Consider the following 115343-nt stretch of genomic DNA (forward strand, 5'->3'; position numbering starts at 1 on the left):
GAGCTTAACTACTTATGATGAATTATATCCTTCCTTTAATATTATAAAAACTAAAATTCCTGAAGCTGTGGATGCTTTCTCTTCTCCCAATAAAGATTTTTTAGTAGTTCTTACAGATAAAGAACTTCTTACAGTGCCTATACAAGGAAATTCACTTGGAGATGTACAACAGCGCATAGCATTGAAAAGGAATGAAACAGTAGTTATGGCTAACTGGGCCACAGGACATTATGTAGATGAATGGCTAAAAAAAGTGAAAGAATAATATATTTGTTACTAAATTGTAAACTTTACACAACCTTGTCGAAACCTCTTCTACTCCATAAGCTAGTATAATTAATTTAGAAATTATAACTAATATTAGTTTTAAAATAAGGAGGAGAAGGAGAAGTTTACATTGAATACTATGCACAATCGTCGTTATATATCAGGCTTAGATGGGCTTCGTGCCATTGCAATTTTATTTGTAGTTTTTTATCATTTCACCTTTAGCTGGGCTAAGGGAGGTTTCTTAGGAGTTGATATATTTTTTGTATTATCTGGTTATTTAGTAACTTCTAAGATTTTATTATCCCAGGAAAAATTTAAATTGAAAACTTTTTGGAAGAATCGTCTTGGCAGAATATTACCTTCTGCTTTTATAATGATTATAGTTACAGTTTTATGGGTATTGATTTTTAACCGTAGACTTTTGAATAATCTCATAGGTGATGCAATATCTTCTATTACATATACAACTAATTGGTGGTTTATTTTTCATAAGCTTTCTTACTTTGATAGCTTTGGCTCGCCATCTCCTTTGAAACATCTTTGGTTTTTGGCAGTGCAAGAACAATTCTATATTATATGGCCATTTATACTTATAATAGGGTTAAAAATTACTAAGAATACTCGTAAGCTTTCAAATATGATTTTTATGGGAGCTTTACTTTCAGCAACTTTGATGGGGATACTTTATAAGCCCACTGTTGATCCAAGCCGTGTATACTATGGCACAGATACCCGTGCTTTTGAATTATTAATAGGAAGCTTTTTAGCATTAGCTTTGGCAAACAAAAAAACTTTTGCTAAGAAAGCTTCTATAAAGCATAAAAAGCGGATAAACTTCATAAGTATCATTACTTTTTCTATCTTTATTGTTAGTGCTGTATTTATAGATGAGTATAATGAGTTTTTGTATAGAGGTGGATTGTTTTTCTTTAGTCTAAACACTGCTCTACTTATAGAATGTATTTCTTATCCAAAAGGGATTTTAGGTCACCTGCTTTCATGGGGACCTCTGAAATGGATTGGGACAAGATCCTATGAAATATATCTTTGGCATTATCCTATTATGGTTTTAAGTACTCCTGTTTATGAAATAGGGAATCCATCATACTTACGTGTGTTTTTTCAGCTGACTATTACATGTATTTTGGCAGAACTTTCATATCGCTTTATAGAGGTTCCAATAAAAAAATTTGGATTACGAGGATACTATAATCACTTAGCTGCTAATTATTTTGAAAGGAAATCCTCAAAGATTGCTAAAGGAACTTCAATTATAGTATCCATTCTAGTGATTATGTCTCTTACTATTGGCATTAATAGTATTGTAAAAATAAAATCAAACTTAGAAAATGCAAAGGCGCATTCATCTGAAATAACTACAAAAGAGATTTCTGAAAACAAAGATTCAAATATAAGTTCTGATGAAAAAGATATGAATTTACCTGATAAAGATAATAAATTGAGCTCTAGTAATAATAGCGAAGTGAATTTTAATAAACAAAATTCAGAAAATCCTAATAAAAATAATGAAGAAAGCTCACCAGCAGCTGTTAAAGCTTATAAAGGAATATTGGCTATTGGTGATTCCATTATGTTAGATATTACTCCAAGCCTTAAAAAAAAGTATAAAAATATTGTCATTGACGGGAAAATTGGAAGGCAAATGTCGGAAGCTATAACTTTAGCTTCAAAGTACTCTGCATTTAATGCTTCTGATAAAGCGGTTATCATCGAACTAGGAACAAACGGCTACTTTACAAAAAAGCAAATTGATGAATTGCTTAATTCTTTCTCAAAGGCACATATCTTTTTAGTAAATACCCGTGCACCCATCTCTTGGGAAAGTAAGGTAAATAAACTTTTAAAAGAAAAAGCTGAGGAAGGAGAAAATATAACCTTGATTGACTGGTATTCTACAGCTTTAAAAAATCCTGGGTACTTTGAGCCAGACGGTGTACATTTAGTACCTAAGGGAGCAGAAGCCTTAGTAAGGCTTATTAGTGAAAAACTGAAGATATAATAATGATATTTAACCATAGAAGTCCAGAGGCTCATAGAATATTAGTCGCCTGGAGCTGAAGGAAAGATATTGTCTTAAGGTGTTGTTAAATGGATTATATAGTATAAAATAATTGTAGTAGAGAAATCTATTGCAATTATTTTTTATTACCTTAAAATATAAGAGATGTTTATAATCCATTGGATTAACTGAAAAATATTTAACCAGCCTTGAGAATAACTATATTTTATATACATAGAGGTGTGAAAATGACCAATGAAAAAGTAAAAGTAAAGTGTTTAGGCATGAATGAAGAAGGAAAAGGCATAATAAAATTTAAAGGTAAAGAGATATATGTTCCTTATTTAATGGAGCAGGAGAACGCCTTAGTAGAAGTGATTCAAAAAAGAAACTTTATAAATGCTAAGGTCATTAACATAGAAGAACCATCGAAAAACAGAGTGAAACCCAAGTGTCCTTATTTCTACAAGTGTGGAGGCTGTCACCTTCAGCATATGTCTTATAAAGCACAGCTGGAATTTAAGCAAAACAGCGTCTCAAAGCTACTGGGAAGATACCATAAAGTAAATGACATATTGGGGATGAAGGAACCATACTTTTATAGAAACAAAATCCACTCTACAGTAGCCTACGATGGAAAAGGTAAGATCATATCAGGGATTTATGAAGAAAATACCCATAATGTAATTAATATAGACAAATGCATTATACAAGACAGCCAAGGAGATAAAATAATAGCATCTATTTTAGAATTGATGAAGGATTTTAAAATGAAGCCCTATGAAGAGGATACAGGACGAGGCTTCTTGCGTCACATTTTAATAAAGAGAGGATTCTCCACCAATGAAATAATGGTTGTCCTCATAGTCTCATCCCAAGTGTTTCCATCAAAAAATAACTTTAAAAATGCCTTACTGCAAAAGCATCCAGAGATAACTACTATAGTTATGAATATAAACAACCGCAAAACCAGCGTAGTTTTGGGAAACACTGAAAAGGTGCTCTACGGCAAAGGCTACATTGAAGATACCCTATGCGGCTGCACATTCCAAATATCCCCTAAATCTTTTTATCAAATTAACCCCATACAAACAGAGGTGCTGTACAATAAAGCCATAGATATGGCTAAGCTCACAGGGAAGGAAGTAGTGTTAGATGCCTATTGCGGCATAGGCACCATATCTCTTATAGCCAGTAAAAAAGCAAAAAATGTCATAGGTGTGGAACTAAACAAAGACGCCGTAAAAGACGCAATAAAAAATTCAAAACGCAACAACATAACCAACACCTACTTCTACAACGACGATGCAGGAGACTACATGGTAGGCCTATCAAAGACAAAGGAAAAAATCCACACAGTATTCATGGATCCCCCTAGAAGCGGCAGCGATGAAAAATTCCTTTCTTCCTTAATACGCCTAGCTCCTAAGCAAGTGATCTACATATCCTGTAATCCAATAACTCAGGAGAGGGATTTAAGATATTTAACAAGGCATGGTTATGTGCTTAAGGAAATACAGCCGGTGGATATGTTTCCACAGACTTGGCACGTGGAGACGGTAGTAAGGCTTAAAAGGAAACACCATTAGAAGCATTGGTATAGCTGGCGTTAGAGAATGGCTTAAATTGGATATGTTTCTTAATACGGGGTTAGGAAACAGGGATAAAAGAATATATGGTTGGGTAGAGCCCTTGAGTGTAGAAGATGCACTTGAGGGCTTTGCTTATCACAAAAATGTATATATTACTAAAATATGTTATAATGTGTGATGATATTAATGTATTTTGGGGGAGTAATAATTTATGAAGTTTAAAAATCTTATATATAAAAAATTAGGAAAGACAATATGTGGAGATGAAGGTCCGGGATTGTATTTAAGTGGCCCAATGTTAGTAGATTTTTTTGGTGAATTAGGTTTTGATGATAAGTATGATAGAGGATTTCCAACGAGATATATGTATGCTGAAGAAAAAGCAAAGACACTAATTGAAAATAATAAATTTAATGAATTAATAAATGAATTGCTAGCACCTATAAGATATTTAGATGCAGAAGGTACACCTATTCAAGTAATGAATTATATTAATTCATTTTTGGAGATAGAGAGCTATAAAATAATTGAGTTGAAAAATGGAAAATATTCAATAGCGAAGATAAATGGTAGTGCAGTAAGTGTAAGCAAGGAAGAATTAAATGTGTTATCATCAGAATTTTTAAATGAACAAGTTGATAAATGCAATAGAAAAATATCCGAAAAAGATTTTTATGGAGCAATAACTAATGCTAGAAGTATGGTTGAGGAAGTTTTATTATCTATAGAAAAAGAAATAACAGGCCAAAGAGGAGAAAATAATGGTGACATGTCAAAGCTTTATAAAAGAGTTAGCAAATTAATAAGTTTTGATGCAGGCAAACAAGGATTAGCTACGCCATTAAAACAAATATTATCAGGATTAAATAGTATTGTTATAGGAGTTGCTAGCTTAAGAACAAAAGCTAGTGACTCGCATGCACCAGAATATAAACCTGATAAACATCATGCTGTTTTAGCAGTTAATTGTGCTATGACATTCACTAGCTTTATTATTGGTTCTTATAATTATCAAAGAAGTAAAAGTGAATAGTTGGACCAATGTCAATATATTAGACACAAAAAGTTGAACTTTTTATGAGATTTTTCTAGCCAAATCTTCGCATTTTTGGGGAGTTAAATATCCAATACCACCATTTATCCTTTTTCTGTTATACCAGGCTTCTATGTACTCAAATATAGCAAGTCTTGCAGCATCATAATCAAAATACTTAACAAGATGCACGGCTTCCTTTTTTAAAGAGGCATGGAAAGACCCGATACAGGCATTATCATAGGGACAACCCTTACCAATAAAAGAATGTGTAATTAGTTTAGTACTCTCTATATAGTCTTTAAAAGCAGAGCTTGTATACTGACAGCCTAAATCACTATGTAGAATTAGAGGCTTAGTTGGTTTCTGGAGCTTTATAGCGTTTTTTACAGCTTGGAGAGCCAGTGCTGTATCAATAGATTTACACATAGCATAGCCAATTATTTTTCTACTATATAGATCCATAACTGAGGCTAAATAGCACCATCCGTCTTTAATTGTGTGAATATAAGTGATGTCTGTTACCCATTTCTCATTAATAGTAGTAGCACTAAAGTCTCTCTTTAAAACGTTTTCTTGAGCTTCTATTCTCTTTTTAGATGATGCAGGCCTGTACTTTTTTATTATTATAGATTTTATCCCCAATTTACTCATTAAACGTTGAGTTTTCTTTATGCTAATAATTATCCCTTTTGCTTTTAACTCTTTATTTATTTTAATTGCTCCATAATTGTTTTTACTGTCTTTATGGATTTTTAGTATTTCTTTTTCAATCTTTTGATTTTCTAATAATCTATTACTAGGTTTCTTATGGAGATATTTATAGTAAGAACTTCTTGAAACCTTTAAAACTTTACACATAAGCTTAATATCATGATATTTCTTGTTGTTAGTAATGAATTCAAATACAGTAGTTACTTCCTTGCGAATATGCCCATAGCTTTTTTTAATATTTCTAGCTCCTCTTCAAGTTGCTTATTCTTCTTTTGCATTGCTTGATACTCTTCAGCTGTTATAGTTGTGTTTTTATCCAGGGTCACTGACTTTTTCTTCTTTACCCAGCCTGATATTGTTGATTTTGATAGGGCATACTCACTACTTAATTCTGCTAAGCTTTTTCCAGAATTATAAAGCTCTACTATTGTGTTTTTGAATTCCTCTGTATATTGTTTTTGACCCCTTGCCATTATAAACACTTCCTTCTCTTTTCTTTATTTTAAAGTGTTCGGCTTTCTATGTCTACAATATTATACTAACACCAGACATAAAAAATAAATAATCTGGATAGGTTACACTGCCACAATAAAAGACTGTATATCGCTAAGGTAAGTCTTTGCATTTACATCTTCTTTATGTTTATGAAGTAGAACTGTGTCCTAAAAAAAGTTAATAACCGTCCATTGATACGGGAACAATTTTAAAATATACTTATAAGTAAAAGAAAGTATATGGAGGGAATTTGATGTAATATAGAATGAAAACACACCAATTAACAGATGAAAAAATTAAGAACTTGTTACTTAGGGTACAAACAGGAAGTTTTTCCACTATTAATACAGACGGTACCCCTTATACTACCCCAGTTCATTTTGTCTATATGGATAACCAAATATACATTCATGGGTTACCAAAAGGGCAAAAGATTGACAATAGCATTCGCAATGACAAGATTGGATTTTTAGCTTATGATATGCAGGGATTTCTTCTAGACCCAAATGGTGCGGTCTGTGACACCAATACAGAATATGAAAGTGTAATTATAACAGGAAATGCTACTTTGGTTGAGGATATAGAGGCAAAAAGAATAGGATTGCAAAATATAGTTCAGAAGTATACTCCACATTTAGCAGATTTGATACTTCCTGAACCTATGATTAAAGGTACTGCTGTAATACAGATTAATATTTTAGAGGTAACGGGAAAATACTATAATTAAAAAGATATTTTGAGGGAGTAAATATCAACATTATAAGTATAGTTTTAATAAAGATGACAGAACACCATTAATAAAGGGAAAAAGCATACAAATGAGCATGATATATATTTCAAGATGTAAATGTATTATTCAATATAAAGAAATCAGCAAGTTGGTAAGGGTCTATGTCAAGGATAGCTTGATGCTGAGATAGCGGGGTTCTGAATTAGTATTTAATTAGCTAACTTTTATACCAGTATGAAAAGAGGGATAATTTGAGTGACAAGATATTATTGATAAATGATTTGCCAGGTTATGGGAAGGTGGCACTAGCTGCGATGATTCCCGTACTATCCCATATGGGTTTTGATCTATATAATCTACCCACAGCATTGATTTCAAACACATTTGATTATGGAAAATTTGAAGTATTGGAAACAACTGAATATATGAAAAACACAATATCTGTATGGAAAGAGCTAGGATTTAACTTTGATGGGATTTCAACAGGCTTTATTATGTCTGAGGAACAGGTAAGACTTGTAGCAGATTATTGTCAAGAACAATCCCAGAAGGGCACCATAGTATTTGTAGACCCTATTATGGGGGATGACGGGAAGTTATATAATGGAGTAACTAATCAAACTATAGAATACATGAGACAACTCTGTTCAGTTGCAGATTATATCCTTCCTAATTATACAGAAGCAGCATTTTTAGCAGGTGTAGATATTAAAAATGAAGGAATATCATTGGAAGAAGGATATGAATTAATAGATAGATTAAGAGAATTAGGCTCTAAATCTATTGTAATTACAAGTGTAAATCTTAAGGATAATACTGCTGTATTGGGCTACGATTCCAAAGAAGATACATATTTTAGCCTGTCATTTGAGTATGTGGCAGTCAGATTTCCAGGAACGGGAGATGTATTTTCATCAGTAATGATGGGAAAAGTGCTTTTGGGAGCACCTTTACAGGACTCTGTACAAAAAGCTATGGATTACGTAAAGGATATTATAATACTGAGTAAGGATAATGTAGATAAATTCAAAGGGATACCAATAGAAGCTTGGCTTGATAAAATGGATATATAAATAATCTAATTCTTTGAAGAATAAATAGTAAAAAGGAGTTCATAAACATGAGAAGAAAAGATAGAGAAATGGGTAGGGACTTTGGGTACTATGTAATAGATAAGGCTAGATACGGAATACTCTCAATGATAGATGGTGATGAACCATATGGGATACCTCTGTCCATAGTAAGACATGAAGAAAATCTTTACTTCCATTCAGCTAAGGATGGAAGAAAGGTATGTACATTGACAAATAATCCGAGTGTCAGTGTAGCATTTGTAGGGGAGATAAGAATTCCAGATAACTTTACTGAAGAGGAATTAAAAGAAATAGCATCTGATGAATCTAAAGCTATATTATTGATTAGCAGTGTATTTACTACTGAATATGAATCAGCAGTAATAAAAGGCAAAGTCGAAATAGTTGAAGATGAGGAAGAAAGAATCAAAGCCATGAGGCTTATATGTGAAAAATATATCCCGACAAAGATGAAGTATTTTGATATGGCAATTAAGGCTGGATTAAAAAGAACGAATATATATAGAATCCGCATGGAAGAAATAAAATCTAAAAGAAAGAGATATGACAAACAAGGCAAAGAGATGAAATATGGGAGAATGAAATAAAATTTGGATTTCTATGATGAAGTGACTTTGGAAAAGTGCATAGATAATTAATATTAGAAAGAATAAAAACTTAGAAAAGAAGAGTGAGCTTAGGAATACTTATGCAGAGAGCTAAAGTTGGTGAGATTGAGCAAGGGATAGCAAGCCGAACATTGTCTTAAAGTTGGGAGATCGAATCTATCTTAGATATCCACGTAGATGCACGTTATAGTTATAAAATGTTTATGGATTATTTCCAGCATACTTGATGAGGTACATACCGTAAGGTCTATATAAAATTGGAGTGGTAACATGAAGCTTTCGTCCCTTTGCATTTTGCAAAGAGATAGGAGCTTTTTAAAATTTACAAAATAAAATATAAAGAATAAGAGTATAATAAAGTGAACGAAAGGAAATTATGTTTTGAAAACATACACTTCCACCAATGAATCACTGGATCCTTACGACATCTTTATTGTCACCTCAAGGTATGAGGAGAGAATAGTTCTGATGACGAATTGTGGTGGGAAGGACAAATAAGGCAAGCTAACCACGAGATGTAATGTGCCTCATACAGATATTATAATAGTTAGAAACCTAAAAATTGATTGTCCAAAGGTTAGGGGAATTGATGATTAGAAAACAATATAAAGCGATCACTACCGTGTAATCGTATGACCATGAATTGAAATTCAGGAGATACACTTTCGAGCTAAGTAAAATCTGGTAAAATTAAGAAAGCCGAAAGTTATTAGTGTCTGTCATTTATAAACTAACAGGTACGATAGTTCAGTAAATCTCCTTTTTACAACTATGCAGTTTTTCGATGGTCAAATACAAACATTAGAATTAAACATATCCAACTCTATTAAAGGGGAATTTTGCTTATATGACTACTAAACCGCTAAAATTGAATGTATACATTAACCTTTGTGGAAGAGGCATTTGTTGATTTACAATGAAAATTGGGTTCTTTCCAAAGTTAGTTGAAAAGCAGATTTTTATATGTCATAATTAAACTCTAAATCTAATGATTAATATGAAAAAGCGTCATATATACGGAACAGTTATGATTGATATAGAAACAAAAAAGAAGATATTTAACCCCTAATATATCTGCAATACATGGATCATATGGTGTGTCTAGAAACTGTGCGTTAGAACCTTTTCACAGCATAGTAGATGAGTTAATAATTAGAGGACAAACTTTTAAAAAAGTAGAAGAGCATATAAGAAGTAAGGGTTATTCCGGTTCAGCATCAGCAATACGCATGTATGCAACAAAAAAGAGAAGATTAATTCAGCAATTAATAGAATCCGATATGGATAAATATGATTTAGTGGATCGTAGATATCTTATAAAACTATTGTACAAGCCTATTTATAAAATAAAAGATCTTTCAGTTGAACTATTAAATAGAATAATAAGCGAATATCCTATTTTATCTGATATTTATGATAAGCTTTTCCTAGAATTATAAAGTTCTACTATTGTGTTTTTGAATTACTCTGTATATTGTTTTTGACCCCTTGCCATTATAAACACTTCCTTCTCTTTTCTTTATTTTAAAGTGTTCGGCTTTCTCTGTCTACAATATTATACTAATACCATTTATATAAAATATATTGGTAGAGGTACGACGAAGAGAAATTATTATAAATATTACTAGAATGAAGAGATCAAGAGAGAATCTTGGCCTTTTTTATTTTACTAATGTCTTTTAAAAATTGAAAAAATATGTTGACATATGAAATAGCTCGTGATATATATTAATATATAGACCGACGGTCGGTCTAAAAAAGAAATGGAGTAAATTATGAGAGTTATAAAAGAGCATGATGAAAGGAAAAAAGAGATTCTTGATACGGCTGAAGGGCTATTTCGTATAAAGGGATATGAAAAATGCACCATCATGGACATAATTAAAGAAATTGGCATTGCAAAGGGTACTTTTTATCATTATTTTAAATCAAAAGAAGAGGTTTTAGATGCAGTTGTATTGCGATATGCAGATATTGTTAGAAATAATGCTGAAGAAGCACTTCAAATAGAAAATATTAGGCCAGTAGAAAAACTTATGCGTGTATTTATGGCTATGCAGATAACTAACCAAATTGACAAAGACTTGCTTGATAGCATGCATAAGGTTGAAAATGCTCTGCTACACCAAAAAGTATTAAATAAACTAGTTACAACAATGGCTCCGATACTGGTAAAGGTAATTGAAGAAGGAATAGAAAAGAAAGTTTGGAGTTGTAAGTATCCCTTAGAGTATATGCAAATTTTCCTAGTAGCGTCACTATCATTAACGGATGAAGGAATTTTTGAGTTGGATACTGATTCGCAGATGAGGGTTATGGCTGCAATGATATCAATGCTGGAAGAAATGTTGAATGTACCTGAAGATTGTTTTATGAAGTTATTCATAGAGAATTTTGTATAAATGTAAAAATATTAGCATAAAGGAAAATATTAGTGTTTATGAAATGGAAGGGAGCATTAGATGAATTGGCTGATAGTTAAAAATGATTTTAAGAGAAATAAAATAATTAACATTGCACTGCTATTATTTATGATGTTTTCTGCATGTCTTGCTGTTTTATCATCTATTATGGCAGTTCAAACTATTACATCTATATCTGACTTATATGAGACGGCACAACCACCACATTTTTTACAGATGCATAAAGGAGAAATCAATCAGGAACAAATAGATGAGTTTATGTCTGATTATTCAGGGGTTACTTATTTCCAAACAATTAAAATGATCAATGTATATGGAGAAGATATAACTGTTGACAATGATGAAAAAACATTCAATTTGTCTGATACACGTTTGGACATAGGATTAGTAAAGCAAAACGAAGAAAAGGATTTGCTTTTGAACTCTAAACATGAAAAAGTAGTATTGCAGGAAGGGGAAATAGGGGTTCCGGTTATTCTAAAGGGAATGTACCATATGGAAATAGGTGACAAAATCATTTTGAATTCTAATGGCAATTCAATGGAATTTGTAATAACTGAATTTGTTTTGGATGCTCAGATGAATTCTACAATGGCATCTTCTACAAGGTTTTTATTAAGTGATGTAGATTATGGAAAAATTGAAGACAGAGTTGGAGAAAATGAATATCTCATAGAGGCATACTTTAAGGATATAAGTGAAGCTTCTAACTTACAAACAGCTTATGAAAATGCCAATTTACCTCAAAATGGTCAAGCGGTAACTTATGCTATGATTTTTATTTTAAGTGCCTTAACAGACATAGTTACTGTATTTGTAATGCTTTTAGTAAGTTTACTATTAATCATTGTATCATTTATATGTGTTAGGTTTACAATCATGGCGTCTTTAGAGGAAGAAATTCGTGAAATAGGAACGATGAAAGCCATAGGAATTCCATTTTTAGATATTAGAAACATTTATCTTAATAAATATAGGTTATTAGCCATAGCTGGAGTGATAATCGGGTATATCTTGGCATTTCTTATGAGCGGTATTTTTACAAATCATATTAATATAACATTTGGAAATATGAAAATATCTAGTCTTGCAACAATTTTATCTCTTGGAGTAGGACTCATTGTTTATTTCCTAATAATTGCTTATTGCAAGAGTGTATTAAAGAAACTAAAAAAGGTAACCGTTGTTGATGCACACACAAGGGGAAATGGATTTGATAAAGCTACAAAAGGCATAAAAGATGGGCTGTATAAATCCAAATCCTTACCTGTAAACTGGCTTTTAGGAGTGAGAGAGGTATTTTATAAATTTAAGAATTGGATAATCATTTATGCAGTCTTAATAATTGCTGTATTAATGATCCTTATTCCTGTGAATCTATTGAATACATTTGAATCTCCTGAATTTATAACTTATATGGGAAGTTCTACAGATGATATACTTATTGAAGTAGAAAATGGAGAAAGGTTAGAGGAAGGATACGAGAATGTAAGAAATATTTTAAAAAATGATGATTCAATAAAACATTTTTATGAATATAGGAGAATACGCGTACAGACTTTTGATTCAGAAAATGAGACTATGAATTTGCATATTGATTGTGGTGTTAACTCAGGAAATGAACTAAAATATCTCAGTGGAGCTGCTCCTAAAAAAGAAAATGAAATTGCCATATCTTATTTTAACGCTGGTAAGATTGGAAAGAATCCTGGCGACGAGATCGTACTAATATTTGACGACAATAAAAAGAATTTTACTATATCAGGGGTGTATCAGGATGTTACCAGTGGAGGTTTTACAGCAAAGTCCATATATGATTTTCATAGTTTAGATTCTGAAAAGTATTCTTTTTCAGTAAATCTTAAAGATGAGGTGAAGATTGAAGAAAAGGCAAAGGAATGGTCTGAAACCTTAGGAGCAGGAATAAATGTTGACCCAATGGAGGATTTTATAAACCAAACATTGGGAGGGGTTTCAAGACAGCTTAGAATTATTGTTATTTCAACTGCCATAGTTGCAGTGAGTATAGCTGTAATAATAACGGTAATGTTTTTAAAGCTACGCCTTGCAAAGGACTTGTCTGAAATAGCTATTTTAAAAGCTATAGGATTTTCTGAAAGAGATATTAAACAGCAGTACATGATAAAGACAGGACTTGTTTCCATAATGGGAATATTGTCCGGAATTATATTAAATAATTTAATAGGAGAAAAGATTGTCAATGCTGCCTTAAGCATAGCAGAAATAGGTATTAGGGAGGTTCAATTAATTTCAAATTCTTTAGTTGAATTTGTCTTGTGCCCTGTTGTATTAATTGGATTGATACTAATTGCAACAGCAATTTTAATGAAAACTATAAAAAAATATAATATTGTTTCTATTATTGATGAATAGAAGGAGAGACCTATGAAAACCATTTTAGATGTAAAGAATTTATGTAAAAGCTTTGGTGAGACACAGGTTTTACATAATATAAATTTTAAGGTCAATGAGGGTGAGTTTGTAGCAATCATGGGGCAGTCTGGATCAGGTAAATCCACAATGCTATATAATATAAGTGGAATGGATAGACCTACTTCCGGAAATGTGCTCTTAAGTGGTGAGGATATTTCAAAGGTAGATGAAGAAAGATTAAGCAGTATAAGATTAAATAGGATGGGTTTTATTTTTCAACATTCCTACCTTTTAAAAAATTTATCTATTCGTGACAATATAGTTCTTCCAGGATTTAAGTCAGGTAAGTATTCCAGAGAAAAGGTAAGTGAAAATGCTGAATCAATAATGAAAAAGACAGGAATTATAAGTGTTGCTGATCATGACATAAAAAAGGTATCAGGTGGTCAGTTGCAACGTGCAGCAATTTGTAGAGCACTTATTAATAAGCCCGATATTTTATTTGGGGATGAGCCTACAGGGTCATTAAACAGTAGTACTACAAAAGAGGTTATGGACAATATTAATGATATAAACATAGAAGGTACAACTGTTATAATTGTAACCCATGATGCAAAGGTGGCAGCCAGAGCTAGCAGGGTGATTTTCATTATGGATGGAAGTATCAATGATGAGCTGGAGTTAGGAAAATATAATGGAAACAAAGATAATTCATTTCGTGATAAAAAACTAACACAGTGGTTGGATAAACAAGGATTCTAGATGAGGATAAGATGGAAAATCTATGTAGTAATTTACTTGCTGCTAAATAATAATTTAGAAGTAATTCATATTGGAAGGAAAATTAAAGGCAATTGGAACGGTATCAGAATTGATGGAAAAGACAAATATCAAAACACTAGAGAATGCCTTTGTTTCACTGGCTTCAAAAGAGGAGGTAGAACGATGAAATCATTAGCATTTGCTGCTATCTGCCATTCAAGGGAATATTCCAATTGAAAGGGAGCATCCACAGAATTGATTTACACAATTCTGTGGATGCTCCCGGTTTGGGGGTGAGTTGTGTTACGCTTATTAGGAACGACACCTAACTGCAAACTTAATATTTTGGTATGTATAACCGCATAAAAAGATAACCGTCCTCCATATCGTCTGTCATTTCAAAGCCTACGCGACTCCATAACCTTTGTGCGACTATATTTTCCGGCTCAACTGGTAAAGAAATTTTACTTGCGTTGCACTCTTTACACAAATATTCAACACAAAGCCTAGCTGCTGCCACTCCATAGCCTCTTTTCTGAAAACGGCTATCTATAATGAAATTTATGATTTGATGGTTCTCTTCGCCAATATACATTAAAACATAGCCCACCATCACATCATCGGCATAAATTGCAAAGGGGCGAGAATCATCATAAAACACCCACGCCTCGGCTAAAGACCACGCGACAGGGTCTACAAAGTCTGCATTGGTAACAGATGCGCTTAAATTCAAACACTCTTCATAATTATCTTCGTTAATCGTTCTTAATTCTACCAAAAGAATCCTCCTTTCTTAAACATAGGCAAGGTTGTTTAATATAAATAATACCGCATGCTGCTAAGTTTTTCCGCCACCCTTATGCAAGTATTGACTGGACTATATTGGGTCTATAGGAAACAAAGAGCCGTTGTATCGAGTCGAAGATGCAACGGATAATCTATTAAAGGCACTATAATTAACTTATTATATATCAAGTATTTTAATAATTCTGTTATCAGTCTCAATCACACCCTCATCCTTCATTCTTTTTAGTTCCCTGAAAAGAGAGGGGCGCTGCACACCAAGATAATCTGCAAGCTGTTTCTTGCTGATTGGCAAAGTAACAACTGTGCTTTTTTGCTCTACAGACAGTGCAGATAGGTAATCCAGTAGGTTTTCTCGCAGTGATTTTTGTGTATACATGGCTATTTTTTTATTCATCCCCTGTGAGTTTAATGAAATGCTTTTTATAAATTTTATGGTGAACCTATAATCGTGGAGAAGCAGTAGCACATCCTCTTTTTTAATATGAAGGAGTTCACAGTCTGATGAACAGTAAATATTCATAGGATAGCAATTAGCATTGCCAAACAGCAAGTTTGCACCAATAATGCTATTTTTCTGAAATTCAAACAGCACATTTTCCGAACCATTTTGTGACAGTGCATAGGCGATTAAACTACCGGATAACACAATGTCCATAGTTAGGCATGATTTTCCCTGTGTGTGAACGGTTGCTCCCTTTGCGTATTTCTTTGATGTAAAGCAAACCTGCTCCAATATAGACGGACTTACTCCGTCAAAAAAGTTTATATCAATCACTCCATATTCACCTCAATAATTATTATAGTAAAAAGAAACATAGGTGTCTATTGTCAAATACTATGTTTTGCTATGATAAAAACAACACTGAGAAAAGAGGTAGATATATGGATGTTTTTACCATTGCCATTTGGGTAATTACCATTGGATTATTGATTTTTTCTTTTATTAAGGACAGAGAAAAAACAAAAGAGGCACTGAAAAAAGCATTTTTTATGGGCAAGGGTATGGCGCTTTCTATATTTGGCGTCATCTTTGCAATTGGCTTAATACTTGCACTATTACCGCCAGAGCAAATCGCTGATATTATAAGCAAACAAAATGTATACGTTGCTACCATTACAGCTGCAGCTTTTGGTACAATTACGCTCATTCCAGCGTTTATTGCTTTTCCGCTGATTGGTACATTAGCAGGTGCAGGTGTTGGAATTATGCCGTCTGTAGCCTTTCTTACCACTCTGACTATGGTTGGCATTGCAACTTTTCCTCTTGAAAAAAAGGAGTTTGGCACAAAGTTTACCATTACTCGCAATGTGCTTAGCTTTGTATTTGCCATTGTAATTGCAGTAGCTATGGGGGTGATTCTATGATGAGCAAAGCCTACAAATTTGTAAAAAATAATTTGTTTTTGGTGGTAGTGATACTTTCGTATCTGGTACTTACTCTTATAAATCCGCAGTTGGGATTGCAAGGAGTCAAGAACAGTGGGTACTATATCAAGGAAATGCTGATGATTATGCCGGTAATTTTTGTTTTGACAGCCTTGCTCGATTCGTGGGTCTCCAAGGATGCTATTATAAAATACTTAGGGAAAAATGCTAAAGCAAAGGGGGTTGTTTTGTCCTTTGTGCTGGGCAGTATTTCAGCAGGACCTATTTACGCAGCGTTTCCTTTTTGTGTAATGCTTCACAAAAAAGGGGCGTCCATTAAAAACATTGTTATTATTTTAAGTTCATGGGCAGTTGTAAAAATCCCGATGCTTCTTAATGAGGCAAAGTTTTTAGGAATGAAGTTTATGCTTGTTCGCTGGGCGCTTACCATTATTGCAATTCTGACTTTTTCATGGATTACCGCAAAAATTGTAAAAGATGAGGATCTGCCCAATGAAAAAACAGCGCCCACACAAGGTATTTCAATTAACAAAAATGCGTGTATGGGATGTACTGTTTGCAGCAAGAAATATTCCGTATTGTTTGAGATGGACGGCAAAAAAGCCTGTGTAAAGGAATATACAGATCTTGATATGGGGCTTTTGCAAACTGTCATTCAAGCCTGTCCTGTTAAGGCAATTGAATATAACTAAGGGAAGATGCCATTGGCCGACAGGGCTGATGGCATCTTCTATTCTGTCCCATTAAGTTATATTGGTATTTTATCAATCTACTATATCTAATTTAACTGAATATAGAAGTGTGTTCTATGTTCCCTCAGACTGAAGAGTTTGGGGGAATTTTGTTTTAGGGGTCATATTTAGTGATGTCAGTGGCTTATCAAGTAAAAAGGTGCTCTTATTTGAGCTTAGCTTCTACTGGCACTATTATAAGTTGATTGTTTTCAACCTTAGTATTATTTTATATCATGCTTGTAAAAATAAACGTAAAAAAATAAAAATAGCATATTGACACAGCTACTACTGAGTGATACTATATAGTGGTAGTAAGTGATACTGAATATCGGTCATACAGAATAGCAAGGAGGAGTTACGTTGGAGAACCTTACGGAAATGCTCAAAGGCGTGCTGGAAGGCTGTGTTCTTGAAATTATCAGCCATGAGGAAATATATGGGTACGAGATTACTAGGAGGCTGAACGCCCTGGGATTTTCGGACGTTGTGGATGGAACTGTTTATACCATTTTGGTGCGGCTAGAGAAAAATAAACTGGTGGAAATTACAAAAAAGCCATCCGATATGGGACCACCGCGAAAGTTTTTTACGCTCAACGACGCGGGGCGTGAGGAGCTGCGGAAGTTTTGGGAAAGATGGGAGTTCGTATCATCAAAAATAAATGAGTTAAAGGAGATGAAATAATGAATTTTTGGGAAAAAATTACGGGTAGCGATATGACTAAAGAAATGAAAACTTTTGAAGCCCGCGCCAAAAAGCTGCCAGCTGAATATCAAGCGACATGGGAAAAAATTAAAGAGAATCTTTGGCCACACTCAGATTTAACCGGTCGCAACCTTATGCCAATACTTGACGGTGTTCTTGGCCTGCTTGAAGAAAGGGCTGCGGACGGTCAGAGTGTACAAGAGGTTTTGGGTGACGATATCAAAGGCTTCTGTTCAGAGCTGGTCGGAGAAGAAGGGGCAAAGTCTTTTCGCGACAAGTGGCGAAAGCAGCTCAACAATAATATCACTAAAAAATTAGGTAAATAGGGGCAGGTGAATAAAATGAGGATACAAGATATCATCGAAGGCAAAAAAGAATGGCGAGCGCACGTAGCGCGTGTTAAAGAGCTACCGAAAGATTATCAGATTGTTTATAAAGAGATTCAAAAATATCTCTATAAGGTGGGACCTATTGAGCTAATAGACGGGATAGGGTTGCTCTCAGGAATTGTGGATCTTTTTGAAGAGGGGGCTTCTTTAGGGAAAGGCGCGCTGGAAGTGACAGGCAGTGACGTGGCGGCTTTCTGCGACGAAATTATCAAAGATTCAAAAACTTATGCTGACATCTATCAGGAATCTATTGACAAAGAAGTTAACAAGGCCATGAAAAAGGTTACGGATAAAACAAAGTAAAACTTCAAGTAAGGGGATGGTAGAGTGTGTAAATACGAGTGGATATTATGCCCGGTCTGTAGAAGCAAAACACGGGTCAAGATAGGTGTTGATACGGTGCTTGAAAACTTTCCTCTATTTTGTCCCAAGTGTAAACAGGAAACGATAATCAATGTAAAAGAACTGAATATATCAGTTATTAAAGAGCCAGACGCTATGACGCAGAGCTGATAACCGTGAGTAAAATCACAGTTGTCGGCTCTTTATTTATAAAGGAGGAAAAGAAAATGAAAAAAAGTATTATAGAAATTAAAGGAGTAAAGAAAGCTTACAAAGATGTAGAAGTACTCAAAGGAGTAGATTTTGAAGTAGAGCAGGGAGGTATCTTTGCTTTACTAGGTTCCAATGGAGCAGGAAAAACAACCATGATTAGAATCATGACTACTTTACTTAAAGCAGATAAGGGAAGTACTCAGATCAATGGTTTTGATATTGAAAAAAATCCAAGTGAAATTAGAAGTTGTATCAGTCTTACCGGTCAGTTTGTTGCAATTGATGAACTTTTGACCGGTGGAGAAAATCTTCAAATGATAGCAAAACTCAGACATATTAAAAATCCAAATGTAGTAGCAGAGGAGTTAATTAATCGTTTTGGCATGTCAGAGGCAGCAGACCGCAGAGTGGGGACTTACTCCGGAGGTATGAAAAGAAGAATTGATATCGCAATGAGTCTTGTGGGAAATCCAAAGATTATTTTTCTAGATGAGCCAACGACAGGTCTTGATCCAGAATCACGTTTAGAAGTTTGGAAGATTGTAAAAGAGTTATCAGCTTCAGGAACTACAGTATTCTTAACAACTCAATATTTAGAGGAAGCTGAACAACTTGCAGATAAAATCGCTATTCTTCATGGAGGAAAGATAATTGCTCTGGATACACTGGAAGGATTGAAAAAATTATTTCCACCTGCAAAAGTTGAATATGTTGAAAAGCAACCTACATTAGAAGAAATATTTCTAACAATCATAGGGAAAAAGGGGGAGAAATAAATGGGATCTACAAATAAGTATTTTTTCAAAGATATGAGTGTTATGTTTGGACGTTCTATGCGTCATATTTTTAGAAGTATGGATACAATTATTACAGTTTGTATCACACCAATTGCGATGATGTTATTATTCGTTTATGTATTTGGTGGTGCAATGGAAACAGGTGCAGAAAATTATATTAATTATCTATTACCAGGTATAATGTTAATGGCTATTGGCAGTGGCATTGCATATGTAGCTTACCGTTTGTTTATAGATAAAGAGCGTGGTATCTTTGAACGTTTTCACTCTATGCCTATTGCTCGTTCTACAGTATTATGGGGACATGTATTAACCTCATTAATTTCAAATGGAATTTCTGTAGTAGTGATTATACTTGTTGCATTATTAATAGGTTTTCGCTCTTCAGCAGGAATCTTTGAATGGTTAGGTGTATTTGGAATTCTTGGGATATTTACACTTGCGTTGACTTGGATTGCTGTAATTGCTGGACTTGCGGCTAAAACACCAGATGGTGCAGGCGCATTCTCTTACCCAATCATCTTCTTACCATTTATCAGTTCTGCCTTTGTACCAACAAATACGATGCCTTCAGTAGTACGCGCCTTTGCAGAAAATCAACCTGTAACTCCTATTGTAGAAGCTATTCGTAACTTGTTAGCAAACCAACTAGTAGGAAATGAGATATGGACTGCTTTGGCTTGGTGTATAGCAATAATAGTTGTTGCTTATATCTTTGCAATGAGGATATATAAAAAAATATAACCTATCTTTATACTAAATATAGTTACTCACCCACAGGGGTAGGCTTCGCTAAAAGGTTATTATGTTAATAACCTTTTAGCGAAAAAGTATAAATCTTTAAATTTCACGCCCCCCTTAGACCCATGGGGTACATTCTTTCTTAAAGCCAATATTAATGAGTATTAGCATCATTTTTTTACCAAAACACATGTGGAGACGGTAGTGTTGCTTAAACCGACTTATTGTGTTAAAATATAAGTTAATACAAATAAGGATTTAGGAGGAACCGAAACTATGACAGCCTCAATGCGTTTAAGATAAGCTGGCAATAAAAAGGCAGAATCTATCCCCGATGATAGGCTTTTTTTGTTGTGCTTATTTGTACGATATTGAGCATTCATTAGTTAAGGTGAGATATAGACTATTTAACTATAGCTATAGCATTATTTAACTATGTCTTTTTAAAGAATGTTTCCATATTGTATGTATGCAGACCAAAGCCACATTGTGGATTTTAGCCTGCATTTTTTATTGCCTAGAATACTATTCAAAATAGAAATTCAAGCAAAATAATATGCAGGAGATAATAAAAATGGAAAAATATAATAATTGGAAACTAAAGTTTTTTACAATCTGGGCAGGGCAGGCAGTATCTTTGATTACAAGTGCCATCCTACAAATGGCGATTATTTTTTATCTTATAGAAAAAACAGGATCTGCCATGGTCTTGTCTATGGCCTCACTAGTTGGTTTTCTACCCTATGCGGTGTTTGGACCAGCTATTGGTGTGCTAGTGGATCGCTATGATAGGAAAAAGATAATGATTGGTGCTGATTTAATTATTGCAGAAGCTGGAGCAGTGCTAGCTATTATTGCATTGTATATGGAGTTACCTGTTTGGATGGTTATGGTAGTATTGTTTATCCGTAGCATAGGAACAGCTTTTCATTCTCCTGCTCTGAATGCGGTCACGCCTCTTTTAGTACCGGAAGATCAGTTGACCAAATGTGCGGGTTATAGCCAGTCTTTGCAGTCTATAAGTTATATTTTAAGTCCAGTAGTTGCGGCATTGTTATACTCTGTTTGGGAATTAAATGCCATTATTGCCATCGATGTGCTAGGAGCTGTAGTTGCTAGTCTCACAGTAGCATTTGTGAATATTCCAAAGCTTAAAGTAGACCAGCAAAGGCTGCAATCAAATTTCATAAAAGAAATGAAAGAAGGAATTGTCGTACTGAAACAAAACAAAGGGTTATTTGTCTTATTACTTTTAGGAACACTATATACATTTGTTTATATGCCAATTAATACACTATACCCTTTAATCAGCATGGAATATTTTAATGGGACACCGATGCATATTTCTATTACCGAAATTGCTTTTGCCTTTGGTATGCTGGCAGGAGGCTTGATATTAGGAAGATTGGTAAGCTACGAAAAGCGTGTACTATTAATAACTGGTTCATTTTTTATGATGGGGGCTAGTCTAGCCGTCTCGGGGTTACTTCCTCCAAATGGATTTGTTATGTTTGTAGTTTGCTGTGCAATAATGGGGCTTTCGGTGCCATTTTACAGCGGTGTGCAAACAGCTCTTTTTCAGGAGAAAATTAAGCCTGAATATTTGGGACGTGTATTTTCCTTGACTGGAAGTATCATGTCACTTGCTATGCCACTTGGGTTAATCCTTTCTGGGTTCTTTGCTGATAGAATTGGTGTAAACCACTGGTTTTTAATATCAGGTATTTTAATCATCGGCATTGCTATAGTTTGCCCGATGATGACTGAGATTAGAAAATTAGATTCAAAATAAAATAAACATTATTGGAGGGATATTTATGTATTATATTTTCATGTAATTCTTCCTGCTTAAATCGCAGGGTTTCCCTGCGTACAGGCAAATGAAAATATGCGATTATAGACAGGAGGAAATAATATGGAATTGATATTAAAAGCAAAAGACATTCGTGTGGAATTCACAGGACGTGATATTTTAGATATAGATGAACTAGAAATATATGATTATGACCGTATTGGTTTAGTAGGAGCAAATGGTGCAGGAAAGAGTACTTTGCTCAAGGTGCTTTTAGGGGAATTAACTCTGCCAGGATGTAAAATCAATCGTCTTGGAGGATTTTCCTATATCCCCCAATTGGATGAAGTAACTTTGCAGGAGGAAAAAGATTTTGCGCTTATGGGTAAACTGAATGTTCATCAGTTAGAGGTGCAGACCATGAGTGGCGGTGAAGAAACAAGATTTAAATTATCACAGGCTCTTTCGAAGCAGGTACATGGTATTCTGGCAGATGAACCTACCAGCCATTTAGACCGTGAAGGAATAGACTTTTTAATCGGACAGATAAAATGTTTTTCCGGTGCACTGCTAGTTATCAGCCATGATCGCTATTTCCTTGATGAGGTAGTAGATAAAATATGGGAACTGAAAGATGGCAGAATCACGGAGTATTGGGGAAATTATTCTGATTATCTTCGCCAGAAAGAGGAGGAACGTAAAAGTCAAGCTGCAAAATACGAACAATTTGTTGCAGAACGTGACCGACTGGAACAGGCTGCTGAGGAAAAGCGAAAACAAGCACGTAAAATAGATCAGAAAGTAAAAGGTGCTGCCAAGAAAAATAGTTCTGAAAGTGGTGGACGTCTAGCGCATCAGAAAACAATTGGAAGCAAGCAAAAGAAAATGTATAATGCTGTTAAGTCTATGGAGCATAGGGTTGCAGCTTTGGGCGATGTGGAAGCTCCGAAAGACATCAGAACTATTCGGTTTCGACAGAGTAAAGCATTGGCGCTCTACAATCCATATCCCATTATCGGTATGGAAATTAATAAAAGGTTTGGAGATAAGGTATTGTTTGAAAAGGCATCTTTTCAAATCCCACTTGGAGCAAAAGTTGCACTGATTGGTGGTAATGGCGTAGGAAAAACAACGTTAATCCAAATGATTTTAAGTGCTGAAGAGGGTATTTCCATTTCACCTAAGGCGGAAATAGGTTATTTTGCTCAAAATGGGTATAAGTATAACCGTAATCAGGTAGTAATAGAATTTATGCAAGAAAACTGTGATTACAATGTTTCCGAAATACGTTCTGTTTTGGCATCAATGGGATTTTTACACAATGATATTAGTAAAACATTATCCGTTTTAAGTGGTGGCGAGATTATTAAGCTACTGTTGGCTAAAATGCTAATGGGCAGGTATAATATCCTATTAATGGACGAACCGAGCAACTTCCTTGATCTGCCAAGCTTAGAGGCTTTGGAAATGCTGATGAAAGGGTATGCAGGAACCATTGTGTTTATCACACATGACAAACGACTTCTTGATAATGTGGCTGATATAATTTATGAAATTAAAGATAATGGATTGAACTTAGTCCAATAATTATTTTATACTTCGTATTGATAGACCAAAGACAGGACTTTGAAAGAGATTATGAGTTTTGCCTAATCTTCTAAGTAGGTTAGACTCCTAATGGGAAAAATGAGGTCCTTCAAGATAAACTTTGAAGGCTCATTCCCATAGGGATAATGTAAAACATAAGTAATATATTGCAAAAAATGTGTAACTCCACAAAAGATGTAGATTTTGATATTGATAAAAGGAGTGTGTTTCTATGGTAGATAATATCATTCAATTAGTAACAGAGAAACTATCCTCTTTGCCTTATATAGAAGGCATTGTATTAGGAGGCTCACGTGCAAGAGACATCCATACAAAGGGTTCTGATATAGATATCGGAATCTATTACAATTCAGAATCATTTGACTTAAATGCTATCAATCAACTTGCTACAGAATTGGATGATGAGCATAGAAACAACCTTGTTGTACCTCCCGGAGCGTGGGGGGATTGGGTTAATGGTGGTGGATGGTTAGTCATAAATGGGTATCATGTTGACTTGATTTTACGTGATATAAAACGGGTGGAACAAATAATCAAAGATACGGAGCAAGGAATTGTTACTGCTAATTATCAGACAGGGCATCCCCATGGATATATTAGCGCCATGTACCGTGGAGAATTGGCAATCAGCAAGATACAATACGCTAATGATAAAAACTTTTATGAATTAAAAAAGCAAGCAGAACGTTATCCAACAGCTTTGCAGAAAGGGTTAACCGAATTTTTTATGTTTGAGGCAGGTTTCTCTTTAATGTTTTCTAAGAACAATATAGATAAAGACGACGTGTCCTATGTTTGCGGGCATTGCTTTCGAAGCATATCTTCCCTTAATCAAGTCTTATTTGCAGTAAACAGAGAATACTGTATAAATGAAAAAAAGGCTGTTAAGATGATTGAAGATTTTAAGATCAAGCCAAGGAATTACAAGGAAAGGGTGGATAAGGTTATTTCCTTAATATCCACTGATGTAGATTGTACAAGAAAAGGAATTGAGATTCTTCAAAGACTATTAAATGAGGTTGAACACCTGAAAGGAGCCAATATTCAATGACGGGGCCAGATAAGAAAAAGCTTTTTCCAAATGAAAATATAAAGACGGTTTGCTATATAAGTAATTTACCGAAAAGAGCTAATGTTGAGATTGGTGAATACACTTATTATAGCGATAATGATAAATCTCCAGAGAGGTTTTATGATAATATAGAGCACCACTACGAATTCCTAGGTGATAAACTCATAATAGGCAAGTTCTGTGCAATTGCAGAGGGTATTAGGTTTATCATGAATGGAGCAAACCACAGAATGGATGGAATTACAACCTATCCCTTTAATATCTTTGGCTGTGGATGGGAAAAGGTGACTCCTGCAATAGAACAGTTGCCTTTCAAGGGGGACACGGTGATTGGCAATGATGTATGGATAGGTCAAAATGTAACCATTATGCCAGGTATTAAAATTGGTGATGGTGCGATTATTGCCGCTAACTCAACAGTAGTAAAAAGTGTTGAACCATATACAATATATGGTGGCAATCCAGCTAAATTTATCAAAAAACGATTTAGTGATGAAAAGGTTGAATTCTTACTAAAGCTTCAATGGTGGAATTGGGATGAAGAGAAGATATTTAATAATCTTGAAAAGCTAACAACGGAAACTGGATTAGAGCAATTAATGAATAACTGCCTGGACTCGGGACCTTTCTACCACGGTACAAAAGCCGATTTGAAGGTCGGGGACTTGTTGGAACCCGGCTATAGCTCAAATTATGGGGAGCGAAAGAAAGCTAACTACGTCTATCTAACTGCGACACTAGATGCAGCTATATGGGGAGCTGAACTTGCAGTGGGCGACGAACCTGGTCGGATTTATATTGTAGAGCCAACTGGTACCTTCGAGAATGATCCTAATTTAACTGATAAGAAATTTCCAGGGAATCCAACAAGGTCTTACCGCACCAAGTCACCGCTACGAGTAGTGGGAGAAGTATTGGATTGGGAGGGACACTCTCCAGAGGTACTCCAGAACATGTTAGATAATCTTGAGAAGCTAAAGAGGCTTGGTATCGAGGCAATTAACGAATGATAGATAAATTTTATTTTATTCTAATAAAAGCAAGACACACTTAAGAGTTTTTCCTTTTTATTTTATGTTCATCAAAGCCTATTAATATATTCCCTCAGACTGATTAGTTTGGGGGAATTTTGCCTTAGGGGGTCTAACTTTTACGCGGAACGAGAGATATTTGCGTTAAGGGTTAGGTTTGAGTAATTGTTTATGTTGGTAGAGAAAAATAACCCCTGTTAGATAGAATTTGATAAACAAGCCAAGACCTAATTAAAAAAATTTTTAATTAGGTCTTGTTTTTTTGTGCATCCAGTGATATATTCTATTTAAAGAAAATTTTAAATAGAATATTGTGGCTGGAGGTAGAAATATCTTATGGGTATTCCAGATACGTTTAAAGCATTGTCAGATCCATTGCGACGGCAAGTTCTGATTATGCTAAAAAGCGGGGCTATGACTGCTGGAGACATAGCAAATGCATTGGGGATATCGGCAGCAGCACTTTCCTATCATTTAAATTTATTAAAGAAAGCAGAGCTGTTGATGGAGTATAAACAAAAAAATTATGTATACTACGAGCTGAACACTTCTTTGTTTGATGAGTTAGTGTTATGGCTTAAACAATTTGGGGGTGAAGAGAATGAAAAATAGAATATTATGGGGTGTAACTATTTTACCATTGGTTGTAGTTTTGAGTGTAATGAAGTTTTTGCCGGATGATTTACCAACGCACTATGATATTAACGGTAATATTGACACATGGGGGTCAAAATATAATAAGTTGATATTTCCAATTATTATTATCCTATTAACTTTAGTTTGGAAATTATTAATTCGCTATTTTGAAAAGAAGTCCATAAATGCATTAGGGGAAAAGGAGCGTATAGAAGCAGCAGGAAATGTAAAGGTGTTGTATATTGTAGTGATTTGTGAAACTATTATATTCAATATTATGTGTTACACCTTTTTAATATCAGCTTTTCTGGAGGTACGAAATAGTTCTAATACCATGAGTATCGACATCAATACAGTTATGAATGTGGTATATGGATTCCTTTTTATCATATGTGGTAATTTTCTACCTAAATGTAAACGGAATGGTGTTGTTGGCCTGCGAACTCCATGGAGTATAAAAAATGATGTAGCCTGGGCTAAGAGCCAACGATGGGGTGGAATTATACTGGTAGTATCAGGGGTATTAATATGGCTAGTAAATGCTCTAGTTGGTGGGTTAACAGCTACCATTATCATGGTTGGACTGTTATTATTGTTTGCAATTTTGGCATTCCCATTATCCTATGTGGCATGGAAGAGGTCGCATTCAGAAGTAGATTTAAACAAGATGTGAAAATGTATTTACAATTATGCAGTTTTTCATTATAAGGTCTGAACTAACGAAGGTAATAGATTTTCTTAAGTTATTTGTATCATCTTTCTATCACAAGACATGTGGAGACTGTGGTGTTGATAGAGCGAAATAGGCTGATATCAAAGGATTTGAAGGTTTTTAAGTTAATATTGGAGTGTGTTTTATGTTCCCTCAGACTGATAAGTTTGGGGGAATTTTGCTTTAGAGGATATAACCTTTACGCAGAAATAGGGATATTTGCTTTAAGGTTTGGATTTTGAGTATTTGTTTATATTAATAGAGGAAAATGACCCCTACCTATTTCTAGATAGTTTAAGAATAGCGGTTATAATTGATTTTATAATTTGTTTTTTTAAAATCATCATGGTATCTATTTCAAAGGCAATCATTCTGACAGCTAATTTTGCTACACTTTAACGGTGGGGTGATGATGCTGATCATGGAAAAATTATTTAGGTGGCCTTTAGAATATACATTGACATATGGTGATACTCATAGTATCATGATACATATAGTATCATGAATGCTTTATTAGAATAGCCTATTAACAGTGTCTGCTCATACAGAGAAGGAATTAGCATATCTCTTAGGCTGTATTGGCGCGATTATTATATTAAGGACATATGAATCAGAGTTTGCTGGCAGTATGGCTAATAAGGTATAGAATTATCAAGGATAGGAGGCTATGGGTACTTTGATTAGGGGTATCCATGAAATAGAATGGCAGAAACAAAAAGAGAAAAATACCTGGAGCAGAGAAAGCTGCTTATGGAGGAAAGAAAAAAAGAGGTAATAGATACGGCAAAAAAGCTTTTTCTGGAAAAAGGACTGAATAATGTAACTATGAATGACATTATGAATGAAGCCGGATTAAGTAAAGCAACAATGTACCGTTATTATGACAGCATACATCCCATCGCCTTTGAGGTGGAATACGAAATGATGCAGGAAATATTCAGCGATCTGAAACTCATTGATATAACTAACCGAAATGGCGGCGAAGCCATAAAGGAAATTCTTCTGACCATGGTGGACAGGTTTATTTATCATATAAAGGCCTACCGTTATATCAGTATGTTCGACTTTCTTTACGCGGATCAGTATCCCAACGATAATCTGTTACAGGAATATAACAAGGTGATACAGTCCATTATTGATGCTAATATGAGCGGGGAGAGGGTTAAGGAGCAATATGCCGAAGCCTTAACCTATGTAAGCGTGATTTTTGCTTATCTGCAGAAGCTGGCTCACCGTAAGGAAATCATCGATAAAGGGGAAATTGACGTTATTGAGCGATTAAATATCGTAAGGAAGATGATTCACAAGCTGTTGAAATAAATGAAAGGCATAGGATGAATTCCATGTGGATTTTATTATTAATACTGGCGATTATTTTCGTTGTAATGCTGCTGTTGTGTAGTATCGTATTCCTGCCGCTGTTCATTGGCAGGCGGATAAAAAGTCCGATTACCAAAGAAAGTCGGGAATACTTCTTCAGCGGAGAAGGAGAACATGTAATAAAGACTCATATCATAGGCTATGGGGAGAATAAGGAAAGTTTTATTCTATATGCTCCTGTCCACTTGGAGGGAACACTTCCGGTAATTATCTGGGGCAATGGAACAGCCGCTCTGCCGAAGAATTATGATGAGCTACATCGGCATCTTGCTTCTTGGGGTTTTATTGTTATGAATACCTATAACAGTGATACTGGAACCGGCAAGCCCCTAAAGGAGGCTCTTTGCTACCTGCTTGAGGAGAATGCGAAGCCTGACAGTATTTTCTACATGCATGTTGATACGCAGCGTATAGGCTGTGCGGGACATTCCCAGGGTTCTACGGGTGTGATTAATCTGCATACGAATTTTACGGAAGGAAGTTATATAAAAACCGTTGTTTCTATTGCACTTCCTGCTCTGCGATGGTGTGATCCTGAGGATGTATATGTACCAGAAAGAATTAATGTTCCTTTTTTGGTGTTAACCGGTACCCTTGATTTTATTATCTCTCCCTTCAGGAGTTGCCTTGCTGCTATTAACAGATTAGAAAGCGGTGTTGAGGGTTGGTTTCTGGAGGCCCGCTACTGTTCCCATACGGAGATTCAGGAGGAAGGCGGTAAATATAAGGGCATATTGACAGCCTGGTTCCGGTACAGGCTGATGGATGACAATACGGCGAGGGAGATCTTTGAAGAGCAGGGAGAGATATATAAGAATGCGGGCTGGAGAAGAGTATATGCACGCGGAGTCCGTGATAATATTAGGAATGACAGCAGACTATCATAAGGAGCTGATTCAATCAATGCAGAGGGAAAAATGTATTCGTGACAGCAAGCCTGTAGCTTCAAAGATTCGTAAAAAGCGCCGTTTCAAACCTAAATGCCAGATTACCTATGAAAATGCTTCTGAAAGCCTTATGGATGAATATTGGGATTCCTTTATTCACGCTGAGATCTACCTGATGGAGATACTCGGTCTGTCTAAGGCCAGTGTAGAGGCGGATAGAAGCCTCTGCAGCCGGCGTGAACGAAGGAAGAAAAGTCAACAACAAAGGAATTATCAAATTGATCAAATAATGCTTGAGCTTCTGCAGCTATTGAAAGAAGCCCAGGAGAAGAAAATATCACCGGAATACATTTGGGGTAATGACCCCAAAGGCTTTTGTAAAAGGTTTCTAGAGCAGCGGGAAATAAAACTACCCACTCCTTTGGAACTATTTGCACTCCGATTAAGAGAGCTAGTTAAGGGTTTTTTGATTGTATCCTGCATCATCCTGCTCACGATGAAGGGAGCACCATCCTTTACCACGAAGGCGGACCTGTCGGTATGCCTGATGGATCCCATCAGGATACTGGTGGATTATCTGCTGGTTGAACGATATATCAAAGCCAATATCTTTAATCCTAATATAAAAGGAAAATCCATATATCGAAAATTCAAAAGGTATGATCTTATTATAATAGCTGGGTTGATTCTGCTTAATTTGGGAGCACAGAAGCTGTTTGACTACCCACATTCCTACGTCTGGTTTACGCTTTTGCAGGGGTGCGTTTTTTATCTGCTTCCGATACTGATCCTGTTACTCATATTGAAAGTCTGCTATAGAAATGTAAAGCGCAGCAGTTAGGGCTATGAGCTGCTGAATTATAATTATAGTAATTAAGGAGAGAGGTTTATGAAAAAAGGACATTTTTTCCATGAAGAGCTGCGGGATGGAATCTTCTTGATATCCTGCAAGGAATGGGAAATGCGTACAGTAACCATTAATACATACCTGATTAGGGGCAGGGAAAAGGCGGTGCTGGTGGATGCGGGACTTGGAACCTCCGGATTGAGAGAATATGCGCAGCAGCTGGCTGGGGTGCCCGTCCAGCTGGTACTAAGCCACGGACATTTCGATCATACCGGTGCCGTGAATGAATTTGACGATGTATGGGTACACCCGGAGGATGCATTGATTCTGGGGAAGAGCATCATTAAGCTCCTGCCTTCAAAGAAAATAACCGCGAGGATTCATAATTTGAGAGAAGGAGATGAATTATTGCTGGGTGACAGAACACTTCAGGTATATGGTATTCAGGGGCATACTGCGGGAAGTATAGTACTTTATGATGAGAAAACAAAAACCCTGATATCCGGTGACAGCATCTGTAGAAGAGTGTTCTATATTGATGGTAATAAATATCCCATCAACCGGTTTTTTCATGATCTAATGAAGGTGGACCAGCTAGATTTTACCGGAGTGTGTTCTGCCCATGACCGTTTCCTTCTGCCAAAGACTCAGATTAGGCACATGATTGATGTTATATCAGAGGGTATCTTTTACAGTAATATTACCATACGTATTCTGGGACGTAAGTATTTCCAGGTGAAATACGGTATCGGACCTGAGGATCCGGATTTTATTGATTTTTCTGCTCCCATTGCATGCAGAGAACAGTTAAAGCTTGAAGTTGATGATTTTCTTAAGAAGAGCGGGTATCAGTCTATTCAGAAGGGAGGCAGTTATGAATAAAGCGATTCTGATTCTTTACTTTTTCAGCATGAAGCTGAAAAGAGCAGGTCTGAAAATGAAAAGGCCCTTTCATAGAAAAAGGCCCGTGGGTGTCTTTATTACACCGCAGGACACCGTGGACAGTATCATAGAGCATCCTGTACTGGTTGAAGAAAAGGCAAAAATCTATCAACGATCCAAGGAGAATGACATAATGGCAATACAGACACTTGAAAAATTCGTATTGGGTTTTTCAAACACCACCGGACAAAGCTATGCGGACGGTCTTAATGCCATAATTAAAAATCACGGTAATAATGTGAAGGTTTACAGACGAATTTATTCTGAAGAAGAGATAAAAAAAGATCCCACTAAGGCCCATGCTAGTCTACATTATTTTCCTTCCGGGAAGAAATCAAAGTTTATTATAGTATGTCCTGGAGGTGCCTATGTTAATTGTGAAGCCCTGTCGGAGGGTTATCCACTGGCACTTCATTTGAACAGTCTAGGCTATACTGCTTTTGTGCTTTCCTATCGTGTAAGGGAGGAAGCATATAATCTGGCGCCAGTGGAAGATCTGGCAGCAGCTGTCCGATATGCTCTTCACCGTGAAGATGAATTGAATATAATTCCTGAAGATTATGCGGTTTTGGGGTTTTCAGCAGGAGGGCATCTGGTTGGATGCTATGGTCTTGACAATATAGGCTATAAGAAATTTAATCTGCCGAAGCCCGCAGCCATCATGATAGCATATGGACTCATATCAACTGAGAAGTTTCCACATTGTAATAAGCTGCTTCTGGGGCCTGAACCGGATGAAAAGGCTGTAAGTGCAATCAGTATCGACAGGAATATAACACCTGATTACCCTCCCGTATTCTTCTGGGCAGGTAAGAATGATCTTCTGCTGGATTACCGTCAGCATGGAGATGAACTGGAAAAGGCTGTGCGGATTAATGAGATACCCTACGAATATCATCTGTATGAAAAGGCACAGCACGGAATATCTCTGGGTATAGGAACCGAAGCTGAGGGATGGGTGGACAGGGCAGCAGCCTTCTGGGCCAAGCATTCAGCGAAATAGATAATGCGCAGAATTCTTGCGCAGGAATGGAGGGACATATGATCAAAGACCTAATCAAACAAATGACACTGGAGGAAAAGGCAGGATTGTGCTCCGGTGCAGATTACTGGCATACGAAAGCAGTGGAAAGACTGGGCATTCCGGCCGTGATGGTAACGGACGGCCCCCATGGTCTTCGCAAGCAGGAAGGGGAAGCAGATCATCTCGGTCTGAACCAGAGTGTTGCTGCTGTATGTTTTTCTCCGGCCTGTGCCAGTGCTTCCAGCTTTGATGAGAATTTATTACACCTGATGGGCAGGGCTCTGGGTGAAGAATGCAGATCAGAGAATATAGCGATTTTACTGGGACCTGCCGTTAATATTAAGAGAAGTCCGCTTTGCGGTCGTAATTTTGAATATTTCTCAGAGGACCCTTATCTCACCGGTAAGCTTTCTTCAGCACAGATTAAGGGTATTCAAGAATGGGAGGTTGGTACCAGCCTAAAGCATTATGCAGTCAATAATCAGGAGACCTGCCGCATGACCTGCTCCTCAGAGGTGGATGAACGTACGCTGCGTGAAATCTATCTTGCGGGCTTTGAGATGGCTGTGAAAGAGGCAAGGCCTTGGACCGTAATGAGCAGCTATAACAAACTTAATGGAGAATATGCCAGTGAAAATAAAAAGCTTCTTACGGATATCCTGCGTGAGGATTGGGGCTTCCAGGGCTTCGTAATGTCGGACTGGGGAGCTGTTAATGACAGAATAAAGAGCCTTGAGGCAGGACTGGAGCTTGAAATGCCCTCTTCCAGCGGTATTCGTGATGAACAGATTGTGAAAGCAGTGAGAGAAGGCTTGCTCCCGGAGGAACTATTGGATCTGGCTGTGGAACGCCTTCTTAAGGTTATATTCAAATATTCACAGGCCGATGTTACCGATATGCAATATGACAGAGAGAAACATCACAAGATAGCAACGGATATAGCAAAGGAATCTGCTGTTCTTTTGAAGAATGAAGGTGCGCTACCCCTGAGCCGTCAGACAAAAGTTGCCTACATAGGTGCTTTTGCTAGAATACCTCGTTATCAAGGAGGAGGCTCCAGCCATATCCATGCTAGCAGGGTAACTAATGCATTGGATACTGGTAGGAATAAAAATCCTAATATAATTTATGCGGAGGGTTTCCCCCATGACAAGGATCAGGAAGATCAATCTCTTTTTGAAGAAGCGGTCAAAGCTGCTTCCGAAGCGGATGCAGCCATTATCTTTGCCGGATTACCCGAATCCTTTGATTCCGAGGGGATTGACAGAAGGCATATGAGGCTGCCGGAATGTCAGAACCGGATGATTGAGCTGATCGCGGGAGTGCAGAAGAATGCCATCGTAGTTCTCCATAATGGCTCTGCTGTGGAAATGCCTTGGGCAGATAAGGTTAATGCTATTCTTGAAATGTTTCTTGCAGGTGAGGGAGTGGGTGAGGCAACAGATGCCCTGTTATATGCAGATGCAAATCCCTGCGGCAGACTGGCAGAAACCTTTCCCATTCGGCTTGAGGATACCCCGTCATATTTGAATTTCCCTGGAGATGGCAAAAAGGCCGTCTATTCGGAAGGGATTTATATCGGTTACCGTTATTATGAGGCTAAAAAAATCCCGGTATTATTCCCCTTTGGTCATGGACTGTCCTATACCGAATTCTCCTATAAGGATATCCAGTTAACCCGTGGTAATTTTACAGAGGGTGAGAGCATAAGCGTAACGGCACAGATCACCAATTCAGGGAAGATGGCAGGAAAAGAAGTAGTGCAGCTCTATGTAGGCGATCGTACCGGCACCCCGGGCAGACCTGTAAAGGAGTTAAAAGGATTTGCAAAGATAGAGCTTAAACCTGGAGAGACGAAGCCAGTAAGCTTTGAAATTGATGCCCGTTCCTTATCCTGGTATAACGAAGAAATAGGAGACTGGTATGCTGCTGGTGGAACCTATGACATTTTACTGGCTCATTCCTCTGCAGATATCCGTCTATGGGAGAAGGTTGAATTCACTCCTGTAAAGAAGATTCCTTTCCGGGTGGATGAGAATACAACCATAGGCTCATTGTTGAAAAATCCCAAAACCTCACCGATTATGTCCATGATGTTTTCGAAGTTTAGCGGAGGCATTACATCAGGCTTTGGCAGTTCAGATGAGGTGCTGAATGAAATGACGGGAGGGCTGCCGCTCAGGGCATTGTTTGGATTTTCAAAGATTACAGAGGATCAGATGAAGGAATTAATCTATGTACTAAAGAAGCAGCTGGAATAACTTAATAAATGACCGAGCTGTTTCATAATAATGTATTGCATTGCTCATCTTGTGATGAACTATTATTGCAGTTAATTTGATTATAGGCAATATGATACTCAGATCGTATTTGAGAGGAAGCAGATATACAAAAGTGATGGAATGCTTTGGGCACAGCCGGAGCAGGGAGATCACCGATTAGTATGAAGCTTCCTTTTCAAGTTTATACATAATAAGATTCAAAAATTCATTTTGAATATAAAAGCTGCCGAAGGGCAGCATGATGGAGGTAAGAATGAAATCATTTATAAAAGAATTAATTGAACAGAAGGAAGATAATTATATTCTGCCATTTTTCTGGCAGCATGGAGAGACTGAAGGGAAGCTGAGGGAGTATATGGAGGCAATCCATAGCTGCGGTATTCGTGCAGTCTGTGTGGAGGCCAGACCCCATCCGGATTATCTTGGACCTGGCTGGTGGCATGATATGGATATAATTATTGATGAAGCTAAGAAAAGGGATATGAAGCTGTGGATTCTGGATGATGCACATTTTCCTACCGGCTATGCCGCCGGAAAAATTGCCCAGTCAGAGGATAAATACTGTAAGCAGTACATTAGCCGGAAGTTTATCGATGTCAGCGGCCCTATACCTGAGGTTGAGGTTAGTCTTGCGGCCATGATGATGCCTATGCTGCTGCCCTCAGGATTAAATCTTGAAATGTTTGGTATGAGCTCGGAGAAGAAGCGCTGTTTTACAGATGACAGAATCCTGTCCATCCGTGCATATCAGATAGATAGGAACTCCTCCTTGATTGGAGAAGGAATAGATCTTATTACCAATATTGTAAACGGAAAATTAATATGGGACGTTCCCCAGGGTACCTGGAGGATTAATGTTCTTTTTATTACAAGAAACGGTGAGGGGCGCTGCGACTATATCAGTATGGTGGATAAGGCTTCCTGTAGAATCCAGATTGATGCGGTGTATGAACCTCATTATGAGCATTACAAAGAAGAATTTGGGAAAACCATTGCAGGCTTCTTTTCGGATGAACCCTGCCTCGGCAACAGCATCGGCTATAATTTTGATGAGTCCATCGGAAAGAAAAAAGCACCGCTTCCCTGGAGCAGCCAGCTTGAGAAAATGCTGGAGGAGAAGCTTGGAAAGGAGTATTTGCCATATTATCCTGCACTTTGGACCGACATGGCGGATGAGAAGGTAAATGCCAGGGTTCGCTATGCCTATATGGACTGTGTGACCAGACTGGTGGAAAAGAATTTTTCCAGACAGATTGGAGAGTGGTGTGAGGAAAGAGGAGTGGAATACATTGGTCATATCGTGGAGGATAATAATCAGCATAGCAGACTTGGCAGCAGCCAGGGACATTTTTTCCGCTCCATGATGGGCCAGCATATGTCAGGAATTGATAATATCGGAGATCAGGTTCTTCCTGGAGGAGAAAATCATAAAAGAGAAGCATTGCTGGGTGCGGATAAGGATGGAGAGTTTTATCATTATGAACTGGGAAAGCTGGGTTCGTCCCTTGCCCATATCGATCCGAAGAAACAGGGGAGGGCTATGTGTGAAATCTTTGGAGCTTACGGCTGGAGGCTTGGGATAAGAACAATGAAATATCTGATGGATCATTTTCTGGTGAGAGGTATTAATGTATATGTACCTCACGCATTTTCAGCAAAGGATTTTCCTGATTCGGACTGCCCGCCTCATTTTTATGCCGGGGGAGAGGATCCTCAGTTTAATTATTTTAAAAAGCTGATGCACTACACCAATCGTATGTGCCATCTATTGAACGGAGGTACACATATAGCACCGGCAGCCGTATTGTATCACGGAGAAGCCGAATGGACGGGAGGCTGTATGTTTAATCAGAAGGTTGCCAGAGAGCTGTTGGAAAGTCAGATTGATTTTGATATTCTTCCCTCCGATGTTTTTGCAGATATGTCAGCTTACAAGGCAGAATTTAATGACTGCCTGCAGGTCAATGGTGAAAGCTATGACTGCTTTATTGTCCCATATGCAGAATTTATCACAAAGGAAGTGGCTGTATTTGCCGGTACTGCATCAAAAAAGGGCTTCCCGGTATTCTTTGTTCAAGGGCTTCCGGAGGGAATCTGTAATATAGATAAGCAGGAAGAGGAGAAGCTGCTGCTTGAAGGACTTTGCGAATGCATTGTAGTTCCTCTGGAGACTTTGTCAAAAACATTGAAGGATAACAAATTATTTGAAATCAGCAGTGACAATCAATTTGATGCGCTGCGTTATTACCATTACCGTAAGGAGCAGACAGAGCTATATATGTTCTCCAATGAAAGTATCGGTAAGGAATACAATGGCTGGATAACCGTGAAATCAAAAGGAGAGGTAAGCTTGTATGATGCTATGGAAAACAGGATAATTCCGGCAGAATACAGAAATACCGAGGATGGAACAAGCATACATATCAGATTAACACCCTATCAGAGTGTGGTTGCTCTATTTGAGGATTTGAAGGAGGTGGAAGAACAAGGCGATTTCAAGACTAAGTTGGAATATAGACTGGACGCAGCATGGCGCATCTCCAGTGCAGAAGTCAGTCAATATCCGGAGTTTCATCCTGTTGAAGTTACGACGGAGTTAAGAAGCATGGGCCGGGTATTACCTGCTTTTTCCGGTTATTTACGGTATGAAAGTGAGTTTATTTATGATATAATGCCAACCGGCAGAGAGCTATTGAATATTACAGATGTCTATGAAGGCGCTGAAGTCTGGCTGAACGGCCTCTGTCTTGGAATGAAAATCTGTCCGCCATATCAGTTTCCTTTGAGAGAAGCATTAAGAGCAGGAGAGAACCATATAAGGATTGAGGTCGCCACAACCCTGGACCGGAAAGTGAAATCCCTTCCCCAGGATATGCGTTCCCTGATGTTCTATTCAAAGATAACAGAGCCGACGGGTATTGTAGGAAGTGTGGAAATCTGGAACTGATGCTCTATTTGTTAATAAAAAAACTATTGTAATAGCTCCATTGATTCTGGGGAAGAGTATCATTAAGCTCCTGCCCTCAAGGAAAATAACCGCGAGGATTCATAATTTGAGAGAAGGAGATGAATTATTGCTCGGTGAGAGAACACTTCAGGTATATGGTATTAGGGGGCATACTGCGGGAATTATAGTGCTTTGGGGGATTTTTGTTATAGGGGATGGATACTACTTAGGAGTCATGCTTGCAATAATAGCAGATAAGTTAATTTTTAGGAGCAAATTACTGGATTTTGAAATGGCTGCATAGGATATAAATCATAAGATGAGTTAAATAAAATTCTCTGGGAATTAGTGTGTATTCGTGCTATCAAAGCATACGTTAAATGTTGCGTGCTACTATATCGTGAGATGTAGCAACCCAATAATCACATTCAATTTTTAATAAATCCTTGCATTTTCAAAAAAATCTTGCAGGTTTTACCCAAAAAGAAACCAAAAGAGAACCAAAGTAAAAGGTAAGGTTAGAGGGATAATAAGAATAAGTACGAGAAGGAAGTTGAAAAGAATGTTAAAGATAAAAGGATAGATTTATTTATAGGGCAGTGACTATTGATACGTAATATCACAAACTAAAAATGTAGTTAAGAACACTATCAACATTAACACGCATGTTTCATAGTATGGTATTGATTAATAATATAAAGGAAAAAGTTTATGTTCTATTGCCCGTACTATTATCAAATGCTTGAGGACTATTACAGAGCTGAACAAATGAATTCTTACATTAGAGTATTCCATGCTTCTCCCAATGCTCCAGCTGTAGATGTTTATGCAAATGGAAACCTGCTTGTAAGGAACCTCTCTTATAAGGAAGTATCTCAATATCTGCCAGTTCCTGCAGGAATCTATAATATTAAGGTTTATCCTTCAGGAAAGATGATTAACCCTGTTATTAATACCACCGTAAGTATTCCTGAAAACAGTGTGTTTAATGTGGCAGCAATTGGAACTTTGCCTAATATTAGCTTATATCCAATTCCTGAACCAATAATGGGTAAAAAATCTGGAAGACCTTGCGTAAGATTTGTTCATCTTTCTCCAAACGCACCAGCAGTTGATATTAGATTAGCAGATGGTACAAAAGTATTCAATAATGTTTCCTATGAAGGTATTACGGACTATGCTTGCGTTCCAGCAGGAAACTATACCTTTAAAGTAAATATTGCGGGAACTGATAATACAGCTTTGACCGTTCCAAATGTTAAACTGGATAACAACACATACTATACGATTTATGCTGTGGGCCTTGTTGGCAATTCTCCAGCTTTAGAAGCAGTGCTTTTAACAGAACCCAGGTAACGAAATGAAGCGAAGGTGTAAATTAATGCTCCTTCGCTTTTTATAATTACTTACATAAGATTACAGGTAAAAGAACAGTAAATTGTATTTTAGTATTTCAAGGATATAGCTACAAGGTTTAGGAAACAATAAGTATATAATTGTCTTCCAAAGAGTTTTGGTGATATATAAATTGTATTCAAGAGAAGCAGATAAAAATTTAAACCTATTTAAGATAATTAAACTTACTATTAATAATGTTTGATTTAAAAAAATAATTTTATTATGGTACAAATAAAAATAGCGAAAGGGAATAATAAGTCACTCTATAAAGTGATTTGTTTGGTAGGAGATATGTTTATACCTAAAAGGATTGTGTTTGAAAAAAATTCCTTAGAATTTGAAATGGGTAAGAATATTTTTTCCAAGTTTAAAGATAATGATAATATTGAGATAATAAAATTGAACTCTAATAAACTAAAACAACATATTCCAGGTAATGATTTATTTGCTCAATATAGAGAAGGTAAAAGGACTTTAGTAGTTGGTACTAAAAAGACTCTAAGATTTCAATCCTGCAAACCATCCGCCCACTATCAACTTCCCTTAATATCAGGGTGTATGGGACAATGTGAATACTGTTATTTAAATACTCAGTTGGGAGATAAGCCCTTTGTAAAAGTATATGCTAATATAGATGATATCCTTAATGAAGCTCAGAAATATATTAATCAAAGATTACCGGATATAACTATATTTGAAGGATCGGCTACATCTGACCCTATACCTGTAGAACCTTATACACATTCATTGGAGAAATCTATAGATTTTTTTGCGAAAAACCCAAATGCTAGATTTAGATTTGTAACAAAATATAATGATATAGAATCATTGCTTAACTTAGAACACAATGGCCATACAGAGATAAGATTTAGTATTAATACCTCTTTTGTGATAAATAAATATGAACATTTTACCGCTTCCAGTGACAAAAGAATAGAAGCAGCTATAAAGGTAGCTCAGTCAAGTTATCCTGTTGGTTTTTTAATTGCACCAATATTTATTTATCCAAGTTGGAAAGAAGACTATCATGATTTATTACTAGAGTTAAGTAGTAAGCTGCCAAATAACTTAAAATACCCAGTAACCTTTGAAATAATATCTCATAGGTATACAACAATAGCTAAAAATAGAATACTTAAGGTATTCCCTGAAAGTGAATTACCTATGAATGATGAAGAGCGTAAATTCAAATATGGACAATTTGGATATGGGAAGTATGTATATCAAAATGAAATTATAAGTGAAATAAAAGAGTTCTTCACAAAAAACATAGAAGAATTATTTAAGAATAAAAAGGTTAAATATATTATATGAGTATTACTAATATCATAAAACAATGATAATCTTATATGGTCTAATAAGATACCTGAAAAAGATGAAAATTAAAGAATGAAAATAATTCATCCTAGTAAAGCATATTCATGCCTTACTAGGATGTTTTAATGCTATTTTTTAAGATATTAAAGGTACTAAAACTTTGACGCTTACAAAGTGAGTATATTTTTTTCTTGAATGAACAAAACAGATTAAATCAAACAATACTGTAATTTTATTCATATTTTTCCTTAACATGACAGGTATTGTCATGTTTATATTATATACTTATTGTACTATTAAGAAAAGGGTGAGATTGTGAACGACAGAATTATATTAAAAGGAGCAAGAGAAAAAAATTTAAAGAATATTGACGTATATATTCCAAAGAAAGAAGTTACCATAGTGGTTGGACCATCTGGATCAGGTAAATCTGCCCTAGTATTTGATACTATTGCAGCAGAGTCACAAAGACAAATGAATGAGAGTTACTCTAGTTTTATTAGAACACGATTAGGAAAATTCCCACAGCCAAAATGTGATGAGATTAAAAGATTATCACCGTCAATTATTATAAATCAAAAAAAGATTGGTTATAAATCAATGTGATAGACTAGACTATTAATTAATCTATAGTATTGGATTGTGCCCGTTTTCAACGTTTACTTTGTGGAAAGAAAAATAGAATGGCTAATAGAAATTTACAGCATTTTCTAATAGTAATCAGCAATTGCGTCTTCAATATAAAAAGCTTGAAACAATGGTTGAAATCATGTATTATCAAAGAGTCAGAGGTAGAAGAAATAGTAGAAAATCTCTGAAGAAAAGCAAGAGATTTTTTTATTGTACAGAAATATATATAACTGAAAGATAGTAATATAAATGATGCCAAGCCCTTGGGTGCATGTATAAACATTCAAGGGTTTTCGCTTGTGGAAAGATATAAAGAGATCAAAGCGTTTTGAGTAATATAGAGGAGGAACATTATGAAGATTTCAAAGAAAGATGCGTTGACATGGTTTGAATTTTTTTCCATGCTGCCAGAGGATCAGGAAGTTATGGTAAAACAACAAGAAATCATTTATGCTACCTTTGCACAAATTGAGGCAGCAATAGATGATAGAAATGATAAGTTAATGTCGGAAATTAGAAGTTTGAAAACTTTGGATAATAGAACTTTTTTTGTGGGAAATGAAAGTAAATTCCCCAAAGGATGTCGTTCTTGTCTGTTGGGAACTGGTTTGAGTGCAATTAGAAAAACCAATAAATGTAACTTAGAGTGTAAGTTCTGTTATAATTATGGAGAGCTGGATTATATCGAACCCATTGGAGAAGGTATGTGGGAAATTGGAGGTACAAAGTTCTATGAGAAGGATATTGATTTACTTCTTTCCATCCAACAGAAACCCACTGGCATTTCTTACGTTTATTTAGAGCCATTTATGGAAATAGAAAAATACTATCCAGTTATAAAGAAATTCAGTGATGCTAAAATTCATCAACATCTATATACAAATGGTACTTTAGCTACTGAAGAGACATTGAAAGCATTAGGTGAAGCTGGTCTTGACGAGATACGTTTTAACTTAGGTGCTTCTAATTGTTCAGATAAAGTTATTGAAAATATTAGACTAGCAAAAAAATATATTAAAAATATAGGTATTGAAACTCCAATGACTCCTGAGCTTTTCCAAGGATTTTTTAAGAAAAAGCAAGCAATATTAGATACAAAACTAGATTTTATAAATTGCGCAGAATTACATTTAAATGAGAATAACATAGATAATTATTATGGGGAAAACATGTATATTTCTAGACAGGGCTATATTTCGCCAATTTGGAGCAGAGAATTAACTTTGCAATTCATGAAAGTAGCCGATGAAGAAAACTGGGATTTAGCAGTTCATGATTGCTCAAACCATACAAAATTTGCCAGGGACTTGAATTTGAGCAGCAAAGAAGGTAGATGGTTCGGAGCCAGCAATTATGGCTGTGAGTTTTCTAGGATACCCTACGAAGTGTTTTTACCAATACTACGTGACGACAATTTCAAATTTTTAAGTGAAGAAGAATTGCCTGAAGGCTATAAAGCAGGAGAACTGATTTTTTAGAGAGTCTTGTGAGTTTGTTTCTTCAAGCTTTGGTTGTTCAAAAAAACAGAATTAATTTTACAGAAAGATGCATTCTTAGGTGAATTAAAACAAATGATTCACCTTGAAGCGCATCTTTTCTTTTGTTATAATATGGATAGAGGTGATGAAATGTTTTTCTTTTTTTTCTATGATAAATATGTTGCCATTATTGGTGATATTGTAGATTCTAAAAAATTAACTGATAGAAACGTTGTACAACAGAAGCTTAAGAAAGTGTTGGAAGATATCAATAATAAATACTCAGAAGATATTGCGTCAAAATTTACAATTACTTTAGGAGATGAATTTCAGGGCTTACTTAAAAATAGAAACAGTATTATGAAGATTGTTTTTGAAATTGAAATGGCTATGACACCAATACAAATACGCTTTGGTATTGGAATTGGTGATATTAGTACAGATATTAATTTTAATAATTCATCAGAAATTGATGGCCCTGCATATCATAGAGCAAGAAAAATGATTAAAGAAATTAAAGAGAAAAAATCTCAATATGCTGAGAGTTACTCCAATGTTTTGATATGTTCAGAAGAAGATAATTTGGAAATTGATGAATTGTTAAATTCTATTTTATCTGTTTGTACTGCACTAAAATCAAAGTGGACAGAACGACAAAAAGAAATTATTTATGCTTATATTACTAATGATAAGAATCAATATAAAGCAGCTCATATTCTTAATATAGGTCAGCCTAGTGTAAACAAAGCACTAAGAAGTGCTCAATTTTATACTTATAAACATGCAATGGATACAGTTAACGCCTTTTTAAGCAAGGAAAGGGGGGGAGTTAATGACTAAGGATGTTTTATATTTATTTTTAATTGGTCATGTTCTGGGGGATTTCTATCTGCAGTCCTCTGAATTAGCAATAAACAAGAATGAATCGTTCAAGATATTATTAAAGCATTCTTTAATTTACTTTCTTTCAATGATATGTGTATCTATTCCCATATTTAGTTTCACAATATTAAAATGGGTTTGTATCATTTCAGTAGTTCATTTTATTGTTGATTTATTTAAATATTTATTTAAAAAGAAATTTGCTACAAATGACAAAATAGAAGCTTTATTATATTGCAGCGATGAAATAATTCATATTTTACTAATTATTTGTACTGCTATAGCTATATACATTCTTTCTGAACCTGTACGCTACATTTCATGTATCCAATACCTTTTAAGTAAATTACAGATTAATGTTATTAATATTCTTTCTTGGATATTAATTTTACTTATTATAATACAACCATTTAGTATAACAATTAAGAAAGTTGTATATCGCTATAAGCCATCTACAAATGAAGAAAATGGAGGACTTCCTAATGCAGGAGCATTAATAGGAATGCTGGAGCGTTCTATAATTTTGTTAATGTTATCTGCAGGTCAGTATGCTGCCATTGGATTTGTTCTTACAGCAAAGTCAATAGCAAGATATAATAAAATTGCCGAAGAACCTAAATTTTCGGAGTACTACTTATTAGGAACACTATTAAGTACAACGTTGGTCATAGTAGCATATTTACTTATTTTTTAAAAATTTATTTCATAATGAATCTTTTCGTTATAAAATAGTCCCCATCTGATCACTAGATGGGGACTATTTTATGATGTTATGCATACTTGGCGAAGACTATTTTACTAAGCTCAAATAAAAAAGTAGTACGCACTTTTTTGATAGGTACTATTGGAAAGGATAGTGTAAGTATGGGGATGGCTGAATATAAAGGTAAAGTTAAAAATATTCAAGATATACCTTTTACCCTATTTATGATATTTTCCTGTACATTCTACAATTTCAACCTCAATCACAGCGGTACCCTTAATCATGTTATCTGGAAGCTCTTTTCCCACTAGTTGTGGCGTGTACTTCTCAACCAGCTTATTTAACACTTCACGTTTATAATCCAAGTCCTCAAGCAGCGAAGCGTTTCCAATAATTACAACACTATTGTACTCTGCCTCAGTATCACAGGCATTCTCGATATTATCAGTCAAGAGACCAAATAATTCATCAACCTCAAAGCATACCTTGGAGTTTCGCTTCAGATTATCGACTTTTTGTCCCTTTGGAAGTCCGTGCATATAAATTTTGTTATTGAAGTAAACAAAGTGCATGGCAATGACATATGGATAACCATTCTCATTAATAGTTGCGAATCGTCCAGTATCTGAACGATGAAGTAGCCCGTCAATCTGCTCCAACGTTAATTGAAACTTCTTCATTCTGTATTGCATAATTTCATTATCCTCCTTATGGTTTGAACTTAAGCATTATTCAAGATAAATATGTACTTGATGTACAATCAAACATAATATATCATATAAGTGTATCTGTGAAAAGGTACACTTATATGATATATTATAGGGTACACTTTGTTATAAGGATGGTTATAATTCTATGATTTACATACAAGAAAATTCAAATGATCCAATATATCTTCAAATCTACCGTCAAGTGAAAAAAGATATTGAACAAGGAAATATTGTATATGGAGAACGGCTTCCAGGTATTCGCACACTAGCACAAACATTGGATATTGCGCGCAATACTGTCAGTCGGGCCTATGCCCAGTTGGCTGTAGAGGGGTATATTCAAGCAAGACATGGTTCAGGTTTTTTTGTTCTAGACACCTCAAATAAAGTTACAGAGGTGGATTATGAACCACAGGATACAAACGCTTTATCTATGGAAATATCAGAATTGAATCGACCTGTATGTCCATATGATTTTCAGTATGGTGAGATTTCTTATGAGCAATTTCCATTGAAGTTATGGCGAAAATATACCTCTCAAATTCTCCTATCGCCACAAAAAGGGGTAGTTAATCAGTATCCTGATAAGCAGGGTGATCTATTGTTAAGACAAGAGATAAAAAAATACCTGCACAGATCAAGAGGTATGGTTTGCTGCGAAGAACAAATTATCATTGGCTGTGGGCTACACCATTCGTTAGATATTTTGTGCAAGCTTTTGCGTAAAGAAAATAACACAATCGCTATGGAGGAACCAGGCTTTAGTGGAGCAAGGGATGTATTTATCAATAACAATTATAATCTGCATTCGCTTCCAGCTAGTAAAGATGGACTTATACTCTCATCGATTCACCGTTCTAGCGCATGTGCTGCTTATGTAACGCCTTCACATCAATTTCCTTATGGAACTGTGATGCCAATTTTTCAGCGTAAGGAGCTCCTTAATTGGGCAAATGATAATGCTGCGTATATTATTGAGGACGATTATGACAGTGAACTCAGATATGATACCAATCCAGTACCGGCACTCCATTCCCTAGATACAAACGACCGTACTATCTATATCGGAACTTTTTCAAAGTCTCTTTCTCCTTCCCTTCGGGTGAACTATATGGTACTGCCAGTGCGCCTGCTCACTACGTATTGTAGTTTGTTCCATTCCTACAATTCTCCTGTATCATGGGTGACACAGCGCATTTTAGCCGCATATATGAGAGATGAAAACTATGAGCGCCATGTTCGTAAAATGTGTATCACCTACAAAAAGCGACATGATGTGTTTATACAGGAAGCAACGGAAATGTTTGGAAGCAAAGTAATACTTCATGGTCGTGGAGCAGGGTTGCATTTCGTTTTGGAGTTTCCAGGTGGCGAAGAACAGGATTGGCTTATTAAACAGGCAGAGAAAGTCGGTGTTAAAGTATATCCTATGATTCCATTCTGGAATGACCGGAACTCTTGTCCTCAAAACTTATTGTTTACAGGATACAGCTTGCTGGGGGAGCAACAGATACGAAAAGGTATTGAATTGCTGCAATCTGCATGGTTCGGAGCATTATCAAAATGAAAATTCAATAGTGAAATTACGGAAGACATACTTCGTAAAAGAAATATATACAAAAATCCAGGCTAAAAATTGCGTTTTTTGCCTGGATTTTTAATGACATTTTATAGATTACATCGGGTATTGTTGATGATGCTCAGGTTGTCCATTTTACCTTTGGTTTCAAGAATTAAGAAAATATCTTTCACAATTCTACTAATTAGCAAAAATCATAAAAAATCCATAACTGAGTCAACTAATTAATTTTATTTTTATAAGATAATTCATGAATTTTTTAAAACAAATATTCCAAATGCTGGCATAAGCAAGTGAAAATGAGAAAAAGATTAAAAAAATTAAAGTAGTTGATAGCGTACGGGTTAATTCTGCAAACGCTGGAATACCTACTACATAGGTTAAAAGTATCATTCCAAGAGATAGCGCTATGCTTGAAAATAATATAGAAGTTATTATTCCCTTCCTATAAAGTAATATTCCCATAACAATACCTAATAGTCCGGTGGTAAAAAGCAGGATTATTGCTTCCTGAGCGTTAACTATAACAAGAATTAATGCGGAAGAAAAAAATACAGTAATACCAAGAGAAATATTAGAAACAGCAGCTATGGCAATAGGTAGAGTACTTAATGGACTTAAGGCCAACCCAATGGCAGGTAAGAATACAGGTGCTGATTGGAATAGTACGGATATTGTTGTTAATATTCCTCCAATACAAATAAATCTGCCTATATTCATTTTTTTCAATTTAAATGCCTCCTATTAGGTGATACTAGTAAATTTCCATTTAATAAATCCTAGAAAGGGATTTATCTGGTATTAATTTGAATTTTATAATTATGAATCATTGGATAATTTCAAAAATAGTGCCTTGATTAAAATCAGTCACATTCATAGAGCCATAAACCCCTAAATATAGTCTGGTTTGATTAAGATTCCCTCCCAAGGTAGTATAATAAGCTGATTGAGATCCAAAATTATAATCGGTTTCAATAACACTAAAATCATTTAGTTTACAATCTCTCCTTGGCCTAGTATAAGCTAAAACTCCTCTAGTGGGAGGTTGAGATCCTTCATTACGGGCAAAATCAGTAAACACGACGCTTCCAGTTAAATCGGGAATTCCATTCCCCATATATGATTGGACACCTGTAAGTGCAGTTGCTCCAAACTTATCAGGTCTGGGATCTTTATGAAAATAACTAATTAGAGGCGGAATACGCAGCGTTGAAGTTTTTACTGCATCATTGTAATAAGCAATTGTTTCCTCATCCAAAATTGGATTTGCAGAGCAGCTCCTTACAATGGAAGTAGGAAAAGCGCCTTCCCATCCTCGCCAGCCAAAGTTAATAAATCCTTCTTGGCCAGATTCAGGTTTCATTAAAGAAGCTTGAATAAGCTGAGGGACCGGTATTGGTCTATAATTAACGAAGGAAAAAATCGACTCTACCAGATCCTGTCCCACAATTCCTACATACTTGATGTACTGGTTATAAAACCTTTGAAATGAAATGCCAGGTATATTGCGAACCCCTTTGGCAATTACCGTAAGGTTTTCCTGAATAGGTACGGGAAGTTCATTAAAACGTGTGACTACTGGTGGATCATTGATAAATGTATTCTTAGTTACATCAATTTCAATTATTTTACCGGCAATTTCCATATCGTTCTGAGCTGAATTAAATGGATCATAGCCTGATCCGCCATCTCCAGTTGTTAAAACAAGCTTTCCTGTTTCAGGTGAAAAATTTAAGCTATTGACACCATTATGATTAAAAAAAGGTCTTCTTAAATTTAGTAATGTCCTCAACTTTTGGGGTTGACCATTGGATTGTAAAATCCATTCTTCAACGGTATCAATATGATCATATTGGATTTCTCTATTTATCCACTTTTGATTTAAGGTTCTAGGGTCACAAGGGTTAGGCTTAAAAAATTCAGGGAGGCCTTGTCTTGAAACTTCTGAACTAGGAAGAGCCCCTGGACCTTGTGTTCCAGATACTGAATAATGAATGTAAAACAGGCCATTATAAGTAAATCTTGGATGGAACGCTAGCCCTAGCAATCCTCGTTCATCATATTTACCGCCAGCAAAGCCTAGCTTTATGATTCTTGAACGAATATCTAAAAAAGTTCTTATAGCGCCATTCCCAACGTAAAAGATCTCGCCTACTTGGGTTGCAATAAATAGTCTTTCCATTGAGTCACCGGGTAGTATAGCTGTTTTCAAAACAGTAGGCATATTTATGTTACCAGCAATGGGCCGTAAACTAACTTTAACTTTTATCAACTAACTTTACACTCCTTCATATTTTCTTCTTTTATAAGAATATGATCAGAGCTGTTCTATTAGTACTAAATAGAGGCCGGTAATCAGATGATGAATTGCACCATTTTCCATTCATACTGTATTTAAAAATGCAGGTTGTATAATAATTGGTAATACAATTTTTAAAAGTATATATAAGATTTTGTTATATATATCATAATAAATATATATTTTACTTACTAAACATAAGTTGATAAACTGATTCCTGTAAAGGAGAGATGAATATGAAAGAAAATAGACTTTGGAAACTTTTTATTTCAACCTTCACTCTAAGTGCTTTCACATTTGGCGGAGGTTTTGTGATTGTTTCCCTCTATAAGAAGAAGTTTGTTGAAGAATTAAATTGGTTAGCTGAAGATGAAATGCTGGATATTTCTGCTATTGCACAATCAAGTCCAGGTCCTATTCCAGTGAATGCAAGTGTGATATTAGGGTATAGAATCCATGGCATTTTAGGAAGTATACTTGCCATATTAGGTACAATAATTCCACCTTTTGTTATCATTTCACTTATTTCAATTTTCTATAAAGAATTTAAGAATAGCCATATAATTTCAATTGCTTTACAGGTAATGAGAGCTGGAGTAGCTGCTGTAATTTTAGATGTGGTTGTTAATTTAGGGAAAAATGTAATTAAAACAAAGAATGTTCTTTACATAATTGTTATGATAGCTGCTTTTATAGGAACCTATTTCTTTAAGCTTAGTGCTATGTATATCATATTTTTCTGCATAGCAATTGGACTTATTACTGTATTTTTGAACTATAGAAAGGAGAAAAGCAATGGGACTTCTATGGACTCTGTTCATTAGTTTTATACAAGTAGGATTATTTAGTGTTGGCGGGGGATATGCAGCAATACCGCTTATACAAGAACAAGTGGTTAATAATCATAAATTACTAACTATGAGTGAATTTACAGATTTAATTACCATTGCTGAAATGACTCCAGGACCAATTTCAATCAATTCAGCTACCTTTGTTGGACAAAGGGTATATGGTCCTTTAGGGGCAGTTGTATGCACCCTTGGATGTATTCTTCCTGCATTTATAATTTGTTTAACCCTTGCTCACTTTTATTATAAATACAGGAATTTTTCCGGAGTTCAAACTGTACTAGGAGCTCTTAGGCCTGCTGTGGTAGCTTTAATTGGCAGCGCAGGTGCTTCAATTTTAGTCCTTGCATTATTTAATACCGATTTTAATAACATAGCACTTAGCCAATTTAGATGGCTGGAATTTTCTCTGTTTATAGGTGGATTTATAGTTCTTAGAAAGTTTAAAGTCAATGCGGTAAGTATTATTATAGGAACAGGTATAGTGGGTACTCTGCTGCAGTTAGTTATTAATACAATCTAAAATCTGAGATATAATTGGATTTTTATCATGATTTTTATTATAAATATATCTTATTGAACGTGGACAGCTATAGTCAGCAAAGTTTAATTGTTTTAAACTTTGCTTTTTTAATGCTTCTTCAGCAGCCATTTTAGAAATAATAGCAAAGCCATATTGATTTTCAACAGCTTGTATAATAGTTTCTAAATTTGTTGCTCTAAAAACCACCTGTGGATAAATTTTTCTTTCATTCATGTCGATTTCAAATTGATTTCTATTATGGCTGCCCTCTTCACGAGAAATCCATGGTAATAGTTCCAAATCTGATAAGTATTTAATATTATTATCAAGAGGATAATCATAACTAATTACGGCTATTAATTCATCCTTTAAAATCTCAACTTGGGTTATATTTTTTGAATTAATTTTACCTTCAACAATAGCTATATCAATTCTATTATTCAATATTAGATTTTCTATTTCTGCAGTATTGTTAATCACTACTTCAAACTTTATATTTCCCATGAAGGATTTTAACTTATTAAGATATCCGTTTAATAAGTATTGGCCAACGGTAACACTGCTGCCAATGCGGATTATCTTGTTTGCATTAAACATTGCCTCATTCATTTCTTTAAAATCAGCCATTACTTTTCGTGCATATTTTTCTAATCTTTGTCCTTCAGGAGTTAAATAGAGTCTCCTAGAAACACGATTAAACAATGTTGTGGAATAGTAATTTTCTAAATCCTTAATCATGAGTGAAATGTTGGGTTGTGTAGTGAAAAGTTTATTAGCTGCAGCAGACATGGTTTTATTATCCACAACAGCTAAAAAGGCTTCTAATAATTTTATATTCATGATTCAGCCTCCAAACTCATTTCAGTGTCCTACCTATTTTATCATAACCCAATAAAAAATGTAATAAACTTAAGAACTATGCAGCATTGATTCTTTCAGGACAAACTATCAATAGGTAAGGTTTTATCACAAGCTTATGTGGTTTCATAGCAATTTGGGGGCAAAAAAATCTATTTTTTGCCTGTTAAAAATATGCTAAAATGTAGATAACATAGTGATAAATTCAAAGAAAGCAGTGGTGTAATATGTTTATTGCTAGGCAACCTATTTTTAATAAGTCCATGAAAATTTACGGATACGAGCTCTTGTTCAGATCAGATTCTAATGCTAAAGAATTTAGAAATACATCTTCCAGTTCTGCCACAGCTACGGTACTTGGAGGTCTTCTTGAACAGGGGATAAACCAGGTTGTAGGAAAAACAAAGGCGTTTGTAAACTTTGACTACGATTTTATCATGTCAGATACCATTGAATTAATTAATTCCGATACACTTGTTATTGAAGTGCTTGAAACTGTAAAAATAGATTATAATCTTATTGAAAGACTTAAATATCTAAGAAGAAAAGGATATAAAATAGCTCTGGATGATTTTGAAGAGAGTTTTAGTTCTTATCCTATTGTACCAATAGCTGATATCATTAAATATGATATTATGCTTACACCTCTTGATGCTATTACAGATGATGTTAATAAAGCACTTTCACAAAATAAAATCATTCTAGCAGAAAAAATTGAAACCGATGAACAATTTCAGAAGGCAGTAGAAATGGGATTCCATTTATTCCAAGGGTATTTTTTTAGCAGACCCAAGATTGTGGGAAGCTCAAATGCAAGAAAATCTTCGAAGGTTCAATATTCCAGAATTATCAATGAATTAAAAAAGGAAGAGCCTTCTTATAATACTATAACTAGCATAATTGAATCAGATGTAAATCTTGCATATAGCGTGATGCGGGTTATGAGTAATAAAAAAAGTGAAGATTCTTTTAATTCAATAAAAAAGGCTTTAATAAGAATGGGTTTTAAAGAACTGGAGAGATGGATAAATGTACTAATGCTTCAGGATATTTCTCAGGCTAAGCCTGTGGAACTGATGAAATTGTCTTTGGTTCGATCCAAATTCAGCGAGCATGTGGCGAGTAATAGTAAATTTAAAGAACACATAGAGGAAGTTTCAATGATGTGCTTGTTTAGCGTGCTAGACGCTATTTTAGATAAGCCAATGTCAGAAGCACTGGAGGGGATGCTATTATCAGAGAACGTTTTTAATGCTCTTGTACATAGAGAGGGGGATTTCAAACCAATCTGTAAATTGATCTTTGCATATGAACGGGGAGATTGGGCTGAAGTTCAGAAGTTCGCTGATATTATCGAAATAGATACAGCACTTCTTTCTAAGGGCTATTTAGAATCCATTCAATGGGCTGCGGAGGTTCTTCTGACTTTTGAATAGCTGCAAATAAGAAAATTAAGTCTAGTAATAAATAGTATATTGATTTTAAAGAGCTGTTTAGGCGTAAGAAAAAATAAACTTGAGTATATGGAGAATTTAAAGGAAGGAGATTTTTTTATGGAAGAAAACAAAACTACAATTAATACTATTGATGAATACATTTTGCAATTTCCAAGCGAAGTTCAGGTTATTCTTTGTGAGCTTAGGCAGGTGATAAAGGAAACTGCTCCAGAGGCTGAAGAAAAAATCAGCTATCAAATGCCTACATTTTATTTCCATGGTAATCTGGTTCATTTTGCTAAACATAAGAATCATATAGGATTCTACCCAACTCCTACGGGAATAGAGGCTTTCAAAAAAGAACTGTCCGTTTATAAAGGAGCAAAAGGGTCAGTACAATTTCCTATGGATAAACCATTGCCCCTTGAATTGATAAGGGAGATTGTTAAATATAGGATTGATGAAAACCAGAGAAAAGCAGAAGTTAAATCAAAAAAGAAATAATATAAAACATTTAAAAGGGAGTGTTTATTTGCAAACCTGATGAGAAATGGTTTAAGCGTACCAAAACTCTAGGTGACGGTGATGAGTTCTGCAATTGCCATTATGAAATGAAAGGCAGCTGTGAATGCTCTCCAGAAAAAGGCTTTGAACATAGAAAATGAGCTTAATTAAATTTTTACAAGGATATTATTGGTATGAAAGTTAGATAAATATAAGTATACGGGGTTTATACTGTCAAAATAAGAGTAACCTTTATTTGAAAATTTAAAGTAAGAAATACAGAGACATTAAGAAAGAAGCTTAATGTCTTTGTTTTCATATATGCTTAAAAACTTAATAAAACATCAGAATCATAAGATTTTGAATTATAATATAGTGCCAAGTGATCTCTCTATGATATTGTTTATATACAAAGTTTTAATTTATCAATATGTAGCAAAACAGGAACAGTTTCTTTTCAAATAGGTTGTTATAATAAAAATACAGTATTTAGGAAAGTCGTGTGGAGGTATACATTGAATTATAGGAAAGATATTGAGAAGTGTATTAAATTCATTGAAGATCATATAAAAGAAAATATTACTATTGAAGAAGTTGCTAATGAATCTGGGTACTCTCTTTATCATTTTTGCAGAGTCTTTAGTCTATGCAAGGGAGTGTCCGTTATGGAATACATTCGAGGACGCAGGTTGTCTTTAGCGGCCACAGAATTATTTAAAGGCAGAAAAATTATTGACATTGCTTTGGACTATGGATTCGAAACGCCTAGTGGCTTTACAAAGGCTTTTCGTAAAGCCTTTGGTTATAGTCCTAGACGGTATATAACACGCATGGCTGGATATGGTGATATAAAAACTATATTTGAAATTGGAGGTTATATTATGAATCCTGTTATTGTAAAAAAACCTGCGTTTAAGGTGGCTGGATATGGAATTAAAACAAATGTTGCTGGAGGCACATATACAAAGGATATTGCATCTTTCTGGAGCAATTATGATGGTGAAAATTTGGAAAGCAAAATGTATAAAATTTTAAATCCGCCTAAACACGGTGAAGTGGGATTGTGTGTTCCATTATCTGAAGATGGAAATGCAATATATCTTTTAGGTGTAATTGTTGATGACTTTTCAAAGGTAAAGGGAAATATGATAACAGTAGAAGTCCCAGAAGCTGAGTATGCGGTTTTTACAACTACCCCTGTTGATACTAGCAATGACGAAGAACAAAAAGAGTTTGCAAAGATTATTGCAAGCACATGGAAATATATTTTTGAAGATTGGTTTAAAGATAGTGGATATATTTACGATGAAAGTAAACTTGATTTTGAATTTTACGATGAACGCTGTCACTATAGACAGGATACTGTAATGGATATTTATGTTCCTGTTAGAAAAGTAGAATAAAGATAGTAGCTTGTGATTAATAGAAAATTAAAGTTTATGATATAGATTATAATAATTATTTAGAATAAGTTAAGAAAGAAGGGTGCAAAGGATGTTAAATTATTATGGGAGATTGTCTTCAGAAGTATATGATATGGATAAGCCTATAGGTCATTCTTTTGGAGATGTAGAATTTTATATGAATAGATTGGAGTCCTGTAAAGGAGCTATTCTTGAGCCTGCAACAGGAACTGGCAGGATATTAATTCCTCTTTTAGAAAAAGGACTAAATATTCATGGATTTGACATTTCAAAAGATATGTTAAAGATATGTGAGAATAACTGTAAAAAAAGAGGTTTGAATACTAAGCTTTTTGAGGCGAAAATGGAGTCTTTTTCACAAGATACAAAATATGAGGCTATTATAGTGCCAACGGGAACCTTCCTCCTATTACATAAAAGAGCAGATTCAATAAAAGCGTTACAAAACTTTTATAATCATTTATCAAATGGCGGTAGATTAATTCTTGATATAGCTTTGCAGACGGATATTTCAATAGGCACGGTTTCCACAAGAACTTGGGAATGTCCTAATGGAGATATAATTACATTAGAAAATAAAACTGTAAAAGTTGACTATATAAATCAATATACTATTTCCCATGGAAGATATGAAAAATGGCGTGAAGGGGTACTTATACAAACTGAATTGGAATATTTCCCATTAAGATGGTATGGAGTAGAAGAATTTAGATTAATACTAGAAAATATAGGATTTAAGGATATTATGATTTCTTCAGATTATAAATTGGGGCAATATCCATCTGATTCTGAAGAGATAATTACTTTTGAAGCTGTTGCCATTAAATAAATATAAAAATCTTAGCCCACTGTTAGTGGGCTTTTTATATGAATTTTATTAAATTTTTAAAAGATTATTTTCTGTATAGCTTACTGTTTAGACTAATAATAAATCTAAAAACATAGGTTAATGAAAATAATAGTTGAAAATTTGTATTAATGATAGTATTCTTAAATTAAGGACTATTTAAGGACATTGTAAAAATGAAAACAATTACAATGTAAAGTAAAATTATTAAATTGATAGGAGAGATGGAGATATGATAAAAGCAGCCTTAATAGGTGCAGGTGGAAGAGGAAAGGATGTATATGCTGATTATGCATTAAAATATCCTAATGAAATTCAATTTGTTGCAGTAGCAGAGCCAAATGAACACAAAAGAAATGAGTTTGTAGCTAAGCATAATATAGCTTCAGATATGGTCTTTGATTCTTGGGAGAAGCTGCTTGAAGAACCTAAGTTTTGTGATGCTGTGTTTGTTTGTACTCAAGACAAAATGCATTTTCAGCCAGCAATTAAAGCCATAGAAAGAGGTTATAACCTTCTTTTAGAAAAACCCATGTCAAATAATCTTAAAGAATGTATTAAAATAGTAGAAGCTTCAAAAGACCATAATAATTCAATAACTGTTGCTCATGTATTAAGATATACCCCGTTTTTTAAAAAGCTTAAACAAATTATTGATTCCGGAATTATAGGAGATGTAGTAAATATTGACTTAAACGAAAATGTTGGATACTGGCACTATGCACATAGTTATGTTAGGGGGAATTGGAGCAATTCAGAAACTTCTTCACCTATGATTCTTGCTAAGAGCTGTCATGATATGGATATTTTGCTTTGGTTAGTGGGTAAAAAACCATTAAAAATATCTTCCTTTGGCTCCTTAAAATACTTTAAGGAGGAAAATGCTCCAAAGAATTCTAGTGATAGGTGCTTGGATTGTGCAGTGGAGTATGAATGTCCTTATTCAGCTCTAAAAACCTATTTAGTGGACAATAATGAATGGCCTGTAAGCGTTATTAGCCATGATCTATCTATGGAGGGAAGAATTAAGGCGTTAAAAGAAGGCCCTTATGGTAAGTGCGTATTTAGAAGCAATAATAATGTAGTAGACCATCAAGTGGTTAACATACAATTTGAAGATGATGTAACTGCAGCCTTTACTATGAGTGGTTTTACCAATGAGATGACCAGAAAAATTATAATTATGGGAACTTTGGGTGAGGTTACAGGGGACTTGGATAACAATGAGGTAATAGTTAAATTATTTGGAAGTGGAGAGCAGCAACATATAAATGTAGAGAATTTATTCGGAGGACACAGTGGTGGTGACACTGGACTTATGAAATATTACACAAGGCAGCTAAAGGACAAGGTAGTGGAAGGTCTTACCTCTGCTGAAGTTTCACTCTTAAGCCACGTAATGGCATTTTCCGCAGAGCACTCAAGGATTACTGGACAAACTATAGATCTAGAGGAGTTTGTAAATTCTATTTAATAGTTTTTAATGACATAAATAAGAACTATTAAGAGATTAACAATAAACAATAAGTATAAAGGGGTAGAGAGATTATGTTGAAAAAGTCTTTTAAAAAGTACTTAGCTTTTGCTTTAACATCAGTGGTGATGACATCTAGTATATTTTGCTCTTCAGTAAAAGCGAAAGCTGAAGTAAGTAAAGTAGCTTTGAAGGAATTTGGTCAACCAGAAAAGTTAATTCCGCCAATAAGTTCTGCAATTGGACTATTTGATGGGGCTGTTGGACAGCAAGATGGAAGAAACGTAATGTACACAACAGTAAATGGAACACCTAGTGTATTTAATGTCATTGATTTAGAAAATTATAAGCTGATAAATTCCTTTGTTTTAGAAGGTGTAAATCAAACTTGGGTTCATGAGGTGGCTAAAGATGGTACAGCTTATATAGGGACCAATGGAGACAAGCCTACACTTTGGGCCTATTCACCTGTAAAAAAACAAGTTGAGAAATTAGCAACCTTAGATGGAGAGTCCTCCATTTGGTCCTTAATTACGGATGAAAATAACAATGTTTATGCAGGAACCTTCCCTGGAGGAAAAGTATATAAATATAACCCTACTACAAAAGATTTAAAGGATTTTGGTAGAATGGTTGGTAATGCAGCACAGGAATATGTTAGATCCATAGCTTATGCTGATGGTTTTATTTATGCAGGTACAGAAAAGAAAAAAATAATTAAGCTAAATGTAAACACTGGAGAAAAAGTTGATATAGCCACTGCACCAGTCCTAAGTGGAGAAACTGCATTCTGCTATGACTTGGATGTAGTAGGTAAATATTTATTCGCTAGATACGATAAAAGTAAAAAAGTTTATATATATGATCTTGAGAATAGAGTATGGTCAGATACCTACTTGCAAAATGTAAATGGCCTTCATATGTCTAAAGAATTAGAAGGAAAATCTTATTTTATATCTGATGGAAAGCTAAAGTCAGTGGATTTAAATACATTAACAGTTGAAGACCTCGGAATAGCATATGGAAGTTCCTTTAGAGGTGTAGATGTAGTTAAGATGAAAAATGACCCAGAGCTGCCAGGAGATAACATAGTTACTATGCAGTACGGTGGTTCAGTAGTGTTTTTTAATCTTCAAAATAAAAAAATGAAGATGTATCCTCCAGTGGTAGCGCCATCAGCTGCAGAAATTCAATCTTTAGAAAAAGGCCCTGATGGAAAGTTATATACAAGTGGTTATACAAGTGCTATAGGAGGAGCTTATGATACTGTAACAAATACTAATAAAAGCTTTAGCCTACCGCAGGCAGAAGGAATGGGCGCTTTAGGTGATAAAATATATATGGGCACTTATCCACATGCAGAGATATATGAGTTAGATACAAAAAACGCTACAGGCACTGGAAATCCTAAAAAGATATTCACCATAGGTGAGGAACAGGATAGGCCTTTTAAGGTTATGTCTGCAGAAGGAAAAGTATTTTTTGGAACAATACCTGATTATGGAAAACTTGGAGGGGCTTTAACTGTATACAATCCTTCTTTAACTGGAAGTGAGAGTTATAAGGTATATAGAAACATAGTACAAGATCAAAGTGTTGTAGGACTAGCCTATAAGGACGGAAAGATATACGGCTCAACAAGTATTGCAGGTGGTTTGGGTTCCACACCTACTGCAAAGGAGGCAAAAATCTTTGTATGGGACGTGGCTAAAGAAAACAAGTTAAGTGAAATTTCATTAAATATAGAAGGCTTAGATAATCCTAAGATGATTAGTGGATTAGAATTTGGCTCAGATGGATTATTATGGGGTGCAGCAGATGGCTTTATTTTTGCCCTAAACCCAGATACCTTACAAGTTGTTAAGAGTAAAAATATCTATCCAAGTGTTAAAGGGTATGGAATTTGGAGACCAATATACTTAAGATGGTCTGAAGATGGTTTATTGTATGCAAATGTTGCTGGAAAATTAACTGCTATTGATCCAAATACATTAGATTCAACCTATATTGTTGATACCCCTCTATATGCTATTGGAGATGATGGCGATTTATATTACGCAAAGGGCTCTATGCTTCAAAAGATAGCTGTTTCTGACAAAATCTTTGCAGTTTCAGGTGTTTCCTTAAATAAAGAGAAAGAGACCATTAATTTAAATGAAACTGTTCAACTAGAAGCTACAGTTGCACCAGAAAACTCTACTAATAGCAAAGTTACTTGGAAATCAAGTGATGAAAAGGTTGCTACAGTTGATGAAAATGGTCTGGTTAAAGGTATAGGAGTTGGTGTGGCTACTATAACCGTTACTACTGAAGATGGAGCTTTTACAAAGAGTGCAGAGATAACAGTAGTAGAAAAAACTGTTGCTGAGGAACCAGATAAACCCGGAGCAGAAGATAACACTAATAATATAGAGACTGAAAGCGATAAGGAGACTAGTGAGCAGCTGCCAAAGACAGGAGCGCTAAATAATAGTTTTGCATTAATATCACTTGGTATTTTAATTGTTGCCTCTGGTATGGTTTTATACAAAAAAAGAAGTTTAATTAAACACTAACAAAAAGAAGAAAAGTTTCACTTTTTAATATTATAGGAATTTACAATTTTAGAGCCCGAGAGGGCTCTATTTATATTGCTTTATTTGGATAATTTACACAAAAAAGCAGCTTACTATGATAGTTTAATTCTATCATAGTAAGCTATTTTGTATTATATCAATATCGATCTTTATACTATCGGTCTTGTCCCTTTTCAGCAGCTTCTGCCTCTGCTTTTGTTTTATGAATTGTGCCAAAGGGATGGTGAGGTGGGGCATAGATAGAATATAATTTAAGAGGTTTATTACCAGTATTGATTATATTGTGCCATGTTCCAGCAGGTATCATAATGGCAGAGTCATCATTGAGTTTCTCTTGGAAATACAGTCTATCTTTTCTATCCCCCATTTTAACTAGTCCTTGGCCGTCCTCTATGCGTAGGAATTGATCAGTAGCGGGATGAATTTCTAAACCTATTTCTCCCCCAACAGGAATGCTCATTAAAGTAACTTGCAAATGCTTTCCTGTCCATAAAGCAGTACGGAAATTATTGTTTTGCTTGGTAGCTTCATTTATATTAACTACATAGGGATTAGGACCATTATCCTTTAGCTTAATTGGAGGAAAATAACTTGGTGGTTGTGGAAATTTAACTCTTGAATCATATTCAATATCATCATCAAAAGGAATATAGCCATTGTCAAAAGCATTTAACAAGTCAGGTTTATAAACTGTTGGATTATTATAGTAATATGGATATTCCCTGTAAGCATTATACATAATGTATGGGTCATATATTGGTTGGTTAATACAATAAGGACATAAAGGTGCATTATAAGGGTTATACATATTGTTCCTTCCTTGAATATAGTTTTCTAAAATTATTATATGTTTATAGCTTCAAAAGGTGCTTGGTTTCGTAGTATTGCTACTAAGAGGTAACTTTACTGCTTTTTAGCACTTTTAAAGTGCGTCTCTCTCATGCCATCTACTTCATCGCAGATGGACTTTAAGTTACAGCTTTGGCAATCTAAATTCATATCCTTTAAAACATGATTCAAGGTTTGAGTAATTTCTTCAATCTTGTCAGCATATTCAGTAAGCTTTTTAAACCCAGGAATGTTTTGAGTAATAAAAATTATACTAACAGCATTTACTAATTTATCCGCTTTTAATTTATTAATATATGCATTACCTATAATCTCAAAATTTATCCCCTTTGATATTGCTTCTTTACTAACCCTAACTTGTTCACGTTTATCAAAGCTAGATGCACGAATCATATATCCTTTTGGTATAATATCATATTTTACATAATCTAAATTTTTAATAGAATTGTAAGCTCTGTGATCATCATCTAGGTTATTAATATTTAATAAAACAATCCTAGCAAAGGGCACATCTGACTTTATTTCATTTAAATCCTCACCATATAATAAAATTTCATCCTTTTCAACCAGCCTATTTGAAGTGGTAACACAAGAATAATTTACTGAAGGAAGCCTATTTGCCCCTAATTCAAAAGCTGCATCCTTTGAAAGTATCAACTCATTATTAGGGCACATCTCGTAATTTATCAAATTAGATACTTTTAATTTTTTAGGAGTATATGATGAAAGTAAATCTAAGGTATCTCTAATTATTGCATCATACAATTCCATTAGATACTTGTTTCCCTTTTCTCATTATCAAAACGTTTACATAACCCCTTGTAAATTACTCCAACTAGTTTCATATCTAAATTGAAAAAATATATGATGAATAAAAGTAATAATAAAGCTGCTGGAATTATCAAAAATAACCAATATAAATTCATATTATTTCTCCTTTGCTAAACCCTTTTGACGGGCATACTCAGCGGCTCCTAATGCGCCCATCAATTGAGGGTCAATTTTTAGATCAATAACCTTTAATTTTAATACATGCTCAATAGCCTTTTTTAAACCTTCGTTCTTAGCGCAACCACCAGTTAAAGCTATGCTATCTGAAGCACCAGCCTTTTTTGCCATAACAAAACATCTTTTAGCAACAGCAAGCTGAATACCAGCTGCAATTTCTTCTCTTGGCTTACCTTCGCCAGCTAGGGTAATAACCTCACTTTCAGCAAATACAGTACATTGTGCCGTAATAGGTATGACATTTTTAGCTTTAAGTGAAAGCTTACAAAACTCAGATAAATCCAATTCGAATGCTCTTGCCATGGACTCAAAGAATCGGCCTGTACCAGCGGCGCACTTATCATTCATAGCAAAGGTCTTTACAGTGCCATCAGTATCAACGGAAATTCCTTTTACATCTTGTCCACCAATATCTATCACTGCCTTCACTGTTGGGTCAGTTACATGAACCCCCATGGCGTGGCAGCTAATCTCACTGATATTTTCTTCAGCCTGAGGAACCTTATTACGACCGTAACCAGTACCAATTAAATAACTTAATTCCTGGATGCTTTTTAAACCAGCCTCGGCAAGGGCCTCTTGTAATCCAGCTTTTGCACTTTCTTCAGAATTAATTTTGCTTCTTAGGGTATTACTAGCAACTATTTTTCCTTCTTCATCAAGTATAACTGTTTTTGTGTAGGTGGAACCTACATCACATCCGCCAAAATATTTTTTCATTATATACACTCTCCCTTCAGAATATTACCAGGTTTTTGAATCTTCAAAATCTACCAAGCTTGGATCCAGGGGTTCTTCACGAAAAACTGTTTGCATATATATATTAACTTTGCTTCGCATTTCCTTTCTAGAAACCGTTCTTGGGTCACATAAATCATGTTCAACCCAAATAAGATGTATACTTCTTTCACGAGCTTGTTCTTCAAACAAGCCTTGCAATCCGGCCATAGTCTTGCAAGATACGTGACTGTACATAATAACTATGTCAGCATTGAATTCTTTACATTGCCTCCATAATTCTTCCAAAACATTTGAATGACCGCCATTAGTATGACTTCTCATGGACATACGTTCATATGCTTTAGCTAAATCAATCAAAGAAGCTTCTTTATTGTCAGTATCAAAGAAGTGGTGAGAAAGCATACACTCCATATCAACTAAAACTTGAAGACCCCAACAATTTTGAGCCCAGAAAGAAAAGTTACTGTAGTAGTGAGCGGGACATGACCAAACAATGGCACGATGGCGATATTTTGTGATACCTTTAGGTGCATATTTTTTCTTATCTAATTCATAGCCTTTCATCATTAATTCATATACTTCTTTATCATTTTCTAAAAACTTTGTATCCAAGCTGCCTGCAATTTGGAAAGCATACATACGATGTAGTGCTAAGGAAGGACCAGTAACTTGAGGGTAGGGGGTCTTGTTTATATCCCATTTTTTAAGCATGTATTCTGTTTCTTCATTGTAACGCTTCATAACTGTAAAGTAAGCGTCCCAGTTAAACTTTTCACCAGTTTGCTCCTCAATAAATTTTATAGCACCTAGAATATCCTTAACAGCATATCTTTGAACTTCCTCTTCGTTAAAACGAACTGGAGGTGAAAGGGGGTAGGTGGGAAGATTAAAAAACCTATCCTGATAGGTGGAAGACATACAACTACCATCACAAGGCATACTGCTGGATACAAAGCATATACCTATTCGTGGATAGTCACCTACCACTGCACAACCTGCTTCTGCTGCTGGAAGAGGACATACATCAGCTGGTAAACCGTAGTTTTCTACTGCATCAATATAGGGCATGGAGCTTTGTTGGTCCATTTCTGAGGGTAAAAATATTGGAATCATTTGCACGGGTAATCCTTTTAAGTTTGGAAATCCTGCCATGATTTGAATTGGCATCATCTCATCAAATAACACTACTTTTTTGCTAAATTCTTTTGCTCTTTTGCTATTACCATTTAAGTTAGCATCACCCTTTAATATGGTTTTTGTCATTTCTATGGCATGAGCAGTCATAGTAAAGAACTGCTTATGACAAATCCTTAATTCTATCCCGCGAAGTCCTAGTGTGTGTCTATCAATAAATGCTGGAGTTGTAAGATATGACCCCATCCATCTATATCTAAATAAAGCTTTTGTAAGTTGTATTGGACAGGCTAAAGAAAGCTTCATCAAAGCACCCCAACATTTTAACCAACGTCCAAAATCATACAAGGTATCCTTAAAGCCTTTCCATTCACGGTGCTTTAAAACCATACCGCCAGTATATAATTTGCCTAGATTTTTACTCATCTACCTAAGCCTCCTTTTTCTTATTCCTTTGAATTTTTTTAATTTCAAGACTTTCTACAAAGGCTTGAACTCTAGTTCTAAGCTGTCCTGAAGTTCTAGACATATATGGGCGGTCGATAGAAAGTGTAGGTATGCCTCTTTCCTCAGTGATGATGTGGCTGGTTAAAGCACGTTCGTAGCCCCAATAATCACAGAATTTAATTTGCTCATAGATGATACCGTCGGCATGATAATCATTATAAAGGTCCTCTGCAAAGTCACGTCTTTGGTTGATCTTTTCATGACTTACATAACGAGGACAAAGGCTTTGCTCTAAATATTGTCTACATATAGAGTTTAATACCTTTTCTCCCGGTTTTAAGATGATTTCTTGACGACCGGGGAATGAACCAAAGCAAAAACGATCTGCCACAATTAGCGCACCGGATTCTTCGATTAATTTAGTTAACTCAGGATCATCAATTTCACTTCCCACTAGAACTACCTTAGCTCTATAAATTTTCTTATAATCACATTCTCGAGCTTTTATTTCCTTCAAGGTCTCACGTAACTTATCCACTATAAGATATTTAGGACAAACGTATGAAACTAAATTAAGAATATGAAATTCATAGCCGGTTATAGGAGGATTTTCTTCCTTTCTAAACTCACCAATTTCAGTTATTATTCTGCAAACTTCATTATGAAGTTCTACAGCTTTACGCATAGAATCCTCTGAAATATCTACCCCTAAATTCTCTTTTAACTTATTTAATACTTTAAGTTGAATCTGCTGAACATAATGCTCCACAGCATCATCATTTACCTTATAGGGAACGTCCACATGGGAAACAAAAAAGCCTTTTTTATCAATTAAGTTAAGAATTTCAATGTTTTCCATGGTACGGTTCATCATTGCACAGGCATCAACTCCAGCAATAGCATCAAGAAAATTGTAACCACCCTCAATAGTTCTTTCTAGTAGAGCCCTACAAAACTCACAGGTGTAGTTAGACATATAGTAGGTTGCTATCTCCATAGAACCGGTTTTAGGTGCGCGCATTCTAAGTGAAAAACAGTTATCTAGGTTTATAAGTACCTCAGGCATATGAAAGCATGTATACCCAATGGCAAGCTTTCCTTCATCTTTTGCTTGTCTAATAAGTTCATTATTAACATCATCTAATAACCCTTCAAAATAATATAAATATTTTAAATCTTTCACGTTAATCTCCTTTATAAGATATTTATTTTTTTAAGTACTTCTTTAACCCCTATAACTACTTTAGAGTTATCTGGAAGATTAAAGATACTTTTGCCTTGAACATCAAAAGAAGCAAGATTTTTATCCTCCTCAATATATGAAAGGATAGGGATATCACCCGTATTGATATATTCCATTAAAGATAAATCACCAATACGATTAACTATAACTCCAACTTCATCATACATAACCAAGTGGTCAGCAACCTTTTTTATTGTTTGAATTACTTGAGTACCCTTTTTACTTGGATCAGTAATTAAAATTAAATGGCTTACCTTCTCCATAACCCGCCTATTAACCTGCTCAATACCAGCTTCACCATCGATAACCACATAATCGAACTCTTGGGAAAGGATGCTGATAACTTCTTTTAAATATGAATTGATTTTGCAATAACACCCTGTGGATTCAGGACGACCTATTGCTAAAAAGGCAAAACCATCCTTCTCCACAATAGTATCAAATATTCTAAAGCGGGATTCGCCCAAAAGTTCAATAGCATCTTTTGTGTTTCCATCCTCAACCTTTTCAATAATGGACTTACGGATATCATCAATGGTATGTTCCGGTTCTATCCCCAAGGCAGTAGAAAGTCCTACTGCAGGGTCTGCATCAATGGCTAATATTCGAGCGTGAGGGAAAGCTGCTACCAAGGTTTTTACTATGGAAGCTGATATTGAAGTTTTTCCAACACCACCTTTACCTGCCACAGCGATGACTTTTGATTTGTTTTCCATGACGTACCTCCTTAAAGTACTTGTATTTTAATAGGTTGTTTTATATGCGTGTAGCTAAATTATAGGCTGAGCGAGTTGCCTCTAATACACGTCCTGCACGGTAGCTGTCACCAATGTTGTAAAGTTCAGATGCTACATGTTCTCTTTGCGCATCAAAGAAAAAAGTTTCATCTGCACGTCCACCCATAGCCAAAACCACAAGATCTGCTTCAATGGTCAGGTTAAGAGTTTCTGAGCCAATCTTTTTGGCCAGAGGATTTGGAATATTTGCTGGCAGAAGAGGTTGCCAAGTATTATATGGATCTGGAACACCTTTTGAGATGTTTTTGAGAATATTGACTTTGCCTTCCTCAAAGGAAACAACCTTAGCACAGTTGATAAGTTCAACCTCTTCTTTGTTTAAATAGTGAATTAAATGCCCACGGTTTGCAGTGCATACGCCTTCCATAAAGTTTGGCAGCATCTCAACTACCTTTACATCACGTCCTTGCTCATATTTAAGCCAGAAAGCTGTTTCACATCCAACAACTCCACCACCCACTACAACAATTTTTTTAGCATCACCTAAAAGTTCAGGGTATGATAATAAATCTGTTGCTTGTATAGTTTTTATTTTTTCAAAACCAGGAAACTTTGGTGTTACATTTTTTGTGCCGTAAGCAAAAATCACAGTGTCATAGTTTTTCTCTTTTAGCCACTTTATAGTAGCCTCCTCGTTAAGCTTAATTTTAAAATTAGGTATATCTTTTGCTGCTTCAATTCCGTTTTCAAGATATTTTAGGTAGTTTTCAAAATCATATTTTATCCTTGGCACACTACCAGGACAAATCTTACCGCCAATTTTATTGCTTTTTTCCACCAATTCAACATTATGGCCACGTTTTGCGGCGATTATTGCGAATACAACACCAGCAGGGCCTCCACCTACCACACAAATTTTTTTAGTCTTTTCTGGCTTTGAAGGAATTTCTGGTATTATATCTTCAAAACCTGTGCGTGGATTAACGGCACATTGTGGGTGACCACCTTCAATAAATTCATTGATGCAGCCTTCCTGGCAGCCAATACAAGGGATGATTTCCTCCACCTTCCCAGCGTAAGCTTTATTACACCATTCAGGATCAGCTAGCAATGGTCGCGCCAACATAATCATATCGCAGTCACCATTTCTAAGGGATTTTTCAGCGATATCAGGGTATCCAAGTTTTCCTACTGCTACAACTGGTACCTCTACGCCAACATTAGATTTAATTCCCTTTGATTTAAAGTGATCTTTAACCATACGTGAAACCTCAAGGAAGCAGCCAGCTGGCATACCAGCAGGAGGATGTGGAAGCCACCAGTTATCATAGCAACCGAGATCTACGTCAAACATATCTACTCCAGCTTTAATTAAATTCTCCATATAGCTTAGGGTTTCGGCTATGGTACGTCCATTCTTGAATTTTTTTAAGGATTTTACGCTATCCATCTTATCTCCATAGGTTTCATTAAGGGCAAGAGAGAGATCTATACGATACATGATAGGGTAATTAGGACCAACTCTTTCTCGCATTTCCTTTACAACATCGATACCAAAACATTGCCAGTCTGAATATCTTCCCAGCTTACGACGATTAAAGGCAGGGTTTGTAAGCTGTTCTAGAAGATATCCCTCATGTCCGTGAAGATACACTCCATCAAGGCCGCATTCTTTGGCATCTGCAGTTGCTTGTCCACAATTTTTAATTATCTTTTTTAGTTTTAAGTCTGACAGTCTCATACAAGGAAGTTCAGGTATATAAAAGTTGGGATTAAAAGATGCTGATACTGGAAATTTTTTCTGGCTTACTAAACAAGTAGGAGGGCCAACGCGACCTAGCCCTGGTGTAATCTGAATAAAAATTTTACTTCCATAGGCATGAACACCTTGTGAAAGGTCACGCCAGCCTGAAAAAACTGTACGAGAGTTGTCAATGCGTGGGAACATAGAAAGCTTACCAATTTCTGTTACAGTATTATCAATGCCATGACTGATTGGTATTAATCCCGTAGTAAGCAAACCTGTACCACCCTTAGCACGAGCAAAGAAATATTGAAGCATCTTGTTATTTGGTCTACCTGTTTCATCACACATGTTCAGGTTCCCCATAGGGCCCATCACCACACGGTTTTTTATGGTAATATTGTTTACTTTTATAGGTGAAAATAATGTATCATAGGGATACATATCCTTTGTCATACGTGCAGAACCACCTGCTTTATTTTCACAGTCCCCCTGCACCCATTTTCCATAGCTGTCTACTAGCTCCTGAATTTTTTTGTCTTTCTTCAACTCACACACTCCTCTTCGTATTATATTTTTATGACTACCTAGTAAACGATTACAAAATAAAGCATTTTATGTGATTGACTATTATTTTTTGACAATAAGGCCCCAATTCGTAGCTACCATTATTTTGGCACCAATTATAAATAACTCCACGTGAGATTAAAAGTAGCTCTGATGCTATACTTTGGGAACTTTGAGATTTTGTTATCACTTGAAGTTCCTGGGCTTCTTCAACCAATGCTTTCAAGCCTTGAGGTAAGCCTCGAGAAGACTGTAAAAAGAAATCTGTACCCTCGGTAATTTGCGCTTTATAAACTTCTATCATCAAATCAATACCAATGTAAATAGCGTACTCCATTTGATGGTCAATGTATTCTAATATTCTTTCAATGGCACCTTTGGCTTTCAACTTACCGGTAATGTTTTCTCTAAAGAAATTATCGCATTCACCATACCCTTCAATAATAAGACCTTGCTTACTTTTAAAGTGATGATAAAAAGCCCCTGTAGACACTCCAGCCTTTTTACAAATTAAATCAATACTCAGTTCATCATAACTGTAGTTTTTGCTTAATTCTTTTACTGTTTTCATGATACGATCTTTTGTTGCTTTTGCCTGTAGTTTTCTATTAGTCAACAATTTTATCCTCCTAAATAATAGAGATGAACAATTTGGCAGAACGCATTCTACGAACCTATTATGTTAAATGTATCACAATTATAAATATTCCACAATATGTATTTTAAGTAAAGTTTTATAAAATATTACAACATCTGATTAACTTTTATATAATCCACAATTACAATAAATATTTATTGGTTTTACGGAATAGGAGAAATGGTATAGGTATGATCATTAATATTAAATTATCTATCTGTTAAATTAAGCAAAAAGTGTTCGATTATTATTATTGAGGATGCAAGGATTTTCAATACACTAAATTGAAACAGAGGAGCAACGGCTATTATTTTAAAAAGAGGGGGAAGCAAGGTGGAATCTCAATATAATATTCAGAAAGTCAATAAATTCAACGTTTCTTTAATATGCTTATTCTCATTTTTGTTAACGGTGCAGGGATTTGTGGTTACAGGTGTGAATAGAGGACTTATAGTATTAGCCGCAACAGGAGGAGCTAGTTTGGTGGCTTGCGCTTTCATGTTATTTAAGTTACCAGACAAACTTGCATGTATTTTTATTCCTTTGTGCCCTGTATTGGGGATTACTATTTTAGCCATGGCAGGAGGAGGCTCCTTAGGGATTCTAGTGGGCTACTTAGTATGCTGTTGCATGGCTTCATTGTATTTCAACAAAGGGTCATTAATTATATATATTATAATAGTTGATATGATTTTTATTTTGTCCAATTTTATTTTTAAACAAAACTTAATGGGTACAATAATTTCAACTAGAGAGGTTATTGTACAATTTGTCATGGTAAATATAGGAGGAACTGTTCTGTATTTTCTTACTAAATGGGGAAATGAGTACCTTACTTCAGCCTTGAGCAGTGAAAAGAAAGCTAAGGAGTTTCTTGATGAATTGAAAAACACTTTTAATGGGGTAGAACAAACCGCTGTTACTTTAAATGAAAGGCTTTTAGATTTTATGAGCCACATAGAGAGTACATCAAAAAGCAGTGAAGCCATAACTCATGGTATACATGAAATAGCTAAGGGGACGGAAGAAGAAGCTAACGTAATCACCTCCATCTCTGAGATGATGAAACAAGCACAAGAAAGATTAACACAAACCCACCAGCAATCCAAGGCTATAGAATCTATATCCTGGGAAGTAAAGGATATAGCTAAAGATAATGGTAGAGAAATCACCGCTATGAAGGAACTTATGAAAACCATTCATTCTACGGTAGAGCATGAATTGCAAACAGTGAGTGAGCTAGGAAATAATATGGTAAATATACACGAATTCCTTGGTGCCATCACCAATATCGCTGAGCAGACAAATCTCCTTGCTCTAAATGCAGCCATTGAAGCGGCAAGAGCAGGAGAGGCTGGTAAAGGTTTTGCTGTAGTGGCAGAGGAAATACGTAAACTCTCTGATGAAAGTAACAGCACCGCTAAGCAGATAAATGATATTATAACAGCTTTGCAGCAAAAAGTTACTGTGGCAGTAGAAAGTGCAAAGAATGGAAATGCTTCTGTATTAGAAGGCAGTGCTGCAGTGGATAAGATAAATGAAAGCATAGAAAGCATGGTAAAAAGCTTTGGAAGTATGCAGGATTACATTCAGGAAGAATTTAAGTCCGTGGATGGAATTACAAAGTTATTTGTAAATATTGAAGAAAATCTTGAAAGCAGTGCAGCTATCATGGAAGAACATTCTGCCACCACGGAAGAGATAACTGCCACCATGGATGAACAAAACGATAAAATTAGTGAAATGGTGAATATCATAAGAAGTATTGAAAATCTAAGTAAAAATATGAAAAACTTGGCACAGAAGAAATAAAGGTATTTCATTAATAGAGCTAAAATACTTATGTGTAGAAATAATTTTTTAAAAAGAAAAAATACAAATACTTTATCAGAGGGCGGTAGGTTAATACTTGCCGTCCTATATTTATTTTATACTACAACTTTCTACTTCCGTCTTTATTAAAAACTTTTCTTAAGTGCACTTCATCAACAACAATCATAATAATAGAACCTATTAAAACTATCGCATTTTCATAACCTATACTAATATTTTCAATTAAGTGACTTAAAATAAATTCTAAAGCAACAAAAATGAAACCAAATATAATAAAAGTATTGGCTGAATACTTTTGTGCCACATCCCATGTATCTTGATTTTTCATTGATGATGTGGTTCTATAACCATATATCCAATTCATTTTTCGTGGTGGAAGAACCTTAAATATACCACCAACCACTATACATATTATTCCTACAAGACCTACCATGTTTACCTCCTAAATTCCTTGATTTATTGTGAATCCAATACAAGTATTTCTTATAAACAGAATAGCAACTGCTCCTTTGGAAATACTGATAGTTTTTGAATATCTGAAATCAAAGACTTAACATTTGCAATAATACCATCTCTAAAACTGTATATACAACTTAATTATAGCACGTCTTCAATAACAATCAATTTTTAAAATTTATTTAAAATATACACCAATAATAAAATAATTCTATTTAGATTACTAAATTATTATATATCTTTATCTTCGCACTATGATTTAACTTTATTTACATTAAATGCATAAGGTGATATAATAAAGAAAATATTGGAGGAGGGAAGTAAGTTATGACACCAGCTAATTGCTAATATTAATTTTAAATTAATATGTATTTTATAATGAGTTTTAATTTGCCTAATTATATTTAGGTCTTATTGGTATGCTCTTTATGGAATAAGGCATTTAGAAGGTAACTTACTTTACTAGAATTCAATATTATAATTTATACAGTATTTCAAAGAGTTGTTTTGAAATATTCAGCAGGAGTTTCATATAGAAATTCTGTAATTAGATATATAAGTAAATGGTATGATGTTATTGACGTGAATATTTTTTGCTTATATCTGATTTAAATTAATTATAGTATTAATAGAGTACTTTAGACTGTAAGAGGATACTATCTTCTTATAGTCTTTTTTATTAAAATTCCTTTAAAAATATAGTAATTAAGATCTTTTTCTGCCTGTCCATAAAATGTTTTACTTAAAATATGGATGAAAGAAGGAATATTTATGTTTGAATTATCATTAAGCGGTGTGAAAAAATATATGGATGCCACCCTGGTTCTTAAAAATATAACCTTTCAAGTGTATGCAGGAGAAAAGGTTGGTATAGTAGGTGTAAATGGAAGTGGGAAGAGCACTATTCTTAAATTAATAGCAGGTATAGAACCCATGAATTATTGTGTGGGTTACCCAGGTGCCACAAGTCCAGGGTATGATGAAGGATTTATTTCTATTCCTAGAGAGGCCACCAGGGCTTATCTTGAACAAATACCTCAATATCATGAAAATTTGAAGGTTATTGATGTTCTAAACTTAGCTTTTGAGGAAATACACGGGATAGAAAATGAAATGCGTAAATTAGAAAATAAAATGAAAGCTTTAGAAGATGCTGCATTAGAAAAAGTGTTGAAGCAATATAGTGATTTGGTTCAATTATATGAAGTTAAGGGAGGATACCATACAGAAGAAAAATTAAGCAAGATTTGCACGGGTCTAAAGTTTGATGATGGCTTTTTAAGCAAAGATTTTAGTTTATTAAGCGGTGGTGAAAAAACCACAGTAGTCCTTGGAAAGCTCTTGATGGATAATCCAGATATATTACTACTGGATGAACCTACAAATCATCTGGATATGGATTCCATTGAATGGCTGGAAAGCTATCTAAAAGAATATAAAGGTATAGTGATCATAGTATCTCATGATAGGTATTTTTTAGATAATGTAGTTACAAAGATTGTAGAAGTAGAGGATATGGAATCTAAAACTTACAAGGGTAACTATTCTGCTTATATCAATGAAAAAGAAGAAAATATTCGTATTCAATTTGAGAACTTTAGAGAACAACAAAAGAAGATAAATGCCATGGAGAAGACTGTAAAGGAACTGAGAGACTGGGCTATGAGGGCTGATAATAACAAGTTTTTTAAAAGGGCCGCCAGCATACAGATAAAGCTTGATAAAATGGATAGAATAGATAAACCAATTTTTGAAAGGCAGAATATGAAGCTTGATTTAAAGTCTGCTCAAAGGTCGGGAAATGAGACTATAAAGGCTATAGGGTTATATAAAAGTTTTGAAGATAAAGAGATTTTTAAGGATGCAAATTTATTGATTAATTTTGGTGAAAGAGCAGCGTTGATTGGTGCCAATGGCAGTGGAAAAACCACCTTTTTAAAATTGCTTTTAGGTGAAGAGAAGCCAGAGTCTGGGGTGGTGGAACTAGGTGCCAATGTCATGGCGGCATATTTACCACAGAAAATTACTTTTAAAGATGAAAAACTAACTGTGCTGGAGTGCTTTAGAGAAGATATTTCTATATTAGATGGAAAAGCGCGGGAATACCTGTCCAAATTCATGTTTTATGGTAACAGTGTATTTAAAAAAGTAAAGCACTTGTCTGGAGGAGAGAAGATAAGGCTAAAACTAGCAAAGCTGTTATATAAGGATATAAACCTATTGATATTGGATGAACCTACTAATCATCTTGATATCCATTCCATTGAAACCTTAGAGGAAGCCCTGGAAGAGTTTAAAGGAACTATATTCTTCATATCCCACGACAGATATTTTATCAATAAAATAGGTGAAAGGGTCATTGCCATTGAGAACAATGCCTTCAAGAGTTATCCTGGTAATTATGATTATTATAAAAGCGTAAAGGATGAGCTCAGGTTGCAGGCACCTAAAGAACCGGTGGTAAAGGCTGAAAAAGTTAAGAAGGCAAGGAGTATTGATGAAAGTAAAAAGAAGGAAGTTGAAAAGGCTAAAGCGCTAACCATAGTAGAAACAATTGAAAAAGAGATAAAAGATATTGATGTAGCTATGGCTGAAGAAGGGTTAGATTATGAGGAACTTAATGATCTATATCAAAGGAAAGAAGCGTTAAACAAAGAGTTGGAAGAGACTATGGAATTGTGGTTGAGTTTGAGCTAAATCACAATAAGCATAAAGTTTATAAAAAACAGATGAATTAGAAAAATCTAGTGCATTGATAATGGCAGCCATATGATACAAATTATGTGAAATAAGTTATAACTCATATGGCTACCATGTATTACTTTTTACTTACATAATTTTTTAAATTCATCTGCTACAAATTGAACCTGAGTTCCTACTATTACTTGAAGACTTGTCTTGCTAGGTCTAATTACACCAGAAACTCCTGCGGACTTAATAACTTTCTCATTTACTGCGGTATGATCTTTAATTTCTAAACGTAATCTAGTTACACAGTTATCTATGGACACTACGTTTTCTTTTCCGCCTACACCTTTTAATATTATGGAAGCTATTTCAGTGTAGTCATTATTTGAAAGTTTAACATTCATTTCTTCGCTTTGATCATCGTCTTCTCTACCTGGAGTCTTTAAATTGAAGGTTGTAATTGCAAATCTGAATACTACATAATAAATAACACCGAATATAATTCCTATAGGAATAAGCATAATTGGATTTTGAGCCATTGGAGCTTTAAAGCTTAAGAACCAATCTACAAAACCTGCACTAAAGTTGAATCCAGCTCTTACTGGTAATAATGTACATACTATGGCGGATATACCTGTTAATATAGCGTGAATTAAATATAAACCTGGAGCCATGAACATAAATGCAAATTCTAGAGGTTCTGTAACACCTGTAAAGAAAGAGGATATGGATGCTGCTAATAATAAACCATATACTACTTTTTTCTTTTTGTCTTTAGCGGTATGATACATAGCTAAAGCACCAGCTGGCAAACCAAACATCATTACTGGGAAGAATCCTGTCATATACATACCTGTTTGTCCAAGCACACCTTTTCCAGTCCAGAAGTTACCAAGGTCATTGATATTAGCTACATCAAACCAGAACACTGAGTTAAGAGCATGGTGCAGACCGGTAGGGATTAATAATCTATTTAAGAAGGCATATATACCTGATCCGATAGCTCCTGTGGAAACTATGGATTTACCAAAGGCTACTAAACCGCCATACACTGCAGGCCATATAAAGAATAATACTAATGAGGCAACTATGGATGCTGCTGCTGTTACTATGGCAACGCTTCTTTTACCACTAAAGAAGGCAAGGGCATCAGGCAATTTGGTGTTTTTAAATTTGTTATAACAACTAGCGCCTATTAAACCTGCTAAAATACCGATAAATTGTGTTTCAGTTTTACCAAAAGCTGCTGGTACTACGTCAACTTTAACACCTTTAAACATTGCTACAGCTGCTGGAGATAATAAAGTGGTGATCATAAGCCAGGAAACAAGTCCCGCAAGCCCTGAGGTTCCATCATTATCCTTGGACATTCCAACTGCTACACCTATGGCGAACAAAATTCCCATGTGGTCTATGAGTGCTCCACCAGATTTAATTAGGAAAGCAGAGGCTACATTGTTTGCTCCCCAACCTGTAGGGTCAATCCAATAACCAATACCCATTAAGATACTTGCTACGGGTAAAACAGCTACAGGAAGCATTAAGGATTTACCCAGTCTTTGTAAATACTTCATCATGATAAATTTCCCCTCCATATTTATTTATTTTAAGGATGTGCACATCCTCAAATACAAAATGATTAATAATAGATTTAAATCAATAATAAATTTAAATAAATAAAAAAAGCCGAAAAGAATAACTTAGTATCATTCTTCTCAGCTTATGCCCAAATTTAATCGGTTACACGCTGCAACGTAAAATATTTAAATTTATATTTTTATATTATCATATAGTTTTTATTTAATCAATAGGATTTTATAATTTTTTATAAGAAATTCTTTGTATGCCATTATTTTATTAAGCAATAGGGCAATTTGGTATAAAAGTGTCAATGAAGCTTTTTCTAATTAATTAAGAGGTTATTAAACACTATTTCAATAGGAAAAATAATTCTTCTCAAGATTTTCAATTCCGCGATTTATTAGATTTTCCATAGCTTTTTTAGCACCTTGGGCATCTTTTTCTTTAATCTTTTCTATGATAATTTTAATTTGATCAGTGGTTTCTTTAACTTCAAAATATTTAAACATAACACTGGTTAATACTATGCTGATATTTTCAAAAGCGTTATGTACTAGAGGGTAAATATAGTTGCCTGTGGCACAAAAAACTGCATGATGGAAATCAAAGATTACCTTTGATATCTCTTCAAAAGAACCCTCAGAGAGCATATTTTCATATAATTCTTCCATTAATTCTATATCTGAATCTGTTCTGTTTAACGCTGCAAGGTATGCTCCAGCACCTTCGTTTATAATTCTAAATTCCATTAGAGAATAAAAGGTTTTTTTATCAAAATTGCCTCCATTATGATTAATTATGGATAATAAGGTTTCTAATCTTCCTTTTCGTATATAATCGGCTACATAAGTGCCTTTTCTAGGGATGATTTCTATAAAACCTTTATTCTGTAATTCGTTAAGGCCAAGGTTTACAATGGTTCTGCTAACCTTCATCTGATCTGCCATTTCTCTTTCTGTGGGGAGCTTATCTCCTATTTTTAGTTCTCCGGATAATATCATGTTTTCTATAGCTTCAATAAACAACTCTTTCATAGATGGTGCTACTATTTCTGTTAGATTCATTTTATACTCCTTCCTTATTTGGTTAAACCAAATACCAAATATATTTTAAATTATTTTTGAGAAAAAATCAAATAATAATTAATTTCATAAATCCTTAAAAATACCGTATGTAAACCATTGCATAATTTACAAAAGTATGTTATTATTTTATCAAAGATTGTGGTTTGACCACAGTCCAAAATAAAATATATTTATGGGAGGGTAATTTATGGGGGAATTATCATTAAAGAAAGGTTGGTCACTTCAGCAGACGGTACTATGGTTTATGTTTACTGCCACGGTGTTGGGAACTGCACTCCTAACAGCATACAATCCTATCTGGGCAAATGTTCCGCTTAACGTAATTCCAGCAGTGCTGGTTCTACTTTTCTTAAAACCGGTGTTTTTTGAAAAACTTAAACTATCTACATTAATAATAATGCGTACACTTATAGTATTTGCTGTGGCAGAATTGATTCCAGGACAAACTTATGTGAATGTAGTAATGGTGTTTTTAGCTATTAACATTTTAGAAGCTACCTTTACAGATTTAAAGCATAAACAATACTTTAACTTTGTGACAGGTCTAGTACTTGCTGTCAGCGTAATAGTTTTAAAAGGTACCTGGGAAGGGGGAATTTATTCCGCTCATGGTCATACCGTTGAAGCTACTATCTGCTGGATAATAGCCTATACTCTTTGGAATTGGATCTTTGTTACAGGTGAGTTTAGCGCTTCTATATCACTAATGCATGTGGGGATATTATTAGCACCTATAATTGGAGTAATAATTACCATTAACCCTGGTCTTTGGTTATTGTTAAGAGCTAATACTTTAACTTTTGGGGGCATTTTGCAAATAAGCAATAAACGTTATTTTGAAAAATCCTTTGAAAATGAAAAGTTTGAGAAGTTTATTCAATTTACTCACAAAAATATTGTACAGCTTATACTTATGATGATTAATTTAGCATTAATTGCTTATGCTTTTATTGCAATATATATTTAATACGAAGGGAGAATAACATGCAAAAGGTAGATGTTGTTGTAATTGGAGCAGGTAATGGAGGATTAGCTTCAGCTGCATCCTTATCTTTAGAAGGTAAGAAAGTAATAGTATTTGAAAGGCACAATATTCCTGGAGGTTGTGGCACAAGCTTCCGCAGGGGAAGATTTGAGTTTGAGGTAGCTTTGCACCAATTAAGCTCCATGGGAACCATAGAAAAACCAGGTCCGCTGAGGAAGCTATTTAAAGATTATGGTATAGAAAACAAAATTGACTGGATTGAAATAGAATCCTTGTATAAAGTAAATCTACCTGGAGGCAGAGGTGTTGCTTTACCAGCAGATAGAAAAAAAGCAGAAGAACTTTTAATCTCGGAATTTCCAGAAGAAAAGGATTCTATATTAAGATATTTTGAAATCGTATACAAATTTTGCTCTGAATCTGCAGATTTCATGAGCAAAAGTGCAGGTACTAATGGGGAACCTTCAGATATTAAAAAATTTATGGTGAAGGTTGGATTTGCTAAAAAGTATCCTATCTTAGCTAAGTATGGGTTAAAAAGCACCCAAGAGGTATTAGACGAGTTCTTTAAATCACCTGAACTTCAACTTTGTTTAAGCGCTTATTGGTGTTTTATGGGTATGCCTCCGGAGAGATTCCCTTTCTCCATTTTAGCTAAATGCACCCATATATATATTGAGGATAAGCCCTTTTATCTACGAGGGGGATCACAGGTTATTTCTCAGGCATTAACGGAGTCCATTAGAGATAGAGGTAATGAAGTTAAATTTAATTGTGGTGTTAAGAATATCCTCATAGAAAATGGGGAAGCTGTAGGGGTTATTGATGACAATGGAGAGGAATATAGATGTAAGAAAATCATCTCTAACATTTCTCCTCTGCACACCTATGGAAACTTACTAGATGAAAAAGATATCCCAGCTAAGGCTAGAGAATATTTCAAAGCATATACAGTAGGCATTTCAGCTTTAACATGTTTTATTGGATTGGATTGTCCACCTGAAGAAATCGGATTTACAGATTCCTTTAATTTAATTTATAACAGTTTAAATGCCAATGAAGATTTTATGGGAGCTTATGAGCTTATGCCTGAAAAAGACCCTATTATAGCTACTTGTTATACCGTAGACGATCCTATGGTATCACCAAAAGGTACAAGCATTATCACTGCTGGTACACTTAAATATGCTACAGAGTGGGAAAAGCTTTCACCAGAGAAGTACTATGAAACTAAGTATAAAGCAGCAGATATTATAATAGAGCGCTTGGAGAAAAACTTCCCTGGTATCAGAAGCCACATAGAAGAGATAGAGGTGGCTACGCCATTAACTCATATGAGATATTTAAATCATCCTGGCGGAGCTATTTATGGATTTGAGCAAGACCTTAAATCCTCTGTATATTTCTTCCCTAGAGATAACTTTGTTAAGAATTTAACCTTTGCTAGCGGTTGGGTTAATGTATGTGGATTTGGGCCTAACTATATGTATGGTGATACCGTAGCAAAAGAAGTAGCAAAAGAGGTGTAGTGATATGAAGAGTATGAAAGAAATAATTATAAGTGAAATGGTTCATGGAAATGAAATTTTAAAGGATATAGAAGTTACAAGAAAAAATGGTAAGGATTTAGTGCTGGAAAGAAATAAAACCAAAGAAATTATCGGCGGAATCCATGCAGAAAAGTTAGAACTTAAAGTTGTAGAAGTGTATGAGGTAACTAAGGAGTCTAAAACTATTCGTCTAGTATCGAAAAATGGATATCTGCCACCTTTCCAGGCTGGCCAATATATAAATATTTTTACTATAATTAATGGGGTGAGAACTAGCAGACCTTATAGTATTTCCTCATCGCCAAAGCAAAGAGCTTTTTATGAAATTACAGTTGCTCGTATACCTACAGGATTCGTATCAGATTATTTTTTAGATAATATAAAAGTGGGGGATGAATTTGAAGCTAATGGCCCTGCAGGAACCTTCCACTTTAATCCGGTTTTTCATCATAAAAAATCAGTGTTTTTAGCTGGGGGAAGCGGTATCACTCCTTTTATGAGCATGAGTCGTGAAATCCTTGAAAGTGGTATGGATAGAGAAATTTATTTAATCTATGGATGCAGAAGGGAAGAGCTTGCCATATATCATGAAGAACTTTCCCAAATGGCTAAAAATCATAGCAATTTCCACTATACCTTAGTTATATCAGATAGTGATGCGGAGTTTACTGGCAGAAAAGGATTTATAGATGCTAAGTGCATTAAAGAAATAGTGGGAGATTTAGATAATTGCACCTTCTATATGTGCGGACCACAAATAATGACGGATTTTTGTATGAAGGCTTTAAAAGAATTAAAAGTAAAGGATAGAAATATACGCCGTGAAATGTTCGGCTCAAGGCAAGATATTCAAAATGAGCCAGGGTGGCCAGATGAGCTAAAGGGCACTGAAGTGTTTAAAGTAAAAGTTGGAGATAAAGTTATTGATGCTAAGTCTAGTGAATCCTTACTTACAGCCATTGAACGTTCAGGACTAAGAATTAATGTTTGCTGCAGAAGTGGAGAGTGCAGCTTGTGCCGCATTAAGCTGGTGAGTGGAAATGTATTCATGCCAAGAGGGGTATTATTAAGACTTGCTGATGAAAAATTCGGATATATACACTCTTGTAAAGCATATCCCATAAGTGATTTAGAGATAATGTTTTAATAACATTTAGGAGGTTTATATGTTTTTCTTTGAAAACTATAGTTTACCATCAGTTTTAGCTCTAATTGGACTTCTTGTATTACTTCTTCTTGTAAATGAATTTACAAGAAGAAGTAAAATTGCAGCTATCCTTTGCTACATTATACTGCCAGTTCTTTTATCTATATTTTTATGGCCTAAATCAGCTGGAGCTGGTACCTCAGGCGGATATTGGTTTGCTTGGGTAAAGACTTATTCGGCCTTGGCAGGAGTTATAGGTTTTATGGCAATTAGGTATATAAAAAGGATTAGAGAAAATAAGTACGCAGTGTATTTTCCGGCTGCCATACTGATAATAAACATTATTGAAGCCATTTTCCGAGATATAGAAGTGTATTCCATGAATGGTAATATCGAAAATGGAATAGTTATGCTAGGAGGTACTTGGAATATCATAAACGCTGTTGCTGGTATTTTCCTAGTGTTATCTATGACTGGATGGGCCGGTATTAAAATTGCTAACACAAAGTCTCAGGACATGATATGGCCAGATCAATTGTGGTTTTGGATTATAGCTTATGATTTGTGGAATATATCTTATTGTTACAATTGTATATCCAATAGGGCTATGTATGCAGGGGTACTTATCATTGCAGCCTGCTCTATAGCGGAAATCTTTAAAAGAGGAGCTTGGTTACAGCATAGAGCCATGACCTTGGCTTTATGGGGAATGTTTTCATTATCTTTAGATTATGCAAAGTATCCAGCCTTTGGAATAACCTCTACCCACAATCCTAAGGCATTGTTAACCTTAAGTATATTGTCACTTATCGCTAACCTTGCAGTATTCTTATATGGAGTATGTAAGATGGTTAAAACCAAGAGAAATCCTCTTAAACAAGATTTATATACAGATTTAAATTCTTATAAGAAGAATTTAGCAGCTAATGGATTAGCCCATTAATTTAAAGGAGTGACATACGCAGGAGTTTTCAATAACTCCTGTGAAGGTCACTCTTTTAATATTTATAAAGGATTTTTGCTTATGGTGTGGAAATATTAATAATAAATGTAATATAATGTTATTGGATTAAGGTAAAATCTTTATTTAGGTATGAACATCATATTCTGCAATAATTAAAGTAATACCTATAGAAAGATAAATCTTAAAAAATACAGGAAAGGAGTTATATTATGAAGAAAGCTTTGATAATAATAGGACTTATAATCTCAGTAGTCCTTTTGGGGGATATTCTTCTTATTACTACTAAGAATAGCGGGATAGCTAATTGGGGAGGAATTATAATTCCATCCTTTTTGGCTGGGATTATAATAAATATCTTCATTAATAGTGATGAGAGAAAGAAATTTTATAAAATTGCTGCAGTTTCAACGGTAGTTACAAAGATAATTTTGTTTTTATTACTTGTTAAGGGGCCTACTGCTTTAGCAGTACTTCTTATGCTTATTATATATTATGGAGTATCCTATCTGTTTATTAGTTTAGGCGGCAAGGTTTTAGCGGGTAAGAAGGAACAAGATAGTAAAAGTGTATAAGTTTTGAACATGAGTATAAATACTTGGTTACAAAACATTATGTAAAATAAATAGTCAGCTTTATTTCTAAGAAAGCTGACTATTGTGCTTTTATATCTCTGGAAGGTTCGCCCAATATCTTTTAGGCATGCTTCTCTTTTGAAGTCTCGGATTTTCTCTTTCTAATATGGTGGTGCTCTTAAAATATCTTTTCCAAAGCTCTTCGTAAACCCCAGGGGTTATTTTAGGAACTTGTTCTAATTTTAATTCTCCTAAGGTGGCTTTTTCCCCATCATAAATTATAGCAATGTTTCTTTTGGTATCATGGATAATAAATCTCATGGAGGAGAATCTCTTTACAAAATGATTGAGTAATAGGGGGAGTATATTATGATCTGGGGATATTTTTGAGTAGAAGGTATCCTTATAAACCTCTTGAAATCTTACAAAGCCAGTAAATCTATGAGCTTCTAATGAAACTCTTCTAGCTAGCTTATGGGTGTTTAAAATTATGTCATTATTTAAGTGCAAATCCACCTCTTTTTCATACTTAAAGCATAGTTTTATATATTCATAAAGCAGAGAATAGTTTTCATCCTCTGAACTTAAAAATAAGTAGTAAATTCTTCTTAAGGTTTCATCCAGCAGCTTTTTTTCTAAAGAACTATAGACTCTTTCAAATTTATCCTTCTCTGTGTCTATTTCTATGAGCTCATAGGTAAAATTAGGTATATAGTAATTTTTATCTATAAACAATTCTGGTTTCTTCTTATTATAATAACTGTAATAAATGCAGGTTAAAAATCCTTCAAAACTACCATCAAACAAATAAACAATCATTATATCTCTCCTGTAATTGAAGTTTTTGAGTCTAAGAGTCGTATTTCCTCTTTTTTCTTTTGTACTATCTCTTCATCTATGCTGTTAAAAAAAGAAATTTGCTTAAATTCCATGGGTGTTAGTCTGTCCTCGATTTTTACTTTATCAAAACCTGTGTCACCATAGTATCTGCCGCTGCAGGTAATAAAATATTGAGCTCTTTTAAGTACAATGCCAAGCTTTTTTAAATCCTGAAAATTTAAAGAAGCAACCCTTCTGGTAGCAATAATTTTTTTAGCACTCATTACTCCAATACCAGGAACTCTCAGGAGAGTTTGGTAAGGGGCTTTATTTATTTCCACGGGAAAATCATTTAAATTATTTAAGGCCCAAAAGGTCTTAGGATCGAATCTATCATCAAAATTAGGACTATTTTCATTTAACAGCTCCTTAGCCTTAAAACCGTAAAATCTAAGTAGCCAATCTCCTTGGTAAAGTCTGTGCTCCCTTAGAGTAGGAGGGTGCATGATATTTGGAAGGTTAATATCCCTATTTATAGGGATATAGGCTGAATAATAAACCCTCTTTAGAGAGAACTTATTGTACAAACTCTCGCTAAGATTTAATATATCAAAATCATTTTCTTTAGTGGCACCTACAATGAGCTGAGTACTTTGTCCACCAGGTACGAAGAGAGAAGCACTTTTAAAAATTTTTTTATCTTCATTGTTATGTTGAATTTCCTTTGATATTAAATCCATGGGTTTTAAGATTTTTTCCTTGCTCTTTTGAGGAGCCAGAAGCTTTAAGCTTTGGGAAGAAGGCAGCTCTATGTTTATGCTCATCCTATCTGCATATTTACCTGCTTCCTTTATTAGTATTTCATCAGCACCAGGGATAGCTTTAACATGAATGTATCCATTAAATTTATGTACAACTCTTAAAGTTCTTATAACCTTAATTAGCAATTCCATAGTGTAATTAGCATTTTTGAACACAGCGGAACTTAAGAATAAACCTTCAATATAATTTCTTTTATAAAAATTTATAGTTAAATCAACTACTTCTTCAGGAGTAAAAGCTGCTCTTTCAATATCATTAGATGATCTATTTGCACAATAAACACAATCATATATGCAATAGTTGGTAAGCAGTATCTTAAGTAGAGATATACATCTTCCATCAGGGGTAAAGCTATGGCATATACCACAAGAGGAGGCGTTGCCTATGCCGTTATTTTTATTTTTTCTGTTGCTTCCGGAGGAAGAACAAGATACATCATATTTTGCTGCATCAGCTAATATACTAAGTTTTTCTTTTATATCCATATGCATCACTCCTAATTAATGGATTTAAATATATTATAGCACATATGTTCGTGTGTAATCCATATGAGTTTTGAGTTATTTTAAAATAACTTATATGTCATATCTCATATGGATGACATTGACTATACAATATTAAAATTGTATATACTCACTATTTAAAAAGTATACAATAATGTTGTATAATTATAATAAATATACTAAAAGCGAAAGTAGGGAAAATAAAATGGTTTATGGGAATATTGATAACTGGGAAAACTACCAATGCTTAAATGAGAATTTTAATAAAGCTTTCCAATTTCTGATTAACAATGATTTAAAGGAGCTTCCAGTAGGTAGATACGATATCTATGGGGAAGAGGTCTTTGCCATGGTTCAAGAGTATGATACCAAAGATGAAGAAGAGGGGAAATACGAAGCTCATAAGAAATATATTGACATACAGTACATGGTACAGGGAGAAGAAAAGGTAGGCTATGCCTTTGTGGAAAATATTGAGACCTGTTTACCTTATGATAGTGAAAAAGATTTTATGCTGTTAGAAGGAAAGAAGGAGTTTTTCTTCCTTAGAGAAAAAGAGTTTTATATATTCTTTCCGGAAGATGCTCATATGCCAGGGATAGCTAAGGGTAATAAAACTAGGGTGAAAAAGGTAGTTATTAAGGTTAAGGCGCAATAATTTTATATTGCTGGGAGGGTTATTTATGGTGGATAAAAATTCCACGGTTCCAATCTATATTCAGATAGAAGATTTTATAAAAAAGAATATTCAAGAGGGCGTATATCTATCCGGTCAGCCTTTGCCAACAGAAAGAGAACTTACTGAACTTTTGGGAGTTAGCCGAATGACAGTAAGGCAAGCTATTTCTAACTTAGTCCATGAAGGAGTATTATATAGGATAAGATCAAAAGGTGCTTATGTTTCAAAGCAAATTATTGAGAAAAAGATGGAAATAGAGAGCTTTAGTGAAGACATGAAGAAAAGAGGGCTTGCCCCTAGTAGTAAACTCTTAAGCTTTGAAGAAATATTACCTGATGAGGATATCAGAGCAAAACTTAAGCTTTCTAAAAATGACAAGATATACTTTTTGAATAGGTTAAGGCTTGCCAATGATGAACCCATGGCTATTGAATATTGTTATATTCCAAAGAAGTATTTTCCTGATATTAAGAAATATAATTTAGTGGAATGTTCCTTGTATAAAATAATGAAAGAGGAGTATTCTGTGAAGTTTAATTATATGCGACAAAAAATAAAAGCAGTGGATATAAGCAAAAGAGATGCAGAAATACTTTTAGATAAGCCCAAGGGCTTTGGCCTAGTTTCCCTTAAAATAGTATTTGATGAACATGAGAACCCAGTTGAATATACAGAAACTATATTTAATCCTGAAAGATATTATTTTGATATGATAATCTTCGATAATAATTAATTAAAAGTGCAATGTTGCCCTATGCGATGTTGCACTTTTTTATATTATATTTTTGTATACATTTTGGAAATATATATACAAGGTAAAAAATATATATACAAAACAAAAAAATATATATACAATGTAAAAATTGTATAGACAAAACAAAATGGACATGCTATAATAAATCCATAGTAAATTATGTATCCATACAAAGTAAAGGATTACAAATTGGTTATTCATACAATGGGAGGACGGTATAATGAAAAGTACTCGGGATACGCTGGATAAAATAAAGGGAGGACTGATAGTATCTTGTCAGGCTCTAGAAGATGAACCATTACATAGCTCTACCATAATGATGAGAATGTCAAAGGCGGCGTTGATGGGGGGAGCTGTAGGAATTCGCGCCAATACTGTAAAGGATTGCACGGAAATTAAAAAAAATGTGGATTTGCCTCTCATAGCAATTTATAAAAAGGTATATGGAGATAGTAATGTTTATATTACCCCTACCATAGAAGAGGTAAGGGAGTTGCTTTCAGTTAATGCAGAAATTATCGCTGTAGATGCCACAAAAAGAGCTAGACCTGATGGAAAATCTCTTGAAGAATTTTATAATGATATAAGAAAAGTATATAGTGGTTTGCTTATGGCGGATATATCTACTTACGAAGAAGCAGTGGAAGCTGAAAGGATAGGTTTTAATATAGTTTCTACTACTTTAAGCGGTTATACAGAATACACTCTTAATAGACCTAAACCTGATATTGAGTTAATCAAGCTCCTTAAGAGTGATATAAAAATACCTATAATAGCAGAAGGGAATGTGGAAACTCCTGAACTAGCGGTGGAATGTTTGAAAGCAGGAGCTTGGGCGGTGGTGGTAGGAGGAGCTATCACAAGACCACAACTAATAACTAAAAAGTTTGTTGATCTAATGAAAGTATCTTCAATGTAAAGTATTCTATTAACTCATTAACTATAGAATAAATAATAAATATTAGGAGGACAAAAATGAAAAAAGTAAAAATATTAACATTAATTCTTGCTCTTTCTACTACTGTAAGCGTACTTGCTGGTTGCAGTAAGGCTAATAACGATACTGCAAAGGTAGATCCTAACAAACCTGTGGAAATAACTTGGTGGGATTATCCAAATTTCCAAACTGGTACTGCTGGAGATTATGAAAAAAAGATAATTGAAAAATTCAATAAAAAGTATCCAAATATAAAAGTAAAACTTGAAATGATAGATTTTGCTAGTGGACCACAAAAGCTTAGCACAGCTATTGCATCTAACTCAGCACCAGATTTAGTTTTCGACTTCCCAGGAAGAATTATTGACTATGCAAGAAATGGTGTAATGGCACCACTAGATGATATGTTTACCGATGAATTTAAAAAGGATGTTCCAAAGGCTATAACCGATGCCTGTAAATTAGATGATCATTATTATATGTATCCGATAAATACTGCTCCTAACATGATGGTATTTAATAAAACAATGCTAGATAAAGCTGGAGTTACCAACATGCTTCCGCTAAATAAGACAGACAGACTTTGGACAAACGATGAGTATTTTGCTTTATTAAAAGCTATAAAAGAAAAAGTTCCTGGTATTGCTGCTCCATCAGCAATTTATGCTAAATCCAGTGCTGGTGACCAAGGAACTAGACCATACATAGCTAATATGGGCGGAGGAAAGATTATAGCTGATGATTTATCTAAATATGTTTTAAACAGTCCTGAAAACGTTAAAGCTTTAGAAACTATAGTTGACTCAATTAAAAGCGGATTAACTTTAAAGGGTGGGGAAGCACTTGCTTCTAACGATATGATAGATATGTTCTTATCAGAGAAAATTTCTGTATCCTTACTTTATAACCAAGTTTTAAAAGCTTCAAGCCAAGCTAAGAAGAGTTCTGCATTTGAAGAAGTGTACGTACCATACCCAACACCAAGTACATCACAAAAACCAATGTTAGAAGCATTTGTAGGTGGTATTGGTGTGTTTGATAACAAAGATAAAAATAAAGTTGAAGCAGCTAAAAAACTTGCAGACTTTATAGCTAATGATCAAGAAACCTTTAAAGAAAATATTAAATCTACTGGTGCTTTCTCAGTAAGAACCTCAGTAAAAGGATTATATGATGATGCAGAAGCTAAATATGCTGAAAGCATGCTAAAATACTTAGGAACATACTATAATGCAGTTCCAGGCTTTGCTGAAATGAGAACTCACTATTTCCCAACGCTTCAACAAGTATTACTAGGACAGACAACAGCTCAAAAAGGATTAGATGATTTTGTTAATAAAGCAAATGCTACATTAACTAAAAAATAGTTTAATATATGGGGTGGTTATATCCACTCCATATGATTTTAATGGAGGAGTTATGATGAAAAAAACACTTAAAGTGCATAATGGTACAGCTGCAAAAAAAATAAGCAAATTAGACCTTAAAGAATGGATTTCAGCGTATCTATTTTTAGCACCTATGCTAGTTCTATTTTCAATTTTTGTCATTTATCCAATGATTAAAGGAATATACATCAGTTTCTTTGACTATACCCTTAGAAATTTTAAATTCATAGGATTAGATAATTATAAAGCATTGCTAACAGATGTAGTCTTTAAAAAGTCTTTGGTTAATACTTTAATCATAGTTTTGGCTAATGTGCCTGCAGTTATATTGATTTCATTATTTGTTTCAGTAAATATTTATAAAAAGTCTCCTGCATTAAGGTCATTTTTTAGAGGGGTATTCTATCTTCCTACAGTAGCTTCAGTAGTAAGTATAACTGTTGTTTGGGGATGGATATTCCACCCTAATTACGGTATTTTGAACTATCTTACAAGCCTTGCGGGAATGGAACCTTTAGGATGGTTAGGAGATCCTAGAACAGCCTTACAATGTATAATCGTAGTGCTGGTAACCTTGTCAGTAGGACAACCTATAATACTATACGTGGCAGCCTTAGGCAATGTACCTACCTCTTATATTGAAGCTGCGGAAGTGGATGGAGCTACAAAATGGCAGGTATTTAGAAAAATAACTTGGCCATTATTAATGCCAACCACATTATACATCGTTATTATCACTACCATTAACTCTTTCCAATGTTTTGCTATCATACAGCTTTTAACTTCAGGAGGACCTGCTTTCGCTACAGAAACAATTATGTATTTGGTATATGAAAGAGCCTTTACATTAAATAAATATGGTTCAGCATCAGCTATGGGAGTTATTTTAGCCATAATCATAATGCTTATATCTGTAGTACAATATAAATTCTTTGGAGATGAAGTTAACTACTAAAATTGTGAGGTGATTGGTAATGAAAAATAAGTTTAAATTTACTCCCGCTGGTATAATTTTTAATATAATAATATGGATTCTTACTATACTATTTTTATTCCCATTCTATTGGATTGTAACCGGTGCCTTTAAGCCACAAAATGTAACAGTGCAGATTCCACCAGAATGGTTTCCTAAAAATCCAACTTTTGAAAACTTTATAACTCTTGCAAAAAACCCATTATTTCAATGGACATTCAATAGCTTTTTCATAGCTTTCTGCACTATGCTTGTAGTATGTTTAACTGCAACTATGGCTGGTTATGCTTTGGCCAAAAAGAAATTCCCAGGAAGAAACTTAATATTCTGGTCTTTGATTGTGGCTATGGCGTTGCCTAAACAAGTAGTTATGATACCTTTATTTACCATATTATCAAAATTAAATTGGATAAACTCTTATCAAGCTCTTATACTTCCTGCAGCGGCTTGGCCATTTGGGGTATTTCTTATGAAACAATTTTCCCAAGGAGTACCTGGTGAGCTTTTAGAGGCTGCTAGAATAGATGGTTGTTCTGAGCTAAGAACCTTCGTGAGCATAGTTGTACCTTTAGTAAAACCAGGAGTGGGTGCTTTAGCAATATTTACTTTCATTAGCTCTTGGAATGATTACTTCATGCAGCTTATAGTTATTAGAAGTTCAAATAAGCTTACTTTACCATTAGGTATCGCACTTATGCAGCAAGAATTCACTACAAACTATGGAGCTATTATGGCTGGTGCAGCATTAGCTTCCCTACCAATGATAATCATTTTTATAGCTTTCCAAAAATACTTTACACAAGGTATAACTATGGGAGCTGTTAAAGGTTAATATTTTAATACGAGGATGGTGTAAATTATGAAATTTAACAAAGATGATTTAAAAGGAATATTTATAGCTTTTTATGCTTGTTTTGATAAAGATAATAACATAAGCGAAGAAGCTACAAAAAAATTAGCAAGATTTTATGCTGAAAAAGGCGTTAAAGGATTATATGTAGGAGGAAGTTCAGGTGAAGGATTTCTTCTTACTGTAGAAGAGAGAAAGAAGATGCTGGAAGCTGTAATGGCAGAAGTAGGCTCTGAGCTTAAAATTATTGTTCATGTAGGTGCTGCAGCAACAAAGGATAGTGTAGAACTTTCAAAACATGCAGAAAAGGTTGGAGCTCATGCTCTTTCAGCAGTTCCTAATGTATACTACAAGATTCCAGAAAGAAGTATAGAGCTTCATTGGAAAAATATAATGGACAGCGCAGATCTTCCATTTATTATATACAATATTCCACAGACAACTGGATATGATCTTTCCACTAATTTGTTAAAAAAGATGCTTTCTTACCCAAAGGTTGTAGGAATTAAAAATAGCAGTATGGCTACTTATGATATTCAAAGGTTTAAAGCCCTGGGAGGAGAAGATTTATTAGTATTTAATGGACCGGATGAACAATTTATATCTGGAAGGATCATGGGAGCAGATGCAGGTATAGGTGGAACCTATGGTGTAATGCCAGAACTATTTTTGAAGGCAGAAGAGCACTTCTCTAAGGGTGAAATTAAAAAAGCTCAGGAAGTTCAGTATGCTATTAATGAAATCATTGGAGAGCTTTTATCCTTCCCATCTCTTTATGGAGCTGCAAAGGAAGTTCTTAAATTAAGAGGTATAGATATTGGAACTACAAGACTTCCTTTAGAACCTGTAGATATTGAAGACCTACCTAAGGTGAAAGCTGTTTATGAAAAAATAATCAATGCAATAGATAAATTCTGTTCTTAATAGTAGTTTTAGTAATAGAGCCTTGGGTATAGATTATTAAATGATAAATCTATACCCATAAATAATATTTTTTGAAATGATTAGACAAGGTGAGAAGTAAGTAAGAGGTAAGAAGTAAGAAGGAGTAGGAGGGATTTTTAGGATGCCGATTTTGGATATGTCTTTAGAGGAATTGAAGGTTTATAAGGGGATTAATCCTTGTCCGGAAGATTTTGATGGATATTGGACTAGAGCTTTGAAGGAGCTTGAAGGAGTAGATCCTTCTGTCGAATATATACCAAGCAATTTTAAAGTTAGCTATGCGGATTGTTTTGATATGTATTTTACTGGGGTAAAAGGGGCGCGTGTACATGCTAAGTGCCTTAAGCCAAAGAATACTTCTGGAAAGAACCCAGCCTTAATAATGTTTCATGGTTATAGAGGAAACTCTGGTGACTGGGTTGAGAAATTACCCTATGTAGCTATGGGATTTACCGTGGTGGCCATGGACTGTAGGGGACAAGGTGGTTCTTCAGAAGATGTGGGAGGTAATAAAGGAACTACCTATGGTGGACACATAATTAGAGGATTGGAAGATAATCCTGATAATTTGATGTTTAGGCACATTTTCCTTGATGCTGTAGAGCTTGCTAGGATAGTAATGGACATGGAAGATGTGGATTCAGAAAGAGTAGGAGTAACAGGGTATTCACAAGGGGGAGCGTTAACTTTAGCTTGTGCCTCATTAGAGCCAAGGATAAAGAAAATTGCACCAGTATATCCTTTCCTAAGCGATTACAAGAGGGTTTGGCATATGGATTTGGCTAAAGATGCCTATGAAGAGTTAAATTACTACTTTAGATTCTTCGACCCCCTTCATGAAAAGGAAGAAGAAGTGTTTACTAAATTAGGTTACATAGATGTAAAGAACTTGGCCAAATACATAAAAAGCGAAGTACTATTTACAGCAACCTTACTAGATAATATTTGTCCACCTTCAACGCAATTTGCAATCTATAATAATATAAACAGCAAAAAATCCTTAAGAATATATCATGACTATGGACATGAAAACTTACCTATGACCAATGATGCTGTTTTTCAATTTATGAAAGAATTATAATTTAATGATCAATAAACCATAGGAAATTTAACTATCAGTTAAGTTTCCTATGGTTTATTCAACAACAAATCCATTGGTATCCGTGATGAATGAAGCTATACTAGATGTATAGGATCCTATAATAATTAAGTGGAGTGATAGCTAATGGAAAAATTATTAGTAGGCGATGTTATTTATAACTTAAGAAAAGAAAAAAGAATTACTCAGGAACAGCTGGCTAATTTTATTGGAGTGTCCACAGCAGCGGTATCAAAGTGGGAAAGCGGGATTTCCTATCCAGATATAACTTTATTACCTGTAATTGCAACTTTTTTTAATGTTACCATCGATACGCTGCTAAACTTTAAAATTGAACTTTCAGATGAAGAAGTAATTAATATATTTATGGAATGTGAAAAGCTATTTAGTAGCGGCCAGTTAGATGAAGCCGTAGAAAAAAGCAAGAAATATATATCAAAATACCCTTATAGCTATTATTTAAAGCTTAAAATAGGTTCTTTGTTTACAATATATTCTTGGAAAAGTCTAGATAAAGAAAATGGTATAAAAAAGATGATAGGTTATTCCGTGGATTTATTTGAAGACGTGGCTAAAAACTGTAATAAAACAGAATTAGTGGAACATGCATTATTTCAGCTGGGTGCATTCTACCCTTCCATAGATGAAGAGGATAAGGCAATAGAAGCACTTAATAAAATTCATAAAAGCCAGTTGGATCCTGATGTTCTAATGGCAAACATATATATGAAGAAGAAGGAGTTTAAAAAAGCAAGGGAGATACTGCAAAGTCATTTATACAAAAGTATAAATGACGTTAGCATGCTATGTTCAGGTTTAACAAATTCTTATATGGAGGATGAAAATGCCTTATATATTATAGAAAGATATTACAATTTAGCTATTAATGTTAAAAAAGTACTTTCACCAGATGGTGATGCTGTATTAGCTTTATCTTTTGGATATTTAAATTTTGCACAAATTTACCTAAAATTTAATGAAAAGAAAAAAGCAATGCATATGTTACAGGAAATGATAGAAGATATAAGAAAAAATGATATAAATAAACTGGGAAAGTTTAGTTCTGTTTGGTGTTTTAATGAGATTCCCCAAGGAAAGCGCACTATAACCATGAATTTATACGAAAATATCTTCAAGATTTTTGAAGCGCCAGATTTTGATTTAATCAGAGATAGTGAAGAGTTCATTAGCATAGTGAAGGAATTAAGAACATTAGAGGGAAAATCTTTAAACAAATAATAAATTAGTGGCAGCTATAGGAGTTATTACTTAAATAAGTAATAACTCCTATAGCTGCCACTAATTTTACTTTACAAAATTAAACAATAAGTATATAATTAAATTTTGAATATAATTATAACAAGTATATCATTATATTCAAAATTTACAGGATAATCATAACATAAATATAGTGATGATGTCAAGGGGTTTTAAAAATGTATTTCTAAAAGTTTAAGGGAGAGTGATAAAATGAGTAATTTTAAGGAAAGTCAGAAGGAAGAATTATTGTACTTAGAAAAAACATTATCTATTATTAAAACAGAATTTGAGAAAGAAAATGAGTCTTTAAAACTTAAGCTAAGTAAGGTTATAGCTTCAAGAAGGGAAATGTGGGAGAAAAGTGCACACTCCTCAGAGGATTTTGATAACATACCAGAGATGAATCAGTATTTAAATGAAGTGAATATAGAAACAAGAGGTTTTTCAAGTATAGAAAAAAGAATTAATAAATATAAAAGAATGCTTAAATCTCCTTATTTTGGAAGATTTGATTTTGCTGAAGAGGGTTTTAATGATGTGGAAACTATTTATGTAGGGTTATATAGTTTCATTGATAAAAGAACTGATGATATTTATGTGTATGATTGGAGAGCTCCTATATCCAGTATATTTTATAGAAATGAATTAGGCAAAGGGTTTTACAAATCTCCAGTAGGGATTATTTATGGTGATGTTTTATTAAAAAGACAATATAAAATTGAAGATTCAAAGCTTAAATACTTTTTTGACAGTAGTATAAGAATAAATGATGAAATACTACAGGAAGTGTTAAGTAGAAATTCTTCTGATAAAATGAAAAGTATAGTTGAAACTATTCAAAAGGAACAGGATATTATTATAAGGGATACTGAAAATGAGCTTTTAATTGTTCAGGGTGTTGCTGGAAGCGGGAAGACATCTATCGCACTTCATAGAATAGCCTTTTTGCTTTATGAAGGACTAAGCTCAAAACTAGGTATAAATAATATTATAATAATTTCTCCTAATTCTATATTCAGCAAATATATTTCTGATGTACTTCCTGAGCTGGGAGAAGAAAATGTAAAGCAGTTAACCTTTGATGATTTTGTTTTAGGAGAAAAAAGGCAAAAGCAGATGGAAACTCTTATACAGCTACAGGGGAGTAATGAGTTTCATTTAAAGCTTGAAAGTATAAAATTTAAGGGTTCCAATGAATTTGTAAAAATACTTCATAGACTACTTAAGTACTATGAGAGACAATTCATTCCTTTTAAAGATGTATATTATAATGGGAAAACAATTGAAACAGCACAGGAGTTAAAAGGAACATTTCTTAATAATAAGATTGATATGCCTATAGCTAAGAGGTTAAAGAGAATAGAAGGCATGATGCTAAATAAAATACATCCACTAAGGAAGGATCGCCTTAAGTTAATTGAGAAAGCTGTAGAGAGAAGCACCGAAAATCATATGTTAGAGATAAAATCCTTCAGCAGACTGATAGCTATAAAGGAAGCTAATAGACTTATGGAGTATATTCATAGCTTTACAGAAGTAGATTATATGAGTTTATATAAAATGCTTTTTCAGAATAAAAATTTATTTTTCAAGCTGGCTAAAGGTATAAAACTTCCAAAGAATATAGATAAAATTATATCTGAAACAAATAAAAATCTTAATATAGGAGTTATATCCTATGAGGATTCTACAGCACTTTTATTTACCAAACTTATGTTAGAAGGAAATGAAGAATTTGGTGAAATTAAACAGGTAGTAATAGATGAGGCACAGGATTATTATCCAATACATTATCACATTTTTAAACTTTTGTTTAAAAATGCAAGATATACAGTGTTAGGTGATTTTAATCAAACCCTTGAAAAAAACTCGGATGAAAACTTATATGATTATATAGAAGAAGTGTTAAATAAAAGAAACTCTTTAAAGCTTACATTAAAGAAAAGTTATAGATCTTCTTTTGAGATTAATGCTTTCAATGAAAGAATTCTTAATAATAAAAATGAAATAATATCTTTTGAAAGGCATGAGGCATACCCTAGAGTAAAACGCAATGAAGATTTAAGTGAAATTAATAATTCTATATTAGAAGACGTGGATAAATTCTATGAGATGGGATATAAATCCATAGCTATTATATGTAAAAATTTAAAAGAGGCTAAAGATATACAAGAGAGATTAAGTGCCGATATTGATATAAAAATTTTAGATGAAAGCTGCTACGAAAATAAAAGTTCGCTGCTAGTTATGCCCTCTTATCTAGCAAAAGGTTTAGAGTTCGATGTGGTCCTTGCGTATAATGCTTCTAAAGAAAACTATAATAGTGAGTTTGATAAAAGGCTTCTTTATATTGCTTGTACTAGAGCATTGCATCAATTGGTATTATATTATACTGGAGAGAAAAGTGATTTTATTGGTTAGTTTATAATTATATAAATAATACTAAGTTTTTAATAGTGTGTTTAGTTAGAATATAGGGTTTTGCCAGAAGAATACATTAATGGTAAAATAAAAAAAGTAATAGAATTATATTATTAAAGCACTTAAGGAATAATTTAATCAGTACAACTAGAAGGAAGGAAATTTATTATGTTTTTTATTAGGAAGAGTAAATTATAGGAGAAATTTTGATTTTAATAAAAAATTTAGAGGAAAAAGGGTGGGGTAAGATGTTTAACGAAAAAGAGCAATTAAAAGTTGATTTGAAAAGAATTAAAGATAATGAATACAACCTTAGAGAAGATGAAAAGGTTATAGATTATCTTGATTTAATGCTTAAGTATGTTGGTGACACTGATCCGGAGTTAAGGGATGTACTAATATATAATATCTTTGTTAATTGGATAGAAGAAAAAGAATATTTTAGTAATGAAGAGCTAACTAATCTACTAAATAGAATATTAAGTGAAGATTTTATTTTTTATAATATTGGATGTGAGAATGATGACTCAGTATTAAGAAGGAGTTTCTCAATACTTTTAGTAAATCCAATTTTGTGTGCGCATTTAGATAGAGATTTCCTAGATAAAGATATGATATTAAAGACAAAAGATTGTTTGATTAAATATTTTGATGAAGAAAAGGATTTACGTGGATATGATAGCAAAAAGGGGTGGCTGCATGCTTTAGCGCATGCAGCAGACGGAATGCACGTATTACTTAATTGTAAAGGGATTACTGAAGATATTTGTAAAGAAGTTATGTTTGCTATAGAAAATAGATTATGTGAAGGAAAAGAGTTTCTAAGTGCTGAAGAAGATGAAAGGTTAACCACTATAATTTATTATGATATTATAGGAGATAAGTTATTAACTGATGAGTATATTTGTAATTGGATTGAAGGTCTGAGTAAAGTGCTTGAAATTAAGGATAAGATTACTAGGTTTAAAGCTAGAACAAATGTGAAAAATATTATACGCAGCCTTTATTTTAGAATGCTGCATCTTGAAAATAATGAACAAATTTCAAAAGCCATAATTGAGTTAGAAAAGAAGGTAAACTTATATTTAGATTAAAACTTGGTAAAGGGCTTTGATTTAAAAGTTTATGTCAAAACCCCCTTTCTTTTTTTATAAGGGGGAGAGTATAAATTTTAGTATGCTTAATTGCAGGGTTAATTCCAGCTAGGAAAGCTGCTAAATTGAACCCAGTAGATTCCTTAAGATATGAATAAAGGCAGAATTTAAAAATCTAATTTAATGTTATTAGAGGGACAGTAGATATATTATTCTTATTATCCCTCTACGTACTTGAGATAAGGTATATATTTGTCATCAATTTTAATTAAGACTATATCTTTTCTACCTTCTAGTTCATATATTACAGTACCTATATTCAGTATAGTAGCATCCCAATCTTTAAAATTATTTTTCACTCCAGTATTATTAATCTTACCTAAAGCTATTCCTTCTTTAAGGGGTAGATCCTTTACCCATTCAATATCCATTGCATTTATATAAATAGTGCTATTCATAATAAAAAAGTCAGCATCAGGATTATCTTTTAAAAGAGATTGTGGTGAAACATTATTTGATGTGGTGGTTGAACAACCTGCTAATAGATAAAGTAACGTAAAAAATATAATAATTGCTTTGTTCCTTTTCATATGCATTCCTCCTTTACACAATAACTTGATTAGATTGCTATACTATTAAAAATTATTTAAATTATGCTTTTCTTACAAATTATACATGCGATTTGGTTAATAGGTGAAATAAAGGTGAATAGATGAAAGTTGCAGCCATATGAGTTATAACTTATACTTAAACTTTAATAAGCAATAACTCATATGGCTGACATTTTGTTATCTAATATTGTACTCTATCCATCTTAAATTTCCATTCCTCAAAAGGTTCAAGACTTTCTGTCCTGTCTACTTGTAGAACTTCCACTTGTAATTCTTTTGCAGTGCCTTTTATTACGTCGTAGATGTATTGGTCGTCGAAATCTATGTTTGCAGCATCTTCTCTAGTGCAGCCATAATATAGTTTTTTTATCTTTGCCCAGTGAATGGCTGCAAAGCACATAGGGCATGGTTCGCAGGAGGAATATATCTCACAGTCGGATAAATCAAATCTGCCAAGGGCTCTGGTGGCTTTTCTTATGGCATTAACCTCTGCATGAGCAGTGGGGTCATTGGTGCCGATAACTTCATTGTGGGCTCTGGCTATAATCTTACCATCTTTAACGATTACCGCTCCAAAAGGACCACCATCATTGTTTTTCATTCCTTGAAAAGCTTCTTCTACAGCAATTTTCATAAACTCATTCATTCTTTACACCGCCTCATTTAAAATTAGTAAATTGGCTTCAACCCTAAAGTCTATCTTTAATAGAGATATATACTAAGGAATCTAGGGTTTGCTTTTGTTATTTTAGATGACAGCTTTTGTTTACGTTAGGCTTAAGAAGTACTTCTCTTCACTGATTCACTACTATCTTTATTTATGAAGTTATAAATTTATTCTTTTGTAAAGAAGTTATAGGTTCAATTGTTTTAGTTATCCGATAGCTAACCGCTCATTATACCCCCATTTCTTCAAGTGGCAGTATAACCAGCGCTAAGCTCATGGGCAAGTTCTTCTAAGTTTCAGCTGGAGAAGGTATTCCTTTTAGGCAAGTCCATCTGAAGCTAAGAATCACTTGATGTATGTTAAGGTTTATTTTTAATATCTATGTAGTTATATATAGTGTATTTTGAAATTCCTAGAAAGTTAGCTACCTTATCTCCAGCCTTGGTAATTAAGAAAGCACCGGCGTCGTTAAGAAATTGAACCGCTTCTATCTTTTGCTCTTTGGTCATTAATGCCACAGGCTTGCCAATTCTTTTTACTGTTTCTTCTAGTAAGTCATCTAAAAGTTCATTTACGTTTTGAGGAATTTTATTTGCAGTTTCTATATTTTCATTGCTGCTAGTTAAGGACTCTATAGAATTTTTAGCTATGGTTAATTCTGTAATATCATAATTTATAGAAAAAATTCCTATAGGTTTATTTTCATCGTCTCTTATATATATGGTGCTAGATTTTAAAATTCTACCATCTTGGGTGGTGGTGAGATAATTTAACTTGTCCTCAATTACTTCAGAGTTATGTTTTAAAGCGTCCAATACCACTCGTGAGGGGCTAGTGCTTGTGGTTCTGTTGGTAACATTTCCATTTTCAATGTATACTATGGAATTATCTATGTTAGGGGATGTAAGGTCATGAATAACCACTTCGCAATTTCGTCCAAACTGTTCAGAAATACCCTTGGCCAATCTTTTTAAAAAGTCCAAATTAAAGTCAATATCCATTATAAGCCTCCATGAAATTTAAAAGTATAAAATAAATAAATTTACAAATATTTCTAGATTAAGTATATCAATGTTTACTTTTAAAATCAATATAATTTACAAAAATAATAATTACTTACAAAAACTTTTGAAAGACATGGATTAATAAAACATTTCATATAATATTTAAAAAACATCCTTAATTAAAAGATTATTCTGAATATTATATTGACTTTGATTGCCTAAAAATGTAATATTAAGAAACAAAAGGATTGGATAGGAGAATGTATTAGTATGAAATTAAGTAAAACTAAACATTTAATTGAGGTGGCTGCAGGAAGGAAAAAGGCAGATTTTTTAATAGAAAATTGTCGAGTTGTAAATGTTTTCTCGCAAGAAATTATTTATGGTAATCTTGCGATGAGTGAGGGAGTTTTTGTGGGAATGGGGGATTATGAAGGGGAACAGGTAATAGATGGTGAAGGAAAATATATAGTCCCTGGACTCATTGATTCCCATGTGCACATAGAATCCTCCATGGGTTCTCCTTATGAGTTTGCTAGAGCTGTAATACCTAGGGGTACCACTACGGTGATAGCAGACTGCCATGAAATAGCCAATGTAAAAGGGATTAATGGAATAAAGTACATGCTTCAAGCTAGCGAAAATCTTCCTTTAGATGTATATATTATGCTGCCATCCTGTGTTCCTGCCACTAGCTTTGAAAGTTCAGGTGCCATATTAGAAGCTGAGGATTTAGAAGAGCTTATGGAGCATCCAAGGGTACTAGGACTAGGAGAAATGATGGACTATATAGGGGTTGTTTTAGGTGAGGAAGGAGTTTTAGATAAACTTGAACTTACGGAGAAGTATCATAAGATAGTGGACGGACATGGTCCTATGTTAAAGGATAAAGAGCTTAATACCTATGCTGCAGCAGGGATCAAGACGGATCATGAGTGTAGCAGCCATAAAGAAGCTTTAGATAGACTTAGAAACGGTATGTATATAGCCATAAGGGAAGGATCTGCTGCAAAAAATTTGCTAGACTTACTTCCATCTGTGAATTCTTTTAATGAGAGAAGATTTACCTTTTGTACAGATGATAGGCACCCTAAGGATATATGGTATGAAGGGCATATAGATAATAACATTAGGATGGCTATAAAAAAGGGAGTAAACGCGGTTACTGCCATTAGAATGGCAACTTTAAATACCGCAGAGTGCTATGGGTTAAAAAACTTAGGAGCCATTGCCCCAGGATTTATAGCAGATTTTATAATGGTGGATAATTTAACAGATTTTAATGTGGTAAAGACCTTTAAAAAAGGTATGGAAATAAAGGCGGATTGGCATAAAAGCATCAATGAAGACAAAGAATTATTAGCCACTGTTTCAAACAGCGTTAATATAAAGCCTTTTACAGAAGAGGACTTGAAAGTAAAGCTATCCAGTGTTTATGCAAAAGTGATTAAAATCAAAAAACATAGCCTTATCACAGAAAAAGTTGAGAGGGCTGTAAAAATAGATGAAAAGGGATACTTTGTATATGATGACTCAGTAGATATATTACCTATTTATGTATTTGAAAGGCATAAAGGTATCGGTAATATAGGTAAAGGACTAATAGAAGGATATGGATTAAAAAATGGAGCCATTGCCTCAACCATAGCTCATGATTCTCACAATTTGATAGTTATAGGTAGCGATATCTTGAGTATCAAAAGTGCTGTAGAAAAAGTCATAGAAATTGGCGGAGGGCTGGTTATTGCTAAGGAGGGCAAAATAAGAGGATACCTGTGTTTAGATATTGCAGGAATAATGTCTAGCAAAGATTTGAAAACTGTATCTAAAGTGCAGGAAGAGCTAAATAACATAGCTATGGAGGAACTTAAAGTAAATGAAGGGGTTAATGCTTTTATGACCTTGGCTTTCATGGCACTACCGGTTATTCCAGAATTAAAACTTACAGACAAGGGACTATTTGATGTAGTGAGATTTCAGCACACTAGCTTATCAAGAAAAGGATAGCTCCTTTTAAATAATTAAAAATAACATAGAGGGAGGATTAAAATGTCAATTGGGAAAAGTATTAAAAGGGTGGATGCCTTTGATAAAGTTACTGGACGAGCATTGTATACTGATGATATGAAATTAAATAATGCCCTTATAGCTAAAATACTTCATAGCACCATAGCAAATGGCAGAGTGAAGGGTATAGACATAACAGAAGCTTTGAAACTTAAAGGTGTTGTGAAGATAGTAACTTGTTTTGACGTGCCTGACATAAAATTTCCTACAGCAGGGCATCCCTATTCATTAGACCCAGAGCATGGTGATGTTGCAGATAGGAAGCTTTTAAATGAAAGAGTTAGATATTATGGAGATGACATAGCAGCGGTGGTAGCAAAAGATAGCATAACAGCAGAAAAAGCCCTTAAACTTATAAAGGTGGAGTGTGAAGAGTATGAGCCGCTATTGTCTATAGGAGATGCTTTGAAAAAAACTTCAGTGCCTATCCATGAAGAATATCCTGATAATATTCTAGCCCATACCAGTTATGAAATTGGTAATTTTAATGAAGCAATAAAAGAAGAAGGACTTAAGGTGTTTGAAGGTGAATTTGAAATCTCTCCTGTTAAGCACTGTCACATTGAAAATCCTATTTCTTATGCATATGCTGAAGGTCAAAAAATTGTGGTGGTATCCTCAACTCAAATACCTCATATAGTAAGGAGGATAATTGGGCAAGCTCTTGGATTAGAATGGGGAAAAATTAGAGTGATAAAGCCTTATATCGGGGGAGGCTTTGGCAATAAGCAAGATGCCCTTTATGAGCCATTAACTGCATATTTATCTCAAATTGTAGGAGGAAGATGCGTTAAACTGGACCTTTCCAGGGAAGAGGATTTTGTAAACACAAGACTTCGTACAGCTATGAAAATTAAACTTAAAAGCTATGTAAGATCTAATGGACGCTTTGTGGCTAGAGAGTTAGAGCTGTATGGAAATAAAGGAGCCTATGCTTCTCATGGTCACAGTGTGGTGAGTAAAGCTGGCCATGCCATTAAACAAGTTTATAATGATGAGCTAGCAACTAAAGGGGATATTTATTCTGTGTTCACTAATTTACCACCTTCCGGGGCTATGAGAGGGTATGGTATACCACAAATCACCTTTGCCTTGGAATCCCATGTGGAGGATATAGCTAGAAAGCTTAACTTAGATTCTATAGAAATGAGAAAGTTAAATGCTATGCCTTTAGGCTTTGTGGACAATAAAATTCAGTGTTATAGTAATGGACTTTTTGAATGTATTGAAAAGGGAAAAGAATATATAGAGTGGGATAAAAAAATTAAAGAATATGCAAATCAAAGGGGGCCTATTAGAAAAGGGGTAGGCATGTCAATGTTTAGCTATGCCACAGGGGTTTATCCTATTTCTTTAGAAAGCGCAGCTTGCAGAATAGTTCTTAACCAAGATGGTTCTGTACAGGTGCAGATGGGAGCAACGGAGATAGGACAAGGCGCTGATACGGTATTTACACAAATGGTTGCAGAGATACTTGATATCTCTACGGAAAATGTACACATAATATCTGCACAGGATACGGATATCACTCCTTTTGATACAGGGGCTTATGCTTCGAGACAATCCTATGTATCCGGAATGGCAGCAAAGAAAGCAGCCCTAGAGATAAAGGAAAAAATACTGGATCATGGAAGCTTCATGATTAAAATCCCAAAGGATAATATGGACCTTAGAGATAATAGCATAGTAATTAAGGAAACAGGAGAAATACTGGTTTCTCTAAAAGAAGTTGCTTTGCATGCATTGTATAACACAGAAAAATCCGTGCATATCACTGCAGAAGCCACAAATCAATGCAAAACTAATAGCTTTGCCTTTGGAGTATGCTTTGTAGATATTGAAGTGGATATACCCCTTGGAAAGATTAAAGTTAATAAGGTTATAAATGTACATGACTGCGGTAAACTCCTTAATCCTGAGCTAGCAGAAGCGCAAGTTCACGGTGGTATGAGCATGGGTTTGGGTTTTGGTTTAAGCGAGCAGATATTATTTAATGAAAAAACAGGAAAAATGTACAACGATAATTTACTAGACTATAAACTACCTACCATTATGGATACTCCTCCTTTAGAAGCACAGTTTGTAGAAACCTATGATATAACAGGACCTTTCGGTAATAAAGCCTTAGGAGAACCACCGGCTATACCTGTGGCACCAGCTATTAGAAATGCGGTGCTTCATGCTACAGGAGTGGGATTTAACATGTCTCCATTAACTCCTCAAAGGCTGGTGGAAAAATTTAAGGAATACAATTTGATATAAAAGGGGGGATAAGCATGTATGATATAGGAAAAATATATCAAGCAGTTTCTGTAGAGGATGCTATAAATCATCTTGTAGAGGATCCTAAAGCTATAATCATCGCAGGAGGAAGCGATGTGCTTATAAATATTCGAAACGGAAAGCTTGCAGGATGTTCTTTGGTGAGCATTTATGGATTAGAGGAGCTTAATGGAATAAGTATGGAAGAGGATGGCGGTATAAAAATAGGAGCCATTACCAGCTTTTCTCATATAGCAGAAAACCCTATTATTAAGAAATACATTTCTGTTTTAGGGGAAGCGGTGGATGAAATAGGTGGGCCACAATTAAGAAATATAGGCACCATAGGGGGGAATATCTCCAATGGTGTTACTAGCGCAGACAGTGCATCTACCTTATTTGCTTTAAATGCTAAATTAGAAATTAAAGGACCGCAGGGGGAAAGAGTTATACCTATTTCAGAGTATTACCTAGGTCCAGGAAAGGTAGATTTAAAAACTGGAGAAGTGCTCACAGCCATATATATCACCAAAGAAAACTATGAGAATTATAAAGGCCATTATATTAAATATGCCATGCGTAATGCTATGGACATAGCCACTTTAGGATGCAGTGTAGTATGTAAGCTCAATGAGGGAAAGGATATTGTTTCTGATGTACGTCTTGCCTTTGGAGTAGCAGCTCCAATTCCTATGAGGTGCGAAAAAGCAGAGAATGCCATCAAAGGCATGAAAATTTCTGAGGAAATGTTCAATATCTTCGGAGAGACAGCCATAACAGAGGTTAATCCTCGATCTTCTTGGAGAGCATCTAAGGATTTTCGCCTTCAGTTAGTTAAGGAATTGAGTAAGAGAGCTTTAAAGGAAGCCATAATAAAGTGTGGAGGTGTGGTAAATGGCTAATGTGATTTTAAGCTGTAGGGTAAATGGAGAAGAACAAGAAATAATCATAGATGATAGAGAATCCTTGGCGGATGTTTTAAGAAATCATCTCCATCTTACCAGTGTTAAAAAGGGCTGTGAGGTAGGGGAGTGCGGTGCCTGTACTGTGCTAATTGATAACGAGACCTTCGATTCCTGTATTTATCTCGCAATCTGGGCACATGGGAAGGATATCCGTACCCTGGAAGGATTAATGGATAAAGAAGGCAATATATCCGATATTCAACAGGCTTTTATAGACGAAGGAGCAGTTCAGTGCGGTTTTTGTACCTGCGGCTTTGTAATGTCTGCAGTACCCATAGTGGAAGATGATAAAGAATATACTGAATTAGAAATGAGAAAAAAGCTTTCAGGAAATCTCTGCCGCTGTACCGGATATGAAAATATATTAAGAGCAGTAAAGAAGGTAAAGGAAAAGGATAAAATTATAGATAAGTAAGAGGTAAGAGCTAAGAAGTAAGAGTTGTGGTGAAAATTCAGCTTTGCTGAATTTCTTCATTAACTCTTACTTTTTACCTATTAGAGAAAGTCTGGAGCAATTGAATTATTCTGCGTACAGTTTTGAAATACTCGCAGACAAATTCGTAATATTATAAATTGTTGACATATAGATGTCAACAATTTATTGTATACTGTATATAAACCTACTGTATATAAACACAAGAATTCAAAAAGGAGTGAGATAATGGAACAACGTAAGTTAGTACTGTTTATTGCTTCAACTTTAGATGGGTATATTGCAACAAAAGATCATAACTTGGATTGGCTCTTTAATGTTGAGGGTGAAGGTGATAACGGAATATCAGAATTTTATAATACCATCGATACCATCATAATGGGGAGAACCACTTATGATTGGCTTATGGCACATGAAGAGGTTTTTCCATACAAAGATAAGGAATGCTATATTTTTTCTAGAACACCAAAAGAAGGTACCGAATATGTATCCTTCGTCAATAAAGATGTCGTTTCATTCTCCAAGGAACTAAAAAGCAAAAGCGGAAAAAATATTTGGCTTATGGGTGGCAGTGAATTAATTTCCAATTTTATCACAGAAAAATTAGTTGATGAAGTTATAGTTACTATTGCGCCGGTTTTGTTGGGCAGTGGTATTCCCTTATTCAGGCAAAATAATTTTCAAACACTTTTAAGATTGAATAGCATAAATCGATTCAATCAATTTGTGGAACTTCGTTACGAAGTTATAAAATAATCTATATTTGTAAGCTGCCAAAGGGTATAATAAAAAACTGTTGTAGCGGCGGCTGGATAAGTGTGTGCACACAAACAGAATACAGTAACTAAAGAACCAACACATACCGAAGGGTATGCATGGTGGTGTGGGGGTGGGTAGATAAAATAATTATCTACCCACCCCCCATTAGTATTTATATTAAGACACCCTGGTTATTCTATTTCTCTCTGGCATTATCCTCAGGAACTATTATATTTAATATAAAGGCCACAAGGAAGGATAGTACTATGGGAGATTTGCCTATTATATTCTGAATATCTGTGGGGAAAAACTGCAGTGAAGCTGAAACAGTGCTTACTCCCACACCTAGAGCTAAAGAAATACCTACTATCATCTTATTACGATAGTTTAAAGGCTGTTCTGAAATAAGCTGTATTCCGGACATGGTTATAGCAGCAAAAACTGTTATTGTGGCCCCGCCCAAAACAGGATAGGGGATTGTGGTCATTAAGGCACCAAATTTAGGACAAAGACCTGCTACAAGCATTATTACACCTACAATAAGGAATACCTTCTTAGCTACTACCTTTGTTGTAACTATAAGACCGACATTTTGACTATAAGGATCTGTGGGAAGTCCACCTATGCAGGCGCCTAGCATACCACATATACCTTGACCTTTGATAGCTCCCCCGATTTCTTTATCAGTGGCTTCACGATTAAAGGCACCAATTGCCGTTGAGGAAACATCGCCGATGGTTTGAACCGCTTGTACAATGTACATTAATATCATGGCAATGATAGCTGATGGATGGAATTCAAGACCCCATTTGAAGAGCCGTGGAAGAGATACCCAGGAGGAACTCTTCACCGCTTGGAAGTTTATCATGCCTCCCATAAATAAAGCTATAATATACCCTAATCCGATACCTATAAGCATTCCGGATACCTTTATATATCCCTTACCAAAAAAGCAGCAGGCAAGAGTAACAGCCAGTACTATAAGGGTTATAATCCAGTATTTGGGAGAACCGAAATCCTTCATGGCTGCATTACCCCCAGCCATATAATTTATAGCGGTGCTGTATAAGGAAAGACCAATGCTTAGAACCACTGTACCGCTGACTATAGGAGGAAAGTATTTTCTTATTTTACCCATGAGCATCCCTAAAAAGATAGAAGCAAAGGCAGCCACCAGCTGAGCTCCGAAGATTGCTTTGATGCCGTAGGCTACTCCTATAGCTGATAGTATTGGCATATAAGCAAAGGCAACGCCCATAACATTAGGCAGTCCCATTCCGAAACCAAAGATAGGGAAGATTTGAATTAAGGTAGTTATTCCTCCGATAATCATAGCTGCCTGCATCAGAAGTATTTTATCACTTTCTGGCAGACCAAGAAGCTGAGCTACCAGTATAGGAGGAGTTATATTTCCCACCAGCATAGCAAGAACATGCTGCATGGATTGAGGTAAGGCAAGAGCAAGGCTAGGCTTGCCCGAGAGATTAAATAAAGAGTCTTCATTAGCAATGATTTCTTGAGCCTTAGAATTTAACATTACATTGCACCCCCATAAATTATTTATCCTATAGCCAATCGTTCCTAATACCCGCACTTCTTCAAGTGCTGTGATAATGAGAGCTAAGTTCTTCTTAGCTTCAGGTAGAGTAAGTATTCCTTTTAAGCAAACTCCACCTAAAGTTAGGAATCACTTGATACTGAACCTTCACTTATAATAAGTGCTTTATCCCATCATTCAAATTTTCTCTTAGAAGCTCTTTCTTCTAATGTCTTTAAGGTTCCCTGGGGATTTTGGCACTTACTTAAAAATATCATGGCAGCTATTATATAAGGTTTATAACTGGCTTCTTTATATAGTTCCTTGCGATATCTATCAAATACAGAATCATCTACTTCTCCTACCTCACAGCTAACTCCGGTGATATCTGCAGGTAAGCAGTGTAAATATAGGGCATTGCCATTTTTGGTGGTTTTCATAAGCTCTTCAGTGCATTGCCAATGCTTATGTTCAGCATTGTGGGCAAGAAGTTCTTTTTCTAGTGCATTTATACCGGCTTGATCTCCTTTTGCATATAAATCTGTGCGTTTTTCCATAGCAACATAAGGAGCCCAGCTCTTAGGATAAACTATATCAGCATCTTTGAAAGCTTCTTCCATGGAGTTGGTTTTTGTAAAGGAACCCCCAGATTCAGCAGCATTTTTAATTGCTATTTCTTCAACTTCACTCATAACTTCGTATCCCTCTGGGTGGGCAAGCACCACATCCATGCCAAAACGGGTTAAAAGTCCAATTATTCCTTGAGGTACTGAAAGGGGTTTGCCATAAGAGGGAGAGTATGCCCAAGACATGGCTATTTTTTTGCCTTTTAAGTTCTCTATTCCGCCAAATTCATTAATAAGATGGAGAGCATCCGCCATACATTGAGTGGGATGATCTATATCGCATTGAAGGTTTACCAAGGTTGGTCTTTGTTCTAAGGTGCCTTCTTCATGGCCTTTTTGTACAGCTTCAGATACCTCCCTCATATAAGTATTGCCTTTTCCAATATACATATCATCCCTGATGCCTATAACATCAGCCATAAAGGATATCATATTGGCGGTTTCCCTTACGGTTTCTCCATGGGAAATTTGAGATTTTCCTTCATCTAGATCCTGAACTTCAAGTCCTAAAAGATTGCAAGCTGAGGCAAAGCTGAATCTTGTGCGGGTAGAGTTGTCGCGGAATAGTGAAACTCCCAGTCCACTGTGAAATATCTTAGAGGAGATATTGTTTTTTCTTAGCTCTTGCAGAGCTTCTGCCACAGTAAAAACTGCTTCCAATTCCTCCTGTGATTTTTCCCAGGTAAGAAGGAAATCATTATTATGCATATTTTTAAAATCTAACTCATTAAGTTTTTGGATGTATTTATCCATCAAAGCCATTTTTAAAAACCCCTTTATATTTAATATTCTTTGTTTTTACAATAAACTGTTGGGAGAGCAGCATATACAGCAGCACATTTAACTAAGTCAGCCTTCCAAGTCTTTTCATTAGGAGCATGAGCTTCCTCTTCTTTGCCCGGACCAAAACCTATGCAAGGAATATTATATCTTCCCATGATAGAAACTCCGTTAGTAGAAAAAGTCCACTTGTCTACTAATGGTGTATCATACATACCTTTATATGCTTCCACCATAGCTTTAGTGGCAGGAGCATCTTCTGGAATTACCCAGGTTGGGAAATAACAATCTGTAGGGTAAAGAAGGTTTGTCCAACTTGGTCTTTCATATTTATACATAGTTACTTCAGCTTTATACTTTTTTACAAAAGGAAGAGAGCGAACTTCTTCAAGAGCCATTTCAAAAGTTTCTCCATCTGTTAAGCGTCTATCTAAGGAGATAGCACACATATCTGCCACTGCACAGCGAGAAGGAGAGTTAAAGAATATTTCAGAAACGGTAATAGTACCTTTACCTAGGAAGGGGTCATAATGTAAATTGTCATTAAGAACTCGTATTTCTTGTAAAATATCAGCCATTTTATATATGGCGTTATCTCCTCTTTCAGGTGCAGAGCCATGACAGGATATACCTTTAACTTCTACTCTTATTTCCATGCGGCCACGCTGACCTCTATATATGTTTCCATTGGTAGGTTCTGTTATAACCACAAATTCAGGTTTTATTTTATCTTCCTTGTGTATATACTGCCAGCACAACCCATCACAGTCCTCTTCTTGAACGGTGCCTGTTACTAAAACCGTATATTTATCAGATAGTAGGTGCATATCTTTCATTATCTTTGCACCGTAAACCGCTGAAACTATGCCGCCTAGTTGATCAGAGGCACCTCTGCCTCCAATTTCCTCTTCAGTTTCATAACCCTCATAGGGGTCAAAGTTCCAGTTCGATAATTCACCTAGTCCTACAGTATCTATATGGGCATCATAGGCTATTAAGGTTTCCCCATCTCCCATATATCCTAAAATATTTCCCATCCTATCTATTTCTACCTTGTTAAAGCCTAAGTCTTCCATCTCGGCAGCTATTCTTTTAATAACCTTTTCTTCTCCACAGCTCTCACCAGGGATGGCTATTAAGTCTCTTAGAAATTTTGTCATTGCAGATTCATAGCTTTGTGCTTTTGCCTTAATACCATTAAAGTCCATAATACATTCCTCCTTAAAATATAAGATTAACTAATAATTTTTTACAAAATTAAAAGGATGGACATTTACCATTCCAAACTATGTCACGGTAGAAATCCGGGTCGGTATTTCCTTCAGTGGAAAACAATAGAACCTTGGAGTTTTCATCAAGTTTTAGTTCTTCCTTTAAATCTTTCAAATCTTTATTTTTCATTATTTCAAAGAGTATACCCATGGTTACAGCACCGGATTCACCAGAGGTAACTGTTGAATCTCCCTTAAGAGGTGCAGCAAGTAATCTCATACCTTTAGCAGAAATATAGTCTGGACAGGAAATAAAGCATGAGCTGTGATTTTTTAATATATCCCAAGATATGGTGTTAGGCTCTCCACAGGCTAGTCCAGCCATAATGGTGGGCATATCACCAGTAACTATCCTTATTTCACCATCTTTGGCCTCAGCAGACCTGAAGATACAATCGGAACCATTTGGTTCTACTACCACTACAGTGGGGGGATTTTCCTTATAAACATTGGCAAAATAACCTTGAACAGCTCCAGCCAGAGAACCTACCCCTGCTTGTATGAAAATATGGGTAGGAGCTTTGCAGTTATCAGCATGTAACTGCTCATTTGCTTCCATGGCCATGGTGCCATAGCCTTGCATGATCCAGGAAGGAATATATTCATACCCTTCCCAGGCGGTATCTTGAATCACCACTGAATTAGGAACCTTTGATGAAGAAACTACTGCTAGGCGGACGCACTCATCATAATTTAAATCCTCAATAGTAGCCTCAGCCCCTTCCTTTCTAATATTTTCTAATCTAGTCTGGGATGAACCTTTGGGCATGAACACTACAGATTTCTGATTTAGTTTATTGGCAGCCCAGGCTACCCCTCTTCCGTGATTACCATCAGTAGCTGTAAAAAAAGTTGTTTGTCCAAATTCTTCAAGAAGTTTCTTGGAGGTAAGGACATCATAAGGAAGTTCGCTGATATCTTTTCCTAGCTGCTTAGCGATGTAGCAGCCTATAGCAAAGGAGCCTCCTAATACCTTAAAGGCATTTAGTCCAAACCTAAAGGATTCATCTTTTACATACAAACTTTTTAGTCCCAAGAATTTAGCCATATTATCTAAGTTAGTTAAAGGGGTTTCGGTATATTGAGGAAAGCTTTTGTGAAAGGAAGCGGCTTTAGAAATATTTTTTGGAGCCATAATCTTTAAAGTATCATTACTGGTTTTGGGGAGATTATTGAATACCCACTTAATTTCCATAATAATAAACCTCCTAAATAGTAATTACTATATATTAAGAATAAAGTTAATTAAATTAAAAAATAGAAAATACTTACAAAATTAGTATATCAATATATATTTTTTAAATCAATAAGAAATTAAAAAGTTTTTGTAAATATACAAATATTTTGTTTTTAAAAATTGACTATATTAGGAAAATAATGTTAAAATAAAATTGTAATAACATATAATGGAATTAATCTATTATTTTACTTTTGATTCATTTAATTACCAAATTATCAATATTTTATTAGGAGGGGTGTTATGATATTAATAGGCAATGGCAAATTAGTAACTAGAGATGATAAAAATACCTTTATAGAAGATGGATGTGTATGCATTGAAGAGAATAGTGTAGTTGATTTAGGAACCACAGAAGAAATGAAAAATAGGTACACAGCTGCACAATTAATTGATGCAAAAAAGGGTTTAATTATGCCAGGAATGATTAATACTCATCATCACATATATAGTGCCTTTGCTAGGGGGCTTGCTATTAATGGATATAATCCTAAAAACTTTGGAGATATCCTTGAAGGAATGTGGTGGAAGCTAGATAGACTATTATCTTTAGAAGATACAAAGTATAGCGCTTATGCCACTTATATAGATTGTATAAGAAATGGGGTTACCACGGTTTTTGATCATCATGCTAGCTATGGCAGCATTGAAGGTAGTTTGTTTCAAATATCTGAAGCAGCTAAGGAACTAGGTATTCGTACATCTTTATGCTATGAAGTCTCTGATAGGGATGGAGAAGATAAAATGAGACAAGCCGTTAAAGAAAATGTGGAATTTATGAAGGCTGCTAAAAATGACCTTTCAAATATGCAAAAAGGGATGATGGGACTTCATGCTTCCTTCACCTTAAGTGATAAAACCCTAGAATACTGTGCAGAAAATATGCCTTATGATGGTGGATATCATGTGCATGCCGCAGAAGGGCTGGAGGATGTACTAAGTTGTTTGGATAAGCATAACAAGAGAGTAATAAATAGGTTATTTGATTTTAATATATTAGGAGACAAAACCATAGCGGTGCATTGCAATCATGTTAGTAATGGAGAGATGGATTTATTAAAAGCTACTGACACCATAGTAGTGCATAATCCAGAATCCAATATGGGCAATGCGGTAGGCTGCACACCTATATTAGAAATGGTTAAAAAGGAAATAACCTTAGGTTTAGGAACCGATGGATATACCAGTGACATGTTGGAATCCATGAAGGTTGCCAATGTGTTGCATAAGCATCATAATTGCAATCCTACGGTAGCCTGGGGGGAAGTACCATTGATGCTCTTTGAGAATAATAGAAAAATAGCTAATAGATTTTTTGAAAAACCTATAGGAGTTATAGAAAAAGGTGCCTTAGCGGACATTATAGTAGTGGAATATGATCCTTTAACCCCTTTAAATGGAGATAATGTAAATTCTCATATTTTATTTGGAGTAAGCGGAAGGTGTGTTACTACCACCATGATAAACGGTAAAGTGCTTATGAAAGATAGAGAGATACTAGCTGTGGACACAGAAAAAATCATGGCAGAATCTAGGCAGCTTTCAAAAAAATTATGGCAGAGAGTAAATTCATAAGAGGGATTTGTTGACGTATATAATTGGTAGAGAGCTTGTGGTACCTTCACAATTGTGGAAGGAAATTTGTATATATGAAATTTATTATTGGAGGGAAAAGAATGGGGGATAGAATGACACCTATTCCATTTAAAGATTTAATGGAGTGGATAATTGAGGAATATAAAAATCACGGGAAAATATTTGGAGTGAATAAATTTTATAAAAAGCAAGATGATAAGGTGCTGGAGATTTTTGGTGAAAAGATAGAAACTCCCTTTGGACCTGCAGCAGGTCCTCATACTCAGCTGGCACAAAACATTATAACCGCTTATGTATGCGGATGCAGATTCTTTGAATTAAAAACTGTTCAGACCCTGGATGGAGAAGATCTGCCTGTTTCAAAACCTTGCATAAAGGCGGAAGATGAAGGTTATAACGTGGAGTGGTCCACAGAACTTAGAGTGGAAGAAGCTTATGAGGAGTATGTCAAGGCTTGGGTTATATTAAAGCTATTATCTAAGGAGTTAAACCTTGGCAGTGACGATGGCTTCGTTTTTAATATGAGCGTAGGATATGATTTTAAAGGCATTTCTTCCTCTAAAATAGACAATTTTATCCTAGGGCTTAAAGATGTTAGTAACAGCAGCATATGGAAGGAGTGCATGGAATACACCTTAAGAAACCTGGATAAATTTAATAATATAGATAAAGATTATGTTAGCAATATATCTCCTAAAGTCAGCAGCTCAATAACCTTGTCCACTTTACATGGATGCCCTTCACAAGAAATTGAACGCATCGCAGAGTACCTTATAAAAGAAAAAGGGTTAAATACTTATATAAAGTGTAATCCTACCTTATTGGGCTATGACTTTGCAAGAAAGACCTTAGATGCTATGGGTTATGATTATATATCCTTTGATGATCATCATTTTAAAAACGATTTACAGTATGAGGATGCAGTTCCTATGTTTAAAAGGCTAGAAACCTTAGCTGAAGAAAACGGCTTATCCTTTGGTGTAAAGCTTACCAATACTTTCCCAGTTTATATTAAAAACAATGAGCTACCAGGGGAAGAGATGTATATGTCAGGTAAATCTCTATATCTATTAACCATAGCACTAGCCAGCAAGCTATCCAAGGATTTTGATGGACAACTTAAAATATCCTATTCTGGCGGAGCGGATGCCTTTAATATAGAGGATATTTTTGAAACGGGTATATGGCCAATTACTATGGCTACTACTCTCTTAAAGATAGGTGGCTACAAAAGATGTGTTCAGATTGCTGAAAAATTAAGAAAGTTAGATTATAGCAATAAAGTTTTTATAGATAATGAAAAATTAATGGGTTTGAAAGAAAAATCCTTAAAGGATATTCATCACCTAAAAGATATAAAACCTAGAGGTAGCCGTAAAATAAATTCAAAAGTGCCATTAGTGGACTGCTTTATAGCTTCCTGTGAAAAGGGATGTCCTATTAATCAAGATATACCGGAATATATATCACTAGTGGAAGAAGGAAAGCACCTGGAAGCGTTAAAGGTTATAGTGGAAAAAAACCCATTACCTTTTATTACAGGAACCATATGCAGCCATGCCTGTATGAGTAAATGTACTAGAAATTTTAGCGATGAATCGGTACACATAAGAAACATAAAGCTGCAGGCAGCGGAAAAGGGATATGAAAGCTTAATGAGGGAAATGAAAGAAACCCCTAAGAGTAATGTAAAAGCAGCTATTATTGGCGGAGGAACCACAGGGATAGCAGCAGCTTATTTCCTTGCTAGAGAAGGTATCAATGTTACTATTTTTGAAAAAAGAAGCTCCTTAGGAGGAATAGTAAGCCATGTTATTCCAGAGTTTAGAATACCCTCTGAAAGAATTCATAAGGATATTGAACTCCTACAGAGCCTAGGGGTGGAAGTTAAATTAAATTCAGAGCAGAAATCTATAGATGATTTAAAGCGTCAGGGGTATAAGTATATATTAGTGGCTATAGGAGCATGGAAACCAGGGAAATTAGAACTAGAAGGTGAAAAGGTAATTAATGCTATAGAGTTTTTAGAAAAATTAAAAAGCAAAAATCCAGCTTTAAACCTAGGTAAAAACGTGGTGGTAGTAGGTGGAGGCAATACTGCCATGGATGCAGCCAGGGCAGCTAAAAGGACCCCTGGGGTAGAAAATGTATATTTAGTATATAGAAGGACTAAAAGGTATATGCCTGCCCATGAGGAAGAATTGAAACTAGCATTGGAGGATGGTGTGGAATTCAAGGAATTGCTAAGCCCTATAAAGTATAGCCAAGGGATTCTTAATTGTGAGGTTATGAAGCTGGGAGAGCCGGATGAAAGCGGCAGGAGGATGCCTGTACCTCAAGGAAAATGGGTAGAGGTTCCTGCAGATCTAGTTATATCAGCGGTGGGAGAAAAAATAGAAGAGAAGCTATTTATAGAAAATAATATAGACATAGATAACCAAGGCAGAGCAGTGGTAGATAAAAATACTTTAGAAACCTCTGTGGAAAGGGTATATGCAGCTGGAGATGGCTTATATGGACCTTCTACGGTGGTAGATGGAATAGCACAGGCTGCAAAATTTGCAAGAGCTGTGGTCTTAGAAGAAATGCATAGAGACTTAAATATAAATGTGCAAAAGAGCCTTAAGAATATAGATAATATAGAGAATAAAAGAGGGGTATTGGAAATGGGATACCTTGGAGAAAGAGAAGTGGGAAGATGCCTTCAATGTTCTACGGTATGCGAAGCTTGTGTAGATGTATGTCCTAATCGGGCTAACCTTTCTATAAAAGTAAAGGGCAATAAAATGCATCAGATAATCCATGTGGATAGGATGTGCAATGAGTGCGGTAACTGTGAGACTTTCTGTCCCTATAGCAGTGCTCCTTATAGAGAAAAGTTTACTTTATTTAGCACCGAAGGAGATTTTCAAGATAGTAAAAATGATGGGTTTATAGTGGTTAATAAACATGAGTTTATAGTGAAGGTAAGGCTAGAAGATAAAGTTTTAGAGGTTAAGCTTAAGGAAAATCATACTATGCTGCCAAAGGACATTGAAAATATCCTTTGGACTGTAATGAAAGATTATAGCTATGTGATTTAAAAATTAATGAGGTGGGGTATATGTCAATAATTATAAAAGGAGGAACCCTTGTAACTCCTAGAGGAAGCTACATTTCAGATATAAAGATTGAAGGGGAAATAATTGCTTGTATAGGTGAAAATTTAGAAAGCTCCAATGCCCAAATTATAGATGCTGGTGGCTCTTTAGTATTTCCAGGGTTTATTGATTCCCATACTCATCTGGATTTAGATACAGGGTTTACCAGAACCACAGATAATTTTCAAACAGGTACCGCTGCAGCTATTGTAGGCGGTACCACCACAATTTTGGATTTTGCCACCCAAAACCGAGGGGAGAGCCTTAGTGAGGGATTAAATAATTGGCATAAGCTAGCTAAGGGAATCTCCAGCTGTGATTATGGATTTCATATGGCTATAACAGAGTGGAATGAACAGGTTAAAAAAGAGCTTGAAACCATGAAGGAGGAAGGTATTACATCCTATAAAGCTTATATGGCTTATGACAGCCTTAGGATTAATGATGGGGAAATCTATGATATTTTAAAAGCTTTGAAAAAATATAATGGCATTCTTGGAGTTCATTGTGAAAATGGTGACCTTGTAAATACCATGATAAGAGAACAGCTAACCCAGGGTAATACTTCCCCTAAAGCCCACCCATTATCACGGCCAAATATAGTAGAAGCAGAAGCTGTATCTAGATTTATAGATATAGCAAAATTGGCAGAAGCACCTATTTATATAGTGCATTTAAGCACAAAAGAAGGCTTAGAAGAAGCGTTAAGAGCTAGAGAGAGAGGGCAAAGAGTATATTTAGAAACCTGTCCTCAATATCTCCTTTTAGAAGATAGCTTATATGATTTAGAAGGCTTTGAAGGGGCTAAGTATGTTTTGTCACCTCCTTTAAGAAAAAATGATGATAGGGAAAGCTTATGGAGGGCTATATCCCTTGGACAGATAGATATTATTGGCACAGACCATTGCAGCTTTAATTTTAAGGGGCAAAAGGAGCTAGGCTTAAAGGATTTTAGCAAGATACCCAATGGCATTCCTGGCA

General features: G+C 34.8%; 100 protein-coding genes and 2 pseudogenes (2 of these 102 cut by a window edge). 75 read left to right on the forward strand and 27 right to left on the reverse strand.

Features of this window, described 5'->3' with window-relative positions:
- The 4 genes from BUA82_RS01450 to BUA82_RS01465 form a co-directional block, all read left to right on the forward strand.
- On the forward strand, positions 1–265 hold the end of the coding sequence (locus BUA82_RS01450; protein WP_073003948.1) for a hypothetical protein. 1082 nt of this gene lie to the left of the window's left edge; 265 of the gene's 1347 nt are visible here — the last part of the coding sequence; its start codon lies beyond the left edge, outside the window; its stop codon occupies positions 263–265.
- 141 nt (positions 266–406) lie between these two features.
- Complete coding sequence (locus BUA82_RS01455) at positions 407–2290, forward strand: acyltransferase family protein (protein WP_073005087.1); 1884 nt, start codon at positions 407–409, stop codon at positions 2288–2290.
- A 248-nt stretch (positions 2291–2538) separates the two neighbouring features.
- On the forward strand, positions 2539–3879 hold the full coding sequence (gene rlmD / locus BUA82_RS01460; RefSeq protein WP_073003949.1) for a 23S rRNA (uracil(1939)-C(5))-methyltransferase RlmD: 1341 nt from the start codon (positions 2539–2541) through the stop codon (positions 3877–3879).
- A 214-nt stretch (positions 3880–4093) separates the two neighbouring features.
- Positions 4094–4915, forward strand: coding sequence for an abortive infection family protein (locus BUA82_RS01465; protein WP_073003950.1), 822 nt, complete (start codon positions 4094–4096; stop codon positions 4913–4915).
- A 42-nt stretch (positions 4916–4957) separates the two neighbouring features.
- On the opposite strand, the gene BUA82_RS01470 is transcribed toward BUA82_RS01465, so the two are convergent.
- Positions 4958–6102 (reverse strand): IS3 family transposase gene (locus tag BUA82_RS01470; RefSeq protein ID WP_242948906.1). Its coding sequence is split into 2 segments (ribosomal slippage): positions 4958–5856 and positions 5856–6102, totalling 1146 coding nucleotides; the frame shifts between segments, so codons are not numbered across the junction.
- A gap of 287 nt (positions 6103–6389) precedes the next feature.
- On the opposite strand from BUA82_RS01470, the gene BUA82_RS01480 reads away from it, so the two are divergent.
- The 7 genes from BUA82_RS01480 (at position 6390) to BUA82_RS01510 (ending at position 14135) form a co-directional block, all read left to right on the forward strand.
- Entirely contained in the window at positions 6390–6851 is a 462-nt protein-coding gene (locus tag BUA82_RS01480; protein ID WP_073003953.1) for a pyridoxamine 5'-phosphate oxidase family protein, read from the forward strand.
- A 254-nt stretch (positions 6852–7105) separates the two neighbouring features.
- Positions 7106–7927: a pyridoxamine kinase gene (locus tag BUA82_RS01485; RefSeq protein WP_073003954.1), complete on the forward strand. Its 822-nt coding sequence runs from the start codon at positions 7106–7108 to the stop codon at positions 7925–7927.
- A 47-nt stretch (positions 7928–7974) separates the two neighbouring features.
- The gene (locus tag BUA82_RS01490) at positions 7975–8535 is read left to right on the forward strand and encodes a pyridoxamine 5'-phosphate oxidase family protein (protein ID WP_073003955.1); all 561 of its coding nucleotides are present in this window, start codon (positions 7975–7977) and stop codon (positions 8533–8535) included.
- A 1118-nt stretch (positions 8536–9653) separates the two neighbouring features.
- On the forward strand, positions 9654–9995 hold the full coding sequence (locus BUA82_RS01495; protein WP_073003956.1) for a hypothetical protein: 342 nt from the start codon (positions 9654–9656) through the stop codon (positions 9993–9995).
- Positions 9996–10331: 336 nt separating this feature from the next.
- On the forward strand, positions 10332–10958 hold the full coding sequence (locus BUA82_RS01500; protein WP_073003957.1) for a TetR/AcrR family transcriptional regulator: 627 nt from the start codon (positions 10332–10334) through the stop codon (positions 10956–10958).
- Between the two features lie 60 nt (positions 10959–11018).
- Positions 11019–13373, forward strand: coding sequence for an ABC transporter permease (locus BUA82_RS01505; protein ID WP_073003958.1), 2355 nt, complete (start codon positions 11019–11021; stop codon positions 13371–13373).
- 12 nt (positions 13374–13385) lie between these two features.
- Positions 13386–14135 (forward strand): ABC transporter ATP-binding protein, encoded by a 750-nt coding sequence (locus BUA82_RS01510; protein ID WP_073003960.1) that lies wholly within the window; start codon positions 13386–13388, stop codon positions 14133–14135.
- Positions 14136–14472: 337 nt separating this feature from the next.
- Here BUA82_RS01510 and BUA82_RS01520 read toward each other — a convergent pair whose 3' ends face one another.
- Positions 14473–14913: a GNAT family N-acetyltransferase gene (locus BUA82_RS01520; protein ID WP_073003966.1), complete on the reverse strand. Its 441-nt coding sequence runs from the start codon at positions 14911–14913 to the stop codon at positions 14473–14475.
- 186 nt (positions 14914–15099) lie between these two features.
- Positions 15100–15717 (reverse strand): Crp/Fnr family transcriptional regulator, encoded by a 618-nt coding sequence (locus tag BUA82_RS01525; RefSeq protein WP_073003969.1) that lies wholly within the window; start codon positions 15715–15717, stop codon positions 15100–15102.
- A 107-nt stretch (positions 15718–15824) separates the two neighbouring features.
- Between BUA82_RS01525 and BUA82_RS01530 the strand changes: the two genes are divergently transcribed.
- The 29 genes and pseudogenes from BUA82_RS01530 (at position 15825) to BUA82_RS01665 (ending at position 43808) form a co-directional block, all read left to right on the forward strand.
- Positions 15825–16307: a permease gene (locus tag BUA82_RS01530; protein WP_073003971.1), complete on the forward strand. Its 483-nt coding sequence runs from the start codon at positions 15825–15827 to the stop codon at positions 16305–16307.
- Positions 16304–17020, forward strand: a complete 717-nt coding sequence (locus tag BUA82_RS01535; RefSeq protein WP_143148546.1) for a permease — start codon at positions 16304–16306, stop codon at positions 17018–17020. The genes BUA82_RS01530 and BUA82_RS01535 overlap by 4 nt, the downstream gene beginning before the upstream one ends.
- A 402-nt stretch (positions 17021–17422) precedes the next feature.
- Entirely contained in the window at positions 17423–17746 is a 324-nt protein-coding gene (locus tag BUA82_RS01540; protein ID WP_073003974.1) for a PadR family transcriptional regulator, read from the forward strand.
- Positions 17746–18093 (forward strand): DUF1048 domain-containing protein, encoded by a 348-nt coding sequence (locus BUA82_RS01545; protein ID WP_073003976.1) that lies wholly within the window; start codon positions 17746–17748, stop codon positions 18091–18093. Before BUA82_RS01540 ends, BUA82_RS01545 begins: the two co-directional genes overlap by 1 nt.
- Before the next feature lie 15 nt (positions 18094–18108).
- The gene (locus BUA82_RS01550; RefSeq protein WP_073003978.1) at positions 18109–18459 is read left to right on the forward strand and encodes a DUF1048 domain-containing protein; all 351 of its coding nucleotides are present in this window, start codon (positions 18109–18111) and stop codon (positions 18457–18459) included.
- A 24-nt stretch (positions 18460–18483) separates the two neighbouring features.
- Positions 18484–18669, forward strand: coding sequence for a cysteine-rich KTR domain-containing protein (locus BUA82_RS01555; RefSeq protein WP_073003981.1), 186 nt, complete (start codon positions 18484–18486; stop codon positions 18667–18669).
- Between the two features lie 56 nt (positions 18670–18725).
- On the forward strand, positions 18726–19487 hold the full coding sequence (locus tag BUA82_RS01560; protein ID WP_073003983.1) for an ABC transporter ATP-binding protein: 762 nt from the start codon (positions 18726–18728) through the stop codon (positions 19485–19487).
- Positions 19488–20252, forward strand: a complete 765-nt coding sequence (locus BUA82_RS01565) for an ABC transporter permease (protein ID WP_073003985.1) — start codon at positions 19488–19490, stop codon at positions 20250–20252.
- A gap of 571 nt (positions 20253–20823) precedes the next feature.
- A complete protein-coding gene (gene mef(A) / locus BUA82_RS01570) occupies positions 20824–22041 on the forward strand; it encodes a macrolide efflux MFS transporter Mef(A) (RefSeq protein ID WP_073003987.1) in 1218 nt (405 codons plus the stop codon).
- A 123-nt stretch (positions 22042–22164) separates the two neighbouring features.
- Positions 22165–23628 carry an Msr family ABC-F type ribosomal protection protein gene (locus tag BUA82_RS01575; RefSeq protein WP_073003989.1) on the forward strand — a complete coding sequence of 488 codons (1464 nt, stop codon included), beginning with the start codon at positions 22165–22167 and terminating at the stop codon, positions 23626–23628.
- 232 nt (positions 23629–23860) lie between these two features.
- Positions 23861–24700: a nucleotidyltransferase domain-containing protein gene (locus tag BUA82_RS01580; RefSeq protein WP_073003991.1), complete on the forward strand. Its 840-nt coding sequence runs from the start codon at positions 23861–23863 to the stop codon at positions 24698–24700.
- Positions 24697–25293, forward strand: a pseudogene (locus BUA82_RS20885) (Vat family streptogramin A O-acetyltransferase); the annotation flags it as partial. The gene BUA82_RS01580 and the pseudogene BUA82_RS20885, both read left to right, overlap by 4 nt.
- Before the next feature lie 27 nt (positions 25294–25320).
- Positions 25321–25731 carry an NAD(+)--rifampin ADP-ribosyltransferase gene (arr, locus tag BUA82_RS20890; protein WP_207650276.1) on the forward strand — a complete coding sequence of 137 codons (411 nt, stop codon included), beginning with the start codon at positions 25321–25323 and terminating at the stop codon, positions 25729–25731.
- Positions 25732–26088: 357 nt separating this feature from the next.
- Positions 26089–26364, forward strand: coding sequence for an autorepressor SdpR family transcription factor (locus BUA82_RS01590; RefSeq protein ID WP_073003995.1), 276 nt, complete (start codon positions 26089–26091; stop codon positions 26362–26364).
- Entirely contained in the window at positions 26354–27061 is a 708-nt protein-coding gene (locus BUA82_RS01595) for an SdpI family protein (RefSeq protein ID WP_073003997.1), read from the forward strand. The genes BUA82_RS01590 and BUA82_RS01595 overlap by 11 nt, the downstream gene beginning before the upstream one ends.
- Positions 27062–27802: 741 nt before the next feature.
- Complete coding sequence (locus BUA82_RS01600) at positions 27803–28420, forward strand: TetR/AcrR family transcriptional regulator (protein ID WP_073003999.1); 618 nt, start codon at positions 27803–27805, stop codon at positions 28418–28420.
- A 23-nt stretch (positions 28421–28443) separates the two neighbouring features.
- Positions 28444–29367, forward strand: coding sequence for a poly(ethylene terephthalate) hydrolase family protein (locus BUA82_RS01605; protein WP_073004002.1), 924 nt, complete (start codon positions 28444–28446; stop codon positions 29365–29367).
- Positions 29270–30208, forward strand: a complete 939-nt coding sequence (locus BUA82_RS01610) for a hypothetical protein (protein ID WP_143148547.1) — start codon at positions 29270–29272, stop codon at positions 30206–30208. Before BUA82_RS01605 ends, BUA82_RS01610 begins: the two co-directional genes overlap by 98 nt.
- Positions 30209–30256: 48 nt before the next feature.
- Positions 30257–31096: an MBL fold metallo-hydrolase gene (locus BUA82_RS01615; protein WP_073004007.1), complete on the forward strand. Its 840-nt coding sequence runs from the start codon at positions 30257–30259 to the stop codon at positions 31094–31096.
- Positions 31089–32159, forward strand: a complete 1071-nt coding sequence (locus tag BUA82_RS01620) for an alpha/beta hydrolase (RefSeq protein ID WP_073004009.1) — start codon at positions 31089–31091, stop codon at positions 32157–32159. The genes BUA82_RS01615 and BUA82_RS01620 overlap by 8 nt, the downstream gene beginning before the upstream one ends.
- Positions 32160–32197: 38 nt before the next feature.
- Positions 32198–34441, forward strand: a complete 2244-nt coding sequence (locus tag BUA82_RS01625) for a glycoside hydrolase family 3 C-terminal domain-containing protein (protein ID WP_083599730.1) — start codon at positions 32198–32200, stop codon at positions 34439–34441.
- 274 nt (positions 34442–34715) lie between these two features.
- A complete protein-coding gene (locus BUA82_RS01630) occupies positions 34716–37409 on the forward strand; it encodes a glycosyl hydrolase (protein ID WP_073004014.1) in 2694 nt (897 codons plus the stop codon).
- Positions 37390–37713, forward strand: a complete 324-nt coding sequence (locus BUA82_RS20410; protein WP_143148550.1) for an MBL fold metallo-hydrolase — start codon at positions 37390–37392, stop codon at positions 37711–37713. Before BUA82_RS01630 ends, BUA82_RS20410 begins: the two co-directional genes overlap by 20 nt.
- Positions 37714–38177: 464 nt before the next feature.
- Entirely contained in the window at positions 38178–38765 is a 588-nt protein-coding gene (locus BUA82_RS01640) for a DUF4397 domain-containing protein (RefSeq protein ID WP_242948907.1), read from the forward strand.
- Between the two features lie 333 nt (positions 38766–39098).
- Entirely contained in the window at positions 39099–40121 is a 1023-nt protein-coding gene (gene splB, locus BUA82_RS01645; protein ID WP_073005089.1) for a spore photoproduct lyase, read from the forward strand.
- 315 nt (positions 40122–40436) lie between these two features.
- A pseudogene (locus tag BUA82_RS01650) lies at positions 40437–40724 on the forward strand (P-loop NTPase family protein); the annotation flags it as partial.
- A gap of 383 nt (positions 40725–41107) precedes the next feature.
- Positions 41108–42232: a radical SAM protein gene (locus tag BUA82_RS01655; protein ID WP_073004023.1), complete on the forward strand. Its 1125-nt coding sequence runs from the start codon at positions 41108–41110 to the stop codon at positions 42230–42232.
- A gap of 93 nt (positions 42233–42325) precedes the next feature.
- Entirely contained in the window at positions 42326–43072 is a 747-nt protein-coding gene (locus BUA82_RS01660; RefSeq protein ID WP_207650268.1) for a SatD family protein, read from the forward strand.
- Positions 43065–43808 carry a DUF3307 domain-containing protein gene (locus BUA82_RS01665; RefSeq protein ID WP_073004025.1) on the forward strand — a complete coding sequence of 248 codons (744 nt, stop codon included), beginning with the start codon at positions 43065–43067 and terminating at the stop codon, positions 43806–43808. Before BUA82_RS01660 ends, BUA82_RS01665 begins: the two co-directional genes overlap by 8 nt.
- 227 nt (positions 43809–44035) lie before the next feature.
- Here the strand turns inward: BUA82_RS01665 and BUA82_RS01670 are convergent, their stop codons facing one another.
- Positions 44036–44509 (reverse strand): pyridoxamine 5'-phosphate oxidase family protein, encoded by a 474-nt coding sequence (locus BUA82_RS01670; protein ID WP_073004027.1) that lies wholly within the window; start codon positions 44507–44509, stop codon positions 44036–44038.
- 163 nt (positions 44510–44672) lie between these two features.
- On the opposite strand from BUA82_RS01670, the gene pdxR reads away from it, so the two are divergent.
- Positions 44673–46094: a MocR-like pyridoxine biosynthesis transcription factor PdxR gene (pdxR, locus tag BUA82_RS01675; RefSeq protein WP_073004029.1), complete on the forward strand. Its 1422-nt coding sequence runs from the start codon at positions 44673–44675 to the stop codon at positions 46092–46094.
- Positions 46095–46322: 228 nt separating this feature from the next.
- Here pdxR and BUA82_RS01680 read toward each other — a convergent pair whose 3' ends face one another.
- Both BUA82_RS01680 and BUA82_RS01685 read right to left on the reverse strand, forming a co-directional pair.
- The gene (locus tag BUA82_RS01680) at positions 46323–46826 is read right to left on the reverse strand and encodes a hypothetical protein (RefSeq protein ID WP_242948918.1); all 504 of its coding nucleotides are present in this window, start codon (positions 46824–46826) and stop codon (positions 46323–46325) included.
- 106 nt (positions 46827–46932) lie between these two features.
- On the reverse strand, positions 46933–48378 hold the full coding sequence (locus tag BUA82_RS01685) for a PQQ-dependent sugar dehydrogenase (RefSeq protein WP_073004033.1): 1446 nt from the start codon (positions 48376–48378) through the stop codon (positions 46933–46935).
- A gap of 263 nt (positions 48379–48641) precedes the next feature.
- Between BUA82_RS01685 and BUA82_RS01690 the strand changes: the two genes are divergently transcribed.
- Both BUA82_RS01690 and BUA82_RS01695 read left to right on the forward strand, forming a co-directional pair.
- Positions 48642–49229 (forward strand): chromate transporter, encoded by a 588-nt coding sequence (locus BUA82_RS01690; protein WP_341429854.1) that lies wholly within the window; start codon positions 48642–48644, stop codon positions 49227–49229.
- On the forward strand, positions 49201–49776 hold the full coding sequence (locus BUA82_RS01695; RefSeq protein WP_073004037.1) for a chromate transporter: 576 nt from the start codon (positions 49201–49203) through the stop codon (positions 49774–49776). Before BUA82_RS01690 ends, BUA82_RS01695 begins: the two co-directional genes overlap by 29 nt.
- Here BUA82_RS01695 and BUA82_RS01700 read toward each other — a convergent pair.
- Entirely contained in the window at positions 49756–50616 is an 861-nt protein-coding gene (locus BUA82_RS01700; RefSeq protein WP_073004039.1) for a LysR family transcriptional regulator, read from the reverse strand. The genes BUA82_RS01695 and BUA82_RS01700 overlap by 21 nt on opposite strands.
- A 245-nt stretch (positions 50617–50861) precedes the next feature.
- Here BUA82_RS01700 and BUA82_RS01705 point away from each other — a divergent pair, with 245 nt between their 5' ends.
- The 6 genes from BUA82_RS01705 (at position 50862) to BUA82_RS01730 (ending at position 58874) form a co-directional block, all read left to right on the forward strand.
- Complete coding sequence (locus BUA82_RS01705; RefSeq protein ID WP_073004042.1) at positions 50862–52070, forward strand: EAL and HDOD domain-containing protein; 1209 nt, start codon at positions 50862–50864, stop codon at positions 52068–52070.
- Between the two features lie 117 nt (positions 52071–52187).
- On the forward strand, positions 52188–52574 hold the full coding sequence (locus tag BUA82_RS01710; RefSeq protein WP_073004044.1) for an iron chaperone: 387 nt from the start codon (positions 52188–52190) through the stop codon (positions 52572–52574).
- Between the two features lie 515 nt (positions 52575–53089).
- Complete coding sequence (locus BUA82_RS01715; protein ID WP_073004047.1) at positions 53090–53977, forward strand: AraC family transcriptional regulator; 888 nt, start codon at positions 53090–53092, stop codon at positions 53975–53977.
- Positions 53978–54068: 91 nt separating this feature from the next.
- The gene (locus tag BUA82_RS01720; protein WP_073004049.1) at positions 54069–54827 is read left to right on the forward strand and encodes a class I SAM-dependent methyltransferase; all 759 of its coding nucleotides are present in this window, start codon (positions 54069–54071) and stop codon (positions 54825–54827) included.
- Positions 54828–55077: 250 nt separating this feature from the next.
- Positions 55078–56319, forward strand: coding sequence for a Gfo/Idh/MocA family protein (locus BUA82_RS01725; RefSeq protein ID WP_073004052.1), 1242 nt, complete (start codon positions 55078–55080; stop codon positions 56317–56319).
- A gap of 74 nt (positions 56320–56393) precedes the next feature.
- Positions 56394–58874: an Ig-like domain-containing protein gene (locus BUA82_RS01730; RefSeq protein WP_073004054.1), complete on the forward strand. Its 2481-nt coding sequence runs from the start codon at positions 56394–56396 to the stop codon at positions 58872–58874.
- Between the two features lie 175 nt (positions 58875–59049).
- Here BUA82_RS01730 and BUA82_RS01735 read toward each other — a convergent pair whose 3' ends face one another.
- The 8 genes from BUA82_RS01735 to BUA82_RS01770 form a co-directional block, all read right to left on the reverse strand.
- The gene (locus BUA82_RS01735; protein ID WP_073004056.1) at positions 59050–59703 is read right to left on the reverse strand and encodes a cupin domain-containing protein; all 654 of its coding nucleotides are present in this window, start codon (positions 59701–59703) and stop codon (positions 59050–59052) included.
- Between the two features lie 95 nt (positions 59704–59798).
- On the reverse strand, positions 59799–60515 hold the full coding sequence (locus tag BUA82_RS01740; protein ID WP_073004059.1) for a hypothetical protein: 717 nt from the start codon (positions 60513–60515) through the stop codon (positions 59799–59801).
- Positions 60516–60671: 156 nt separating this feature from the next.
- Positions 60672–61472, reverse strand: a complete 801-nt coding sequence (locus tag BUA82_RS01745; RefSeq protein ID WP_073004062.1) for an acyl-CoA dehydratase activase — start codon at positions 61470–61472, stop codon at positions 60672–60674.
- A gap of 24 nt (positions 61473–61496) precedes the next feature.
- Positions 61497–63053, reverse strand: a complete 1557-nt coding sequence (locus tag BUA82_RS01750) for a 2-hydroxyacyl-CoA dehydratase family protein (protein WP_073004064.1) — start codon at positions 63051–63053, stop codon at positions 61497–61499.
- Positions 63054–63057: 4 nt separating this feature from the next.
- Entirely contained in the window at positions 63058–64257 is a 1200-nt protein-coding gene (locus BUA82_RS01755) for a 2-hydroxyacyl-CoA dehydratase family protein (RefSeq protein WP_073004066.1), read from the reverse strand.
- Positions 64258–64268: 11 nt separating this feature from the next.
- Positions 64269–65033, reverse strand: coding sequence for an ATP-binding protein (locus BUA82_RS01760; RefSeq protein ID WP_073004067.1), 765 nt, complete (start codon positions 65031–65033; stop codon positions 64269–64271).
- Between the two features lie 40 nt (positions 65034–65073).
- The gene (locus BUA82_RS01765; RefSeq protein ID WP_242948908.1) at positions 65074–67356 is read right to left on the reverse strand and encodes an oxidoreductase; all 2283 of its coding nucleotides are present in this window, start codon (positions 67354–67356) and stop codon (positions 65074–65076) included.
- Positions 67357–67396: 40 nt separating this feature from the next.
- Entirely contained in the window at positions 67397–67981 is a 585-nt protein-coding gene (locus BUA82_RS01770) for a TetR/AcrR family transcriptional regulator (protein ID WP_143148552.1), read from the reverse strand.
- Positions 67982–68335: 354 nt separating this feature from the next.
- On the opposite strand from BUA82_RS01770, the gene BUA82_RS01775 reads away from it, so the two are divergent.
- Positions 68336–69814 (forward strand): methyl-accepting chemotaxis protein, encoded by a 1479-nt coding sequence (locus BUA82_RS01775; RefSeq protein ID WP_073004069.1) that lies wholly within the window; start codon positions 68336–68338, stop codon positions 69812–69814.
- A 121-nt stretch (positions 69815–69935) separates the two neighbouring features.
- On the opposite strand, the gene BUA82_RS01780 is transcribed toward BUA82_RS01775, so the two are convergent.
- Entirely contained in the window at positions 69936–70268 is a 333-nt protein-coding gene (locus BUA82_RS01780) for an SdpI family protein (protein WP_073004070.1), read from the reverse strand.
- A 794-nt stretch (positions 70269–71062) separates the two neighbouring features.
- Between BUA82_RS01780 and abc-f the strand changes: the two genes are divergently transcribed.
- Positions 71063–72988 (forward strand): ribosomal protection-like ABC-F family protein, encoded by a 1926-nt coding sequence (gene abc-f / locus BUA82_RS01785; RefSeq protein ID WP_073004071.1) that lies wholly within the window; start codon positions 71063–71065, stop codon positions 72986–72988.
- A gap of 128 nt (positions 72989–73116) precedes the next feature.
- Here the strand turns inward: abc-f and nagE are convergent, their stop codons facing one another.
- Positions 73117–74556 (reverse strand): N-acetylglucosamine-specific PTS transporter subunit IIBC, encoded by a 1440-nt coding sequence (gene nagE / locus BUA82_RS01790; RefSeq protein WP_073004072.1) that lies wholly within the window; start codon positions 74554–74556, stop codon positions 73117–73119.
- A 357-nt stretch (positions 74557–74913) separates the two neighbouring features.
- Positions 74914–75624, reverse strand: a complete 711-nt coding sequence (locus tag BUA82_RS01795; protein ID WP_073004073.1) for a FadR/GntR family transcriptional regulator — start codon at positions 75622–75624, stop codon at positions 74914–74916.
- A gap of 208 nt (positions 75625–75832) precedes the next feature.
- On the opposite strand from BUA82_RS01795, the gene BUA82_RS01800 reads away from it, so the two are divergent.
- The 5 genes from BUA82_RS01800 (at position 75833) to BUA82_RS01820 (ending at position 80863) form a co-directional block, all read left to right on the forward strand.
- Positions 75833–76612 carry a DUF5692 family protein gene (locus BUA82_RS01800; RefSeq protein ID WP_073004075.1) on the forward strand — a complete coding sequence of 260 codons (780 nt, stop codon included), beginning with the start codon at positions 75833–75835 and terminating at the stop codon, positions 76610–76612.
- Between the two features lie 17 nt (positions 76613–76629).
- Positions 76630–78159 (forward strand): phytoene desaturase family protein, encoded by a 1530-nt coding sequence (locus BUA82_RS01805; protein ID WP_073004077.1) that lies wholly within the window; start codon positions 76630–76632, stop codon positions 78157–78159.
- A gap of 4 nt (positions 78160–78163) precedes the next feature.
- Positions 78164–79327: an FAD-binding oxidoreductase gene (locus BUA82_RS01810; protein ID WP_178140671.1), complete on the forward strand. Its 1164-nt coding sequence runs from the start codon at positions 78164–78166 to the stop codon at positions 79325–79327.
- 19 nt (positions 79328–79346) lie between these two features.
- Entirely contained in the window at positions 79347–80270 is a 924-nt protein-coding gene (locus BUA82_RS01815; protein ID WP_073004079.1) for a DUF5692 family protein, read from the forward strand.
- A 230-nt stretch (positions 80271–80500) separates the two neighbouring features.
- A complete protein-coding gene (locus tag BUA82_RS01820) occupies positions 80501–80863 on the forward strand; it encodes a hypothetical protein (RefSeq protein WP_073004082.1) in 363 nt (120 codons plus the stop codon).
- Positions 80864–80953: 90 nt separating this feature from the next.
- On the opposite strand, the gene BUA82_RS01825 is transcribed toward BUA82_RS01820, so the two are convergent.
- Together BUA82_RS01825 and BUA82_RS01830 are read right to left on the reverse strand one after the other, a co-directional pair.
- Positions 80954–81682: a TIGR03915 family putative DNA repair protein gene (locus tag BUA82_RS01825; RefSeq protein WP_073004084.1), complete on the reverse strand. Its 729-nt coding sequence runs from the start codon at positions 81680–81682 to the stop codon at positions 80954–80956.
- Positions 81682–82989, reverse strand: a complete 1308-nt coding sequence (locus BUA82_RS01830) for a putative DNA modification/repair radical SAM protein (protein WP_073004086.1) — start codon at positions 82987–82989, stop codon at positions 81682–81684. The genes BUA82_RS01825 and BUA82_RS01830 overlap by 1 nt, the downstream gene beginning before the upstream one ends.
- A 223-nt stretch (positions 82990–83212) precedes the next feature.
- Between BUA82_RS01830 and BUA82_RS01835 the strand changes: the two genes are divergently transcribed.
- From BUA82_RS01835 to BUA82_RS01885, 11 genes are all read left to right on the forward strand, one after another.
- Positions 83213–83665, forward strand: coding sequence for a NanQ anomerase/TabA/YiaL family protein (locus tag BUA82_RS01835; RefSeq protein ID WP_073004088.1), 453 nt, complete (start codon positions 83213–83215; stop codon positions 83663–83665).
- 25 nt (positions 83666–83690) lie between these two features.
- Entirely contained in the window at positions 83691–84419 is a 729-nt protein-coding gene (locus BUA82_RS01840) for a GntR family transcriptional regulator (RefSeq protein WP_073004090.1), read from the forward strand.
- Positions 84420–84660: 241 nt separating this feature from the next.
- Entirely contained in the window at positions 84661–85359 is a 699-nt protein-coding gene (locus tag BUA82_RS01845) for an N-acetylmannosamine-6-phosphate 2-epimerase (protein ID WP_073004092.1), read from the forward strand.
- 56 nt (positions 85360–85415) lie between these two features.
- Positions 85416–86744, forward strand: a complete 1329-nt coding sequence (locus tag BUA82_RS01850; protein ID WP_073004095.1) for an ABC transporter substrate-binding protein — start codon at positions 85416–85418, stop codon at positions 86742–86744.
- A 52-nt stretch (positions 86745–86796) separates the two neighbouring features.
- Positions 86797–87720 carry a carbohydrate ABC transporter permease gene (locus BUA82_RS01855; RefSeq protein WP_479723157.1) on the forward strand — a complete coding sequence of 308 codons (924 nt, stop codon included), beginning with the start codon at positions 86797–86799 and terminating at the stop codon, positions 87718–87720.
- Positions 87721–87739: 19 nt separating this feature from the next.
- Entirely contained in the window at positions 87740–88570 is an 831-nt protein-coding gene (locus tag BUA82_RS01860; RefSeq protein WP_073004099.1) for a carbohydrate ABC transporter permease, read from the forward strand.
- Between the two features lie 27 nt (positions 88571–88597).
- Positions 88598–89512: a dihydrodipicolinate synthase family protein gene (locus tag BUA82_RS01865; RefSeq protein ID WP_073004101.1), complete on the forward strand. Its 915-nt coding sequence runs from the start codon at positions 88598–88600 to the stop codon at positions 89510–89512.
- Positions 89513–89654: 142 nt separating this feature from the next.
- Positions 89655–90614: an alpha/beta fold hydrolase gene (locus tag BUA82_RS01870; protein ID WP_073004103.1), complete on the forward strand. Its 960-nt coding sequence runs from the start codon at positions 89655–89657 to the stop codon at positions 90612–90614.
- 144 nt (positions 90615–90758) lie between these two features.
- The gene (locus BUA82_RS01875) at positions 90759–91871 is read left to right on the forward strand and encodes a helix-turn-helix domain-containing protein (RefSeq protein ID WP_073004106.1); all 1113 of its coding nucleotides are present in this window, start codon (positions 90759–90761) and stop codon (positions 91869–91871) included.
- A 231-nt stretch (positions 91872–92102) separates the two neighbouring features.
- On the forward strand, positions 92103–94313 hold the full coding sequence (locus BUA82_RS01880; protein ID WP_073004108.1) for a HelD family protein: 2211 nt from the start codon (positions 92103–92105) through the stop codon (positions 94311–94313).
- A gap of 248 nt (positions 94314–94561) precedes the next feature.
- On the forward strand, positions 94562–95407 hold the full coding sequence (locus BUA82_RS01885) for a DUF2785 domain-containing protein (RefSeq protein ID WP_073005093.1): 846 nt from the start codon (positions 94562–94564) through the stop codon (positions 95405–95407).
- A 218-nt stretch (positions 95408–95625) separates the two neighbouring features.
- Here BUA82_RS01885 and BUA82_RS01890 read toward each other — a convergent pair whose 3' ends face one another.
- The 3 genes from BUA82_RS01890 to BUA82_RS01900 all read right to left on the reverse strand — a co-directional run bounded on the left by BUA82_RS01890 (position 95626) and on the right by BUA82_RS01900 (position 97686).
- Complete coding sequence (locus tag BUA82_RS01890; RefSeq protein ID WP_073004111.1) at positions 95626–95997, reverse strand: hypothetical protein; 372 nt, start codon at positions 95995–95997, stop codon at positions 95626–95628.
- A gap of 202 nt (positions 95998–96199) precedes the next feature.
- Positions 96200–96664, reverse strand: a complete 465-nt coding sequence (locus tag BUA82_RS01895) for a nucleoside deaminase (RefSeq protein ID WP_073004113.1) — start codon at positions 96662–96664, stop codon at positions 96200–96202.
- Positions 96665–97044: 380 nt separating this feature from the next.
- Complete coding sequence (locus BUA82_RS01900; protein WP_073004115.1) at positions 97045–97686, reverse strand: helix-turn-helix transcriptional regulator; 642 nt, start codon at positions 97684–97686, stop codon at positions 97045–97047.
- A 273-nt stretch (positions 97687–97959) separates the two neighbouring features.
- Between BUA82_RS01900 and ade the strand changes: the two genes are divergently transcribed.
- The 5 genes from ade to BUA82_RS01925 all read left to right on the forward strand — a co-directional run bounded on the left by ade (position 97960) and on the right by BUA82_RS01925 (position 104172).
- The gene (gene ade, locus BUA82_RS01905; protein ID WP_073004118.1) at positions 97960–99696 is read left to right on the forward strand and encodes an adenine deaminase; all 1737 of its coding nucleotides are present in this window, start codon (positions 97960–97962) and stop codon (positions 99694–99696) included.
- Between the two features lie 42 nt (positions 99697–99738).
- Positions 99739–102018 (forward strand): xanthine dehydrogenase subunit XdhA, encoded by a 2280-nt coding sequence (gene xdhA, locus BUA82_RS01910; protein WP_073004120.1) that lies wholly within the window; start codon positions 99739–99741, stop codon positions 102016–102018.
- 14 nt (positions 102019–102032) lie between these two features.
- Positions 102033–102920: a xanthine dehydrogenase subunit XdhB gene (xdhB, locus tag BUA82_RS01915; protein WP_073004123.1), complete on the forward strand. Its 888-nt coding sequence runs from the start codon at positions 102033–102035 to the stop codon at positions 102918–102920.
- Positions 102913–103398, forward strand: coding sequence for a xanthine dehydrogenase subunit XdhC (gene xdhC, locus BUA82_RS01920; RefSeq protein WP_073004125.1), 486 nt, complete (start codon positions 102913–102915; stop codon positions 103396–103398). Before xdhB ends, xdhC begins: the two co-directional genes overlap by 8 nt.
- 246 nt (positions 103399–103644) lie before the next feature.
- Positions 103645–104172, forward strand: a complete 528-nt coding sequence (locus tag BUA82_RS01925; protein ID WP_073004127.1) for a dihydrofolate reductase family protein — start codon at positions 103645–103647, stop codon at positions 104170–104172.
- 199 nt (positions 104173–104371) lie between these two features.
- Here the strand turns inward: BUA82_RS01925 and BUA82_RS01930 are convergent, their stop codons facing one another.
- The 4 genes from BUA82_RS01930 to dpaL form a co-directional block, all read right to left on the reverse strand.
- The gene (locus tag BUA82_RS01930; RefSeq protein ID WP_073004130.1) at positions 104372–105712 is read right to left on the reverse strand and encodes a uracil-xanthine permease family protein; all 1341 of its coding nucleotides are present in this window, start codon (positions 105710–105712) and stop codon (positions 104372–104374) included.
- Between the two features lie 194 nt (positions 105713–105906).
- Complete coding sequence (gene ygeW, locus BUA82_RS01935) at positions 105907–107100, reverse strand: knotted carbamoyltransferase YgeW (RefSeq protein ID WP_073004132.1); 1194 nt, start codon at positions 107098–107100, stop codon at positions 105907–105909.
- Positions 107101–107120: 20 nt separating this feature from the next.
- Positions 107121–108326, reverse strand: a complete 1206-nt coding sequence (locus BUA82_RS01940) for a YgeY family selenium metabolism-linked hydrolase (protein ID WP_073004135.1) — start codon at positions 108324–108326, stop codon at positions 107121–107123.
- Positions 108327–108375: 49 nt separating this feature from the next.
- A complete protein-coding gene (gene dpaL / locus BUA82_RS01945) occupies positions 108376–109584 on the reverse strand; it encodes a diaminopropionate ammonia-lyase (RefSeq protein ID WP_073004137.1) in 1209 nt (402 codons plus the stop codon).
- A 285-nt stretch (positions 109585–109869) separates the two neighbouring features.
- Here dpaL and ssnA point away from each other — a divergent pair, with 285 nt between their 5' ends.
- From ssnA to hydA, 3 genes are all read left to right on the forward strand, one after another.
- Complete coding sequence (ssnA, locus tag BUA82_RS01950) at positions 109870–111201, forward strand: putative aminohydrolase SsnA (RefSeq protein ID WP_073004139.1); 1332 nt, start codon at positions 109870–109872, stop codon at positions 111199–111201.
- A gap of 101 nt (positions 111202–111302) precedes the next feature.
- The gene (ygfK, locus tag BUA82_RS01955; RefSeq protein ID WP_073004140.1) at positions 111303–114305 is read left to right on the forward strand and encodes a putative selenate reductase subunit YgfK; all 3003 of its coding nucleotides are present in this window, start codon (positions 111303–111305) and stop codon (positions 114303–114305) included.
- A 20-nt stretch (positions 114306–114325) separates the two neighbouring features.
- Positions 114326–115343, forward strand: the 5' portion of a protein-coding gene (gene hydA, locus BUA82_RS01960) for a dihydropyrimidinase (RefSeq protein WP_073004141.1). Its footprint extends 356 nt past the window's final position; 1018 of the gene's 1374 nt are visible here — the first part of the coding sequence; the start codon lies at positions 114326–114328; the stop codon falls past the right edge of the window.

Origin of the sequence: Clostridium amylolyticum, from assembly GCF_900142075.1 — a bacterium.
In the GTDB taxonomy this organism is placed as follows: Bacteria; Bacillota; Clostridia; order Clostridiales; family Clostridiaceae; genus Clostridium_AA; species Clostridium_AA amylolyticum.

Excerpts from the sequence above, each read along its gene's own strand:
- BUA82_RS01455 (WP_073005087.1), top strand. The coding sequence starts at position 407 with ATGCACAATCGTCGTTATATATCAGGCTTAGATGGGCTTCGTGCCATT.
- rlmD (WP_073003949.1), top strand. The coding sequence starts at position 2,539 with ATGACCAATGAAAAAGTAAAAGTAAAGTGTTTAGGCATGAATGAAGAA.
- BUA82_RS01465 (WP_073003950.1), top strand. The coding sequence starts at position 4,094 with ATGAAGTTTAAAAATCTTATATATAAAAAATTAGGAAAGACAATATGT.
- BUA82_RS01480 (WP_073003953.1), top strand. The coding sequence starts at position 6,390 with ATGAAAACACACCAATTAACAGATGAAAAAATTAAGAACTTGTTACTT.
- BUA82_RS01490 (WP_073003955.1), top strand. The coding sequence starts at position 7,975 with ATGAGAAGAAAAGATAGAGAAATGGGTAGGGACTTTGGGTACTATGTA.
- BUA82_RS01500 (WP_073003957.1), top strand. The coding sequence starts at position 10,332 with ATGAGAGTTATAAAAGAGCATGATGAAAGGAAAAAAGAGATTCTTGAT.
- BUA82_RS01505 (WP_073003958.1), top strand. The coding sequence starts at position 11,019 with ATGAATTGGCTGATAGTTAAAAATGATTTTAAGAGAAATAAAATAATT.
- BUA82_RS01510 (WP_073003960.1), top strand. The coding sequence starts at position 13,386 with ATGAAAACCATTTTAGATGTAAAGAATTTATGTAAAAGCTTTGGTGAG.
- BUA82_RS01530 (WP_073003971.1), top strand. The coding sequence starts at position 15,825 with ATGGATGTTTTTACCATTGCCATTTGGGTAATTACCATTGGATTATTG.
- BUA82_RS01535 (WP_143148546.1), top strand. The coding sequence starts at position 16,304 with ATGATGAGCAAAGCCTACAAATTTGTAAAAAATAATTTGTTTTTGGTG.
- BUA82_RS01545 (WP_073003976.1), top strand. The coding sequence starts at position 17,746 with ATGAATTTTTGGGAAAAAATTACGGGTAGCGATATGACTAAAGAAATG.
- BUA82_RS01550 (WP_073003978.1), top strand. The coding sequence starts at position 18,109 with ATGAGGATACAAGATATCATCGAAGGCAAAAAAGAATGGCGAGCGCAC.
- BUA82_RS01560 (WP_073003983.1), top strand. The coding sequence starts at position 18,726 with ATGAAAAAAAGTATTATAGAAATTAAAGGAGTAAAGAAAGCTTACAAA.
- BUA82_RS01565 (WP_073003985.1), top strand. The coding sequence starts at position 19,488 with ATGGGATCTACAAATAAGTATTTTTTCAAAGATATGAGTGTTATGTTT.
- BUA82_RS01575 (WP_073003989.1), top strand. The coding sequence starts at position 22,165 with ATGGAATTGATATTAAAAGCAAAAGACATTCGTGTGGAATTCACAGGA.
- BUA82_RS01580 (WP_073003991.1), top strand. The coding sequence starts at position 23,861 with ATGGTAGATAATATCATTCAATTAGTAACAGAGAAACTATCCTCTTTG.
- arr (WP_207650276.1), top strand. The coding sequence starts at position 25,321 with ATGAATAACTGCCTGGACTCGGGACCTTTCTACCACGGTACAAAAGCC.
- BUA82_RS01590 (WP_073003995.1), top strand. The coding sequence starts at position 26,089 with ATGGGTATTCCAGATACGTTTAAAGCATTGTCAGATCCATTGCGACGG.
- BUA82_RS01595 (WP_073003997.1), top strand. The coding sequence starts at position 26,354 with ATGAAAAATAGAATATTATGGGGTGTAACTATTTTACCATTGGTTGTA.
- BUA82_RS01600 (WP_073003999.1), top strand. The coding sequence starts at position 27,803 with ATGGCAGAAACAAAAAGAGAAAAATACCTGGAGCAGAGAAAGCTGCTT.
- BUA82_RS01605 (WP_073004002.1), top strand. The coding sequence starts at position 28,444 with ATGTGGATTTTATTATTAATACTGGCGATTATTTTCGTTGTAATGCTG.
- BUA82_RS01615 (WP_073004007.1), top strand. The coding sequence starts at position 30,257 with ATGAAAAAAGGACATTTTTTCCATGAAGAGCTGCGGGATGGAATCTTC.
- BUA82_RS01620 (WP_073004009.1), top strand. The coding sequence starts at position 31,089 with ATGAATAAAGCGATTCTGATTCTTTACTTTTTCAGCATGAAGCTGAAA.
- BUA82_RS01625 (WP_083599730.1), top strand. The coding sequence starts at position 32,198 with ATGATCAAAGACCTAATCAAACAAATGACACTGGAGGAAAAGGCAGGA.
- BUA82_RS01630 (WP_073004014.1), top strand. The coding sequence starts at position 34,716 with ATGAAATCATTTATAAAAGAATTAATTGAACAGAAGGAAGATAATTAT.
- BUA82_RS01640 (WP_242948907.1), top strand. The coding sequence starts at position 38,178 with ATGAATTCTTACATTAGAGTATTCCATGCTTCTCCCAATGCTCCAGCT.
- splB (WP_073005089.1), top strand. The coding sequence starts at position 39,099 with ATGTTTATACCTAAAAGGATTGTGTTTGAAAAAAATTCCTTAGAATTT.
- BUA82_RS01655 (WP_073004023.1), top strand. The coding sequence starts at position 41,108 with ATGAAGATTTCAAAGAAAGATGCGTTGACATGGTTTGAATTTTTTTCC.
- BUA82_RS01660 (WP_207650268.1), top strand. The coding sequence starts at position 42,326 with ATGATTCACCTTGAAGCGCATCTTTTCTTTTGTTATAATATGGATAGA.
- BUA82_RS01665 (WP_073004025.1), top strand. The coding sequence starts at position 43,065 with ATGACTAAGGATGTTTTATATTTATTTTTAATTGGTCATGTTCTGGGG.
- BUA82_RS01670 (WP_073004027.1), bottom strand. The coding sequence starts at position 44,509 with ATGCAATACAGAATGAAGAAGTTTCAATTAACGTTGGAGCAGATTGAC.
- pdxR (WP_073004029.1), top strand. The coding sequence starts at position 44,673 with ATGATTTACATACAAGAAAATTCAAATGATCCAATATATCTTCAAATC.
- BUA82_RS01680 (WP_242948918.1), bottom strand. The coding sequence starts at position 46,826 with ATGAATATAGGCAGATTTATTTGTATTGGAGGAATATTAACAACAATA.
- BUA82_RS01690 (WP_341429854.1), top strand. The coding sequence starts at position 48,642 with ATGAAAGAAAATAGACTTTGGAAACTTTTTATTTCAACCTTCACTCTA.
- BUA82_RS01695 (WP_073004037.1), top strand. The coding sequence starts at position 49,201 with ATGGGACTTCTATGGACTCTGTTCATTAGTTTTATACAAGTAGGATTA.
- BUA82_RS01700 (WP_073004039.1), bottom strand. The coding sequence starts at position 50,616 with ATGAATATAAAATTATTAGAAGCCTTTTTAGCTGTTGTGGATAATAAA.
- BUA82_RS01705 (WP_073004042.1), top strand. The coding sequence starts at position 50,862 with ATGTTTATTGCTAGGCAACCTATTTTTAATAAGTCCATGAAAATTTAC.
- BUA82_RS01710 (WP_073004044.1), top strand. The coding sequence starts at position 52,188 with ATGGAAGAAAACAAAACTACAATTAATACTATTGATGAATACATTTTG.
- BUA82_RS01720 (WP_073004049.1), top strand. The coding sequence starts at position 54,069 with ATGTTAAATTATTATGGGAGATTGTCTTCAGAAGTATATGATATGGAT.
- BUA82_RS01725 (WP_073004052.1), top strand. The coding sequence starts at position 55,078 with ATGATAAAAGCAGCCTTAATAGGTGCAGGTGGAAGAGGAAAGGATGTA.
- BUA82_RS01730 (WP_073004054.1), top strand. The coding sequence starts at position 56,394 with ATGTTGAAAAAGTCTTTTAAAAAGTACTTAGCTTTTGCTTTAACATCA.
- BUA82_RS01735 (WP_073004056.1), bottom strand. The coding sequence starts at position 59,703 with ATGTATAACCCTTATAATGCACCTTTATGTCCTTATTGTATTAACCAA.
- BUA82_RS01740 (WP_073004059.1), bottom strand. The coding sequence starts at position 60,515 with ATGGAATTGTATGATGCAATAATTAGAGATACCTTAGATTTACTTTCA.
- BUA82_RS01745 (WP_073004062.1), bottom strand. The coding sequence starts at position 61,472 with ATGAAAAAATATTTTGGCGGATGTGATGTAGGTTCCACCTACACAAAA.
- BUA82_RS01750 (WP_073004064.1), bottom strand. The coding sequence starts at position 63,053 with ATGAGTAAAAATCTAGGCAAATTATATACTGGCGGTATGGTTTTAAAG.
- BUA82_RS01760 (WP_073004067.1), bottom strand. The coding sequence starts at position 65,033 with ATGGAAAACAAATCAAAAGTCATCGCTGTGGCAGGTAAAGGTGGTGTT.
- BUA82_RS01780 (WP_073004070.1), bottom strand. The coding sequence starts at position 70,268 with ATGGTAGGTCTTGTAGGAATAATATGTATAGTGGTTGGTGGTATATTT.
- abc-f (WP_073004071.1), top strand. The coding sequence starts at position 71,063 with ATGTTTGAATTATCATTAAGCGGTGTGAAAAAATATATGGATGCCACC.
- nagE (WP_073004072.1), bottom strand. The coding sequence starts at position 74,556 with ATGATGAAGTATTTACAAAGACTGGGTAAATCCTTAATGCTTCCTGTA.
- BUA82_RS01795 (WP_073004073.1), bottom strand. The coding sequence starts at position 75,624 with ATGAATCTAACAGAAATAGTAGCACCATCTATGAAAGAGTTGTTTATT.
- BUA82_RS01800 (WP_073004075.1), top strand. The coding sequence starts at position 75,833 with ATGGGGGAATTATCATTAAAGAAAGGTTGGTCACTTCAGCAGACGGTA.
- BUA82_RS01805 (WP_073004077.1), top strand. The coding sequence starts at position 76,630 with ATGCAAAAGGTAGATGTTGTTGTAATTGGAGCAGGTAATGGAGGATTA.
- BUA82_RS01810 (WP_178140671.1), top strand. The coding sequence starts at position 78,164 with ATGAAGAGTATGAAAGAAATAATTATAAGTGAAATGGTTCATGGAAAT.
- BUA82_RS01815 (WP_073004079.1), top strand. The coding sequence starts at position 79,347 with ATGTTTTTCTTTGAAAACTATAGTTTACCATCAGTTTTAGCTCTAATT.
- BUA82_RS01820 (WP_073004082.1), top strand. The coding sequence starts at position 80,501 with ATGAAGAAAGCTTTGATAATAATAGGACTTATAATCTCAGTAGTCCTT.
- BUA82_RS01825 (WP_073004084.1), bottom strand. The coding sequence starts at position 81,682 with ATGATTGTTTATTTGTTTGATGGTAGTTTTGAAGGATTTTTAACCTGC.
- BUA82_RS01830 (WP_073004086.1), bottom strand. The coding sequence starts at position 82,989 with ATGGATATAAAAGAAAAACTTAGTATATTAGCTGATGCAGCAAAATAT.
- BUA82_RS01835 (WP_073004088.1), top strand. The coding sequence starts at position 83,213 with ATGGTTTATGGGAATATTGATAACTGGGAAAACTACCAATGCTTAAAT.
- BUA82_RS01840 (WP_073004090.1), top strand. The coding sequence starts at position 83,691 with ATGGTGGATAAAAATTCCACGGTTCCAATCTATATTCAGATAGAAGAT.
- BUA82_RS01845 (WP_073004092.1), top strand. The coding sequence starts at position 84,661 with ATGAAAAGTACTCGGGATACGCTGGATAAAATAAAGGGAGGACTGATA.
- BUA82_RS01850 (WP_073004095.1), top strand. The coding sequence starts at position 85,416 with ATGAAAAAAGTAAAAATATTAACATTAATTCTTGCTCTTTCTACTACT.
- BUA82_RS01855 (WP_479723157.1), top strand. The coding sequence starts at position 86,797 with ATGATGAAAAAAACACTTAAAGTGCATAATGGTACAGCTGCAAAAAAA.
- BUA82_RS01860 (WP_073004099.1), top strand. The coding sequence starts at position 87,740 with ATGAAAAATAAGTTTAAATTTACTCCCGCTGGTATAATTTTTAATATA.
- BUA82_RS01865 (WP_073004101.1), top strand. The coding sequence starts at position 88,598 with ATGAAATTTAACAAAGATGATTTAAAAGGAATATTTATAGCTTTTTAT.
- BUA82_RS01870 (WP_073004103.1), top strand. The coding sequence starts at position 89,655 with ATGCCGATTTTGGATATGTCTTTAGAGGAATTGAAGGTTTATAAGGGG.
- BUA82_RS01875 (WP_073004106.1), top strand. The coding sequence starts at position 90,759 with ATGGAAAAATTATTAGTAGGCGATGTTATTTATAACTTAAGAAAAGAA.
- BUA82_RS01880 (WP_073004108.1), top strand. The coding sequence starts at position 92,103 with ATGAGTAATTTTAAGGAAAGTCAGAAGGAAGAATTATTGTACTTAGAA.
- BUA82_RS01885 (WP_073005093.1), top strand. The coding sequence starts at position 94,562 with ATGTTTAACGAAAAAGAGCAATTAAAAGTTGATTTGAAAAGAATTAAA.
- BUA82_RS01890 (WP_073004111.1), bottom strand. The coding sequence starts at position 95,997 with ATGAAAAGGAACAAAGCAATTATTATATTTTTTACGTTACTTTATCTA.
- BUA82_RS01895 (WP_073004113.1), bottom strand. The coding sequence starts at position 96,664 with ATGAATGAGTTTATGAAAATTGCTGTAGAAGAAGCTTTTCAAGGAATG.
- BUA82_RS01900 (WP_073004115.1), bottom strand. The coding sequence starts at position 97,686 with ATGGATATTGACTTTAATTTGGACTTTTTAAAAAGATTGGCCAAGGGT.
- ade (WP_073004118.1), top strand. The coding sequence starts at position 97,960 with ATGAAATTAAGTAAAACTAAACATTTAATTGAGGTGGCTGCAGGAAGG.
- xdhA (WP_073004120.1), top strand. The coding sequence starts at position 99,739 with ATGTCAATTGGGAAAAGTATTAAAAGGGTGGATGCCTTTGATAAAGTT.
- xdhB (WP_073004123.1), top strand. The coding sequence starts at position 102,033 with ATGTATGATATAGGAAAAATATATCAAGCAGTTTCTGTAGAGGATGCT.
- xdhC (WP_073004125.1), top strand. The coding sequence starts at position 102,913 with ATGGCTAATGTGATTTTAAGCTGTAGGGTAAATGGAGAAGAACAAGAA.
- BUA82_RS01925 (WP_073004127.1), top strand. The coding sequence starts at position 103,645 with ATGGAACAACGTAAGTTAGTACTGTTTATTGCTTCAACTTTAGATGGG.
- BUA82_RS01930 (WP_073004130.1), bottom strand. The coding sequence starts at position 105,712 with ATGTTAAATTCTAAGGCTCAAGAAATCATTGCTAATGAAGACTCTTTA.
- ygeW (WP_073004132.1), bottom strand. The coding sequence starts at position 107,100 with ATGGCTTTGATGGATAAATACATCCAAAAACTTAATGAGTTAGATTTT.
- BUA82_RS01940 (WP_073004135.1), bottom strand. The coding sequence starts at position 108,326 with ATGGACTTTAATGGTATTAAGGCAAAAGCACAAAGCTATGAATCTGCA.
- dpaL (WP_073004137.1), bottom strand. The coding sequence starts at position 109,584 with ATGGAAATTAAGTGGGTATTCAATAATCTCCCCAAAACCAGTAATGAT.
- ssnA (WP_073004139.1), top strand. The coding sequence starts at position 109,870 with ATGATATTAATAGGCAATGGCAAATTAGTAACTAGAGATGATAAAAAT.
- ygfK (WP_073004140.1), top strand. The coding sequence starts at position 111,303 with ATGGGGGATAGAATGACACCTATTCCATTTAAAGATTTAATGGAGTGG.